Consider the following 85,006-nt stretch of genomic DNA (forward strand, 5'->3'; position numbering starts at 1 on the left):
CGTCGCGCCTTTGCTTCCTCCAAGCTCTTCGGTAGAAAATTAATAGGGGGGCTATCCAGCTTTTCCCGCCATTGCATTACTCCTTGAAAGACACCGCGGATTTTGCATGTATAGTTGGTGCTATGCTTTCACATGCTTTTGCAGTCGGTTCGGTTCTGGGAACGGTCATGTCCCCGCTTGTTTGCGTCTCTGCCGCGGAAATGTCTCCCGTAGCGGCCGCTGAAAGCGTGGTGGCTCGTGTGACTCCATCTGCAAAAGGCGCCGTGTCGTTCCGCTTGAATCCGGCCATGGGCAACAAGATTACTATTTCTGGCGCTCCTGGTGGCATCCGGGTGGAAGCATCTGACGTGCGCCGTCTGGTAGCGGGGTACGGATGGTATCTGAAAAATATTGCCAAGGTGCATTTTTCATGGAACGGAGACCGCCTGACGCTTCCCTCACCCCTGCCTGCTCCGTCCACCCCTGTCACGATTGAGTCCCCGTGGAATACCGTTTTTGCGTATAATTACTGCACGCTGTCCTATACGGCGGCTTTCTGGGACTGGAACCGCTGGCAGCGCGAGATTGATTTTCTGGCTCTGAGCGGGTTTACGCACGCGCTGGTGACGGCAGGCCTGGAGAAGACCTGGGAGGATTTCCTCATTGGCTTGGGATACCCCCGTGAAAAGGCTCTCCGCTTCATCCCCAATCCCGCTTTTGCCGCCTGGTGGAATATGGGCAACCTGGAAGGACACGGAGGACCGCTGACCCAGCAGCAGATTGACAGGATGGCGCAGATGGGTAGGCGCATCGTGTCCCGCATGGAGCAGTTGGGCATGACTCCCGTCCTTCAGGGTTATGTGGGGTTTGTTCCTGCGGATTTTGCGGAGAACGTGCAGATGAAGGGGCTGAAGCTTATTCCGCAGGGGGAATGGGTCAATTTCAAAAGGCCGTGGGTTGTGGACCCCACTTGCGAGGCTTTTCCGAAGCTGGCCGCGGACTGGTACAAGGCTCTCCGCAAGGTATACGGCATTTCCGGAAAGATGTTCGGCGGGGATTTGTTCCATGAAGGCGGCAGCAAGGGCGACATTAACGTGACGCGCGCGGCGCAGGCGGTGCAGGGCGCCATGCAGAAGGCTTCACCGGGTTCTTCCTGGGTGATCCAGGCCTGGGGAGGCAATCCTTCCCGCGAGCTGCTGGCCGGTACGGACCCGAAGCATGCTTTTGTGCTGCAGCTCACCAAGGACATGGCTGATGGCGGGAAGAATTTGAGGACTTTTGACGGCATTCCCTGGGTCTGGTGCGAGCTGGCCAACTTCGGCGGCAATACGGGACTATACGGAGGGGTTCCCCTTCTGTCCCGGCTGGGGAGTGATTTGGCCGGCTACAGGGACAAGGGCCTGGTGGGAATGGGCACCTTGTCCGAAGGGCTGGAAACGAATCCCCTGCATTACGCCCTCTTCAGCGACCGTTTATGGACGGCGGAGGATATTCCCGTCCGGGACTGGCTCAGGAAGTATGCGCGCCAGCGTTACGGCGCCGCTCCGGCAGCGGTTGTGCGGGCTTTGGAAATCCTGTCTTCCTCCATTTACAATCCCGCCCGTTCGCAGGAGGGGTGTACGGAGTCCATCATCTGCGCCCGTCCGTCCTGGGACGTCCGCAAGGCCTCCACGTGGTCCAGCGGAGAGAGGTATTACCATTTGGGCGACATCGTTAAAGCGGCCCGCGGTTATTTGAAGGCGGCCAATGACCAGCCGTCCCTGGTGAAGGAGGAGACCTTCCGCTATGATTTGGTGGATGTCGTCCGCCAGGCGCTCGCGGACGCCGCTTTTTACCAGCTCCAGCGGGTCAGGAGCGCTTTTGACGCCGGAGACGTACCTGCCTACAGGAAGCAGGTGAAGCTTTTCCTGTCCCTGGTTTCGGATATGGACGCCCTCCTGGCGACGGACAGCCAGTTCCTGCTGGGAACCTGGCAGAAGAAGGCGCTGGATTGGGGGAGCACCCGGCAGGAGAAGGCCTTGATGAACAAGTCCGCCAAGATGCTTGTTACCACGTGGATTGACCAGGCTCCCCGCGCGTTGAATGATTATTCCAACCGCCAGTGGGCCGGGCTTGTGGCCGATTTTTATCTGCCCCGCTGGAAGAATTTTTTTGAATCCCAGCTGGATGTGCTGACCGGAAAGAAGGACCGTGCCGCCGCCCAGGCCGCCTTCATGGATAAGACGGTCCGGGAGGAACTGGCCTTTGCCGGAAATGGAAAGGTGTATTCCACGAAGCCGTCCGGAGATGCTCTGGCCGTCGCCAACCGCGTGATGAATGCCCACCGGGAAATGCTGGATGCCCTGAGCGCGGAAGAGAAGCATTCCGCGGGGACGCCGTGGGACCTCCAACAGGGATCCCCGTTGCAGTTCAACGTGACGGACCAGGTGACCGGGCCTGGTACATATACCGCTACCTTCCAGTGGAAGAACGGTCCCAGCGCCCTGAAAATTCATTCCGTCAAGTTGTACGAGGGAGACAGGGAAGTGGCCGCAGATACCCATGAAGGCTGGACCGGGGTGGAGAATAAGGATAATTCCTACAGGCTTGATCTGAAGAAGTACCGCACCAACCTGGATTCCTATACCTTGAAGGCGGAGGTGAGCGGCGTTTCCGAAGGGGATTCCAAGGGTGAAATGACGTTGAAGAAGGAAGCCCGCTGACGCGCCATCGGCCCTGGGCCGGATCTCTGGAATATGCTTTTTTCCGGAGATCCGGAGCCCGTCAAGGTATTTAGCGTGCCGCCTGGTAAATGCTGAACATCAGGATGGCCATGCCCGTCAGGGCCGCGCCGGCAATGATGCCGGAGGCGGTGGGGATTTTATATTCCTTGGATTTGGCCTTGAAAAAGCGGTCCGCGGCCCAGCCGAGCACGGCCCCTGCAAAGAAGAGGAAGGAGTCGTTCCACTGGATGGCCCAGGCCAGCCCGAAGCCGATGGGGGTGGGGAGCCATTTTCCCGCGGCGGGAAGGTAGCGGGGGACAAGCACCAGAATGAGGCCGAGGATGCCGCCCGCGATGATGGAGAGAACCTTGATGCTGTGCAGGTGGCTGAAGCCCATGCCCAGCGCTTCCGCCGTGGCCGCCCATGTTCTGGCTCCAGGAGCATTGAAGGCCTGAAGCGCGTCCACGTCTGGGACCATGGAGCGGAAGGCCAGCACGGAGACGAGGGTTCCCAGGAAGATTCCGGAAAACTGGGCGATGAATTGCTTGCGGGGATTGGCTCCCAGCAGGTAGCCCACCTTGAGGTCCACGAGCAGGTCCGCCGAGGAGCTGGAGGCTCCGGAGGTGATGTTGGCCGCCATCAGGTTGGCCGTCACGTGTCCCGGCGCGATTCCGCCGAAGATGAGCTGCGTGACTTTCCCCATGGCTCCGGTGGGCGTGATGTTGGCCTCCCCGGTGATCCGGCAGACGACCAGCGCCAGGAAGAAGGAGATGATTACCGCAATGCAGCTCATCCAGTACGGAACGTCAAAGGTGACATGGGCCAGGTAGCCGAGGGCCGCCAGGGAGACGAGCTGCCCTGCCAGGAACCAGCTCATGGGCGTTTCTATTTTTTCCACGTCCGTCAGCTCGCGCCTTTTGGTCAGGGAAAACATGGCGCCCAGGGAGGAGAAGGAGCGGACGATGCTTTTCCATTGGAACAGGAAGGCCACGATGCTGGCGACGACCATGCAGGCGGTTCCTCCCCACAAGGTCCAGCCCACGCTATCCCGGTAGCCCGCTCCCGCGGGAAGCAGTCCCTGGCTTTCCAGCCACGGTACGTAGAGAGCCCAGCAGACCGTGCCCCCGATGAAGAGGCTGAGGGAAGTTTTCATGCCTACCAGCGCGCCCGCGCCCACGAACATGAGGTCCCATTTGAAGAAAATGGTGCGCTGGTACCAGTTGCCCAGGATTTGCTGCTGGGCGGTGCCCAGCCATTGTTCCCCTCCCGCCGCCATGGCGATGGCGTTGGCGGAGGCGAAGAGGGCGGAGTAAAGGAGCGCTTTGGCCTGTCCAGCCGCCTTTTTGCCTTCTGAATAGAGCACCTTGAGGGTTTCCGCCGTGGCGATGCTGTCCGGGAACCTGATTTGCTCAATGTTGATCATCTGGCGCTTCATCGGAATGGCCATGGTGACGCCCAGCACGGCAATGAAGAATATCCAGGCGAAGGTGACGCCCAGCGGCATGTGCTGCCCCGTCAGCAGGAGCAGGGCGGCCACGGCGGAGGTGAGCGTGCCTCCCGTGGAGTAGCCCGCGGAGCTGGCGGCGGACTGCATGCACGTGTTTTCCAGAATGGTCATGGGGGATTTGGAGATGCCCAGGCGCACGAAGGCGTTCCACAGGGCAAAGGAGATGATGCCCGCCGTCAGGGCCACCCCGAAGGACCATCCCATCTTAAGGTTGGCGTACAGGTTGGTGAGGGAGAGGATGGAGCCGAGGAGCATTCCTACGATGACGGCTCTCCAGGTAAGCTGCTTCATTCTGTCTCCGGAGCCCAGGTAGACACGGTCATACCATTGCTGTTCGATTTCATCCGGCGTGCCCTGGAAGCCGTCCAGGGGCAGCGGCTTTTCCAGGCAGGAGAGAGGAGCGGGGGAAGACTGGGATTCCGTAGGTGCCATACGGGCCGGAACATAGCATGTGCGGGCGCGGTGGAAAAGCCGTATCTGCCTTTTCCTTTCCTCCGGAACGCCCCCCGCTTGGGGCTTGCCTGCCCGTGGAGCCCGTGGTTTAATGAACGGCATGAGCCAATCTTTTACGGATAAACTTGCCGCCCGCATCAGAAAGACCGGTTCCGCCCTGTGCGTGGGGCTGGACCCGCGCCCCGTCATGGATGATTTGCAGTCGGTTCCTTCCCTGTTGAGGAAGGTCGTGGAAGAAACCGCTCCGTATGCGGCGGCGTTCAAGCCGAATATCGCCTATTTTGAGGCCATGGGCCTGCGCGGCCTGGAAATGCTGGAGGAGTTGCTCCCGGATATGCCGGAGGATGTGCCCGTGGTGCTGGACGCCAAGCGCGGCGACATCGGGGAGACGCAGAAGTATTATGCGCAGGCGTATTTTGAACGCCTGGGCGTGGATGCCGTCACATTGAGCCCCTTCATGGGGTATGATACGCTGGAGCCTTTTCTGAATTATGAAGGGAAGGGCATTTATCTGCTGGCGGTCACTTCCAATCCCGGTTCCGCGGACGTGGAGAGGCAGGAGCTGGCCGACGGCCGCAGGGTTTATGAACTGGTGGGGGACATGGTGCGCCGTTCCATGCAGGAAGGGCGCAAGACTTCCGTAGGCATGGTGGTGGGACTGACCAATGCGGATTCCTCCATTCTGGAGCGCATTCCGGACGCTCCCCTGCTGATTCCCGGCCTGGGAGCCCAGGGCGGCGATCTTTCCAGCCTGAGCGGTTCCGGACATGCGGCCCCCCCCCTGATTAACGTGTCCCGCGGCATCATGTACCAGAATCCGGAGCTTGGCTTTGCGGAAAAGGCCGGCAGATTCGCCCAGAGCATCCGGGAGGCATTGGGTTATTGATGTCCATGCGTTTTTCCGGCAGATAACAAAATGATAACGGGCTGCTTATGGCGGTGCAGGCGCTTGTCAAAGGGAAGGGCGCTGGTATATTAAACGGGCACTGCCCTTCTCCCTGCCCGTTTTTTATGGATGAAAAGCCCGGAATTGTAAGATTCACGCCCCGTTCCACTTCCAAGTCCGCCATGCTGATTGCGGTGGCGGTGGCCGTGGGCGTTCAGGTGGCTTTGTGCGCCGTGCTGGTAGCCATTCATTTTCAGGAGCTGTGGCTGCCCGCCGTGCAGAACGGGGAGGTGGAAATGGAGTTTGTGCCTCCTTCCGAGGAGGTTCTTCAGGAGCTGGCGGAAGTTCAGCCCGTGCCCGTAGAGCCGGTCGCGGCCCCTTCCACGGTCAGCCCCGTTCCGGAAATTTCCGCGGATGAAGACCTGCTTGCGATGAAGCTGCCGGAGAATGAGGATTGTTCCGACATGAAGGATTTTCTTCCGGAGGAGACTCCCACGGAGTATTTGCCGGAGGAGCTTTCCAGCATGCGGATTTCCATGAGGGAGGTAAAGCCCAGGCGTCCCGTGAAGACTCCGGCGGTTTCCCTGCCGGGGCAGCCTAGCCCGGATGAGAACGTGACTCCTGATAAAAAGGTGCGTTATAAACATGCTCCGTCCTTGCCCAATTCCGTCAATTCTTCTAGAGTCGGGAAGGTGAATGCCGTGGTGAAAGTAGTGGTGGGGGTGAATCCCCGTGGCGAACCTTCATCCGTCAATCTCCTTCAATCAACGGGAAATGCGGAACTGGACCGTCTTTTCATGCGCTGGGTGAAAGAGAATTGGACTTTCTATCCGGCAGAAAAAGACGGCGCGCCCATTGCTTCCAAGGTGGTGGTGCCCGTCAGGTTGAATATAGATTAACCTGCGCAGGAGATAAGAGAGATGCTTCCGGAGAAAATAGAGAAAAGGCCCATTTACGTGATCGGCCACCAGAATCCGGATACGGATGCCATTTGTTCCGCCATAGGGAATGCGGAGTTTTTAAGAACCCATGGCGAACCTGACGCGGTTGCCGCCAGATGCGGGGAGATGACGCTGAGGACATCCTGGGTGCTGGAAAAAGCCGGGGTGCCGGAACCGGTGCTGATTCATGACGTGACGCCTACCGCGGGAACCATCTGCCGCCGTGACGTGATCAGCGTGAGTCCGGACGACACGTTCCTGACGGCGTACCGCCGGATGACGGAGAACTCCCTTCAAACCATTCCGGTGATTGACGCGGACCACAATCTTTACGGCCTGCTGCGTTATTTTGATTTGCTGAGCCTGCTGATGCCCCTGAACATGACGGAGATGAATGTGCGCTCCGTTTTTTCCAGCCTGAGCAACATTGCCACCACCATTGACGGCAAATGCCTGACCGGGGAGACCCTGAGCGAGGAAGAAACGCAGAATATTCTTCTGGTGGGCGCTTCCAGCGAGCCGAGCGTCCGGACGAGGCTTGCCAATTACAAGAGAAAGGGCATCGTCCGCGATCTGATCGTTATCTGCGGGGACCGCCCGAATGTGCAGCTGTATGCCGTGGAGCACGGCGTGCGCGCTCTGGTGACCACGTCCGGGGCTTTCCCTTCCCTGGATATTATTGAGACGGCCCAGACGACGGGTACATGCATTTTAAGCACCCCGTGGGATACGGCCAGCGTGGGGCAGCTTATCCGCTGCTCCCGGAAGGTGAGGGAACAGGTCCACAAGGATTACACGGTTTTCCCGGAGAACATGCCGCTGCCCGAGTTGAGGCAGGCCGCCGTGAAGCGCAAGCAGGCGCTGTTCCCCGTGATGAGCATCAAGACGAACAAGATGATCGGCGTGCTGAGCAAGACGGATCTGGTGGATCCGCCCCGTACGCGCGTGGCCCTGGTGGACCATAATGAATTTTCACAAGCCGTGAAGGGAGTGGAGGAAGCGGAAATTGTGGAGGTGATGGACCACCACCGCCTGGGCACCCAGCTTTCCACACGGGACCCGATCCGCTTCCTGAATGAACCCGTGGGCTCCACTTCCACCCTGGTGGCGCGCAGGTTTTACCACCGTGATGCGGAGCCTTCGCAGGCGGTGGCGATTTGCCTGTGCGCCGGGATTCTTTCAGATACGCTGAACCTGACGTCTCCCACGACGGCGCGGGCGGACCGGGAAATGCTGGAATGGCTGACCGGCATTGCCAGGATAGACGCCAAGAAGTTCACGGAGGAATTTTTTGCCACCGGTTCCCTGCTGCGTTCCAAAACGGCGCCCTCCGCGATTGTCCAGGCGGACAGGAAAACCTTTACCGAGTACGGGCACAAGATCAGCATTTCACAGATTGAGGAAATAGGCATGTTCGGCCTGAAGGAAGTTCAGGATGACCTGGTGAAGGAGCTTCAGAAGCTGGTGGAAGAGGAAGGATTGAAGCTGGCGTGCCTGTTGGTCACGGACATTGTCACGCATGATTCCATGCTGCTGGCCGTCGGGGATGAAGAGGTGCTGGAGCACATCGAATACGAGCGGCTGGGCCCCAACTTGTTTTCCGCCGCCGATGTGGTCAGCCGCAAGAAGCAGCTTTTCCCGGCTATTTCCCGTGCGCTGAAAACCTTGTAGGTTTCCGGAGAAAATTCTTTCCCCGTAAAGTAAAAGCGCCTCCGTTTGGGGAGGCGGATGGAGAAATTCCTTCTGCCGGAGCGGAATGGCGCGGCCGTGTGGAAAGGGGAATCAGGGCATGGCAATGTCTGCCAGGATGGAGCGGCGGACGGTGTCCGGTATTAGCACGGTGGCGGCTCGCTCGGGTTTGAGCGGCGGCGTGCAGAAAACACGGTCCAGGCGCAGCAGCGGGAAGTTGACGGGTTGAGTGGCTCCGTATCCGGCTCCCTTCAGTTTGAAGCAATCCTGAAAATCGGCGCTGAGCTTGGCGAAAATAGGGGATTGGGGCGCGGCGCTGAAGTTTCCGGCCAGGATGATGGGCAGTTCACCGTGCTGGCTTCCTACCTCCCGCAGGGTGTCAAACAGGTATTGAAGCTGTTTGCGGTGAATGAACCGGAGCGTGTGGAAGTATTTCCAGCAGGCGGGGGAGTACAAGTCAAAGCGGTGTTCAAAAGGCTCCAGGCTGATATTGATGAGCCGTATCGCCAGGGAAGAATTTTCCGGTATCCAGTCCACGATGAGTCCGGCTGTGTCCGTGATGCTTTGGGCCGGACCAATCTGCCCGTGCCGCACGATGATGGCGCAGCTGCCTATCTGCTTGATGTAGGAAGTGCGTCCGAAAATGCTGTAGGCGAATTTGAGTGTCCGGTTGTGGTTGCTGCATCCCTGGATGAAGATGACGTCTGCTCGGAGTTTGGAGATTTGTTCAATGGGCGGATTTTCCACACAACCCCCGTACAGGGTGAGAACCCTGATTTGCCGGGCATCCGGAGCCGGCGGCATTTTGTAATACTCCATTCCCGTTCTGGAAATGGGAGGAAGAAAGTCCGTAATGACGATGCCGTACGCAAACCAGATAATGACGCCAAGCAGCCCTATCCGGGAACCGAAGACCAGCCATGCAATAAGCGCCGGGAAGGAGAAGATGAGGCAGCATGCCCAAGTGGGCAGTGACGTCATGAAGGCCATCGTGTCCGAACCGGTCCAGAAGATGGTGACGACGATGACCCACAGGCACAGAGAGACGCCGCCCAGCGCTATTCCCAGGTGGTTGACCCCGGATAACGCTGGCAGTGGTTCCGCCAGATGTTTGCGTCTTCTGAGCCGATGCACGGTGGTGGTAGGTTAAAGGCCCATGCCGGGAGGGAGGCCCATGCCGCCCGTCAGTTTTTTCATTTCCGCCGCCGCGGTTTCCTTGCCCTTGGCTATGGCGGCATTAATGGTTTGCAGGAGCAGGTCCTGGAGGAATTCTGAATCGGACGGGTCGATGATGGAGGGATCAATCACCAGCTCCGTGAGGTTTCCGTCACAGGTGGCGGTGACTTTCAGCTTGCCGCCCGCGCCTTCCGTGGCAACGGTCTGGGAGGCCAGCTTTTCCTGGGCGGCGGCAAGTCCGGCCTGCATTTGCTGGACCTGCTTCATCATTTTCATCATGTTCATGGCTGTCGTATTTGGAAGTATGGGTTGATGTTGTTTATTGGGAAATGATGCGGGCGCGGAATATCTCCATGGCGGCGTCAATCAGGGGGTCCGTATAGTAGGAATTATCTTCATCTTTCTCCCGGGCGGGTTCCTGAACGGCTGCGGCGGGTTTTTCCCGCGGCGCCTGGGGTTTGGGAGAAGGTGCGGAGGCCGCGGGGGGGGGAGGCGCCGGCAGCGGGGCCAGTTCTTCCTGAACCGGCTCCGGCACGGAGGAATCCTGGCGGATGGAAATGGTGACGGGGACTCCGCCGCGTTGGGAAAGGTCCGCTTCCAGGGCCGCCCGCAGGGGGCCGGATCCGAGGCTGTCCATTCCCTGATGGTCGGAGGGATGAAAGGAGATGGCGACGAATGCGCCGTCATGGCCGGAGAAAACGCTGTTGGCCAGAAAGTCCGCCTGGAGGGGGAAGTTGGCGGCGGCACGTTCCAGCGCCGCTTTCCAGTCCTCCTCCGTGATGGTTCTTCCGGATTGCGGGGCAGGGGCTTCCGGTTCCTCTTTTACCATGGGAGCAGGGGTGCGGGAAGGAGCGCTTGCCGTGTCGAACAGGTTGTCAAAGAAGCTGCTGGTGCGCCTTTCCGGCGGGAGGTTTTCTTCAGGGTCCATGAAAGTGGGTTCCGGAGAATCCAGAGGAGCCACCGGGGCATCGGAGATGGCAGAGGCGGGACGTTGAGGCTCTTCCGGGGTGTCGGAAGTGGGCTCCGGCCGCGGTTCAGGCACGGAACAGGAAGGCTCTTCCTGCGGAATGGCGGGAGAGGGGGAGGGGGATTTTGCAGCAGTTACGGGAGGTTCCGGCGCGGGATCAGTGGGCTGCGGTTTGGGTTCTTCTGCGGGAGCCGGGGCTGGTTGCGCACTGGCAGGTTCGCTCGCCTGTACCGCGGGAGCCGGGAATGGTTTGGCCGGGGAAAAGTCCGGAACCGGGTCCATCAGGTGTTCTTCCGGAGCGGGCTCCGGATTTTCCGCAGGAACGGGCGGCTGGGCGTTTGCCGGAGGCTCCGGCGCAGGGGCCGGGGCGGCGGGCGCGGGCATCTCTTGTTCCTGGCGCGGAGCGGGTGCCGGAGAGGAGGATGGGACGGAGGATGCCAGGGGGGCGCCTTCCAGCGCCATGATAATATCGCTGATGCTGGCTTCCGCGAGAGCGTGAACGGCCTTGATCAGGCCCATTTCCAGATGCAGCCTTTTGTTGGTGGACCAGCGCATCTTGTCTTCCGTTTCCGCCAGCACTTCCACCAGGCGCAGGATTTTGTCCGTCTGGGTGCGTTTGACGAGTTCGGAAAGTTCCTCCTTGGAGGATTCCGGCAGGGAATCGAAGCTGGCCTCCGGGTCCACCTTGGAGACCAGGATTTCACGCACGGCGGAGATGATTTCAGAGAGGAACTGGCCCATGTCTCTTCCAGCTTCCGCCTGTTCATGCAGGAGGTGCAGGAGGGAGGGGAGCTCCTTGTTCAGAATCAGCGCCAGCGCATGGGCTACGGTTTCCCGGGACGTGATGCCGAAGATGTGAAGCACCTGCTGTTCTTCAATGTGGTCTCCGCAGAAGGAAACAAGCTGGTCCAGCATGGATTGCGCGTCCCGCATGCCTCCGTCCGCCACCTTGGCGACGGCAAAGGCCGCTTCCCGGCTCAGGCTCACTCCTTCCGCAGAGGCGATGTGAAGCAGGTGTTCCGCAATGATTTCAGAGGGAATGGGGCGCAGGTCGAAGCGCTGGCAGCGCGACAGGATGGTCGGCAGAATCTTGTGGGGTTCCGTAGTCGCAAAAATGAATTTGACGTGGGGGGGCGGCTCCTCCAGCGTTTTCAGCAGGGCGTTGAAGGACTCCTTGGTGAGCATGTGCACTTCATCTATATAGACGATGCGGAAATTGCCCCTGCTGGGAGCGAATCGCACGTTGTCCCTCAGGTCACGGATGTGGTCGATGCCGCGGTTGGATGCGCCGTCTATTTCCAGGACGTCCAGGCTGCGCCCTTCCGCTATTTCCTCGCAGATGTCTTCGTGCGGGTCAAAGTCCACCCTGGGACCGCCGCTGCAATTCAGGGCTTTTGCAAAAATTCTGGCGGTAGATGTTTTTCCCGTTCCGCGGGGGCCTACAAAAAGGTAGGCGTGGGCGAGGCGGTTGTGCTCAATGGCGTTTTTCAACGTCTGGACGACATGATCCTGTCCAAGGACGTCATCGAATGTCAGAGGACGGTATTTTCTGGCAAAGACCTGGTAACTCACGGTTCAGAAAGACTAGAAGATGAGTCCGTGTTTGAAAAGAAAATAGAGCGTAATTGTTTTAAAATGTTGATAAGAGAACTCTTGCGGTATCCTGTTACGGAGCTTCCCTGAAAAAAATATCAAGAAAACAGTGAGGATGACATTTTGATGTTGAAATCTGAAAATGTTCATGCCAATCTCACAAAAGTAACAGGAACCTTCTCATCTCTATTATTTCCTATGTGGGTCAAAGTATCAATAGCAGCCTTGGTCATTGCTCTTCTCGGCGGAGCCATGTATTATCTTGATAACGAGGAAGCTCTAACCAAGGAGCGTAAGGAATGCGTCTCCCGTTATAAGAACCTGAACGGTCTTCGCGGCGAGTTTACGGAAGAAAAGACAAAATATGTCGACTTCCTGGTGAAGAATGAGGCTTTGACGAACGATATCAACGCCCTGACCAAGCAGAAGGACGAGCTGGAAGCCAAGAACCAGGAGCTGGCCGCCGCCAATGAGGCCAAGAAGACGGACCTCCAGGCGCAACAAACAGCCCTGGCGGAACTTCAGTCCAAGAGCAAGGACATGGAAAGTATCCAGGCCATTGCGGACAAGATCAAGGGACTGGAAGAAGAATCCAAGCAGCTGGAAGTAGTCAAGCAGGCGGAGCAGGGCAAGCATGACGCCATCGTTGCTGAAACGGAACAGCTTGTCGTGAACAATGCGGCCCTTCGCCAGCTCAAGGCGGACCAGGATGCGCACCTTTCCCCGCCCAATCTGAAAACGCGGGTTTCCCAGGTGATTAATGATTTCAATGTAGTTGTGATTGACGGCGGTGCTGCCGACCTGGGCGTAGTGCCCGGCTCCAAGCTGGCCGTGATGAGGGACGGCAACAAAATTGCCGAACTTGACGTAAGCGCTGTTGAATCCCGTGTTTCCACGGCCACCATTCTCCCCAGCACGGTAACCGCCGGCGAACGTGTTGAAGCCGGAGACGTCGTTGTATCCGTTCGTCCCTAGTCCTTTCCCGGTTCAATACACACCATACACTCTCACATACATACACAATGAAAACTGTCTTAGTAGTTTTATTGATTCTTGCAGCAGGTGCGGGCGCCTGGTTCTCCGGTCTCAGCGGCCTCTTCGGCGTCAACGGCCAGTATCAGGACTTCAAGGAGATGATCACCTACCGCAAGGTTCTGGACAAGGAAATCCGGAATTGGACGGGATTGCGCAATGACATGATCAAGAACCGCGGTCTGGCTGCGGAGGAAAACCTCAGCTTGACCTCCAACAAGGCCTCCGTGACCCAGCAGCGTGACGAACAGCTCTCCAAGGAAACGGAGCTGAAGGAAGAAGAAGTCCAGCTGAATGCGGACCTGTCCAAGATCAACAAGCAGATGGATGAACTGAAGGCCAAGCTGAACGACTTCGGCGTTTCCAGCGTGCAGGAAATCCAGGCGAAAATGGAATCCATGGAAGCCTCCAACAAGAAGCTTCAGGAAGACATTGACCAGATCAAGAGCGCTACGGAAGTGGCCGCCAAGAAGCGTGCCGAGCAGGCTACCGAGCTGGCCGGACGCCAGAAGGAACAGGCCGAATACCGCGCCGCCCTCGCCAAGAATGGAGATGAATATCCCGTTCTGTCCGTGGACCCGCAGTGGGGCTTTGTGGTGATTGGCGCCGGGCAGGGCAGCAACATTGATCCGAATACGGTTCTGCTCGTTACCCGTGACGGCCGCAGCATCGGCAAACTGAAGGTGACCTCCCTGGAAAAGAACCAGACGGTGGCTGACATCGTCAAGGACAGCGTGCCCGCCGGCATGAGCATCCAGCCCGGCGACATGGTGCAGCTTCTGCGTCCGTTGCAGTCCGCCAAATAAGGTTTCTGCCGCGTATTTTCCTTGAACCCCGCTGTGCCCTCCGGCATAGTGGGGTTCAACTTTTTAAAAGGAAATGATGAAACGATTCACAGCCTCCCTTTTGCTTACGTCTTTCTCCCTTCTTCTGGTCTCTTCCTGCTCCTGGCTGATGGAGCCGAAGGAACGGGAGCGTGTTCCGCAGCCGCCCCCCGGCCCGGAAAAGAGCGCTCTTCCCCATAACAAGACCCAGAGATTTGAAGCGGAAGCTACGCTGGGACCGCTGGCTTCGCCAAGACGTTAAAGGCGTTCAAATAACGGTTGGCGGTGATTCTGTTCTTTACAGCATCCCGCAAACCGGATACAAACGCTCCCGATTTCCAAGCGGAGAGATGGCTGAGCTGGTCTAAGGCACTCGACTCGAAATCGAACGTGGGCTTTAAAACCCACCGTGGGTTCGAATCCCACTCTCTCCGCCAGTTTTTTTTAAGAGAAAGCCCGTCGCAAGACGGGTTTTTTGTTTTTATCAGGCGTCGTTCCGGAAGAAAATTCGCAGGAACGGTTGTTTAATGATAGAGAGGGAGGCCCTTGTCGGCTTCCCGGAGCCGGTCTCCGTTGGGGTGGTTATAGCTGTAATAGTTTCTGCGAACAGTTTCGGTAGGTTTTCCGATGATCACGTGGTCCAGGAACCGGACGCCCAATAGCTTGGCGCATTCCCGCACGCGTTCGGTCAGGAGGTCGTCCGGGCGGCTGGGAGCCGGGTTCCCGCTGGGATGGTTGTGCGCCAGGACGAAGCCGTAGGCATTGTGGATGACGGCGGGACGCAGAATGTCGCGCGGATGGGCGATGGATTCGTTCAGGGTGCCGCTGGAAATTTCCACGGGTTTGATGAGACGGCTTTTGGTATCCAGCAGCAGGACGAGTACCGTCTCCTTGTCCTTCCAGCGCATGGCTGTTACCAGGTAGTCATAGACGTCTTCCGGCGTCTGGATGGGTTGCCGGGCCAGCGTTTCCCGGAGAGCCCGCGCCCCCAGTTCAAAGGCGGCGCTCAGCGTGGCCGCTTTCGCCATGCCTATTCCCTTGCAGATGTCCGCTATTTCTGCGGCCTCCATGTGGGCCAGGGCGTCCAGAGAGCCTGCCGACTGGATCAGGTCCGAGGACATGTCCAGCACGTTTTTTCCCTTGATGCCCATCCGCAGGAAGATGGCGAGCAGTTCCGCATTGCTGAGGCTGTGCCTTCCCTGGCGGAGCAGCTTTTCCCGCGGCAGGGATTGGAAGGGAAGGTCCTGGAGTTTTCGGTAGGCCATTTTAGTAACAGAGACGTGCGGTGGAAAGAATGGCGGCGGGCAGATGGCGCAGCGTGTCTCCCGCCGTCAGTGTCTGCTGGGTGGAATCTCCGGCGGAGATGGCTATTTCAGAAGCTCGCCCGCAGAGATAGGTTCCCAGAACGGCGGAGACCAGCAGGGATTCCCCCTGGGCCATGAATCCGCCGCAGACGCCTGCCAGCACGTCTCCCTGGCCGGCGGTAGCCATGCCGGGGCCTCCGGTGATGTTGTAGAAGAGAGGTTTTCCCCGCTGGGTGACGATGGTGCGGGCCCCTTTGTAAATCAGGGCCGCTTCATGCTCCGCCAGGAAGCAGTCTGCGATGTCCGCCCGGATGGCGCAGTTGTCCGCGTCCGGCAGCAGACGGCGGATTTCCCCATGGTGGGGTGTCGCCAGAATATGTTCTCCCAGGCTCCATTGCATGGCGGCGGCCAGATTAAGGCCGTCCGCATCCAGGACGGTGGGAGTGCCGGTTTCCAGAATGAGGCGGATGGCTTCCGCGTCTTCCTCCGATACGGAGCCGATGCCGGGGCCAATGAGAAAGGCGCTGAACGTCCGGATGGAGACGTCCGCATAGCTGTCCACGGGTTTGACCATGATTTCCGGCGGCATGGACGGCGCTATGAGGGAATAGACGTTCCGGTGGACGTGGAGCGTCACCAGTCCGGCTCCGGCCCGGAGGGCGGCTTCACAGCAGAGCCTGGCAGCGCCCAGCATTCCTTCCGATCCGGCAATGACGCCGATGTGCCCGCGTTTGTTCTTATAGTCCGTATAGGGTCTTGCAGAGAGGAATTTAGTGAGCCGGGAGGAGGTGATGAGTTCCGTGGCTGGAAGCGCCTGCACATGGAGGCCGGGAAGGTCGATGCAGGCCAGGCGCCCCGCATGCAGGGTGGCGTCGTCATCCAGCAGCCCCTGCTTGACCGCTCCTATGCACATCGTGAAATCCGCCTCTACGGCATTTTCCTGGGGCATCCCCGTATCCGGGTCAACTCCGGTGGGAAGGTCGATCGCCACCGTGCGCACGGCTCCGCAGCGGTCCCGCAGGTAGTTCATTTCCGCGCAGAGGGCGGAGATTTCCTTGCGGAGCAGCCCTTTTGCTCCAATGCCCAGCAGGCCGTCCAGCAGAATCATGGGCTTGCCCGTACGGGGCAGCGGCGCTTCCTGGTATTCCTGGGGCGGAGGAGATATTTCCGCGAGCTGCCGCACGGGCAGTTCCCCCCATTCCGCGCGCGGGTAGGCGGCGCGGAAACCTGTTTCCCAGCCATGCTGTTTCAGGATATTGAGGACGGTGAGGGCGTCTCCGCCGTTGTTGCCTTTCCCCACGTAGGCTATGCATAACCCGGGGACGGGAAAGAACTGCATGACGGCTTCCGCAATGCCGGCGGAAGCCAGCTTCATGAGGGTTCTGGCCGGAGTTCCGTTGATGATGAGCTCGCGTTCCGCGATCTGCATATTTTCCGTGGAGCAAACTTTCATGGCGCGCTGATGGGGTCAGTGTGCACTGTACGTTAAAAAACCTTCTCCTGCAAGCCGGAGAAGGTTTTTCGCAAAAGGAGTGAATCCGGGGGCGGTTAACCGATGCGGAACGTGATGCGCGCCTTGGTCATGTCGTAGGGGGACATTTCCATGCGCACCTTGTCGCCCACAACGATTTTGATGAAGCGCTTGCGCATCTTGCCGGAAATGTGGGCCAGCACTTCGTGCCCGTTGGGCAGGCGCACCTTGAACATGGTGCCCGCCAGCACAGCGCAGATGGTGCCTTCCACTTCAATTTCGCTTTCGGAGTTTTCTTCCTTGGGGGCCGATTTGCTGAAATGCCTCCTGCCCTTGGTGTGGCGGCCCCCGCCTCCCTGCGGGCGCGGCCGGTTGGGCCCGCCTCCGGGGCGTGGTCCTCCGCCTGTTCTGGCGCCTCCCGGGCCAGCGGACTGTCCGGCCGGGCGTGCCGGGCCGGTGCCACTCCCGGCGGGCCGGGGCTGTCCGGGACGGCTGGCGTTGCCGGCCGGTCTTGTGCTGCTGCCTGCCGGCCTGGGGCCGGGGCGGGAATTCTGACCGCCGCTGGGGCGGTTGCTGGGTCTTGGATTCGGGCTGATAGGATTCTCCTTGTAAGGTTAAAATGAACGCGCGTGTACGAATTTTCGCGCAGGCGAATAATAGGCCATATTTCCACGAGGGCAAGTCCTGAATGTGGAAACGCCGCAATTAAGCCGCGATTCTGCGGAAGGGACGGAAAAAAGGCCGCAAAAGGGGAGTAAAAGAGAAAAAGTATTTGACATTTACGCGAATAATCATTAGGAATGCGCCCCCGAATTGGAAGATTACGGCAGGATGCCGAAAAACGAGAACGAAGAATTGAACCATGAAGACCTTCTCAGCCAAACCGCAAGAAGTAGAGCGCAAATGGTATGTTATAGACGCTGCCGACAAGGTGCTCGGCCGTGTTGCCGTTGAAGCGGCTAACATTTTGCGTGGCAAGAACAAGACAATTTTCACCCCCCACGTTGATTGTGGCGACTTTGTCATTATCGTGAACGCGGACAAGGTGGTGCTGACCGGCAACAAGGAAAACGCCAAGATTTACACCCGTTTCTCCGGATACGTCGGCGGCAAGCAGGTGGACACTCCGCGGAAAATCCGCGCCCGCCGCCCCGAACTTCTTCTGGAACTGGCCGTCAAGGGCATGGTGCCCCACACCCGCCTGGGCCGTCAGCAAATGACCAAGCTGAAGGTTTATGCCGGCGCCGGTCATCCTCATGAAGCCCAGCAGCCCACTGCCATCACTCTCTAATTGATTTCCCCAGACATGAGTCAGACAACCCCATACAACGCCACCGGCCGCCGCAAGACCGCCATTGCACACGCTTGGCTTACTGAAGGTGCCGGCCGCATCACGATCAATCGTCGCGGTTTTGAAGAATATCTTCCCACCGTCCAGTTGCAGAACGCCGTTCTCCAGCCCTTCCAGGTTACCAACACCATGAACAAATTCGACGTGAACGTCGTCACCAAGGGCGGCGGCATTCACGGCCAGGTGGGCGCCATCCGCATGGCGATTGCCCGCGCTCTGGTTCAGGTTGATGAAGCTTCCCGCGCCCAGTTGCGTGAATTTGGTCTTCTGACCCGTGATTCCCGCATGAAGGAACGTAAAAAGCCCGGTCGTCCCGGCGCCCGCAAGCGTTACCAGTTCTCCAAGCGCTAAGCTTGGCTGGTTGCGAAGGAACTGGCTTTACCATTTCTTTCTCGGAAAAGGAGTGCTCCCTGCGGAGTACTCCTTTTTCGTTGCAGGGGAAGCTGGTTGCTGTTACGATTGGCTATTATGGAAGAAGGTCGGCAGCAGGACGGAATTCCGGATTCTTCTCCGGAAGAAGAAAAAACGGAAAGAAGCGTTTTCCCTATTGCTCCTTTACTGCTTGCGCCGCTTTTTCTGGTGATAGCCTCTTTTCTGAAACATTCCCATCGCATGGCGGGGAATGTCTCCGGCCTCAGGAAGGTGGAATACGGTCCCGCTTTCCCTTTGTTTCAATTTGCAGGCGTGGCCTTGTATTTCTATCTGGCTTACGTGGCCTTTAAGAAAGGCTTTCCCGGCTGGGGCTGGGTGTTTGGTTCCCTTGCGGTGGCGTTCAATCCTTTTCCGGCGTTTGCCACGGGAATTGCGGGCGACTCCATGGCATGGGGTGTGGCCGTGCTCGCGACCGTTTCCGTGACGGTGAAAGCCTTGATGGACTCACCGCGGCAGCAAGGAAAGCTTTAGCCGTTTACCGGTGGTACGGCGTTCCCGCCAGAATGGTATGGCAGCGGTAAAGCTGTTCCAGCAGGACGACGAGCGCCAGCTCATGCTGGAGGGTGAATTTGCTCAGGGCCAGGATATGGCCGCACCGGGAACGCAGTTCTTCCGTGTGGCCGTCCGAGGCCCCGATGAGGAACGCGATGCGGCGCACGGAACGCATCTGCCAGTCCCGCGCCAGTTTGACCAGCTTCTCCGTGGTCCAGAGTTCTCCGCGTTCGTCCATGGCGATGCGCAGGCAGCCCTCGCTGGCGGCCAGCAGGCGTTCTGAAACGTCTTTGGAGCTTCCGTCTTTGACGAGTTTGAGTTCCGTCTTGCCGAAAGGCTTGAGGCGGTTGAGGTAGAGTTCCACGCCTTCCCGGGCATAGCCCAGGGCCGGCTTGCCTGCGGCCAGAATCAGGAATTGCATGAAAAGTCAGGAGTTGGAGGATGAATTGAGGTAGTTCAGCAGGTTGCGGGCCCAGGTTTCCGAAATGCCGCGGATGGCGGCGATGGAAGCCGGGTCCGCCCTTTTGATGGCGGCCACGGACTTGAATTTTTCCAGCAGCATGCTTTTTTTTGCCGCGCTCATGCCTGGGGCGTCGTCCAGGGCGCTTTCCCGCATGCGCTTCCGGTAAAGCAGTTCGTTATAGCCGTTGGCGAAGCGGTGGGCTTCGTCGCGGATGCGCTGCATGAGCTTGAGGGCTCCCGTGCTGTGCGGCAGGCAGAGGGGCTGTGGCTGGTGGGGGAAGAAGATTTCCTCCCGCTGCTTGGCGAGGCCGACGATAGGCATGTCACCCAGACCGATGGCTTCCAGATCGGCCAGGGCGGAGGAGAGCTGGCCCTTGCCGCCGTCCACCACCACCAGGTCCGGAACCTTGATGGGGGCTTTTCCTTCTCCGCTGAGCTTCTTGAGCCACCGGTACAGGGTCATGTCCGCGGGCCGTGAGGCCACGGCGTCGCTCTCCGCCAGAATGCGGGAGTAGCGCCTCCGGATTACTTCAGACATGGAGGCGAAGTCGTTCTGCCCGTCCACTGTGCGGATGCGGTAGCGGCGGTAGGCCTTGTTGTCCGGTTTGCCGTTGGTGAAGCGCACCATGGAGGCCACGATGTGGTTGGAGGAGACGTTGGAAATGTCAAAACATTCCATGATGGCTGGAGGCTCTTCCAGGCCCAGGGCCAGCCCCAGTTCCTTCATGTCTTCTTCCGGGCGCACGGTGCCGGGCAGGTTGGGCGTTCCCTTCTGGAACCGCCGCGCGGGCTCCAGAACCTTGACCAGGTTGTCCCGGATGTCCCGCAGGTACGCTGCGCGCTCGAAGTCCAGCTCGTCGGAGGCCTGCATCATTTCCCGGGTGAGCTCGTCCAGAGTGCTTTTTTTGCCGGTTCCCTCCAGCAGGCGCGCCGCCTGGTCGAAGTTCCGGTTATAGTCGCTCACGGAAATGCGCCCGATGCACGGGGCGGAGCAGTTGCGTATCACGTCCGCATGGCAGTGCTTGAACTCGTGGAGACCCGGATTTTTGGCCTTGCAGGTCCGCAGCCGGAAATGCCGGTTCAGCCATTCCTGCGTGGCGTAAAGCGCCTGGGAGTGGACAAAGGGGCCGAAGTAGCGCGCTCCGTCGTCCTTGCGCACCCGCGCCAGCTGGAAGCGCGGCAGTTTTTCCCCCTTGGGAATCTTCAGCAGGGGATAGCGCTTGTCATCCTTCATCTGGATGTTGTAATGCGGGCGGTACTGCTTGATGAGCTTGCTTTCCAGCAGAAAAGCCTCCTGGTCGTTCCTGGTTTCAAAGTAGTCGAATGACGCAATGGCATTGATGAGCGCCCTTGTCTTGTGGTTGGACAGGGTGGCCCCCGTGGGGGAAAAGTAGTTGCCCAGGCGGCGGTGGAGGTCCTTGGCCTTGCCCACGTAAATGGTATTCCCCAGGGCGTCTTTCATGATGTAAACGCCGGGTTTATGCGGAGTTTGCCTCCAGAGTTCCTTCAGAGATGGTTTCTCACGATCTGCCACGGGGATTATTATGCCATATGCGGCAAGAAATGAAACTGCGGAAACGTACTGCATTACGGCTACTTGGCTTGCCTAGGAAGACTTCTTCTGTATAATCCCCTACGTCTTTTGTATGAATCCTGTACCGTTTACCACGCTGGCTGCCGCCATGGACTTTGTGGTGGGAGATAGAAATTATCCCCTCTCCGAGCTGTTTATGAAAGGCGGCTTCATCATGTGGCCGCTGCTCCTGTTATCCATCGCCGGGGTGGTGGTGCTGGTCATGTGCTGTTTTTCCACCCGCGCCTCCGCCGTTCTGCCCACCAAGCTGGTGGAGCAGGCGGAATCCTTCATCCGCAAGAGGGATTATACGGGCCTTTCCATCCTTTGCAAGGATGGGGACTCCTGCTACGCGCGCGTAATGCTGACGGTGGCCAGTTTCATGCTGCGCAATCCTTCCGCCCAGTTTGAAGAGGTGAGGGAAATAGCCGCCGCGGAAGGCGGCCGCCAGGCGGGCTTCCTGAGCCGCCAGATTTCCTGGCTGTCGGACATCGGCGCCCTGGCTCCCATGCTGGGCCTGCTGGGAACCGTAGTCGGGATGATGAAGACCTTTTTTGAGATCGCCAACGGTGATTTCTCCGGCGGCAAGCAGCGCATCGACATGGCGGGCGGCGTGGCGGAAGCCCTGATTACGACCGCGGGCGGCCTGATGCTGGGGATCCCCGCCATCCTGGCCTATGTGTACTTCCGCAGCCGCGTTCACAAGCGCGTGGGGGACCTGGAAGCCGCCGTGACGCACAGCGTTTCCGTAGTAGCCACCCAGCTCCAGAAGCCGCGTGCCGGCATAGCCGGAGCCTTCCATGAGGAAGAACTTCCCAGGGTTCCCGTTGACCCCACCTCCCTGCGCGATGTGCGCGGGCTTTAGCCGGAAGCGGCCATCCCCACCACACCGGAAGAACGTATGAAATTCCACTATAAAATGCCCAGCCCCATCGGGTTCCAGCTCGCGCCCATGCTGGACATCGTGTTTCTGCTGCTGGTGTTTTTCATCGTGACCCAGACGTTTGAGGATGACGAGCCGGACCTTTCCATCAACCTCCCCTCCGCGGAGACTCCCAAGCCCGGTGAAAACATTTCCAATGAAATCATCGTGAATATCCGGAAGGACGGCACCGTGGTGATCAACCGCCAGGCGTATACCATGCCGCAGCTGGAGGACAAGCTTCTTTCCGTCGCCCGGCTGGATAAAACCATGCTCGTCCGCATCCGCGTGGATGAGAAGGCGGAATCCGGCGTGGTGGTGCATGTGATGGACGCCTGCCTGAAGGCCGGGCTGAACAATGTTTCCTTCTCCACGCGGCCTCCGGCTCCCTCTTCCGTCAATGTTCCCAACCCCCAGGCTTCATGAAAGCGTTACTTTTCATCAATGCAGGTTTAATGACTTTGGCGGCGTTCGCCGCCGCGCAGGAAAACATTCCGGATGCTGCTCCCATTGCGGACGGTCCGCTGGTCGCCAATCCGGAGCAGGATTCCCTGGACATGGCGGACATGCTGTACAAGCAGGCCCAGGAACCGGCGACGAAGGCAAACCGGCAGGAATATGGCCGCCTGCTTGATTTGAGCCTGCGCAAGTATCTTGAATTTGCCCAGCGTTTCCCCCAGTCCGCCCAGGCTCCCCTGGCGGAGTACCGCGCCGCCATGTGCCTGGAGGAGCTCGGCAGGAAGGAGGACGCGCACACCCTGTTCCGCAGGCTGACCCAGACGGGCGGCCCGGCTCTGGTTGCCGCTTCCGCCTACCGCCTGGCGACGGACGCCTCCGCTGCCGGGGAAACGGGCAAGGCTATCCAGTATTACCAGCTCGTGGTCCGCAATGCGGAACAGAATGATTTGAAAGTGGACGCCCAGTACCGCCTGGGACGTCTGTTTCTTGCCAGCGGGAATCCGGACGCCGCCGCCACCATGTTCTGCGCGGTGATAGGCAATCCGGAAGCGGATGCGAAATTTGTTTTGGTGTCCCGGATGGGGTATGCCGCCCTGTGTGCGGATACGGGCCGTCTGGGTGAAGCCTATTCCGAATACCGCAAGGTGCTGGAAACGCCAGGCGTGGATGACAGGAACCGGGGCATCGCCACCCTTCAGGCCGCCATGCTGGCAACCAGGCTGAAAAAGACCGCGGAGGCCCAGAACCTTTATGAACGGCTTTTGAAGGACGAATCCCTGAAGGAAATGGCGCCGGAAGCCCGCATGGGGCTGCTGCTGGGGCTGTACAACATGGGCAAGTACAAGGAGATCCTTTCCCAGCACGAGCAGCAGAAGGACATGAAGATGCCGACCAAGGACGGCCAGGTGCGCCTGCTGATGCTTCTGGGCCAGTCTGCCTACAAGCTGAAGGAGTACCAGAAGGCGGCGGATTTCTTCCTGGAGGCGGAAAAGGCCGTTCCCTATACGCAGGAAGCCATGCAGGCCTCCTTTTACCGTCTGCTGTGCTATAATGAACTCAAGCAGAAGGACCTTCCCCAGCGGGCACAGAGCTTCCTGAACCATTACGCCAAGGCCTTTCCGACCAGCGAACTGCACGACATGGTGCGCCTGATGGCCGCGGAGAACCTGTTCAACACCAATCCGGCGGATGCCGCCCGGTTTTACGCCAGCATTGATTTTGACAAGGTGCCCCCCAGGATGCGCGCGGATATCCTGTACAAGAGCGCGTGGGCGATCGCCCAGGCCGGGAACCGGGGCGTGGCCGCCAAACTGCTGACGGATTTCATCAACGATTTCCCGCGGGACCCGCGCATTTGCGAGGCGCTGACCCTGCGCGGGGACATGTACGCCAAGACCAAGAAGGAAGCGGAGGCCCTGATGGATTTTGACCGGGTGATCGCTCGCTGGCCGAAGGCGGAATCCGCCGCCGCCGCGTGGCAGCGGGCCGCCCAGATTTATGCGGGCCGCCAGGATATGGTGAACATGGCCAAGTATTATGAAGGCCTGATTCAGAATTTCCCGAAGGCGTCCCCCGCCGCTCTGGCGGAAGCTCATTTCCTGCTGGGGCGTGCAGCGTTTGACCAGGGAGACTTCAAATCCTCCATCAGCCACATGGCGGAAGCCAAGACGCTGGACCCCCAGAAGTACGGGGAACAGGTCAATGTGCTTTCCGTTCTGTCCTATCACAAGCTCCAGGACGTGAATAAATTGAAGGAGGCCCTGGAAACCCTGCAAAAGGAAAACCCCTCCGCCGTGGCCCGCGTGCCGGACGTCATCCCCGCATGGCTGGGCCTTCAGGCCTATGGCATGAAGGACCTGGAAACGGCGGACAAGTACATGACCTGGGCTACGCAGAACGACCAGCTTCAAAATGTGAAGAAGGTGATCTGGCGCAACCTGGCGAAGGTGCGCCTGGCGCTCAAGAAGTATGACCGCGCCCTGGTGGCTTCCAACAACTTCCTGAAGGATGAGGACCAGCCCTACCGCCGTGCGGACGGCATGCTGGACAAGGCCTCCATCCTGCTGGGGCTGGGCAAGTACGCGGACGCCCGGAAGACGGCGGAGGAAGCGCTGGCCCTGGGAGTGGAAGGCCCCCTGATGGCCTCCCTGAAAATTGTTCTGGGGGACATTTCCTATGCGGAGAAAAAGTTTGATGAAGCAGCCAAGCATTACGGCGTCACGGCCGAGTTGTTCGTCAATGACGCCGAATTGAAACCCAAGGCCCTGTTCAAGGCGGCGGAAGCGCTGGACAAGGCCGGCCGCAAGTCGGAGGCTTCCCAGTACCGGGCGCGCCTGCAGAAGGAGTTCCCGGATTGGAAGCAGGATGACGAATCACTGCCCCCGGATGCCCGCTAGGCGTCCCCAAGGATCGGAACCGGAATGGAGAACAGGCGTAAAAGATGGTATGATCTGTTCGGATTGCTGCCGCGCAATCTGGGCCGTCTGCTGCTGTGGCTGGGCCTCATTCCTATTGCCTTCATCATCGTTCTGCTCGTTTACGCCTGGAGGGCGGACCAGTATGAACTGGACGAGGTGCTGGCCCCACTGGAAAATTGCGCCGCGTATGACCGCAACGGCCAGTGGATAGGCACCCTGACGGACCACGACCGGGTGTACGTGGCCCGCAATGAACTTCCTGACAACCTGGTGAATGCCTTCATTGCACGGGAGGACGAAGCCTTTTTCGATCACGGGGGAATCGTGTATTCCTCCATCATCCGCTCCATTTGCCGGAACCTGACCACGCTGTCCTATGCGCAGGGGGCTTCCACCATCACGATGCAGTTGGCGCGGAATTGCTATGAACTGGGGGGGAAGACCCTGGACCGCAAGGTTCTGGAAATGGCCGTGGCGCGCCGCATAGAAGGCAAATACTCCAAGGATGAAATTCTGACGGCCTACCTGAACCGCATTTACTTCGGACAGCAGTGCTACGGCATTGCGCAGGCGGCGGATTTGTACTTCGGCAAAAAAGTGGCGGACCTGACGCTGGCGGAATGCGCCACGCTGGCCGGGCTGGTGCGCGGACCTTCCATTTACAACCCGGTTTACAGTCCGGAGGCGGCCGTCAAGGTGCGCAACGCGACGCTGGAAAGGATGTTTGAGTGCGAATTCATCACCCAGGAGCAACTATGGCAGGCGTCCCGCGAACCGATGACGGTGGCGGGAGAACGGGAAGCGCGTCCCGGTTCCTATCCCATCCTGGTCATTTCCCGTGAGCTGAGTGACCTGGACTGCTGCGACGAGCAGGAGGGAACTTCCAGCATTTTTGTAATGACTACGCTGGATTTGGAATTCCAGCGGATGGTGGAGGAAATAAGCGAGCCTGCGCTGACCGCGCTGGAAGTTTCCCCCGTGTGGGCCGGACTGCCCAGGAGAGTGGACAACCAGTTGAAGAATTGCGTGCAGGCAGCCGTGCTGTGCGTGGATTCCCGCAAAGGGGACCTGCTGGCCGTGACGGGGGGGCGCTCTGCGCTGGACGGCGTGGACCGGTGGCAGACGATGGTGATGCCCGGCGACCTGTTTACCCCCGTCGTCAACCTGTGCGCCGTGGACCAGCGCAGGACTGTTATTCGCAGCAGTCCTGAAGTGACCGGGCGCGGGGTAGGGTTCAATACGGTGATAGAAACGGCGCAGAAGGCCGGGTACAAGGGGGACCTTCCGCGTTCCCCGGATTTGTATGCCGGCAGGTTCCGCGCGCCTCTCTCGCATGCCGTCAATGCGCTGTACCTCATCGGCAACGACGGGCGCAACGTGCAGATTTCCTCCGTCAGGCAGGTGGGCACCACCAAGAAAAACCTGGTGATGGTGAACGCTCCCTCTCCGGAAGAAAGCCGCCGGGAAATCCTGCCGCGTGAATCCGCCCACCTGGTAGCGGCCCTTCCTCCCTTCCGTTACGACGAACGCTCCAGGAAGACGTCCGTCAATGTCAGGCTGCCGGAAAACACGGGGCATTTCTCCGCCGTCATGGGGCGTTATTTCACGGTCTTTGTCTGGGTGGGCTTCGACGAGCCGGATGAAGCCGTCTATAAAAAGAAGGGCGTTGCCTCCGCACTGGCGAAGACCTCCGCCGCGCTGGCCGGGGAAGTGTATGACCGGGCGGAGGAAAACCGCCGCAAAGCCGTCCGGGAGCGCCGGGAGAAGGAAGCTCCTGCGGAGCAGGACACCTGATGGCATCCAATTTTCCATTAATAGAATATCATGAACCACTCACCTGAAATGACCGCGGCCATCCTGGCCGCCAAATCCGCCGGAGCCTTCCTGAAAAAGCATTTTTACGACCAGAAGAAGGTGGATGAAGCCAGCCAGAACGACATCAAGCTGGAGCTGGACAAGCTCTCCCAGAAACTGATTACGGAGGAAATCCTCTCCGTGTTCCCCACCCACGCCGTTTTGGGCGAGGAAGGGTATACCGGAGACCGCAACAGTGAATATGAATGGATTGTGGACCCTATTGACGGGACGGTGAATTACTTTTACACCATTCCCTGGTTCTGCGTCTCCATCGCCCTGCGCCGCCGCGGGGAAATAGTGCTGGGCGTGATTTACGATCCCATGATGGACGAATGCTGGCATGTGGAAAAGGGAGGCATTCCGTACATGAATGACCATCCCATGCATTGCAGCCGCCGGGAAAAGATGGCGGAGGCCGTGGTGTTCGTGGGACACGGCAAGACGGACGGTTCCAAGGAAAAGGGAATCGAACGCTTCGCAAAAATCGCCTGGCAGGTACGCAAGGTGCGCAACAACGGTTCCGCGGCCCTGGCTCTGGCGTATATTGCCTGCGGCAGGTTTGACGCCTATGTGGAAAGCGTCATTTCCATCTGGGACATCGCCGCCGGGGTTCTGCTGGTGGAAGCTGCGGGAGGGAAGGTTGTCCTGGAACCAAAGGAGGACAATCCGGAACAATTCGCCATCGTCGCCTGGAACGGCCGCATTCCGATCATGGAAGCGCTGGACGAATAACTTGAACGACATTGCCGCAGTATTGTATGAAAGACATGATTGCACTGACCGGGCTGGGATATGACATCCACCGTTTTGCGGAAGCTCCGCGTCCCCTGATGCTGGGCGGCGTGCACATTCCTTCCGCCCGCGGGCTGGACGGCCATTCCGATGCGGACGTTTTGTGCCACGCCATTGCAGACGCGCTGCTGGGTGCGGCCGGATTGCCGGACATCGGCTACTGGTTCCCGCCGGGAGACCCTGGCTGCAAGGATATTTCTTCCCTGGACATCGTGGCGAAGGCCGTTTCCCTGATTCGTGAGCGCGGCGGCCGCGTGGTGAACGTGGATTCCTCCCTGATTGCGGAAGCTCCGCGCATCTCCCCCTACCTGGAACAGATGAAGGGCGCCCTGGGAACCGCCCTGGGCATCTCTCCGGCGCGCGTGGGGGTGAAGGCCACCACCAATGAACAGCTCGGCGCCCTGGGCCGCCGGGAAGGCATCGCCGCCTTTGCCGTGGCGGCCATCTTGATGCCGGAAGAAAATTCTGCCCTGTAAACGGATTTTCCTGAAATCCGTTTGTGCTATTTCCTTCCCTTTCCAGAATTGGAGGGAGGGAATTTTTTATCATGGGAAAGAAGCACCGGATTTCGAATCCGATGTCAACTTCTAGGTTTGATAAGGAAAATATTTGAATGAATTACTCGTTCGGAATTTAATAAAGAATTGCCGTTGACGAGGGTTGTTGGACTTGTGTGGATCCTCCGTTTTGAAGAGAGGAGAAAGGCTTTTTTAGCTATGACCAGGAGGATTGCAGGTGTTATAACCTGTTTTTTGTCAATTTGTTTTTAAGATAGGGGAAATTCCTTCCTGTAAGTTTTAAAACTTTTCTTTATTGTTACAATATCATGAATAAAAATCAAAGGCGGATTCGAAATTCGTTATATCTTGGACCGTATCGGAGAAATATTTCATTAGCTCCGGTTTCTAACAGATCAATTTATACTTATGAAGATACAACAATTCAATTTTTTCTCAACCAGGTCTTTACCCTCCAAGTGCCTTACGTGTCTCATGGCCTCCTCCATTCTGCTTTCTTCCTGCGCCTCCATGAACGACAGGGATAAGACGGTTACACAAGGGACCGCTATCGGAGCAACAGGTGGCGCTGTAGCAACCGGAGGTATTTTTTATGCCATTGGTAAAATATTCGGTTTGAGTGACAGGCAGTCTGCCGTTCTGGCTACTTCCGGAGCGGTGCTCGGCGGAGTTCTCGGCGCCCAATGGGGCAGAGGGTGGGGCGAATCTGTTGTCAAAAAGAAAGAGGCTTATGCCAGAACGGAAGATTACCTTAATGCCAATATCAACCAGACCAACAGCCGCGTAAAAACGCTCAATTCTGCAAATAAAATGCTTTCCGGTCAAATTCAGTCTCTGAAGAACCAGAGAGCCCAGCTGGTCAAGTCCCAGGATCAGGCTCAAAAGAAGGCATTCAATAATTCCATTGCCAAGACTACCGCAGAAATTGCCGCCAGGGAAAAATTGGTGAACAAGGATATTTCCAATGGCCTTGCAGCCATCAGGATCGCCAAAAAGGAAGGAATCTCTCCTCAGGAACTCGCCAAGCTGGAGAACGGTGTCAGAACCATGCAGGGCCAGCTGGCTACCATGACCGGCAACAGAAAGGCCATTGCAAGGCTGAAGCTGTAGTTGCCGCCTAGCTAAAGCGAATGTTTTTATTATATAACAATCAATAATATCCGACTATGAATAAAGTAGTATCCACTATTGCGAAAACAGGTGTGGCGGCGTTGATTTTCATGCTTGCCTCCTGCCAGAAGAGTGAGCCTGAACAGCTCCTGTCCATTCAGGAAGACATGTTTGAAGTCATGCAGGATGTCAAGGATTTATCCAGCGCCGACAAAGCCGCGAAAGAGATTTTCAAGCTTCGGGAAAAAGCGGGGAAGTTGAACGAGTCCGTCAGAGAGAAGCTGGAGTCCATGTCTCCGGAAGAGAAAAAGAAGTATCAGGACCGTGTCTGGGGCACGCTTATGAAGGGAGAACCAGTCAAACAGCAGTTGTTTAATAAAGACTGCTATGGCTCTTCCGAATTGAGAAAGGCCCTGTCTGGTCGTCTAGATCAGGAGTATAATTCCAATTCCCCATTTTGATATAATTATTTCTGTTTACAGGGCGTTATGACTGAATTATGAAAAAGGAATTCGCCGTTATCCTTTTTGGAGGGCTGGTTTTCATGCCTTCCTGCTCCACAGAGAAAGATTCCAATGACAGGCGTCCCTGTTGCATGCTTCCCTCCTACTCGAAAGGCTCCCTTGTCAGGAAAAGGGGAGACTATGTTTGTCCGGAGTCCTATTTCCAGGAAAATATTCGGCAGTCCTCCAACCGGATAAAGGCCCTCACTTCAACAAATACGGCTCTCACTGTGAAAATTCAGAGGTTGGAGCTGAGGAAATCAAGCATTGCCAAGGTCCAAAACCAGGCAGAGAAGAAGGCTTTCAACGATTCCATCATTAAAATAACGAAGGAACTCTCCAACAGAGAGAAGCTGGTCGGGATTGACATAGCAGACTGTCTGGCTGCCATCGGGCTGGCCCAAAAGGAGAACAAGTTTCGCCGCGAAATCCGCACTTTGGAGAAAAATGTGCGGACGATGAGGGAGCAGCTCGAAAAACTGAACGCCAACAAGCAGGCTATTGCCGGATTAACATTTTAACTCATCCTAACCATCAAAACCATGAAGAAAACAATCATTATTTCCCTGCTCAGCGCCGCCATGATGACCTCCTGTTTCACAACGGGCGATCCCAGGGACGGCGGTATTTTCTGGTCACCCTCCAAGGCTGACGCCCGCATTGGCCAGCTGAACCAGACGAATAACGAAGCCATGCACCAGAAGCAGAAAGCGGAAAACAGGAACAAGAGGCTGAAGGCTGAAAAGGTCCGTGAGCTGAATACCTATTAATCCTTGCCCCCGTGAGGGAAGGACCTTTCCCTCACGGGGACTCCCTATTTTTGCCACTCTCTTTTGCCATGCCGGACTACTCATCTGAGCCTTCGCCGTCCGACCTTTCAGGAACGTCATCTTGTATCAGCCAGGAACTCCCTGCGGGATATGTTCTGGGAGAATTCAGGATAACGGGAGTTTTGGGGTCCGGAGGTTTTGGGATTACTTATCTTGCGGATGATACGTCCCTGGACCGGAAGGTGGTCATCAAGGAGAATCTTCCCATTCAGGTGGCATTTCGGGATACATACCGGATGACGGTGCTTCCCCGGGATGGGGGAGATGAGTCGGATGTATATGAATGGTCCATCCATTCATTCCTGCAGGAAGCCCGGATGCTGGCTTCCCTTGACCATCCCAATATCGTCAAGATTATCCGGACATTTGCTGCGAATGGAACGGCCTATTTTGTGATGCCGTTTATTGAGGGAGATAGCCTGGACGCCATAGCCCGGTTCATGATTGAAAGCGGCAAGCGCTTGCCGGAAAGTTACGTGAACATGATTTTGGAGAGCCTGCTTGGAGCTCTCGCTTATCTCCATTCCAGAAATATTCTTCACCGGGACATCAAGCCGGCCAATATCCTGGTGGTCAACAGGAATACGCCCCTTCTCATTGATTTTGGGTGCGCCAGGGAACAGTCCGGGGCTAAATCTCTGACGGTCATTGAGTCTGCAGGATATACTCCGTTTGAGCAAATGCAGACCCACGGGCATGTAGGCCCATGGAGCGACCTTTACGCTCTTGGCGCTACCATGTATAAAATCATCACGGGAGTGACGCCTCCAAAATGCGCGGACCGCATCCGAACGGATTCTGTGCGGAAGCTGGCTTCCGATGAAGAGCTCTTGCAGGTCTATTCTTCCCGCCTTCTTGAATCAATCGATAAGGCGATGATGCCTTTTGAAGAAGACCGGTTCCAGACGGCTCAGGAGTGGAGCGTCTTTTTGCACGGGGATGCTGTTGGGCTGCCTCCCCAGCCGGAGGCTCCGGAGCCTTTATCCGTATCCGGTGAACCGGATCTTCCTCCTGTTCCGCCTGTTATGGGGCAGTCTGCCATTCTGCCCGCACCCGCTTCTGCCGGATCCCGGAAAAAGGGAGGGGTGGTGGTTTGTGCGGCCGCCGCCGTGCTTTTGGTGGGGGGCATCATGATGATTATGTATTCTTCTGAAGAAAATTCCGAAGGATACCGGGAGGAAAATCATGAATTGCCGGATCAGGGAAGGAGCCCTGCCGCTCTGTCCGCAGTGGCGGGGGAGGGGGAAAAACTGCCTCTTGAAGCACCTGGGGGAGAAAAAGATAGTCCTTCTGCTCCGGAAGAACTTGCCGGGAATGCCGGAAAAAGCGAAGGAACCCGGGAGGAGAGCCAGCCTTCCCCTCTGGAGAGAAAAACTCCGGTGACGGCTCAGGATTGGTTTGACGAAGGGGAGGTGTACCGGAAGGGAGAGGTTTTGTTTGGTATTTCCCCCGATCCCGTGAAATCCGTAGCCTGTTATAAAAAAGCGGCGGGGATGGGGCATGAAAAGGCGGAACTCTATTTGGCGGAAGCATATTATACGGGAGAAGGAAGTCCGGTTGATTATGCCGAATCCGCGCGGCTGTTTGAAAAAAATGCCAAAAAGGGAGTGCCGGAAGCCCAGTATTTCCTGGCCTCCATGTATTTTTCCGGCCAGGGGCTTCCGGAAGATGAAGAAAAAGGGATGTATTGGCTGAAGCAGTCCGCCCGGCAGCTGCCTGAAGCCAAGTGCGAATTAGCCAGGCTTTATTATGAATCCATGCCGCCCAAAATTGAGGAAGCTATTGTGTTGTTGGAATCCGCCTGCAAAAGTGAACAGGGGGCGCAGGGTGTGATGCTCCTCGCAAACCTGTATTATGCAAGCGAGGATGAGTCCCGGAACAGGAAAGTTCTTCCCTTGTTAACGGTGATGGCGGAGAAGGGCAATCCTGAGGCCCAGGAGCTGATGGCCAGGTGTTACTGGGAAGGCAAGGGTACGCCAAGGGATGTGGAGAAGGCTGTCAGGTGGTTTGAACGCGCTGCGCTGAACGGAAATGCGGATGCCATGTACATGATGGGGCTTCATTGCCAGAGGAAACATCTGATTGACAAGGCCAGGGAATATTACCGGCAGGCTGCGGACGCGGGGAACCGGGATGCGGAGAAAGCTTTTAAGTCATTGAAACAATGAATGCCATGAGATTATGGGTCCTATCCGGATTATTCCTCTTTCTGGGGGGATGCCTGCTGTCTCTTCCTGTGAAGGGGAGTGACTCTGCGGGGCTGGAGTTTCTTTTTCCTCCCCAGTGGTCTTACGAACCGGATTCCGGTCTGTTTTTTCTGGAAATCGCTCCCCGGAATGAAAGCGGCATCAACTCTGTACGCGTGTTTGGCGGACCGGAGTGGAAGGAAGAGATAGTTTCGGAAGGGCGTATTGTTGAGAAGGAATGCAGGGAAGCCTGTTTTTGGATGATTGCCCTGGATGTATCTGACAGGGGGAGAAGACGGAAGACCATTGAGCAGCAGAGACGGGATGCCCTTTTCCTGATTTCACGGCTTCCCGGGGCCGACAGGGTGACGGTTTATGCCATAGAGAAGGGAAAGATTCCTGTTTGCGTAGCTCTTGCGCCGAAACAGGCTGCGGAAAAACTGGGGAAGGCAAATTTTAACGGAGATTCCGTTACCAAGGGCGTTACCCATCTTTATAAGAATCTGGCGGAAATGACCAGGGCTGTGTCGCCCGGAGGTTCACTTCCGAAGATGAAAGCCCTGCTGGTGTGTTCCGACGGCCGTGATGAATTGGAAGGAATCAGCGGCCTTGTTTTTCAGGAGGAATTGGAAAGGCAGCTGCGGAGGCTGGAGATGACCTGCCATTGCATAGGCTACATGGAGTCCGGGAAAGACGTTCCTTTTACAGAGAAACTGGTCAAATTGGCTGAAGCTTCCGGAGGGTCATTCATGCTGGTGGACCGGAAATCAGGGGGGGAAGCTTCCCATGAAGAACTGGATGCCCTGGCCCGGTTTTCAAGAAAGACTTTCCGGGCTCCTTTCCGTTTGAGCGGAGTGAAGGGTCTGGTGAAAGTGACGATTTCCGGCAAGTCCGACAAGACATGGACGGGGGAATATTCCTCTGACGAGTTTGATAAAATGGCGGGCCGTCCTGTAGAAAGGGCATTGAAAAAGGAAATGGGCCTGGATGAGATTGAAAACATCATCCGGCGTATTCTGGTTGCCGTGGATACTCCGGAAACAGAGAAATCCCCGGAACAAAATTCCCCGGATGAATTGTATGCAGAGCTGGCCTCCCTTCTGAAAGGCCTGTCTGACGGAGTTCCCGAGCGTCTGCGCCGGGATATAGACGGGAGGGTGGAACATCTGGAGGAATGCTCGGCTTTTGAAAAAGGAGTCACCCGTCTCATTCTGCATTGGATGGATTTGCTTAAGCAGCGGAAGAAGGTGACTGTAGATTCCCTGAGAGCGGATATTAGTGGAATGGCTGATTCCGTCAAAAAGGAGGAAGAAGAGAAGGAACAGATGGCCTCCGTCCTTCCTGAGTCAAGTATGGAGGACGGATTCATGGTTCCTGAGGAAAATGAAGGCAAGGGCGGCATGTGGATCTTTACGGCAGGGGGAGTACTGGCCGTCGCTCTGGCATGGGGGGGATTTCTTGTATTCCGGACCCGCGGATATCCCGTGCTGGTCATTCACAACCGCACGGTAGTGCAGTATCCCATCAAAAGGGCGGTAACGAGGATAGGGAAAAATTCCGACAATGACTGCGTGATTGATCATGAAAGCGTTTCAAGGGTGCACTGCATGATCCGCCGGGAAGATGTCGGGAGATGGATCATTGCGGATTTGCAGTCGGCTAACGGCGTGTTCGTCAATAACCGCAAGATTGTGGAAACGGAGCTTCATGATGGAGACCGCATAGAGCTGGGAGATGTCGTTATGACTTTCAGGTCTCAGCATTAGTTTTTACACACCAATAAACAAACAACCATGAATATGGAAGATCAGGAAACAAGAATGATTCGCCGGGGACAGCCTACTGGGATGAACTTCCCTCCCGTTCCCGATAGGAGTTATGAAGATGACGACGCGACATTGGCGGATTTGCCGCCGGTGCCGGGCCGCGCAGCTCCTGGAGGACTGGGAGATTTGCCGACGGTTTGCGTTCAAAGTCCGGGACAGGCCATACGTCCTATTCCCCTGTCGACTTCTGTTGATGACCAGCCGACACGTTTTCAACGCCAGGAAGCCCCTTCCGTTCCCGTGCCTTCCGATTCCGATAAGACAGTACTGGTCAGGCCTTCTTCGTCCAGAGAGCACGATTCTTCCCCTAAAGAGGAAACGAAGCTGTCCGGAACTGACAGGAGCAACGATCCGGTAGTGGGCTGGATTGTTATTACGGAAGGTCCCGGAAAGGGGAATTCCCTCTGTGTAGGATTCGGCCAGAATACCATCGGAAGGGATGAATCCAACCGTCTTGTTTGCAATTACGGGGATAAAACCATTTCCCGAACAAGGCATTTGCTGATTTCCTACGACCAGCGGTCCAGAAAATTCTTTGTCGTTCCCGGTGATTCTTCCAACATGAGCTATCTGAATGATGAAGTTATTCTGACTCCCATAGGGTTGTCTCCCTACGACAGAATTAGATTGACGGAGGAAACGGAAATTATGTTCATCCCGCTCTGCGGTGAGCGGTTTTTCTGGTAGGCGGCATTCTTTTGCGATTTTCCTTAAACATATGAATGATGAACTGCGATATGTCCCGGTTTTTGGCTTATTCGTTTGATTTTGCCGGCGCCCAGATGCTGGGAGCCCGGGAAAATCAGCAGGATTTTTATGCCTTTGTTCCTCCCGACCAGTTTGAGGGACGGGCCGTCTTGTGCGTTCTCGCAGATGGAATGGGGGGATATGAGGGTGGGGAAATTGCCAGTGAATGTGCTGTCAGAGCATTTGTCAGTGTTTTTCTGAAAGACCTGGTTCCGGAGCCGGACAAGTTGCCTGAAGCTTTGTCCGCCGCTAACGAGGCGGTGGGGGATGCCCGGTTGGTTTCGGAGAAAGTCAGAAATATGGGCACTACGCTGTGCGCCGCTTATATATGCGGAAATTTTCTGCATTATATCAGTGTGGGAGATTCCCTTATTTTCCTGTACCGTCGCGGTAAGCTGCACCGGATCAACAGAATTCATACTATTGGCCAGGATTTGTCAGAGAAATTGGTGGAAGGAAGGATCACCCTGGAGGAATTTGATGCGGAGCCGCAGAAAAACTGCCTGACTTCCGCCCTTGTGGGAGAACCTTTGCTCCATGTGGATTACCGGTCGGGCATTTTCATGGAACCAGGGGATATGATTCTTCTTTCCTCAGATGGGATTCTGACGATAGGAAAGGAAAGTCTGGCGGATTGTTGTCGCCAATGCACCCCCTTGTCCCCTGCCATTCAGGATGTCCGGAATATTCTGGATACCGTCCGGGAGGCCGGTAGAGCTACCCAGGATAACACAAGCGTCGCCTTGATCAAGGTCCTGGAGATGTCCTCCCACAGGGATACCGGCAGAGAGACGCTCATCATCAAACGCTCCCATCAGGACTAACCTTATTTCAAATATATTAAATATTATGTTAACTCGTATCACAACTCAAGCGGCGGTAGTTCTTTGCCTTCTGTTCATCATAGGAATTTCAAGCGTCTATTCTTCGGATACGCCTCCCATTGTGATTAAAAAGATGGAACAGTCCGTCGCACGCATCGTCAACCTGTACGTAACTCCTCTTGGGAAGGAGGACGGAGTGCTGGGGTCCGGGTTCTTTATCAATCGTGAAGGTAACATCGTGACCAATCTCCATGTGGTGGAGGTGCCGGCGGGCTGCAAGCCTTTGGCTTTGGTCGTCATGTACAAGTATGATGGAAAGGCTGTCCTGAGCCGTGCTGATGTCATCCGCAAGGACGCGGACCGGGACATGGCGATTCTTCGCATAGAAAAGGCCCAGGGATATGAACCCCTCTATCTTCAGCAGAACAAGTGTATTGCCGGGCAGACGGTTTATTCCCTCGGTTTTCCTGCGGATCTGGACCGCATCCAGGATGCCAAGGCCATGTATAACAAGTGGATATCCTTGTTAACCAAGCAGAAAAGAACGGTGGAGTTTAACCTGACGGACGATATAGACCAGTTCATCCGGCCATCCCTTTACCAGGGGACGATAGGAAGAATCGTCAACAAGCCGTGGAATAATGACGTTCGCAAGCGGGAGCTGGAAATTCTGGAGCATAACGCCGTCATCAGTGCGGGACATAGCGGGGGGCCTCTTGTGGATGCGGATGGCAATGTGGTCGGAGTAAATACGGCCGGGAAATATTTGAAGGGGAAGATTGTTGACAAAGAGGGAGACATTGACATTTCCGGATCCGCTCAGTACCAGCTGGCTTCTTCAGCCCGGGAACTGCTCATCTTCCTGAAAAATGAAAAGACGGATCATCTGGTGGCCCAGGGAACCATGTCTTCCAGTACCAAGATGTATGTCTATCTGGGCGGAGGGATGATTCTGCTGGCCGTGGTTGGCACGATTGCCTATTTTTCCCTGAAAAACAGCTGGAAAGGGAAATCAAAGGCGGCCACTCCGGCCGTAGGGATGAGAAGTTCGGTTTCCGGCGCTCCGGCTGTTGCGTCTTCCTGGGAGATGCCTCCGGCCCCGCAGCAGGTGTCCCAGAAAAAGCAGCCTTCTTCGTTTCCCCGCAGTGATAGAGGGGCCGCATCCGTTCCCATTCAATTGAAGGGGCAGCTGGAAGACGGCAAGGAATGTTTGCTGACCTTCTCCATTGCGATGGTGGAGAGCAAGGGGAAACTGGTAATTGGCAGAAAATCGGACCAATGTGATCTGGTTGTTCCCGATCTTTCCGTTTCCCGCGTGCATGCGGAGCTTGTTTTCAGGAATGGCGGCTTGTACCTGCAGGATGCAGGCGGTTCCAGCCAGACGACTGTTAACGGCGTAACACTCTACAAGCAGAAGGCCCTATTGCATTCCGGAGATGTGATTACGCTGGGGAATGCAAAGTTTACCGTCTTGAGCTAGGTTTAATATTAAAGCAATGCCCCAGTCGTTTCCCAGGCAAGGTTTCAACCCCCAGGCGCTTCCTCCCGGAACGCGCCTGGGGGATTATGAAATCGTTTCCGTACTGGGCGGCGGGGGCTTTGGCATTACGTACCTGGCCAGGCAGGGGATATCAGGCGCCCATGTGGTCATTAAGGAGAATTTGCCCGCGGAAATCGCCTATCGGGACTGGAATACCCTGAATGTGGTCCCGTTCAAGCGTGGAAACGCGGAAGAAACCTATCGCTGGTCTCTCAACAGCTTCTTCCGTGAGGCCAAGACGCTGGGCAAGCTGAACCACCGTTATATCGTTTCCGTCTATGAGGCGTTTGAATGCAATAACACCGCCTATTTCGTCATGCCCTACATTGAAGGGGTGGATTTGCTGGAATGGTTCATGAAATCCGGAGAGGGCGGTATGCAGGCTTCCGCCCTGGAGCAATATTTCCTGATGCTGCTTGAAGCCTTGGAGCACGTTCACCAGCATCATTTGTGCCACAGGGATGTCAAGCCTTCCAACATCCTTATTACCCGGGAAGGTCTTCCTCTGCTGATTGACTTCGGGGCGGCCAGGGATAGTTCTTCTGAAGCCACACGTACGGTGCTGGCGACGATAGGATACGCCCCTGTGGAGCAGCTGGAGTCACACGGGCACATCGGCCCATGGACGGATATTTATGCGCTGGGAGCCACCTTTTACCGGATTATTACCGGGGAAGAACCACCCCTGGCTATCAGCCGGGTGCGTTCTGATACGATCAGGACCGTGTCCAGGGACAAGAATCTGTTGAGTCAATATAGTGAACCCTTCCTGTCTGCTCTGGATTATTCCCTTCAGATTAATGAGGGTGACCGTCCACAGAGTTGCCGGGTTTTGTCCAGGCTGGTTGTTTCCAGAAGAAACGCTCTTCCTGTCCCGGATGGGAAAAATCCTCCAGATGCCGGGATGAAGAGGGAAGAGGCCCCCCTCTTAAACGTATCAGACAGGGAGACGTCTCCGTTTCTCTCCCAATGGGCCTTGCTTTTCGGCTCCATGTTATTGGTCGGAGCGCTGCTGGTTTTTACCGCTCTTCAAAGTAAGGAGGGAGGAGAGAGGGCTTGGGCAGCCTCCCTCTGCATGTCCGTGGCAGGCATTGCCTGCCTGGTATGGCATTTCCGGAGAAACGGCAGGGAAAGGAATGACGCTGTCAGTGTGGTGCTGACTGCTTATAATAATGAAAATCAGAAGATTGCCAATTACATGAGTCTGACGCTCGGTAAAAACGATTGGGCCGTGAGTCTGGGCAGGAGCGCTGCCAGAAATGACTTTTTCTATCTTCCCAATGATTCATGCAATGCAAGCATTTCCCGGAGGCATGCTACTGTTTTTTATACGCGCGGGCAGCTTTTCATCCGGAATGACAGCAGGAAGCTCCCTCTCCTTTGGAAGGGAATGCCGTTGCCCCATGGGGAGGCGGTTCCCATTTCCCTGAACGAGTCAGGAAACATAGGGCATTATACGATTTACTTCCAATAACCATAACTACTATACCATGAGTAACACAGATAAAAAATACTATTATGCCCACGCAGGAGGCTCCCCTGAAGGCCCTTTTAGTGAAAATGAACTCCGGCTGCTTCTTTCCCAGGGAAAGATTAACGGAACTACCAACGTCATCCAAAAAGGGTAGCAGCAATGGAGCCTCCTTAGAGATGTTCTGAAAGATAATGAGCCGGCAAGGAGGCCTGATTCCGTTCCCTCTTCTTCGGAGGTTTTCTTTCCGGCCAGAGAGGCTCGCTCCGAGGCTCGTCCGGCCTCCTCTTTTGTTGGGAGTGGCCAGAGCATGGATAAGGTTACTTCCAGTATGAATGGATTGAATGCATTTATAGACAGATTATTATATAATGTATTCGGGTTTGAGAAATTGGTTCCCTTATTTAAAAAATGGGTGAAATTTTCCAATATGCTTACGAGTATAATGACCATTTTGGCTACGACTTTGATGGCCTTTGCTATCGCTACCATAGCTTCAGCTCCTTCCCCCAGATTTTCTCCGTATTCCAATCCTTACAGCCATTTCTCTCCCTCCTCTTCCATGGAAACCGTTGAAGGAGGTTTGTCGGGGGGAGCAATCATGGCCGCTCTGATTGGAGGAATTCTGGTCGGCGTCCTTTTACAATATGTTGTTACCTTGTTTTCCCGAGCAAACATAGGTTACTTCTTCGGAAGAAAACCGGTTTTGTCTTCCATGCTTATTCCCCGTTTGGCGTCCATCTTGGGTGTATTGTTTATAGTGGCCACCATCATCGGCATATGCGCGTTAAAAGGTGTCATGATCGTCGTCGGCATTCTAGTACTCGTATGCTTGTTCTATCTTGTCTGGCTGCATTTGAACTGCAATAGGATTTTTGTAGATATTAACGAGCAGGATGCATCCGGATCATCTGACCTGATCGGATACATGATGTACGGGTTACGCTACATGCTGGTAGCGGGGCAAACACTGACCCCTTTATGGCTGCTGGTATTAAGTCTCCTTAGCTGTAGCATTATTTTTGCAGGGGACGGAGGTAGCTCTTTTGCTTTTTTCTTTCCTTCTAAATTTTCCATGGGTGCCATCATCAGCATATGCGTGATGTGTGCCGCGCCCATCGTGCTTCATCTGGCTTACATCGTACTAAGCATTATTCCTGAGCTTCTTCTTGCCATCTTGAAGAGGAACCGTGCCTGAGTCCGTTCATTCACGAGGAATCCCTCATGTCCAGCCAACACATATTGCCTGATGGTATTTGCATCGGTCCCTACAGGATTGATTCTTGTCTGGGCATGGGAGGATTCGGCATCAGCTACCTGGCGGAGGATCGCATGGAGGGGAAGCGGGTGGTCCTGAAGGAAAATTTTCCCCATTCCAGTGCAATACGGTGTTCTTCCACTCTCCGGTTGCAGGTCAAGGAAGGCAGGCATGCGGAGGATTTCGAATGGGCTCGGCAGCGGTTTATCCGGGAGGCGCGGTTGATGCACGGTTTGAATCATCCGGGCATCGTCAAAGTGCATCGGTTGTTTGAGGCGCTTAATACGGTGTATTACGTCATGAGTTTCGTAGAGGGGAAAACACTGGAGGATATGATTGAACATCATCATATTGCCTCAAGCCTGACTCAGAAGGAGGTTCTTGACTATCTACGCCAGAGTCTCCATATCCTTGATTATATCCATGAACGGTTTATCTATCATCGGGATATCAAGCCCGCTAATCTGATGCTTACTCCGGAAGGGAAGATTGTCCTCATTGACTTCGGGCTTGCCAGGAATTTTGCGGCGGATTTCCAGCATACGGTGATGGGAACCAAATGTTTTTATCCGCCGGAACAAATGGACAAGGATGCTTCCCATGGCCCGTGGACGGATATTTATGCCCTGGGCGCTACGTTTTACTGCCTGTTGCTGGGAGAGCCTCCGCTCATCAGCACCATACGCTGTTGTTGTCCGGAAAATGACCATCTGGCGGAGAACTCTTCTCTTTTATCCCGGTTCCGCCGTGAATTGTTACAGGTGCTTGACCAGGCTCTGGAGCCGGATGCGGGGCAACGCCTGCGTTCTGCCAGGGAATGCCTGAAACTTCTGAACGGGATGGAACAATATTGATAACGCTCCTATGAAGAAAGAACTGAAGGCGTTGAAAAATGATCTGGTTTTTGCCGTTTCCCTGATTGGGGATCGGGAAAAGCAGGAGGATAATCTGGGCATGTGGACTCATGGCTCCGCCAGCCTGCTGGTAGTGGCTGACGGAGCGGGAGGCCATGCCGATGGGGCTGCGGCTTCCGCCTTGGCCGTCTCTATCTTTGAAGAGGTTTGGAGAGACCGCCAGCAGGAGCTTTTGAACAATCCTTCGGAGGTGATCCATCAGGCTTTGAAAGAAGCCCACCAGCGCATCATTGACCAAACCGGAGCCGGGGATGCGGGGCACAGTGGAAAGGCTGCGGTCGTCGTGCTTCTGGTACTGCCGGGAGAGTACGTGGTGGCTCATCTGGGGGATTGCAGGATGTACCATTTTTCCCGGGGGACTCTTGTGGATCAGACGGTGGATGACAGCGTTCTTCAGATATTGATTGATTCCGGTCGTGTAGCTCCGTTTGAAACCTACCACCATCCGGACCAGAGCAAGCTGATTCAGGCGCTGGGTTCCACCCGCAACATTGTTCCCCATGTTGACCGCCGGCCATGGATGCCGGGAGATGCCTTTATCCTGTGCTGTGATGGCTTCTGGCAGGAATTGCACACGGGGGAAATCGCCTCCGTCTCTCTTGGTTCCCTGTCAGCCATGCCGCAAACGCTTGAAGATTTGGCTCTGCTGGCGGTCCAGCGCACCAAGGGAAACTCTGATAATGTAACCGCCATAGGGTATTTTTCCCGTCCTCCAAGCCTGCTGGGAAGGATGGTGAATTTTCTTTTTAGCCGCTAATATCAATCAATAGCATGAAAATAAAATGAAAAGGAACCTCTTGTTTGCAAAATCATCCGCCACTGTTCTTTCCTGTGCGGCGTTTTCATATGCAGGAGAGGTCCAGGCGCCGCCATCTATCAAGGGTGCGACAATCACCATTGAATTTGAAGAAGCAAATCTTATTCGTAGAGAGACATTGGAGTATGATGAAATTATAGAAAGCGCTTATAGCGAATTGGTTTACGTACCTAAAAAAGGAACCGCACTTATTTCTTTTGGCTATACGCATACGGGACGAAGGTTTTATAATTTCATAGTGAGCGGAGAGGATAAGCACCTCGCAAATTTTGAAGAAAACGCTAAACCCGCAACCATTACGTTTTCCAGCAAGAAAGGCCGTATCTACCAGGGTAAGATCCATGGATACCGGACTTGCGACAGAGGAGGGGGATGGGACAAACTCATCAGCATCACAATCAAGCTGCCCAAATAGCCTTGCAGAAACGGCATGAAATATGCCGTTCTTTGCCGAACAAAAACAATAACAACAGAAAGAAAAAACATGAATGTAACTACATTGTTATCCTTATCCGCAACAGCCATCGTTTGCGGGGCCAGCGCGTTCTGCGCGGATATCCAGGCTCCCGACTCCATCAAGGGCGCGACGATTGAATTTGAGTATCAGATGGATAATCAGATCTTTTCACAGCAGCTGACACTCAAGGATGATCATGCCTTCTTATTGAAATACGCTCCCGACGGCGCTTCCGCGCAAATTGTTTTGAATTGGCTTAACGCCGCAGAGACGGGAACACGAGTAATCGAATTCTACTATCTCATTTCCGGGGAAAAGAATATGTCCGAGAAAACCAGGGACAAAATCCTGGACGGCGTCTTCAATGAAGGGCAAGGCGTGGAATTTGCGCCTGCCTCAATTACTTTTACCGGGAAGAAGGGGAATACATGGAAAGGCACATTGAGCGGGACTCTTATGTGTGACAGGTGGTCGCATACTTATCCCAAAGGGGTGAAGCTGGTCAGCATCACGATCACCGTACCCGAATAAGGAAACGAAAGGAGAAGCAACGCAGCCAGGTTCACCTCTCACGTATGTTTCATGGACGTCATGCGATTTTCAAGTAATTTAAGGCTTTGGGGTTGATATGAAATCTTCTCTCTTTCCTCCTGCCGTTCTTTTTACGGTATTTTTCTTTTCCCCCGCCCTGGGAAAAGACGGGGAGGACATGTGCCGTGAGGATGCTGTCTTGACTCGCTTGCTCCGTCAGTTTGACAGGCCCAACCAGGAAATGGTGGTTAATATGCTCAGAGTGGAACTATGGGCATATTGGGAGAAAAGGCTGGAAAAGGTCTACCGGAAATTATTGAAGCATTATTCGGAACGTCCGGAACTGGCGGAGCAGCTGGAGGCATCCCAGCAGGCCTGGATCACCTACCGGGACGCAACCGTGAAAACTTACGGAAAATGCATGAAGAGGGGAAGAAAAGACCTTCCGGAGAACGGCTGGTATGCGGCAAATATAAATTGCCTGTTCATTGATCTTGTCGAGGAGAGATGCCGAATTCTGGAAGAACTCCTTGGACTGGTTCAAGGAAACGGTCTTTGACACCCCAGGGTAAGAGGCGAATGGAGATGCCGGGATCTGAAATTAAAACAAATTGGTCATAAGAAAATGGTTAAGATATTGAATACAATCATGAAAGATGCAGTATGGGCTGTCATTGCCATTATGGGTGGCGTTTGCTCGTTCGCCGGAGATGTTCAGGCCCCCTCCTCCCTGGCAGTGGCAGAAGCGCAATGCAGTATTGTCTATCAGAACGGACAGGAGAAGGATTCCCTGCACTTTTCGGATGGACTGTCCTATGAGGGCGCAGAGAGCAAAATTACCAGATATGAACCGAAGGGGACTTCCGCCCTTATTACCGCCGTTTATGTGGACAAAACGAAAGAGGCGCCCATTGGCGGAGAGTATTATGAGAAGGACCCCAGCCAATACAGGCGTTACATTTTATCCGGAGAAGCGTCCTACGAAAAAGCCTGCGGAAAGAATCCGTCTCCGGCAACGATCATCTTTACGGATAAAGGCGGACGTCGTTACTACAAGGGGGTGCTTAAAGGATATCTTACATGCAACAAGGACCAGACTTCCAAAAAGTTGGTTGAAATCACCATCATGCTGGATGAAAAGTTCGTGGACCCCGAACTTGCTGAAATACGTGAGAAATTCAAAGGAGAGATTACCGGCCGGCAGGCCACCATACTCAGGTATGATCTTATAGAGTATTGGGATGGCCGGCTTAAGAGGGTTTATCAGGCCCTTATGGCCCATTACGCGAAGAACCCGTCAGTAGCCGGCAAATTGAGAACGGCGCAAAGGAACTGGATCGCCTGCCGTGATGCGACGGAGGAGGCGTACGGGTTGTGCTTGAAGGGAGGAGAGGAAAATGAGCCTGAAGACGAATGGTTCCGGGCCAACATAACTAGACTGCAGCTTGACTTTATTGAAACCCGCTGCGCCATTTTGGAAGAGCTTCTGGATACCGTTAAGTTGAATGATCTTTAACGGGAAAATGGATATAAAAATAAGAAATCACATGAAGAAAAAAACAATAACCGTGATGATGGCAGCCCTGTTGGGAACCGTTTTTGCGCCGGCCCAGGAACCCGCACCCGTTAACACTCCCGGCAAGGAGGATCCCGAATTGACGGAGCTGACCGCAAGGTTGGATGAGAGTACTGGCGACAGGGCGGCAAACATCGTCCGGGGAGAGCTTTTCGCCTATTGGGATAGAAGGCTCAACAAGGCTTATCAGGCATTAATGAAGTATTATGCAGCCCGTTCCTCCATGATTGCGGAGCTGAAAAAGTCTCAGCGGGCCTGGATTTCTGAGAGGGATGTGACTTTATCATTTTACAGATTGTGCCTTAAAGGCGGGAATGCGGAAGTTGTGGAAGACGGATGGTTCAATGTAAACGCCCTGAGTTTGGAGATCAGTCTCATCAAGGACCGCTGCCTGTTGCTGGAAGACCTTTTGGTGCTTGTGAAGGATAATGAACTTTAGGGAAAAAAGCTCACCCCCCCTCCGGTGTTTTCCCATGCCGGATGCAGCGGATATAAACTGCCATGTATATCATTCCTCTTCCGGAAGGCGTTAAATTGGGCGCGTATCAACTGGAAAGCGTATACTCCCTGGATCCGTACTATTGTATTTACAAGGCACAGGACAGGAAAAGCGGAGAAGGCGTGCTTGTCCAGGAATTTGCTCCTGTGAGCATGGTATCCAGGGAGGCCCGGGAATTTGATTTTGCCGCGGTTCCCGGGAAGGAGGCAGCCTTTGCAAAGATGCTGGAGAGGTTTCTGAAATTTTACAGTACGGCTGCGGAGCTTTCCCATGCGTCCCTGGGGAAAGTGCTTGGCGTTTACAGAGTATTGGGGAGCGGGATAGCTGTCCATGAAATGCCTCCGGAGGGCGCCTCCCTGCCGGAGAAAATGAAGGACCTGGCTGGAATGTCTTCAGACAGGTTGGAGAAGAAGATGATGCTTCTTCTGGACGCCGTCTCTTATATGCACGAGCGAAATGTCTTGCATGGCAATATTTCCCTGAATTCCATTTTTTGGGATGAAGCACGTCAGAACATGGTGATTCAAGGAATGTTCTGCCTTCTGGAGAGAGAACGGGACGTCCAGACTACGGTTGTTCATGATGTGAATGTGGCGGCTCCTGAAACTCTGCTGAAAGGGGGAGCTTATGATTCCCGCGCCGAGGTATATTCCCTGGCTTCCTGTTTCTATTTTCTGATAACCGGTGAGCCGTTAATACGCGGTGACCAGCGGTTTTGCAGTGCTCATCAGACAGGATTGGCTTCCGACAGGCATTTGCAGAGCCGGTACTCATCCGGCTTCCTGAAGAGCCTGGACCGTGCCCTCCAGGTTCGGAGAGAAGACAGATTCGCGTCTGCATCCGTCTGGATTAATGAATTGAAAAAGAGGGCATGATACAGCAGGAAAAGATGTTGTCTGCCGGAGGGAGGCCGTCCTGCGGCCCTTTCCCTGATTCATTGGTCGTGGGGTGGATGGTGATTGTTTCCGGCGTGGATTGCGGAAAGTTTTTCCCGCTAACTTATGGAAAAGCTTCCATGGGGACGGCTGAGAGCAATACACTGGTTATCTCGGAAGAGTATGAGGGAGTGGCGGAAGAGTCTCACTGTTCCATTTCCCTGACGAAAGATGACCGGTTGTTTAAATTGAACGTCTGCGGTGAGGAGAATTTTCCTGTTTTTGTTAATGGAGAGAGGGTGGCAGGCTCCTTTATCCTTTTGGGGAGGGAAGAGATTCGTCTGGGAGATTTGAAGCTTGTTTTTGTAGCTCTCTGCGATGAGAATTTTTTTTGGCCGGAGGAAATGATCCCCGGAGGAGAGACTGAATCTGCCGGAGAATTGGAAAGGAGGGATTGGGAAGAACTCGGAGAAATCCCCATTTCTTCCATTTCCTGGGATATGCAGAGGTGTTCCGGGGATGTGTCCGAACGAGAGTGCTTGTCGGACGAACAGCGTTTCAGTTGTTTCCTCCAAAAAAACTGGTTGTTCATGTGCAGTGATTCCATGCTGGGAGACCGGAAGGAACAGCAGGATTCTTCGGGTTACTGGAATAATGAGGAGTGGGCTTTTTTCGTGATTGTAGACGGAGCCGGAGGTCACTCTCTTGGGGCGGAGGCTTCCCGGGCAGTTATTAAAACGGCTTCCAGATATTGGAAGGCTAGCGTAGGCATGCCTACTCCGGAGCCCCGTTTATGGCTGGAATCCTTTTTCCTCTGTGCCAATGAAAAAGTCCGGGTGGAAACTTACCGTGGCGGCCGAGCCTCCGTAACATCTGTCCTGTTGCACCGGTCCGGACGATGTTATATTGGTCATGTAGGAGACTGCCGCGCGTATCATTTGCGCGGCAGTAAAATCTGTTTCAGGAGCAAGGATGATAATGTGGCTCAGCTTTTGGTGGACCAGGGACTTTTATCCGCAGATGAGGTGAATGGGAACAGATCAAGGCATCAGTTGATCAAGGCCCTGGGAGGAAGCATTCCTCCCAAGATGGGCTACCGGGAGTTGGAATATGAGCGTGGAGATTTGTTTTTCCTTTGTACGGATGGAGTCTGGGGCGTTCTTGATGATTTTTTGATTGCCGCGTCATTGTCCGATGCCTCCTCCCCTATGTATTGGAAAGGGCCCGATTGTGAAATGAGGCAGAGGGAACATCTTGCTTCCTCCGTGCAGTCCCTGTTCCATTCCGTCCGCTTTCTTTCTTCCTGCCATGCGGATAATGCCAGTTGTACGGTTGTTTCCGTAAGTCCCTTGTCTGAAGATGGTGCAGAGGGGCCGGACAGGAGATTTTTTGATTAGCGTCTTTCGGTATTTAAATAGAAGGAATTCGAAAATCCCCGTCGGGAGAGGTACGTTTTTTATAACCCATAAAAAAGTGCGGCCGTGTGAACAGCCGCACTTGCAGGGAAGAGAGAGTAAAGGCGCGCCCCTACTTCTTGGGCGTTATGTTGCGCATGTTGCGGCCCTTGGCCTTGCGCTGCTGTTCCTCCAGGGCCACGCGCTGCTGGTCCATCATCCTCTGGAAGAAGCCGGGCTTCTTCTTTTTGGCGGCGGAGAGCACGGGCATGGGCAGGCGGCGGATGAGGGCCGTCTGGCCGATGGAAATCAGGTTCTGCGTGGTCCAGTACAGGGCCAGGGCGGAAGCGAAGTTATAACAGAAGAGGAAGAACATCAGGGGCATCAGGTTCATGATGATGCGCTGGGAGCGTTCGCCCGCCTGCGGGGTCATCCGCATCTGGACAATCATGGTCACGGCCATGATGAGAGGCAGGATGTTGATCGGGATGCCGAACAGGTGGCCTACGGTGTCGGGCAGGGACAGGTCCGTCATCCACAGGCAGAAGGGCTGCCCCCTCAGCTCCGCGGAATACTGGAGCACGCGGTAGAAGGCGAAGAAGATGGGGATCTGGATGAGCATGGGCACGCAGCCGCTGGCAGGGTTGATGCCGTATTTCTGGTACAGCTTCATCATCTCCATGTTCACCTTCTGGGGGTCGTCCGGATATTTTTCCTTGAGCTTGGCCATCTCCGGCTGAACCAGGGACATGCGCTTCATGGCCATGTAGGATTTCTTGTGCAGCGGCCAGATGAGCGCGCGGACGACGATGGTCATGCAGATGATGGCCACGCCCCAGTTTCCGAACCATCCGTGGAAGAGGTTGAGCAGCCAGTTCATCGGCACGCTCAGGAAGACGAGCCAGCCGTACGCCATGATGTCGCTGATGGCGGGGTAGGTGAGGTTCAGGTCGCGCAGGTAGGCGTTGAATTTGGGACCGGTGTAGATGTCGTAGGTGAGCGTCTTTATTTCGTTGGGCGCCATGGTCAGGTTGGGGATGCCCATGGCTACGGTGACGCCGGGCACCAGTGTGTTGTTTTCATGCGCCAGCGGGAATTCCTGGCGGGTGGCGTACACGGTGGAGCCCTTGGACTCGTTCTGGGGAAGAAGAATGGTGGCGTAGTACTGGCTCATCACGCCGGCATAGGTCAGGTCCTGCAAGGGGCCTTCCAGGACGCGGGCCTTTGCGGTGCTGAAAAAGCCGCCCGTGAAATAGGAGGGCACTTCCTGTTCCAGGGAACCGTCCGCATGGTAGAAGAAGTGGGTGTAGGTGTCCTTCGGTTCACTCTTGGCGATGGGGTAGGCGCTGCCGCCGAAGATGCCCATGTAGCGCAGATCCTGGACGTTGGAGGATTTGTTGAGCAGGGAGACGGTCAGGCGGATGAGGTACTTGCTGCCGGGCAGTACTTTTCCTTCCAGATTCTTGACGGGGTGCAGGGTGTAGGTCTTGGAGATGAAGAGCTGCCGTGCGGGATCATAGCCCTCCAGGGTGACGGAGTCCGCCGTGCGGCTGACTTCCTTGTACACGGTGTTGTCATAGGACGGGTCCTGGGTGGCGTCCATGTTGAAGACAAGCTCGCCAATGCCCCTCTGCTGGGCTTCGTTGATGGTGATGTTGTGGTCCGCGACTTTTTGGGAGTCCACAATGTCGTTGTGGAGGGTAACGGCGCCGATGGAGCCGCCGATGCGGTTGAAGGTGTACGTGATGAAGGGTTCCTGCTTGCCGTCCGCTTCCTGCGTGGCCGTCAGCGTGATCGGGCTGGTCTTGTCTTCTTCAAGGGCCTTGCTGGCGGAAGGCTGTTCCGGGGCGCTGGGAGCGGCGGGCGCCTGTGCTCCGGGAGCCGGGACGCTTGCCGGAGCGGCGGCCGTCTGCTGGACGGGAGCCGGGGCGGCGGGGACGGGCTCTTCCTTTTTATTGTTGCCCATGTAAATGTTCAGGCCCAGAAGGGCGGCGCAAACGCCTATGACGATCCATGCTGTGCGATCCATAATGTGATATAGCTTGATTGAAGTTGGTTGAGAGGGAGGGGAGAGAAAGGTAATTTAATGCGGCGTGCGGGCCGGAGGCACAGGATCATACCCTGAACCGCCCCACGGGTTGCATCTTAAAATGCGCCATGAGCCAAGAAGAAAGCCGCGCCAGGCTCCATGGACCCGGACGGCCTGGATGAAGTACTGGGAACAGGAGGGAGTATAGCGGCAGCCGCTGCCGGGGCCCCCCAGCGCATGCAGGGGGGCGCTGATGAAGGTTTGGTAGCCCCGTACCAGGGCAATGAGCAGCCATTTCATCATGCTTTGTCTTGTTCCCGGGAAAGAAGTTGAAGTTTGAGCTTGCGGGCGGCTTTCTGCCAGTCCCGCTCCAGGTCTGCATAGCTGGCTTCCACGGCCCGCCAGCGGAGGACGCACACCAGGTGCACGCCGTGTTCAAAGGGGGCTCCGTGCGCCCTCAGGATTTCCCGTACGCGTCTCCGCAGCTTGTTGCGGACGACGGCGCAGCCGATTTTTTTCGTGCAGATGATGCCGAATTTGGAGGGTTCCTCCGGATGTTCCAGCGGGGCTGCACTTAAAACAATAAGCCGACCTGCTACGGATGGTCCCTCGTTGCGCACCCGGGCAAATTGGAATGCCCTGGTCATGCTTTGTTGACGAGTAAGACGCATCTCCCGCGGGTCGGCCCGTGAAAAAGTTCCAAGGAGGCGTTAACCAAGTCCTGGCGGCTGAATTAACGGCCGTGCTGGATGGTATGGCGCTTGTACTGGATTTCGGCTCCCTTGGGAAGCAGGCGCTTGCGGCCTTTGGCGCGGCGGCGGCGAATGATGTCTGCTCCGTTCTTGGTAGCCATGCGTGCACGGAATCCGAACTGACGCTTGCGGCAACGCTTGGATGGTTGATAAGTCCTCTTGCTCATGATGTTGAAAGATGCTTCTTGTGAATTACTAGATTCAGTGCCGTCCGTCTAAGCGGCCTATGCACAACCGGACGGAAAGGATAACTATTTTGGCTGTTTTGTCAATCCGTCAGGCGATTAATTTGCCCTTTTTCTTGGGGAAGGTACTGGAATAAGTGATGTTTATGGTTGATAGCCAGTTATTTTCTGTTCCGGAGGGAGCCCTTTGTTTTACAGAAAGAGCAGTTCCGCATAGGTGGGAACGGGCCACAGGTCTGCGTCCGTCAGGCTTTCCAGCATGTCGATGGTGCTTCTTAGATTGTCCATGCCCGTCTGGATGACCTTCGTCTCGGCTTTGTCCACGGCGCAGCGGAGTTCCTGCACCTGGGTGGGGAGAAGGTCCAGCAGCGTGCCGATCTGGTTGGCGCGGTCCGCGGTGGCTTTCATGCCCGCCTTGATTCCGGCGGCTTTCATCTGGGCTATGGCGGTGGTGAGCTGCGTGAGCTGTTCCGTCACGGCGGGGATGTAGAGGGTTTCCACCATCAGAAGGGCGGTTTCCGCTTCAATGCTGATTTCCTTGTGGAAGATTTCCGTCTGGATTTCATGGCGGGCGTGGAGCTCCACGGGGCTGACCACCTTGTATTTTTCAAAGAGGGCCTTGGCCTTGGGCGTTTCCAGCGCGGCCAGGGCTTCAATGGTGCCGGGAACGTTGGGCAGTTTGCGGCGTTCCGCTTCTTCAATCCAGGCTTCTCCGTAGCCGTCTCCGCTGAAAAGGATGCGCTTGTGCTTCTTGATGATGTTCTGAAGCAGCTTGTTCAGCGTGGCATGGAATTCCTCCGGCTTGTCCTTGACAGGTTCCAGGATGGTGCAGATTTCATCCAGGCTTTCCGCCACGATGGTGTTGAGCACCGTCATGGGCCAGGCGCAGGTCTGGGAGGAGCCTACGGCGCGGAATTCGAATTTATTGCCCGTGAAGGCGAAGGGGCTGGTGCGGTTCCTGTCGGAGGCGTCCAGAGGGAACATGGGCAGGGTATCCACGCCGATGTTGATGGTTTTCTGGGTGCACGCCTTTTTGGTGCCGCCCTTTTCAATTTGCTCAATGATTTCATCCAGCAGATCCCCCAGAAAGATGGAGATGATGGCCGGAGGCGCTTCATGGGCGCCCAGGCGGTGTTCGTTGCCGGATTTGGCGACGGAGGCGCGCAGCAGGTCCGCGTGTTCGTCCACGGCCTTGATCGTGGCGCAGAGCAGGGTGAGGAAGATGGCGTTTTCCTGCGGGCTGGAACCCGGGTTGAGCAGGCTGCCGTAACCGGGGGCGGAGAGGGACCAGTTGTTGTGCTTGCCGGAGCCGTTCATGCCGGAGAAGGGCTTTTCATGCAGCAGGCAGACCATGTCATGCTTGTTGGCGGTCTTGCGGAGCACTTCCATGACCAGCATGTTGTGGTCCACGGCCAGGTTCTGGCTTTCAAAGATGGGCGCAATTTCAAACTGGCCGGGCGCAACTTCATTGTGGCGCGTTTTGGCCGGAATGCCAAGTTTCCAGAGGGCTTCGTCCACGTCCACCATGAATTCCAGCACGCGGTCCTTGATGGAGCCGAAGTAGTGGTCTTCCATCTGCTGGTGCTTGGGGGGGACGTTGCCGAAGAGGGTGCGGCCGCACATCATCAGGTCCGGGCGCAGGGCGTAAAGCTGCTTGTCCACCAGGAAGTATTCCTGCTCCGCGCCCAGATCGGCGCTGACGTGGATGTTGGACGGGCCGCCGAAGCAGGACAGCAGGCGCCTGGCCTGGCGGGTGACGGCGGTCATGGAGCGGAGAAGGGGAGTCTTTTTGTCCAGCGCCTGTCCCTTATAGGAGCAGAAGGCGGTGGGGATGCAGAGGGTGGCGCCGTTTTCCGTGCGCTTGATGAAGGCGGGGCTGGTGGGATCCCAGGCAGTGTAGCCGCGGGCTTCAAAGGTGGCGCGGAGGCCGCCGGAGGGGAAGCTGGAGGCGTCCGGCTCGCCCTGAACCAGGCTCTTTCCGGAGAATTTGAGTTCCAGGTTTCCTTCCGGGTCCACGTCCACGAAGGAGTCATGCTTTTCCGCCGTGCTTCCGTTGAGGGGCTGGAACCAGTGGGTGTAATGGCTGGCGCCCTTTTCCAGAGCCCACGTCATCATGGCCTGGGCCACTTCATTGGCAATGTCCGGGTCCAGCTTTTCGTCCTTGCGGATGGTAGCCAGCAGTTTCTTGTAGACGGGACGGGGCAGGTAGTTGCGCATGGTCTCCATGTTGAAGACATCCTGACCGTAAATTTCCGCAATGAAGGTTGCGGCATTGCCAACATCGGAAGGTGGGTTTGTATGCATCTTGGTAGGGAACGCGCCAAAAGGCTCGGAATCTACCAAACCTTAAAAGGGGGGTTTTTGCAAGCCGAATCCTGCCGGAGAGCTCCACGGAGGGATGATTCAGGGAACAAAAGTTCCGGAGGAGTCCAATTTCACCTTTTGAAGGGAAGGACGGAAAGGCTGCCGTTCTTCATGCTCCCCTGTCCGGAAGCGGTACGGAACGGCCTGGGAGGTCATTCCCCGCGCATGGGGTTTCCTGCCAGCCGTCCGTTCATCCGGAGGCGGAAGGGAGGGGGAATGCCTGCTATTCCAGCGGTCCCACCGTGATTTTCTGGCACAGGGTGTGGGATTGTCCGGAGGCGAGGGGAATGCAGCGGGAACCGGCATTGCCCATTTCCACGCACAGGAATTTGTTCCAGGATTCCGCGCCCAGATCCGCCATGTTTCCGGCTCCCTGCTGTCCCGGGTTCCAGATGATGACGGAAGAGGCGTGGTCCCGCTCCACGGTGATGGTGCGGTTCAGCACGAAGTCTTCCAGCACGATTTTCCCGGAACAGGCCGGGCAGTCGTAAACGCGGTCCAGGCACCCCAGGGGGGCCAGCGGGCGTTCTCCGTGCTTCATGGGCTGGGGCGCTTCTTCCCGGAACGGTACGTCGTCCAGCCCGTGTACGCGGCATTTGGTCAGGTTGCCGACGGCAAAGTAGTTGTGAAAGGCTTCCGTGAGCTTGCAGGGCTGCATGCGGGCGGTGGTTTCCAGCTTCATGGCCAGCGTGCGGCCCAGCGCCAGGCGCAGGATGGCGGCGGGGTAGGATTCGTCTTCCGGATAGAAGGCCAGGGAAAGCAGGGCGTTCCCCCGCTTGTCCGTCTCCTGGTGATGGAGGCGCCATTCCGAGGTGCGCGCCACGCCGTGGGACGGTTCGCCCTTTCGCGGACCGAACCAGGGCCAGCAGACGGGAATGCCGCCGCGGATAGCTTTGCCGGGCGCAAAGACCGCATTGGGGGAAAGGAAGAGGCATTCTTCCTGCCCCTCCGGCTTCCATGACGTGAGGTGCGCCCCTTGCAGGCACAGGGTGGCTGTACAGAGCGGTGTTTCCACGTCCAGGAAAGCAACTCCCTGGTCTGTTGCTCGCCGGGTAATCATGGCTGGAGGCGTTCGATCGTCCAGGAACCGTTTTCCTGGAGCTTGTACATGAAGCGGTCGTGAACGCGGCCGGGGCCGCCCTGCCAGAATTCAAAGGTGTCCGGAATGATCCGGTAGCCGCCCCAGAAGGAGGGCAGGGGGATTTCTCCCTTGGAGAATTTGTTTTTCAGCTCCATCAGCTTCATTTCCAGCAGTTTTCTTCCGGAGATGACGGAGCTTTGCTGAGAGACCCACGCGCCGAGCTGGGATTCCTTGGGACGGGTGAGGAAGTATTTCAGGGATTCCGCGCGGGAAACCTTGACGGCCTTCCCGTAAATGATGACCTGGCGTTCCAGCATCACCCATGGCAGCATCATGCAGACCTGCGGGTTTTCTTCAATGTCATGGGCCTTGTGGCTGCCGTAGTTGGTGAAAAAGACGAAGCCTGTCTGGTCAAAGTATTTGAGCAGCACCGTACGCAGGGAGGGCCTGCCGTGGGCGTTCACCGTAGCCAGGGAAAAGGCGTTGGGTTCCGGAATGTCCGCTTTCAAGGCCTGTTCAAACCAGGTCTGGAATTGTTCAAAGGGGTTTTCCGCCAGGTCTTTTCTGTGAAGCTGGCCCTTGAGGTATTCTTCTCTGAAATTGGACAGGTCCATGATAGGGTGAAAGGTAAGTGTTATTCCACGCTGAAATCCAGCCCCAGGTCCAGGGAGGGGGCGGAGTGGGTGACGTAGCCCACGGAAACGAAGTCCACGCCGGATTCCGCAATGGCGGCCACCGTGTCCAGGTTGACGCCCCCGCTGGCTTCCATCAGGGGCGTGGCGCGGTCGCCGCGCATGGCGACGGCCTGCTTCAGCATCTCCGGCGTCATGTTGTCCAGAAGGATGTGGTCCACTCCTTCCAGCTTGAGGAAGGCTTCCACCTGTTCCAGGGTGTCCGCTTCCAGCTGGATTTCCACGCCGGGCTTTTCCGCGCGCAGCCTGTTGATGCACTGCTGGAGGTGTTCCGTGTTGCCGTCCGTCATCAGGTGGTTGTCCTTCACCATGGCGCGGTCATAAAGGCCCATGCGGTGGTTGGTGCCTCCGCCGTGGGCCACGGCTGCCTTTTCCAGCAGGCGGTAGCCGGGAGTGGTCTTGCGGGTGTCCAGGATGCGGGCGCTGGTGTGGGAAACGGCCTTCACGTATTTCCTGGTGAGCGTGGCTACGCCGGAAAGGCGCTGGATGAAGTTGAGCGCGGTGCGTTCCGCTCCCAGGATGGAGCGGGCGGACCCTTCAATGAGCATCACCACGGCGCCGGGCGCCACGGCCTCCCCGTCATGCAGGTAGACTTCCACCTTCAGGGAGGGGTCCACCTTGCGGAAGACTTCCGCCGCCACGTTGACGCCGGAAAGAACGCCCTTTTTCCGGGGCGTCAGAATGGCTCTGGCGGTCAGGTGTTCCGGGACGAAGTATGTGGAAGTCACATCCCCGGGGCCGAAGTCTTCGGCCAGCGCCAGATTGATCAGGGTTTCCACGTTGTCGGATACGGTTTCTGCGGGCATGAAAGAAAATGCGGCTTAATATTCGCGGTTGAGGAGATAGTTGGCCAGTTCCACCAGGCGGGTGCGGCGTTCTTCCGGGAAGATCATCAGGGCGTCCAGGGCCGCCTGGGTGCGGCATTTCGCTTCGGAACGGGCTCCGTCCATGCCTATCAGGGCCGGGCAGGTGGATTTCTGGGCGTTCACGTCCTTGCCGGCGGTCTTGCCGAGCTTTTCCGTGGAGGCGGTCAGGTCCAGAATGTCATCAATTACCTGGAAGGCGAGGCCAAGGTTGTAGCCGAAGTCCGTGACGGCTTCCAACTGGGCTTCCGTGGCGTTCGCGGACATGGCGCCGAAGCGGAGGGCCGTGGTCAGCAGGGCCGCCGTCTTCCCTTCGTACACGGCGCGCACTTCCGGTTCGGAGAGCTGCTTGTGCTCCCCTTCCAGGTCCAGAATCTGGCCGCCGATGAGCATCGTGCTGCCGCCGGTAGCCGCCAGTTCCCGGACGTAATCCCGGACAGTGTAGCGTTCCGTGTCGTCCACCTGGGCGATCACGGCAAAGGCTTCCGTCAGCAGGGCGTCTCCCGCCAGAATGGCTACCCCTTCCCCGAAGGCCTTGTGGCTGGTGGGCTTGCCGCGGCGCAGGTCGTCATTGTCCATGGCCGGCAGGTCGTCATGAATAAGGGAATAGGTGTGCATCATTTCCACGGCGCAGGCGGGCACCAGGGCGTTCACCGCCAGACCGCCGCAGGCTTCCGCGGCCGCCAGGCAGAGCACGGGGCGCATTCTCTTGCCGCCCGCGAACATGCTGTAGCGCATGGCCTTGTGGATGGTTTCAGGGCTTTCGTCCTCTGCGGGCAGAAGCCTGTCCAGCGCGGCGTCAATCAAGGCGCACTGTTCTGTAATGTAGTCGTTCAGGGATTGTTCTTCACACATGACGTTAAGGAATGGGGGCGGGGATAGTAGATATAGTTCAGCGGCCGACCAGAAGTTCCGCAATCTGTACGGCGTTCAGGGCTGCCCCTTTCCGGACCTGGTCGCCCACGACCCAGAGGGTCAGGGCATTGTCGATCGCCATGTCCATGCGCATGCGCCCCACGTAGCAGGTGTCCCCGTTGGTGCTGTCCAGCGGGGTGGGCCACACGCCTTCCGAGGGATTGTCCATCACGGCGACGCCGGGTTTTCCGTCATAGGCGCGGCGGGCCGTTTCCACATCCACGGGCTGCTCAAACTGGGCAGTCACGGAAATGGAGTGGGAGCGGTACACGGGCACGCGCACGCAGGTGCACGTCACCTTGAGGTCGGGAAGGGAAAGGATTTTGCGGCCTTCATTGAGCATTTTAAGCTCTTCCTTCGTGTAGCCGCTTTCCGTGAAGGAGTCGATCTGGGGAAGAAGGTTGAAGGCGATCTGGTGCGGATAAACGTTTTTCACCACGGGATGGCCGTCCACCACGGCGCGCACCTGGGATTCCAGTTCCGCAATGCCGTGCTGCCCGCTTCCGGAAACCGCCTGGTAGCTGGAGGCGATGACGGTTTTCAGCCCGAAGCGCTGGTGCAGGGGGAAGAGGGCCATCAGCGTAATGATGGTGGTGCAGTTCGGGTTGGCGATGATGTTGCGGGGGTGGTTGAGGGCCGCTTCCGGGTTGATTTCCGGCACCACCAGGGGCACGTCCGGGTCCTGGCGGAAGGCGGAGGAATTGTCGATGACCACGCAGCCCGCGGCCGCGGCAATGGGGGCGAACTTCAGGGAAATGCCGCCGCCTGCGCTGAACAGGGCGATGTCCACGCCGTCAAAGGATTTTTCCGTCAATTCTTCCACAGTCAGCATTTCTCCCCGGAAGGCGACCTGTTTTCCGGCGGACCGGGCGGAGGCCAGAAGCTTCAGGGAGCCTACGGGAAAGTTGCGTGTTTCCAGGCAGGACAGGATCTCAACGCCCACCGCTCCGGTGGCGCCGACGATGGCAACATGGGGTGCTTGGTTCATGGTTGTGTCAGAAAATGGCGGAATTCGGTCCGCATGGGTATGATGATAAAGGTTTTTTCCCGGAAAGGCAATACGGGATCGGCAGCAGATGAACAGCGCAGGTCAATATGCAAGGTATAAACAATATTAACTATTTACTGTTAACTATTACATGCCTATTTAACCCATTTGCCCACGCCTTCCGGCAGCCTGCCGTCGGAGACAGGGCCGTAGCGGGTGGATTCCGTGTTGCCCCAGAGGGGAACGCCCACGATGCGCTTCCACCAGCCGGACATGCTGGCCCCCGTGTAGCAGCCGAAGCTCCAGCAGTCGGACCGCGGGGTGAAAATGTCCCGGCGGATGCGGTTCAGGTCTGTTTCGTGAATCCATTCCGTGGAGACGGCCATGATGTTGTTGCCGTAGTCCAGCATCCACGCAAAACAGTTGGAATGGCCGAAGTAGTAGAAGGATTCCACGAAGTCTCCGCGGAAGCGCGGGGAGGAATTCAGCGCCCGGATGGCCTGGTCCGCGCTGTCCACCCAGACGAGCTTGATCTTGTACTTGGAAGCCAGGTCGGCAATCCAGCGGGTATAGGGCTTGCCGTCCTCCCTTCCCCGTGTCGCATAGCCCGGACGGTAAACGATCCAGGTGATTCTGGCGGAGGGGTCCTTCTGCTGGATCTGGGCGATGCGGATGGTGGAGGCCCTTACAAAGTTGGCCCACCAGTTGTCATGCCTGTCAGGCTGTATTCTCAGTCCTTCCCATTGTCTGAGGGCGGGACCGCCGCACATGACGACGTGGACGGCCTGGGACAGTCCCGTGCCGCCCGCCAGCAGGGCCAGAGCGAGAAAAAGGCGTGAAAACATGCCCGCACCCTACCTTTGCTCCCCGTGTCTGTCAACCCGCCGGAGTGTTTTTTACCGGAACAGACGCACATGGAATCCCATGGGATGATTTCCGTTTCCCTTTAGCAATTCACCACGTTCACGGCCAGGCCGCCCTGGGCGGTTTCCTTGTATTTGGACTGCATGTCCCTTCCGGTATCCAGCATGGTGCGGATGACTTTGTCCAGAGGGACGAAGTGGGCGCCCGTGCCGCCCAGGGCAATGCGGGCGGCGTTGATGGCCTTGATGGCGGCGATGGCGTTGCGTTCAATGCAGGGTATCTGGACGAGCCCAGCGATCGGGTCGCAGGTGAGGCCCAGATTGTGTTCCATGCCTATTTCCGCGGCGTTTTCCACCTGGTGGGGCGTTCCTCCCAGGTACTCCGCAAGCGCGGCCGCGGCCATGGAGCAGGCCACGCCCACCTCCCCCTGGCAGCCGACGTCCGCGCCGGAGATGGAGGCGTTTTTCTTGTACAGGATGGCAATGCCACCCGCGGTGAGCAGGAAGCGATGCACGGCGTCCGGATACGGTGAAACGCAGAATTTGGTGGCGTAGTTGAGAACCGCCGGAACAATCCCCGCCGCTCCGTTGGTGGGGGCGGTGACGATGCGGCCGCCGGCCGCGTTTTCCTCACTCACGGCAATGGCGTACAGGTTGATCCAGTCCATGATGGAGAGAGGGTCTTTCAGGGCCGATTCTCCATGCACCAGAAGGGATTTGCGGAGCGTCTTGGCGCGGCGGGGCACTTGCAGGACGCCCGGCAGGTTGCCGCGCGCGCTCATGCCGCTGGAAATGGACTGCTTCATGGTGGCCCAGATCAGGTCCAGCTTTTCACGGACTTCCCGTTCCGGAAGCAGGGCGCATTCATTGGCCATGACGATGGAGGAGAGGGGGCATTCCCGTTCATCCGCCATGCGCAGCAGTTCTTCCGCGGATTCATAGGGGAGGGGGAACGGCTCCCGGTCCGGTTCCTCCGGATGCAGAAGCTCCTGCTCGGAAGCGACGAAGCCGCCCCCCGTGGAATAAAACACGGCGTCTTCCACCGGTTCTCCCTCCTGGTTGACTGCGGTGAACAGCATCCCGTTCGGGTGCAGGCGCAGAGGCTGGTAGTGGGAAAGGTCCAGGTCGCGGGTGGGGGAGAAACGGACGGTTTTTTCCTCCGTGACAGGGAGCGTTTCCTGCTGGTGCAGGCGGGCGATTTTTCCGGGAATGCTGCGCGGCTCCACCGTGTGGGGCTCTTCCCCCAGCAGGCCCAGCATGATGGCCGTGTCCGTGCCGTGCCCGTGGCCGGTGGCCGCCAGGGAGCCGTAGCATTCACAGCGGATGCCCGTGATTTCCGGCAGCCGGGGGGAATGGCGTATCTGTTCCAGAAAACGGTGCGCCGCCCGCATGGGGCCTACGGTATGGGAGGAGGATGGTCCTATCCCGATGCTGAAAAGCTCAAAAATGCTGTAATGGTGCATGTCCGTTTTCCTGTAGCGGGGCGGGGCGGAATTTCCCGCGGAAACTCCGCCCCGTTCCGGAAGATGGGCTTACAGCCCCAGCAGGTAGCGTTCCGCTTCAATGGCGGCGCCGCAGCCCATGCCGGCGGAGGAAATGGCCTGGCGGTAGTGAGGGTCCGCCACGTCTCCGGCGGCGAACAGGCCCGGCGTCTTGGTCGCCATCAGGCCGGGTTCCCGGATGATGTAGCCGGCGTCGTCCCGGTCTACCAGATCCCCCAGGAAAGACGTATTCGGCGTGTGGCCGATCGCCATGAAGACGCACTTGACGGGCAGTTCCGTTACATCCCCTTCCACCAGGTCCTTCAGCATGACGGCCTCCAGTTCTCCCTTGTCGTCCGTCTTGTAGCTCACGATGGTGGAATTCCACATGGGGAAAATCTTTTCATTGGACAGCGTGCGCTCCGCCATGATTTTGGAGGCGCGGAGCGTGTCCCGGCGGTGGATCAGGTACACCCTGGAGGCGAAGCGCGTCAGGAACATGGCTTCTTCACAGGCGCTGTCTCCTCCGCCCACCACGCACACGGGCACGTCCCGGTAAAAGGCTCCGTCACAGGTAGCGCAGGCGGTGAGGCCGTGGCCTACCAGCCCTTCCTCCCCGGGTATGCCCAGGTAGCGGGCGGAAGCTCCCGTAGCCACGATGATGCTGCGGGCTTCGTAATTCTGGCCGCTGGTCTTCACGGTGAACAGCCCGGTGGCTTCATCCCTGATGACGCTCTTGACGTCTTCATACGCAAACCGGGTGCCGAACTTTTCCGCCTGCTGCTGCATCAGGAACATCAGGTCCGGCCCCATCACGCCGTCCGGAAAGCCCGGGAAATTTTCCACCTCCGTGGTGGTGGTCAGCTGGCCGCCGATCTGGGAGCCCGTAATGAGAAGCGGAGAGAGATTGGCGCGGGCGGTGTAAATGGCCGCCGTGTAGCCTGCGCAGCCTGCGCCGATGATAATGACTTGTTCGCTCATAATATGTGTAAGTGATCGCCGCAAGGTTAAAGGAACGGCGCCCGTTTTGCGAGTAGATTTTGCGCTATGCGGCAGCAGAGCGGCGGCCTATGGCCCTGCGGCTCCGGGGCGGTTTCCGGCAGAAGAGGAAAAGAGCTGTTTGCACGTATCCCTGGCGACGGTTTGCAGTATTTTGGCCCTGTCTGCGGGAAGGCTGCACAGCCGCACTCCTTTCAGGGACAGTTTGGCCGGGAGGCCCAGCGGAGACTTTCCGAACAGGGTGCAGTACATCACGCAGGCCGCCAGGTAGCTTCCCGCCTCCGTTGGGTGCTGGCCGTCCGCCTGGTACAGGGCAATTCCGGGATGGCGTTTGAGGCAGTTTTCCCAGGCAATTCCCACAGGGGCCACGGCGGCTTTTTCCTTCCGGGCGAGATTCAAATACGTGGCGAGGAGGGCTTTTTGCTCCTGCGGGTCCGGAACGCCGGAGGCGTCCTTTCTTCCCCACGTCAGCATCAGGACGGGCGTTCCCTGGGCGGCGCGTACCTGGGAGCACCATTTGCCGCCGAATTCCATGGTCCGCTCCGGGGCCACGACGGGAGTGGCGCTCTGGTCCTGGAGAATGACGAAGTCCCAGGCCGTTCCTTCCAGCTTTTCACGGGCGCGCCCGTCATTCCAGTGGGACTGGAAGGAGGCTGCCGGAGCCGCGTGCATGTGCACGTCCGGCCGCAGTCCTTTGGTGTCAGCCATGGCCTTGACCATGGCGGGCATGCGGTTGAAAAACGTATAGCTGTTTCCCAGGAAAAGAATATGGCTCCCGGAACGTGCAGGGGCACAGCGCGGCCAGGGGCTTTCCCCTTGCGGTTTTTCCTGCGCCTGGAGGGTGCATGGAAAAGCTGCCCAGGTGAAAAACAGTAGCGGGAAAATTTTCATGGGCGGCATCATGGCTTTAGCTGAATTCTAATGTTTCCGGAATGAAACTTCAAATGGATTTCATGAAGCACGCCACTTCTCTTTATGCATCAGGTAAAACGTGAATTGAATGGAGATGAAGGGGAAGCGTTCAATCCTTCCGTTTCGGCAAACCCTTGTACAGGTACCGGGCTTCAGGAATCCTGCCGACGGTTCTGTCAAGCAGGGCGGGGATATCCTTGTCGCCGTAGCCGGCCATGCGGAGGTATTTTTTGACTTCCACCGCTTTGGTCGGGAAGCACTGCATTAATTCGCGGACGAATATTCTTTCCCTTCTGGGTATGATGTTCTTAAGTTTATTGTTTCTTGCCTCGTTGGTCGCGAGCCTGTTGGCGAATTCGCCGGCTGCTTCCCGGTCGCCGGTGAGCTGGGGGGCATGGTCCAGAAGCATTTCCGAACAGATCCAGGTGGCCTCAAAGGCGTGATCGAAACTGCTCCGGAATTGCTGGAGAACCAGTGCTCTCGCTGTTAGAAAAAACCGCAGCGCTTCCTCCTTTTCCGGCAAGGTGGAATGCTTGTCCGTTAAGGCGGCTAGCGGCATGCTCCGGGACATGAAATCTTTAACTTTATAGTCCAGGTTAGTGTGGTTCATCAGCCACATGACGTTGCTGTGCCGGTTAACGTCGATGAATGGCGCGGTCGCAATCAGGCGGCACAGGAAGAGGCCGTCGGTCAATTCCTGTGGAGTGACATTTTTTTTTCTGTAAAGGCTGGCCTCCTTCAGCATTTTGTCGGCTTCCTGGTAGAAGGGAATGATGCTGTCCTCGTCGAGCAGTCTTTTAAGTTGGAGCAGTTTCGTGTTCTGCTTGTTAAGGTTCCTGGTGGCTGAGGGAATGGGCAGGCGGATATCGGAGAAAGCGGGAGAATGGAACAAAAGGAGGGCCGTCCAAGCCAGGAGAATAGGTACATAAACAGGGTTCATGGAATGATATGGAAAAGGATTATTTATGAGTTGGTATGAAGCGCTTTGCCTGTCGTACTGCGTGTCACGGTGCGGCGGAATTTGGAGACGGTTACTTTGACGTTTTGTAATCCTTTGGTTGGAGAATTCTCATCGGTTTCTTCTCCGTCATAAGTGAAATTAAAATCCTGGGGATAGGGTTTGCCATGAATCAGAAGGCAGTCCTTGTCACCGGAACGGACATGCCAGCCGCATGCCCATGAAAAGGGCTTGGGAAGATTGGAAGCCTGCAATTGGGGCAATCGAATTCCGGGTTTAAACTTCCATCCGATATAGTCACTGGGAATTGCCTTGTTTTTGGCGTTGGGGCGGAACAAAACGGCGCCGGGATCATGTTCCGGTTTGAATCCTTCCGGATCATTCGCCCGTTCAATGAAGGCGATATTACTGAAACTCACTTTTAATGGATGCAGGGTTAAATCCAGGACGGTGGATGCTCCCGCATGGTCTTTTTCTCCATCTGCTGCACACTTGGGCATTCGTTTCCCCGTATGTACTGCCATGATTTCAGATGGAATAAAAATATGAAGAATCAGAGGTTTTCTCTCCGGCAGTTCTTCGTCGAGATTTGTTTTGACTCGGATTGTAAGAATCTTGTTTTCAGTAATATCCTTGTTGATGGTTAGAATTGCCTGATTATCTCCATCCTCCGATTTTTCAACGGTGGCCAGATTATCCGGTTCCATGGTCCATTCTATGGAATCCAAATCCACCTCTTTTAACCGCTTCCCGGTCACGGTCAGTTCAACTTCTTCTCCAATACCCACATCAGTCCGTTTTTTGTCGTCCTCCTGGTTTCCTCCGTCAATCATGCATTGGGCGGACGCCACATCCGTCTTTGATTCAATATACAGGGAGCAGTCGTCCATGTCTGGAGTTTCTTCCGCATGAAGAACCGTATTGGCGCCTCCCGGAAATATCAGGAACAGCAGAAGAAATAAAAGGCGGAGAATCGGTGTAAACATGGAGGATGGATGAACTATTTCTGCACTCTTATCACTCTATCTTCTTATTTTATTTATTGTCAACGGTTTATATAATATGTTAGAAAAGTAGTGAATCGTCTGGAAGGTGAATGGGTTAAGTCTGGCCGCGTTGTTGCATGACTGGGGAAGTTTTTCCGGGAGCCTTGCCGAAGGAAGACGGGTGTGGTTGGATATGGGGCATGAAGCCTGAATCGCTGACCAAGCACCGTGCGACGGGAGTGGATGATCCTCTATTCCTGGATTCCCTGGATATTTACCGGACAAGTTTTCCGGTGCACGAACAGCGGCGCGTTCAGGATTTTCCGCTGGCGTTTCAAGACCCGGGTTTTTGTTATGAGGTGTTTTTAAACGGGGAAGGCCGGGTGGTTGCCATGCTGGTGAGCTGGCAGCGTGAGGCATTCGTGTATCTGGAATATTTCGCCGTGGATGCCTCCCTGCGCGGACAGGGCGCCGGCCAAAGGATTCTGGAAGAATTGAGGGACGCTTTTCCCCACAAGGTTATTCTGGAGATTGATCCTCCGGAGGACGGGATTTCACGCCGCCGCCTGGGGTTTTACCAGCGGCACGGCTTTGTGCCCAATCCCCAGTTTGATTACATTCATCCCCCTTATACGGATGAAGGGAAGCCTTTCCCCCTCCTGCTGATGACGCATGAAACCTTGCTGGACGAGGAAACGTACCGGAGCTTTGTTGATTTCCACCACAATCACGTGGTGGCGAGGTAGGCGCATTTCCGGGAAAAGGGCCCGCCGGAAAAAGAGCTGTTGAATCCGGCGTCTTCTTCCTTTCCGTTTTAGCGTATTGGTTTTTATTTCCTGATCCTGTCACATCGTTTCCGTGCGTTCAAAATGCCGGGAGGATTGAGTATGATGGGGAATGATTTGCCAACGGATTACAAATTCCCAGATTGACCATTCACCCTCCTGATGAAGGCGGTACCTGCAAAAACAAAAAGGCCGTCCCCTCACGGGAACGGCCCTGGCTTGGAAATCTTACCTTATTGCTGCTGGGCGCCGCTCTGCTTGAGCATCTCCTGGAGCTGTTCCGGGGAAATGCTCATGGGACCGCCCTGGGGAGCCGGGGCTTCCGAAATGCCGTCCAGTTCCAGATCAAAGATGAGCGGGGAATTGGGCTCGATCGGAGCGCCGGGGGTGTTTTCACCGTAGGCCAGCTCGGAAGGGATGTACACGATCCACTTGGAGCCGACGGGCATGGTGGTCAGCGCCTCGGCAAAGCCGGGGATGACCTGGAGGGGAAGTTCCACGGATTTGCCCTTGGTGTCGTCAAACACGGTGCCGTCCAGCAGCGTGCCCTTGTACTTCACCTTGAACATGGGGTTCTTGAACTTCTTCTCGTCAAATTTTTCTTCGCCGCCCTTGTTCACCACCTTGTACTGGAGGCCGGATTTCGTGGTGGTCACGCCTTCCTTCTTGCCGTTTTCCTCCATGAACTTCTTGCTGGCTTCCAGATTGGACTTGGCCTTGGCGGAGATGCGTTCGTCAATCTGCTTCTGGAACGCGTCCAGGGCGGGTTTCAGCTGTTCCTGGTCCTTGGCGGGCTTGCGGACCATGCCGTCCTTGATGCCCTGAAGGAAGGATTCCTGGTCCAGGTCGTCAAAGGTAAGGGTGGGAATGGAGCCGAGCTGCTGTCCGCTCTGGAAACCCAGAAAATAGCCCAGGTCCTTTTTCATCTGTTCGGGAGACACAGTAATTTCTTTCTCTTGTTTGGGTTGGTCGGCCGCCGGAGCTTCGGCAGCCTTTTCTTGCGCGCCCGCCACACCCGCCAGAAGGGCGGAAACGGCAAACAGGGCGATGGAAGGGTTCATCTTCATGGTTGTTTTTTATCCTTTGTTTGAAAAGAGGACTCCTTTTTAACGGATTCCGTTCACAGAACAAGACAAGAGAATCAGTCATCCTGTCATCCGTTCCTCCAGGAGCGGCGGAACGTCCTCCGGTCAAAAGACGCAGCGGGTTATGCGAGCGTTTCCAGAACGCGGGCGATCATGGCGGGATAAAGGGCATGCTCCTGCACCTGAATGCGGGCGTGCAGGCTTTCCGGCGTATCCCCCGGCAGCACGGGCACGCGCGCCTGCCCCAGGATGGGGCCCGTGTCCATGCCGTCATCCACGTAGTGAACGGTGCAGCCGCTTTCCGCCGCACCGGCGTTTACGGCCTGCTCCCAGGCATGAAGGCCGGGGAAGGAAGGAAGGAGGGAAGGATGAATGTTCAGAATGCGGGAAGGGAATTCCTTCAGCAGCGGATGCTTCACCAGGCGCATGAACCCAGCCAGGCAAACGCAGTCCACGCCGTATTCCTTCAGGCGCGCAGCGACGGCGGCCTGGGACGCCTCCGGGAATTTGGTTTTAAATCCCCCGCAGTCGATCACCTCCGCCGGGATGCCCCAGGAACGGGCGCGCTCCAGAATGTAGGCGTCCGGATTGTCAGACATCACCACGGCAATTTCCGCCCGGAGGGAGCCGGTCCGGATGGCGTCATAAATGGACTGGCAATTGGAACCGGAACCGGAACCGAGTATTCCTAATTTGGGCAACTTGGACATCCGGGGGATGAAACCACAGTTTTTTGCCCGTGGCAAGTCTCCGGCTTGACAAAAAGGCCCCGGTATTCGCCTAATAAAGGCATGAGAGACACCCGTTTTCAGGCCCTGGCGGCCCAGCTTGCAGGGTATTCCACCACCCTGCGTCCCGGAGACCGGGTTCTGCTGGAATTAACGGATATTCCGGAGGAAATGGGAATAGCCCTTATCCGGGAGGTACGCGCCGCAGGCGCAATGCCCTTCCTGCGCCTGAACCAGTCCCGGCTGAACCGGGAAATGCTCTCCGGAGCCACGGAGGAGCAATACGGCATCATCGGCCGCCACCGCCTGGCGGAAATGGAGGAGATGGACGCCTATATAGAAATACGCGGCGGCGGGAACGCCTTTGAGCTGTCCGCCGTTCCCCAGAAGAATATGGCCGTTGCCATGAAGGCCCTGAACCCCGTCTCCCAGAGGCGCATCCGCCACACGCGCTGGTGCGGGCTGCGCTGGCCGTCAGAGGGAATGGCCCAGCAGGCCGCCATGAGCACGGAAGAGTTTGAGGATTTCTATTTCCGCACCTGCCTGATGGATTACGGCGCCCTGCGCCCCGCCATGCAGAAGCTGGCCGCCATGATGGAGGCGGCGGAACACGTGCGCATCACCGGACCGGGAACGGACATTTCCTTTTCCATCAAGGGGCTGCCCGCCATCCCGTGCGCGGGGGAATGCAACCTGCCGGACGGGGAGGTGTTCACCGCACCCGTCATTGACAGCGCCAACGGCCGCATTTCCTTCAACACCCCGAGCCTGTTCCAGGGCATTCCCTTTGACAACATCAGCCTGACGCTGGAAAACGGCCTGGTGGTGCATGCGGAGGCGGGGGACAAGACCGCGGAGCTCAACTCCATTCTGGACACGGACCCCGGCGCGCGGCGGCTGGGGGAATTCGCCTTCGGCGTCAATCCGGCCATCACCCGCCCCATGCGCAACATCCTGTTTGACGAGAAAATCTCCGGCTCCTTCCACCTGACGCCGGGACAGGCCTACCACGTGGCGGACAACGGCAACCAGTCCCGCATCCACTGGGACATGGTATGCATCCAGACGGCAGCAGCCGGCGGAGGCGATATTTACCTGGACGGCGTCCTGGTGCGCCGCAACGGCTTGTTCACCATGCCGGAACTGGCTATTCTCAATCCCGCCCAATCATGACTACGGACTCCACCCCCTCCAAAAAACGCTCCCTGCTCCGCAAACTCCTGTACGCAGCCGCGGCAGTCATTCTGCTGGGGTCCCTACTGGCCTCCTACATGAACTGGGAGGCCAACCATCTGGAATTCAGTGAAAACACCGCTCCAGCGGGCTGCGTTCCGGGACTTTCCGGACTGCGCATCCTGGTGCTGTCAGACGTCCACACCAATCTTCCCCTGCTGGAAAAAGCGGCGGCCATGGCGGAACAGGCCAGGCCGGACATGATCGTGTTCCTGGGAGACCTGTACACGGATTTTCTGCGGGCCACCCACGCAGGAGACTACATCACGCAGATGAAACGGCTCTCTTCCATCGCCCCGGCCTACGCGTGCCTGGGCAACCATGACATGGCCCTGGTGGACAACGTGGAGCGCATCCTGAAGGAAGGCGGTTTCACCCTGCTGAGGAATTCCGCAGCCTTCGTCACCATCCCCAGGCTGGGGAACGCGGAGTTCAAGCTGGTGGGACTGGGAGACCTGCGCGAGGGGGACTTCTTTCCGGACCGGTGCATGAGTCCGCGGGAATTGGGGGAAGAATCCGTGATGCCCACCATCGTCCTGAGCCACAACCCCAAGGGGAGGGAATTGCTGGGCGGCTATCACTGGAACCTGATGCTCTCCGGCCATACGCACGGCGGCCAGATCAAACTGCCCTTCTTTTCCACCCCCCTGCTGACGTCGGAGGGGGAAACGATGTACTCCGGCTTCCATCCTTATGAAGACAAGCAGGTCTTCGTCACCCGCGGCATAGGCTACATAGGGCCGGGACGCTTCAACTGCCCGCCGGAAATCAACCTCATCACCATTCCATAGCCCCTTTTCCCGACCGCCATGGTTCTCTCTCTGCTGGCTTCCGGAGGCCCCAACGCCGCGCCTCCCTTCTTCACCCTGCTCACCGTCGTCTTCATGGGCATCATTGCGATTGCCCTCATTCTGGCCCATTTCCGGCAGTCCCTGCTGGCGGGCTACTTCATCTGCGGGGTGATTCTGGCCAACTGCGGCATCCTGGACCACATCCCCAATTCCGACGTCAGCATCCAGGCCCTTTCCGAGGTGGGCATCATCCTGCTCATGTTCACGCTGGGCCTGGAATTTTCCATTGACGAGCTCAAGCACCTGCGGAAAACGGCCCTGGTCGGCGGCGGCATTCAGATGTTCATCTGCACCGCCGCCTTCGGCCTGGGGCTCCATTACGCCACGGGCATGGATATGAGCCATTCCCTGACAGTCGGGGCCATCATGGGCCTTTCCTCCACGGCGGTGGCGCTGAAATCCTTCCAGGAATTCGGCCTGAGCGGCACCTCCGGGGCAAAAATGGCGGTAGGCATCGCCCTGTTCCAGGACATTGCCGCCATCATGCTGGTAGCGATCATGCCGCAGATCTTCGCCGCCACGCCCGACTCCTGGGAAACCGCTCTCAACATCGGCATGGCCGTCCTGCGGGGGCTCGTCTTCCTGGGGGCCGCATGGCTGATCGGCCACTACCTGCTCCCGCGCATCATGCTGGCCGTGGCCCGGACCAAGAGCCGGGAGCTCTTCACCCTGATGGTCTTCGCCATCTGTTCCGGCATCGCCATGCTCGCCAGCCTGCTGGGCCTGAGCATTGCGCTGGGGGCCTTCACCGCCGGGCTTTTCGTCAGCAGCTCCTACTACAGCCACCGCGTCCTCAGTGAAGTGCTCCCCTTCAAGGACCTTTTCCTGACCATCTTCTTCGTTTCCGCCGGGCTGCTGATTGACATTGACGACCTGTGGGAGCACATCGGCCATGTGGCGACCTTCGCCGCCTTTGTCCTCGCGATCAAATTCGTGGCCTGCATCGTGGCCGCAAGCTTCCTGAAAATCCCCGGCCGCATGGGCATCATGGCCTCCACCGCGCTGACCAACGTAGGGGAATTCTCCCTGGTGCTCATCCCCTTCATGCAGGAAATCACCCCCATTCCGGCGCTGGTGACCACCAATGTGTACGCCATTGCCGCCGTCTCCATGGGCATGACGCCCCTGCTGATGAAGGCGGCGCGGAAGCTCACCCCCCTGCTGGTGCGCATTCCGGGCCTGAAGACAAAAAGGGAACGCCTCAGCGTAGAAACCATGATCACGCGCGTGGAGGGAATCAAGAACCACGCCATCATCTGCGGCTACGGTCCCGTAGGCAGGCGGCTGCATGAAAGCCTGTCCCAGTACGGCATCCCCTGCATCATCATCGACCTGAACGCGGACACCGTCAAGACCCTGCTCAATGACGGCCATCTGGCCTTCCTAGGGGACATCCAGCACCAGATCACCATGGACCTGGCGGGAATCCGCACCGCGCGGCTGATCGCCTTCACGTTCCCGGACCCCGCCCCGGCCCTGTCCACCTACATGCAGATCAAGGGCGCCAACGCGAACATCACGGTGATAGCCCGCGCCAAATTCCGTTCGGAAGTGGCTTCCCTGCATCATGCGGGCATCGCCAACGTCATCCATGATGAAATGGAAACGGGCGCCGCCGCGGTGCGCCTGGCGAAGCTGAGCTTTGATATTATTGAACCCGCAGACGCGCCCACGCTGTCCCATTAAACAATGACGAATCTTCCGGACGCCCACACCCACCCCGCTCCTGCCGCACCCGGCACGGCGCCGCGCTTCATCTGCGGCACCTCCCCGGCGGACTGGGAGCAGGTGGCCCTTCTGGCGGAACGGGATAAAAACGTCACGCCTTTCTTCGGCATTCATCCCTGGCGCCTGAACCCGGCTGCATGGAAGGAGGAAATGCGCCTGCTGGAATCCTTCCTGAAAAAATTCCCCCGTGCGGGCATTGGGGAAACGGGGCTGGACAAGTGCCGCCGCGGCATTCCGGGGCTGCCCCTACAGCGGGAAGCGCTGAAACAGCACCTGGAGCTGGCCGCGCGCCTGAACCGCCCCGCCGCCCTGCACTGCTGCCGCGCGTGGGGCACGCTGGCAGGAATGCTGAAGGAATATCCCCGGCTGAAAGCCGTGCTGCACGGCTGGACGGGTGCCCTGAACCCCGGCGCGCAGCTCCCTTCCGGCAACTGGCTTCTCTCCGTGGGGCCTCGTGAAATGGATCGCCCGGGCCTCCTTTCCTCCATCCCGCTCCATCGGCTGGCGCTGGAATCGGACGAACACCCGGAGGCCTTGCCGGAGCTTTACCGGAACGCCGCGCAAGCCCTCTCCATGAAAGAGGAAGAACTGGCCGCCCTGGTTGCGGACAATATGGAGAGGATCTCCGCCCGCTAGCTGCCGGAAGGCGCAACGCCCTGCCGGAACGCGGGTGGCAGGAAACAGCGGCTTTTTTCCTTGGCAGGCTCCTGCCGCCGGCTATCATGCGGGCATGGGCCTTTTTCAGGATCAAACCAGTTCTCTGTCGGAAATCAAGCGGCTTGCCGCCCTCGTCATGGATCCCTCGCGCAGGGATGAAATCGGTCCGGACCAGTGGCCCCTGGCCATGATCGCCTATGGGCTGGTCACCTGCAATGAAATGGGCAGGGAAGAAGAAGGCGTCGCCATTTACAACATCTTCCAGTCCTGCTGCGCACCGGACGCGCGGCGCAAATGCGCGCTGCAACTGGCCACCTTCATCCGCCAGCGCAAGGGGGACGGATGGCGGGCCCTCCTGCCCTTCGCCATGACGGATGAGGCCCCGGACATCCGCCGTCAGGCCTCCTTCCTGATTTACACGCTGGCCTCCCCCAAACCGGAGGAACGCTTTCCCGGAATCGCCGGGCTGGCAGACATCATCTGTGCGAATCCGCTACCCGGCCAAGCGAGCATGGCCCCAGCGCTGGACGCCCTGATGAGCCTGGGCGACATGCGGTTTGCCCCTTATCTGGCCTCCATCTCCAAAAAACTTTCTTCCGAACGCCTCGCGGACCTGCTGGCCGGAACGGAAGCCATTCCCACGGACCTGGGCTGCGGATGGCTGCTGGATGTTCTGGACGAACGTCCGGAGCTTTCCTCCGCCATTGCAGCGGTACTGGCCGGAATGCCGTCCAGGGCCGGAGAAGTCCTGGATGTGGTGGTGCCCATCCCCTCCTGGCAATTCACCAACTCCGCCGTTCAGCCGCTCCATTCCTGGAGCATTCCCGAATACCGGCTGCGCATGAGGGAACGGCTTTCCAGGCGCCTTGGACCGGAAGAACAGGAAGCCGTTGACCGGGCATGGAGCTGATTCTCCGCGCCCTGCGGACCAAGGCCCACTTCGTTTATAAATTAAAAGAGCCGTTCCACGGAAATGAGGAACGGCTCTTTTAATGTTCAGAAAAACCAAGCTCAGGCACGTTTGCGGCGCACCAGGAGCGCCGTCAGCCCGAGAAGCCCCAGCGTAGCGGTGGCCGGTTCCGGGATGGACAAGGGCATGCCGTGCGTATCCAGGTAGGCAAAATCGTTTCCGTTCAACACGCCGTCGTACACAGCCAGGTTATCGACGAAAAGGCCGTTGGCCCCAGGATTGTGATCCCCGCTCCCCTTGATGCTGGTAACCTTGGAATCACCGGAAAGACTCGTCGTGACCGTTTTGACAAGCTCGCCATCGTGGTAAACCTGCATCTCATTTCCCTTGAACGTCAGTCCAAGGTAGTTCCATGTATCATCAGAAGCAGCAAACAACTCGGTTCCGTCCGGAATTCCGATATTCCCCCCGTTGTAAATCACCCATTTATTGGCGGCCGTCATCTCCACCCTGATCGTCGTGCCCGCTATCGTCATGGAAAAAGCATCCTTCCAGTCAGCACTAGAAGAACTGTAATACATGTGGATGCCCACGCTGAAACCGGTGGCAAAATTCAGGCCGTCAATGCCATTGGTGCTGGTGATGTTGAACGTTCCACCGTTGGGACAGTGGGAATAACCGCCGTCCGTCATGGGTGTAATACTATTACTCCAATTGATGTACCCGGTCGTTTTTGAAATGGCAGTGGAACCGCTTCCCAGATTGATGAAATTCTGATTGCTCCCAAGCTGGTTGAAATCCAGTCCGTACAACAGGGAAGAAGCCTGTACGCCGGAAATGAGGCATAAGGCTGCCGCCACTGCCGTTCCCTTGAAAGTTAAATGGCCATGGGGATTGAACATGCGTCCACTGAAACGGATAACAAATCCGGTATTTGAAAAAAACAAGCAGTAAATGATGAAATAAATTGAAATAGAACAAGGAACCGCCTGTTCTTTTTCTTAAAGAAGCGGTTTTAAGGAAGGCCGCCGCTCTATTAAAAGAGAAATATAAATGGGACCTACATACTTGACTAACCACTCCCAAATGGTTATCTCACTCGTCAAAGAAACTAATTTTCCTTGACATTTTTCACATAATGTTACTTTCTATAAAAGTATATGGATATATCTCTACCTACTAGAAATAACGGCCCCATTCTTCTTTCAGATGTAAAAAAATGGAAAGGTTTATTTAAACATGAATTTTTAAATAAACAAGGATCTAAAACCTTCTATTTAATAGATTTTTATCCTGACTGTGACAGAAAAGATCTAATCCAAACATTGACAGAAGATCAATATTCTGAATTATTTGATAAAACACAATATCAGGAGATAGGGTTATTCAAAACATTATTAACTATTGAAAGTAAGTGGAATAAGGATGATTTCAATCTTTTTGACGAGACTACTTGGTTAAAAATGACTCGTCCTTATCTATAAACATAAAAACATCCTTTTTAAATCTTTGAAGAAGTTCTTCTTTTTCACTCAAAGTTAATTCTGGGAACGACATTTCAATACATTCTTTCAAGGTATAATCTGGATGAATTTTAAGTGGTCTTTCTTTACTGGGTAATTTTTTATTCTCATTCATAAAATTATTTATCTCCCATTTTTGAAAACAACAAAAAACGGTGACTAGATATTCTAGTCACCGTTTTTCATAATATACTTATCATCAAACAATTGTTTGATGTAATCGCGAATGACTTATTCCTTATTTTCTATTATTACACCATTACTAATTTCTACGTGTGATTGAAAATCACTCCAATCATCTAAAATACCTTCAAATTCGATTCTATCACCGACTTTATATTTTAGACCTTTTTCCTTTTCACTTTTCTTTAAAATGACTTCTACTTCAGGAGAAGAAACTAAAAGTTCACTAGAGGAATAACTCATTCCTCCTAAAGAAACCGTATTGGAATAATTCATTATAATAGACATACTTAGTACTCCGAATGTGGTCTCAATTTCTCCAACCTTACCAGACCATCTCACTTTTTTCCCTTTAAAATCTTTCCATTTTTCCTTTTTGAAAATCTCAGTTGCATCGCTGTTATTTCCATAAATCTTACCTACGTCATTCCAAGTAAGGTTGGACAAAGGGATTTTAGACGTGTCTTTTTCTTCTGGAGATACATCACAGGAGGTTGTGCCCATGATTACTACCGCAGACGTCACTGCGGTCAAAATATGTAACTTCCTCATAATAATTCTCAGTTTCCAGAAACGGTAGTTGTATACTTGTTATAAATGCCCAAGATACTATAGACCTTGGTATCTACCGCCGAGACAGTCTTGATGCCTCCGTTCTTTTTGGCCGCTTCAATGGAGGAGTCTCCCAGGGCAACCAATCCGCAATAAGATTTGGATTCAGATTGACCTGTCCTGATACCACTGGCGGATGTCGCATGTACAGGCTTGTTGACGTCCGAATAGACGACGCCGATAGGTCCCATTGTTCCGCAACTGCACAGAAGTGTTGCGCCCAGTATTCCAAGTAATAATGTCTTCATAGTTCTTATCTAGGTTTGTTCCCATTTTAGGAACATTGAAGACCTATTACCGAATATCGAATGACTTGTAAATACTTTTGTACCTAAATTTGGTACAATCTTATTCTCTGTTATTGTTCCAAAATGAGGAACAGAAATAGTATTGAAGAGAAAAATCTTCGTAAAATATTAAAAGAAAAACGTTTAGAGTTGAATATGACTCAACGGGACTTGGGGGAACTTTTGAATACGCCTCACACCTTTGTCAACAAATATGAAGTAGGAGAACGGTACCTTACATTCACAGAAGTCATCAACATTTGTAAAAGTCTACAGATAGATGTTCATAGCCTTCTGGATGATGTGATGAAAAGCTCTTCTAAGTAGAACTCTCTGAGATGTGTAATCTTTCTCAGTCATTCGTCTCCAAATATGAGACAGGAGAAAGGTATTTGACTTTCATCGAAGTTTTGATGATCTGCAAATTACTCAAAATCAATATTTTGGAATTATCCAGAGAAATTGAGCCTTGACTATCTTACTATAGTCTTCCATTCTTGGAGTATGCAAGAAAATGATAAGGAATATACATTAACTGATGCAGTAGATAAGATAGAAAATATATGCAAAGAATTACATGAATATATTCATACTTATCAACATGAAAATAAATTAGATTCAAAAGATATTCTTCAATACAATCAGATATTCAATTTTGTTCGGATGTATATTCAAAGCAATAAGGTTATATCTCTCTCAATACCTCAATATGTGCAACTTTATGAACGTCTAAGATGTTGTAGTATTCATTTTCAGGAAAAAGCAAAAACTTACTCTAGCGTTCAATTTTCTCAAGAAGTTTTGATAATCCTAATGACTGCTTTTCTGACAGACATTTGGAAAGTAAGACATTCACAAAATAGTAGTAAATTTTCTCCAATATCTGATTTGAAAGATTTCGAACATTACGAAAAATTATGTAAATTACGTAAAATAGATAGTAACGAATTTTTATGTTTGTTAAGATAAATACTTTCTTTTCATTTTTCCAGTTTACTTTCCCATCTATTATATCATAATAGTAATAATATCCTTTTTTCTTTTTCATAAAACTACTTACCTTCAATTTTCCAAAATCATTTTATCAAATCACAGTACATCAATCTTTTACCATCCATCATCTCAATAGTTTTTCCAAGGAAATCTAGAACATTTTCCTTAGAAGTATTGTATCTGAAGGAAAACTCATGGATATACCTCTTAAGATGTTTTTTACTCATGTAATGGTAAACGCCATAATATCCTCTCTTCAATAGAGACCAGAAGCTTTCAATGGAATTAGTATGAACCTCTCCATTGACATACTGTTTCCCCTTATGGTTGACAAACTCATGGACAAATCCGACAAGTCCTTTATAGGATTTGAACTCATCCGTAAACACATTGGAATTCCTCTCTACATGTCTTCCGATGAATCCTTGTAAATTGTAAGCGGAAGTATCGTCGATATGTTTGACGATCACCTTTCCATTCCTCTGTTTGGCCCCGATGACAATCAATTTACCTACAGAACCTCTTCCCTTGTTCAGCTTCTTGGAAAAGTGTTTGTTGGATTCCTTTCCTCCAATGAAGGTTTCATCTACTTCCACTATACCGTCCAACTTCTCCTTTTTATCTTTCATCCAAACTTCCCTGATTCTGTGACAGAGGAACCATGCACTCTTCTGGGTAATTCCAAGTTCCTTGGAAACCTGGATAGAAGAAATGCCTTTTCTTGAAGTCGCCAACAGATACATGCACATCAACCATTTGTGAAGAGGCAATTTGGATTCCTCTAAAATTGTACCGAATCTGACGCTGAAGAACTTTCTACAATCCTTACAACGATAAGGCATCGGAAAGTGGTTTTTACATTTGGTGATATGATCTGAACCGCAATGAGGACAACGGACATGACCATTCCATCTTTTTAACTCAAAATACTTCCGAGCAGATTCCTCATTAGGAAATTTGGAGAAGAACTCATATAAGGAAGTATATTTGAACTTAGTTTTTCCCATATCTTTGTTGTGATAGGGAAATTTTGTCGTGTTTTGATTAGTTCGTACGCGTTTATTTTCAGCGTATTGAGAAGTATTTTGTATTACAATTTTCTTACCCATATTGGGCGAGTAGAAAATTGATCTCAGAATTTAAAGGTATAAAAATTAATAAGGATTAAATTAACCATCATTGGGTTTAATGATGGTTAAGTTATATATCATTTATAATAAATGAGTTATTTTCAAATAATTGTGTCATGCGTATTAATTGTGTGGTATACTAAGGCCGGTCGGAGGAAAGATTGGATGAATGAAAGGCCATTCATTGTTATATCTTCTCCAGGACCGACCCTAGGTGGTAGTAAAATACCATTTAGTTAAGAACTAATAATAGAAAGGCGCTTATGGCGACAATATATTATATTAAAACTATTTGGGGGCTACGCAGAATTTATTATCTGCGTAGCCCTGAAGGAAAAGAAAGATTTTTCTTCAGAAAACCCAATAGAGAAATAGTCTTTATTTAGACAAATATAAATTAATTAAATTACTATTTACAGTAGTATGTTTTATCAAATTACTATTTGATAATCCTTGATATAAGGAGAATTTTTGTATAAAGGTGAAGGTAACCGCAAATTACCTTCACCTTTTTTATTTACCAAATTTCCTGAAAAGGAAGAGGTGATCTGTTGGATGGTTAGTCAAGTATGTAGGTCCCATATAAATCTTTACTTATCAAAAATACACGCTTGACACCGGATTTATAATCCTTCTTCTTCTTTAAACTTCCATATCTTGCTTGTATTAAAAGTATTGCATTAATAATTTTTGAAATGGATGGAGAGATAGTTTAAGGAAGCCTGTTTTATTCCCCTTCATGATTTGCTTAAGAAGAGTCATTAACGAAAATAGGCTTGCCAACGGATTATAAATCCGGGTATTACTGGTCATAATATCATTGATACAATATGAGACTTCATCTCCCCCCTTCTTTGCGTTCCGCCCTTCTTGCATCCCTGGTTTCCTTCTCCGGTTTTTACTCTTACTCCCATGCCGCCACATCGGCGGATTTCTGGCAGGCTCCCGCGTTTGGCGGTCCTGATTTTACGTGGACGGGGGCAGGGGAAGGCGATGCCGTAGATACGGCGGGCAACTGGGAAGGGGACGCCGCCCCCTCCCGCCAGGAGAATAAGGGCCCGCATTTGATTTTTAATGATGTAGACGTTACGGTTACGGGCACTCCTCCCAACACTTCGGATGGCGGCGGCATCTCCGTGACGGGGAACAGCAATGTGTCCGTTAGCCTGGGACAATGGGGCGGCAGTGTTTACGTAGGCGCCGGATCCACTCTTTCCACCACCTTCAGCAACCAGATCAAGAGCATGGAGGCAGAGGGGCACGCTAATATTTATGTGGACGGCACGCTGAACCTGACCACTCCGGGAGGCAATCTCAACTTTGACAACGGTACCGGTTCCGGCAGCCACTACTGGCACATCGGGCTTGACGGGATGATCAACCTGTCAAATACCACTACAGTGACCAAGAATGACCGGACGTGGAATGTAGAGGTAGTGGTTGCGGGCGCCATGGAAGCGCTGACGGTTACCAACCGCGAGCTGGTGGACGATGCCCTGCTGACCCGCTATTTCATGTCCACCGGGGCTGATCTGGGGGCTTCCCTGGATTCCCTTCTTATTTGGAAGCAAACCGGGGAGGACACCTATGAGGCATTGACGAGAGTCGATTCCGCCGACCAGCTGGGAGCCGGCAATTTCGTGCTTGTCTCCAACGGTTCCGGCATGTCCGTGCAGTATCAGGGAACAGGCTACAATATGGAAACGCTTGTCTGGAATTCCACTACCGGCACCTGGAGCAACACTGGAACGGGCTGGTACAAGAGTGGAGATGGAGGCAAGACGGATACTTCCTTCCTGAACAATGACTCCGTTATTTTCACGGCTGCGGAAGGGGTTAAAACCATTGCGTTGACCGGCAACATTATCGCCGGTACCGTAACGTTCCAGGACGGGACGAACTACACCTTGAACATGGGAGCCGGGGATTCCCTTCAGGCGGAAGCCCTTTCCCTCGGCAGCCAGGCGACGCTTACGCTTGGGGACGCCGCCATTACGGGGGGAACCTTCACGCTCGGCAATAATGCGGGCCTCCTCGTTTCCGAAGGGAAGACCGCAGCGATCGCTTCTTCCATCACCTTCGGCACGGGCAATACCTTCACGCTGGGGAACAACGCTTCCCTGACGCTGGGAGACGCCACGCATCTCATGGAGTCCTTCTCCTCCACCGTCATGGGCGGGACGAACTCCTCCCTTTCCGTCTGGCTCGGCAATACGGACGGGAGCGTCACCCTTTCTCCTGGATCCACGCTGAAGGACATCACCGTATATGGCAATTACGCCGCCAATACGGCCAGCCAGCCTGCGGCGGACACGCTCAACGGAGCAACCCTGCATATCGGCAACGGCGCCAATTTCATCATTCGCCCCGGAGCGGGAACGATTCGTCCTTCGGACCGCATCGTCGTTGAAGGCGGCATGTACGTCCTGATGAACCACAATGCCGCGGATACGGTTACGATCGCCTCCGACATCGTAGGAGGAGCGGGCGTCACCCAGGATAGTTCAATCACCTTCCGCCGCAGTGAAAACCTCAACCTGAATATCTCCGGCAACGTTGACTATGCAGGAACCATGCAGCTGGACCAGGCTTCCGGCGGTTACGGTCCCCGTGTAACCTTCCTGAACAATACGGTTAACCTGGGCGGCCTGGCCGTCAATTACTGCATCGGGGGCTTCACCCTCACCAATTCGCAGGCCACCATCGGAACCCTCAGCATGTCGAGCAACTGGGCGAGCAGTTCCATTCAGGTCAACTCCGGTTCCGTCGTCAACGCTACGAACGTGCGGCTCCTCAAGAACGGGACCCTTTCCATCAACACCGGCGCCGAGTTGAATGTCACGGGCACCAACAGCGACCACGGAACCGGCCGCAGCTTTATCGTGGACAATGGCAGCACCCTTACTCTTAACGGGGGGCTTCTTACCGGCTCCGCTGCGCTGAACCTTGGGTACAGCGGAACGGGGACCTTCCTTGCTTCCAGCGGCACGGCCAACCTGGGCGGCCTGGACTTCTGGGCCAATGGCAATGGAGTATTCCGCGGGAGATTCCAGTTGGGAAGCGCAACGGCCGGAACGGCCCGCGTCAACTTTGGCGGCAACATCGTTAACTTTGCCAGCGGCAGTGAAATTACGCTCGGCATGGGAACGCTGGGAGCCACGGCCAACTGGTCCGTGACCTACAATAACGAGTTCACTCCCTCCTATATCACGCTGGCGGCTTCCAACGGAAGTTATGTGGATACCTTGGACGCCGGGGACAAGACAACCGGAAGAACCATTACCTTTAATACCGGCCTGACCGGCAGCGGCAAGCTCACGAAGATCGGCGTCGGCACCCTGGTGCTCAATGGAGCTGCCAAGGTTCCGGTTCCCGCGGAAGGTGAAACCGCCGCCGTTCCTGGTTTCACCGGCACGGTGGAATTGAGGGAAGGCGCGCTGACCGTGAAGGACTCCAGCGTCATCGGGCAGGGGACCCTTCTTATCAACGGCGGCCTGACCGTAGCCGTGACTTCCGCAGACGGTTATTCCCTGGATGCCGGCTCTACGCTGGGAACCATCAATCTTGACGGGGGCACCGCTACTTTGGCGGCTGCTCTGACCCTGAACGGAGGCTCCCTGAGCTTTGGAGCCCTGAGTACGGATACCGCGGCATTAACCGTCAATTCAGTGGCGGGCACCGGCGCTACGGCTCTCCAGATAGGCCTTTCCTCCGTCACCGCCAATACGGAATATGCCCTCCTGCACGGAACGGGCATGACGGATACGTCCATGTTCACGCTCGGCGGCTCCGCGGCTGAACTTTACAAGGCTACATTCACCGTCAGCGATGATACGCTGTACGTCTCCCTGTCCGACAAGGACGGCCTGCTGAGATGGAAGAGCGGCAACTGGAACACGGACACCTCCAATACCGCCTGGGACCTTGACGGCACTCCCACGGCTTACGCCGATGGACAGACCGTGTATTTCTCCGATGGTGCGGACGTGAACAAGACTGTAACGATCGTCGGGAATGTTGCTCCGGGTAAAATTAATGTTTCCGGCACGGATTTCATTTTTGCTGGTGACGGCTCCATTACCGGGGATACGACGCTGAATCTGCTGGACGGAGCTTCCCTGACCATCAACAATGCCAACTCCTATAGCGGAAACACTGTATTGTATAACGGCAGCAAGCTCGTCGTCGGCAATGCCGGCGCGCTGGGCACAAGCACGGTTCTCCTCCAGGGCAATTCCATTCTGGAGCTGACCACGGGCACGTGGAACGGCCTGGGCACGCGCCTGAATGCCAATTCCACGGGTACGCTGAAGCTGAGCGGGAATGCCTCCGGCACGACGACGGCCGCGCTGACTGGCGTCAAATATGATGTGGGCGCGGGAACTACCCTGACGCTTTCCGCCGGAACTTACGGAAACACGATCACCGGCGCCGGTTCTCTGATATCTGCTGCCGGCACAACGGTTTTACAGGGTGATGTCAATATCACGGGAAGCTATACTTTGATGGCGGGTGCGAATGCGGCTGCTTCCTGGACGCTGGATTCCGGCGCTTCCCTGACGGCTGGAAGTTTCATCGGCCGTAATGAATACAACGGGACGACGACGCTCACTGTCAAGAAGGATGCTTTCATGAACATTACCGGCACCCTGCGGATTTCCCGTGACGGGAAGGGGGTCATGAACATTGAACAAGGCGGCATGGTCCTGGCTCAGACGCTGGATCTGGGGCAGAATTGGGCCGGAGCCGCCGCCAAGGGCGCCACCATTAATCTGAATGGCGGTTCCCTGCTTCTCGGAGCGGGAGGCATGACTGCGTCCGGCAATACCAATACGATTGTCCTGAACATGAATTCCGGGACCCTGGGAACGACGGCGGCGGAAGGCTGGTCCTCCGCCTATAACATGAATCTTGCCGGCAACGTGACGGTTGATACCCGCCAATACGATGCGGGAACCAAATCATACAATGACCAGGCTTCCACCAACATCACCCTCGGGGGCGTCCTTTCCGGCGCCGGCGGCCTGACGAAAGTGGGTTCCGGCACGCTGACCCTCTCCGGGCAGAATACCTACACGGGCTTGACGAACGTCCAGGCCGGCACGCTGGCATTCACGAATGCGAACGCCATGACCCTGGGCAGCATCTCCATGGGCGCGGGCGCCAAAATGACCACGGCCTCCGCCCTGACGCTGAACAGCGGCGCTACGCTGACCTTTGACATGACCGGAGTCGTGGCAAACGGCCCGATCATCAATATCCAGGCAGGGGCCCTGGCTCTGACGGATGCCAACTGCACGCTGACCATCAACAACTATGGTGAACTGGAAGCATCCGACTACGTCCTGGCCCAGTGGGCTGCGGCGGGCAGCCTGACCACGGATTCCTTCACCTGGACGCCGGACATCACCCGGGAAGGCTTTGAATACTCCGTCGTGGTGGAAAACAACCAGCTCGTGCTGAAAGTCGTGGACGTCAGCGGAGACAACGGTTTTGTCTGGGACGGTGGAACGGACCGCAAGTGGATCAACACCAGCATTGACGGCTGGACCACCAAGCTGACGGGCGTGGACACGCTGAACGACCAGGAAATCTATTTCTCCGCTGCGGAAGCGGGTGAAGTGAAGGTCTCCGGTACCGTGACTCCCAAGAGCGTCGTCTTCAACAGCGGCACTTACACGCTGGTCAGTGATCCGGACAACGCGGGTTATATTGCGGACTCCGTTGCCCCCACTACGCTCACCGTGAACGGCACGGCCAACGTCACCCTGAACCTGGCGAATACCTACACCGGTGGCACAGTGCTCAACGGAGGCACTCTTACCATCGGAGCGGACGACGCGCTGGGTACGGCGGGTGACATTACCTTTAACGGCGGTACGCTGGCTTATGCGGACTCCGCCGCCGGTAGGGACGTGACGGGATATGACGTTTCCAGCCGCGTCAAGGTTGGAGACGGAGGCGCTCTGAACGTTTCCGTAATCGGGGCAGGGGACACTGTCTCCTGGGCCGGACTGACGGCTGACGTCATGGGCGCGGGCACCACGCTGACCAAGACGGGGGACGGCACGCTGGCGCTGGGATACTCCGGGAATACCCTGGCCCACCTCACCGTGGAAGAGGGAACGCTTGCCTTCACGGGCGGAGCGACCATCGGCGTGAACCCCAATAACGCCACCATCGTCCGCGTAAGTGAAGGCGCCTCTCTGGCCCTCTCCGGCGGAACCGTCAACCTGCACGCCCAGCTTAACGGCGCGGGCACCATCACCATTGGGACGGCGGATGCCGCGGGACAGGTCAACATCTCCAATACGGGCAATACCAATTTCACCGGCCGTCTGGAACTGCTCGGAAACGGGGAAAATATGAGTACCAATGCCAACTGGGCGGCTTTCGGCGCGGGGAATACGCTGGGAGGCGGCACCATTTTCATCGACGGCAAGGGCTTCCATTTCTCCGCGGGCACGACGGCGGCCAACTTTGAAATCGGCGCAACCCACGGCACGGTGCAGAACGGTTCTTCCGGCGCCACGTACACCTTCTCCGGTAATCTTTCCGGTTCAGGCGCATGGGGCATGTCCACGAACGTGCGGATGACCAATATCCTCACGGGCTCCCTCAAGGACTTCACGGGAACCCTGTCCACCGATGAAACCTCCGCCAACAACAGCCGCCAGGTCTGGAACTTCGGCAACGGCGGCGCGAGCGTCACGGGTGCGGGGAATGCCATCTTTGGAGACGGCGCCATCCTGGCGGGCAACACGGGGTCTGCGGACGCCGGGCTGGCCGCACAATACAACGTCAATTACAATAACGCGGAACTGGTGCTGAATGCGCTGGTGCAGGGCAACTCCAACCTGACGCATGCAGGCACGGGCACCCTGATCCTGGATCAGGCCAATACCGCTACGGGAGCCCTCGGCATCACGAATGCCGACGCCGTGGTCCAGCTTGGCACGGCGGACAAGGCCGGCCAGTGGGCCGGCACCGTGCTGAACGGAGCGGGAACGCTGAAAATCGTTAACGGATCACTGACCTCCGCCATGACGCGGGGAGAAGGCGCCACCGCGGGCATCGTTGTGGACTCCGCCGTCAGCATCAATCTGGGCGGCACCAATGGCGACATGCTGAAAGGCATCACCCTGGCTGCCGGAGGCAAGCTCACCAACGTCTCCGGAGACATTACGGTGGGTGCGGGAGCTACGGAAACGCTGAACCTTACCCTGGGTGCGGACAACGTCAACCAGGGAGCGGCCGGCACGGCCATCATTGACCAGGGGGCTGGCAAGCTCGTCATCAATGATTCCGCCACGGTCAATCTGGATATTGACGCCATTGTGAACACCCTCGTCGCCCACAAGGACGCCGGGGTGGAAAGCTGGCTGACGCTGACGACCGGAACGCTGGAATGCGCCAATCTGGGCGACATCCAGTTCAGCAAAATCCTTTCCAACTACGGCATCCGCGTGACGGGCACCGACGGCGGCAGCCTGGTCCTCAGCGGACAGGTCAGCGGCCTTTACATGGTGGACGGCACCGCCTCCTCTGATCCCGATACGGTCACGAACTACGGAACGCTGGGCATGTACGCCGGCGTGGTGATCGCCCAGGGCAAGACGCTTACCGTCCAGTTGGCGGGAGCCCCCGGCGATACCGACGGCGACGGCGCGGTCATCAACAACCTGCTGGGCGCAACGGGAAGCACGCTGAAGGTGGAAAACACCAATGCGGACGGAGGCAACGCCGTGGTCATCCTCAACAACGAACGCCTGGAAACGGGATTGCCCGCACCGGATGATTATGCCGGGGCGGACTCCATCATGGGCGGCAGCATCGTTGGGGAAAACGGGGTCACCTTCATCAAGCAGAACACGGGCAAGCTCACGGTCAACGGCTCCTTTGTGACGGACACCCTCCGCATGGAAGGCGGCACGCTCACCCTGAACGGTGATGGCAGCAACTTCAACCATGTGGTGCTGGCAGGCACGGCGGAAGGCGTGGTTCTGGATGTCAACCGTAATACCGTCATGGGAGACCTGACGGACAGCGGCGAAGGCGCGGACCTGAACATCGGCAGCGGAGCCACCCTCACCATTAACGATGCCAGCAGCCTTTCCGCCAGCACCATCCAGGGCAGCGGCACGCTTGCCCTTCATGATACGCTGGCCCTTTCCGGAACGGCTTCCCTCCAGGGCGGCGTACTGCTGGACCTGGTAAAGAACGGCGATTCCACGGGAACGCTTGACCTTGGCTCAACCACCGGCAACACCGTTGCCGGAATCAGCGGCCAGGGAACCTTGAAGAGCAATGGCGGCGCTCTGGCCGTCAATACCGGCAATTCGGGCAGCGGTTCCGTCTTCAGCGGCACGCTGGAAGGCCGCGGGCAGCTCAACATCTCCGGCAATGCGGGACAGACCCTTGACAACGTCATCACCGCCGCGGGCAGCAACTGGGCGATCAACAACACCGGACGCCTCAATATCAAGATGGGCGGCACGGTGGAAGACCCGAGAGCCAATACGGCCCTTACCCTCAGCAGCATGACGCTGGGTGAAGGTTCCAGCACGAACTTCACCTTCAACACGGACTACGCGGGCCCCATCATCAGCGTGACCGGAAACATCAGCATCAGCCAGGGAGCGGAAATCACCCTCAGCTCCACCGGCAGGAATGAATTGACGCTGGGCGCGGACGGCAGCTACACGCTCATGCATGCGGACGGCACCATTGACCTGGGCGGAAGCGACCGGCTGGCTATCCTGCTGGATCCCTCCTCCTCCGCTTTCAAGAAGTTTGAAAATAATGCGTACCTGGTGATGGAAAACGGCAACCTCGTTCTGGTGGCTACGGCTTCCAAGGACAACAAGTATGCCCGTATTGCGGATACGGTCAACTCCAAGGCCGGTGCGGAACTTCTCTGGAACCTGCCCGGGGACCTGGCCGCAGACTCCATCCTCAAGAAGGTGGATGACGCCGTGGGCGCCCTGACGTCTTCCAACCCCTCGGAAGCGAAGCGGGTGATGGCCGCCGTAGCGGGCAGCACGGTCAACGCGCTGGGCACGGCCCAGAAGGACGC

The 85,006-nt window shown here is 55.9% G+C and carries 77 protein-coding genes and 1 tRNA gene; 47 read left to right on the plus strand and 31 right to left on the minus strand.

The annotated features are described in order from the left end of the window. The first annotated feature begins 167 nt into the window (after window positions 1-167). Window positions 168-2,681 (plus strand): alpha-N-acetylglucosaminidase, encoded by a 2,514-nt coding sequence (locus HJW02_RS09925; RefSeq protein WP_180970996.1) that lies wholly within the window; start codon window positions 168-170, stop codon window positions 2,679-2,681. 70 nt (window positions 2,682-2,751) lie between these two features. Here HJW02_RS09925 and HJW02_RS09930 read toward each other — a convergent pair whose 3' ends face one another. Beyond that, a complete protein-coding gene (locus HJW02_RS09930; RefSeq protein ID WP_180970997.1) occupies window positions 2,752-4,620 on the minus strand; it encodes an OPT family oligopeptide transporter in 1,869 nt (622 codons plus the stop codon). Between the two features lie 121 nt (window positions 4,621-4,741). Here HJW02_RS09930 and pyrF point away from each other — a divergent pair, with 121 nt between their 5' ends. From pyrF to HJW02_RS09945, 3 genes are all read left to right on the plus strand, one after another. After that, window positions 4,742-5,527: an orotidine-5'-phosphate decarboxylase gene (gene pyrF, locus HJW02_RS09935; RefSeq protein ID WP_240454291.1), complete on the plus strand. Its 786-nt coding sequence runs from the start codon at window positions 4,742-4,744 to the stop codon at window positions 5,525-5,527. A gap of 125 nt (window positions 5,528-5,652) precedes the next feature. After that, complete coding sequence (locus tag HJW02_RS09940; protein WP_022395974.1) at window positions 5,653-6,426, plus strand: TonB family protein; 774 nt, start codon at window positions 5,653-5,655, stop codon at window positions 6,424-6,426. 21 nt (window positions 6,427-6,447) lie between these two features. Next, window positions 6,448-8,139, plus strand: a complete 1,692-nt coding sequence (locus HJW02_RS09945) for a putative manganese-dependent inorganic diphosphatase (protein ID WP_102722913.1) — start codon at window positions 6,448-6,450, stop codon at window positions 8,137-8,139. A 111-nt stretch (window positions 8,140-8,250) separates the two neighbouring features. On the opposite strand, the gene HJW02_RS09950 is transcribed toward HJW02_RS09945, so the two are convergent. The 3 genes from HJW02_RS09950 to dnaX are packed head-to-tail and all read right to left on the minus strand — an operon-like array spanning window position 8,251 to window position 11,872. Beyond that, window positions 8,251-9,291: an endonuclease/exonuclease/phosphatase family protein gene (locus HJW02_RS09950; RefSeq protein ID WP_022395972.1), complete on the minus strand. Its 1,041-nt coding sequence runs from the start codon at window positions 9,289-9,291 to the stop codon at window positions 8,251-8,253. Window positions 9,292-9,303: 12 nt separating this feature from the next. Beyond that, a complete protein-coding gene (locus tag HJW02_RS09955; protein WP_102722915.1) occupies window positions 9,304-9,618 on the minus strand; it encodes a YbaB/EbfC family nucleoid-associated protein in 315 nt (104 codons plus the stop codon). 34 nt (window positions 9,619-9,652) lie between these two features. Next, complete coding sequence (gene dnaX / locus HJW02_RS09960) at window positions 9,653-11,872, minus strand: DNA polymerase III subunit gamma/tau (protein WP_205597313.1); 2,220 nt, start codon at window positions 11,870-11,872, stop codon at window positions 9,653-9,655. 246 nt (window positions 11,873-12,118) lie between these two features. On the opposite strand from dnaX, the gene HJW02_RS09965 reads away from it, so the two are divergent. From HJW02_RS09965 to HJW02_RS09980, 4 genes are all read left to right on the plus strand, one after another. Next, complete coding sequence (locus HJW02_RS09965) at window positions 12,119-12,868, plus strand: hypothetical protein (RefSeq protein ID WP_102722916.1); 750 nt, start codon at window positions 12,119-12,121, stop codon at window positions 12,866-12,868. A 47-nt stretch (window positions 12,869-12,915) separates the two neighbouring features. Beyond that, entirely contained in the window at window positions 12,916-13,731 is an 816-nt protein-coding gene (locus HJW02_RS09970; protein ID WP_022395968.1) for a hypothetical protein, read from the plus strand. Window positions 13,732-13,804: 73 nt separating this feature from the next. Beyond that, entirely contained in the window at window positions 13,805-14,011 is a 207-nt protein-coding gene (locus HJW02_RS09975; RefSeq protein WP_146018184.1) for a hypothetical protein, read from the plus strand. 82 nt (window positions 14,012-14,093) lie between these two features. Then, window positions 14,094-14,186: transfer RNA gene (locus HJW02_RS09980), tRNA-Ser, on the plus strand. A gap of 87 nt (window positions 14,187-14,273) precedes the next feature. Here HJW02_RS09980 and radC read toward each other — a convergent pair. The 3 genes from radC to infA form a co-directional block, all read right to left on the minus strand. Next, a complete protein-coding gene (radC, locus tag HJW02_RS09985) occupies window positions 14,274-15,014 on the minus strand; it encodes a DNA repair protein RadC (protein WP_022395967.1) in 741 nt (246 codons plus the stop codon). Window position 15,015: 1 nt separating this feature from the next. Further along, window positions 15,016-16,506, minus strand: a complete 1,491-nt coding sequence (locus tag HJW02_RS09990; protein ID WP_102722918.1) for an NAD(P)H-hydrate dehydratase — start codon at window positions 16,504-16,506, stop codon at window positions 15,016-15,018. 95 nt (window positions 16,507-16,601) lie between these two features. Beyond that, window positions 16,602-16,802, minus strand: coding sequence for a translation initiation factor IF-1 (gene infA, locus HJW02_RS09995; protein ID WP_031930865.1), 201 nt, complete (start codon window positions 16,800-16,802; stop codon window positions 16,602-16,604). A gap of 584 nt (window positions 16,803-17,386) precedes the next feature. On the opposite strand from infA, the gene rplM reads away from it, so the two are divergent. The 3 genes from rplM to HJW02_RS10010 all read left to right on the plus strand — a co-directional run bounded on the left by rplM (window position 17,387) and on the right by HJW02_RS10010 (window position 18,778). Next, a complete protein-coding gene (gene rplM, locus HJW02_RS10000) occupies window positions 17,387-17,815 on the plus strand; it encodes a 50S ribosomal protein L13 (RefSeq protein WP_022396002.1) in 429 nt (142 codons plus the stop codon). Between the two features lie 15 nt (window positions 17,816-17,830). Continuing rightward, complete coding sequence (gene rpsI / locus HJW02_RS10005; protein WP_022396003.1) at window positions 17,831-18,226, plus strand: 30S ribosomal protein S9; 396 nt, start codon at window positions 17,831-17,833, stop codon at window positions 18,224-18,226. 108 nt (window positions 18,227-18,334) lie between these two features. Beyond that, the gene (locus HJW02_RS10010) at window positions 18,335-18,778 is read left to right on the plus strand and encodes a hypothetical protein (RefSeq protein ID WP_102733084.1); all 444 of its coding nucleotides are present in this window, start codon (window positions 18,335-18,337) and stop codon (window positions 18,776-18,778) included. A 4-nt stretch (window positions 18,779-18,782) separates the two neighbouring features. On the opposite strand, the gene HJW02_RS10015 is transcribed toward HJW02_RS10010, so the two are convergent. Further along, window positions 18,783-19,220: a 23S rRNA (pseudouridine(1915)-N(3))-methyltransferase RlmH gene (locus HJW02_RS10015; RefSeq protein ID WP_022396005.1), complete on the minus strand. Its 438-nt coding sequence runs from the start codon at window positions 19,218-19,220 to the stop codon at window positions 18,783-18,785. A 6-nt stretch (window positions 19,221-19,226) separates the two neighbouring features. Beyond that, window positions 19,227-20,795, minus strand: a complete 1,569-nt coding sequence (locus HJW02_RS10020; RefSeq protein ID WP_257228106.1) for an excinuclease ABC subunit UvrC — start codon at window positions 20,793-20,795, stop codon at window positions 19,227-19,229. A 112-nt stretch (window positions 20,796-20,907) separates the two neighbouring features. Here HJW02_RS10020 and HJW02_RS10025 point away from each other — a divergent pair, with 112 nt between their 5' ends. The 26 genes from HJW02_RS10025 to HJW02_RS10155 all read left to right on the plus strand — a co-directional run bounded on the left by HJW02_RS10025 (window position 20,908) and on the right by HJW02_RS10155 (window position 47,160). Further along, complete coding sequence (locus tag HJW02_RS10025; protein WP_102722795.1) at window positions 20,908-21,699, plus strand: MotA/TolQ/ExbB proton channel family protein; 792 nt, start codon at window positions 20,908-20,910, stop codon at window positions 21,697-21,699. Window positions 21,700-21,735: 36 nt separating this feature from the next. Further along, window positions 21,736-22,182 (plus strand): biopolymer transporter ExbD, encoded by a 447-nt coding sequence (locus tag HJW02_RS10030; RefSeq protein WP_102722794.1) that lies wholly within the window; start codon window positions 21,736-21,738, stop codon window positions 22,180-22,182. Continuing rightward, a complete protein-coding gene (locus HJW02_RS10035) occupies window positions 22,179-24,611 on the plus strand; it encodes a tetratricopeptide repeat protein (RefSeq protein WP_102722793.1) in 2,433 nt (810 codons plus the stop codon). The genes HJW02_RS10030 and HJW02_RS10035 overlap by 4 nt, the downstream gene beginning before the upstream one ends. Window positions 24,612-24,635: 24 nt before the next feature. Continuing rightward, window positions 24,636-26,426 carry a transglycosylase domain-containing protein gene (locus HJW02_RS10040; protein WP_102722792.1) on the plus strand — a complete coding sequence of 597 codons (1,791 nt, stop codon included), beginning with the start codon at window positions 24,636-24,638 and terminating at the stop codon, window positions 26,424-26,426. Between the two features lie 30 nt (window positions 26,427-26,456). Beyond that, window positions 26,457-27,221: an inositol monophosphatase family protein gene (locus tag HJW02_RS10045; RefSeq protein WP_102722791.1), complete on the plus strand. Its 765-nt coding sequence runs from the start codon at window positions 26,457-26,459 to the stop codon at window positions 27,219-27,221. Between the two features lie 26 nt (window positions 27,222-27,247). Then, a complete protein-coding gene (ispF, locus tag HJW02_RS10050) occupies window positions 27,248-27,757 on the plus strand; it encodes a 2-C-methyl-D-erythritol 2,4-cyclodiphosphate synthase (protein WP_102722790.1) in 510 nt (169 codons plus the stop codon). A 516-nt stretch (window positions 27,758-28,273) separates the two neighbouring features. Further along, window positions 28,274-28,909, plus strand: coding sequence for a hypothetical protein (locus HJW02_RS10055; protein WP_146018109.1), 636 nt, complete (start codon window positions 28,274-28,276; stop codon window positions 28,907-28,909). Between the two features lie 56 nt (window positions 28,910-28,965). Next, the gene (locus HJW02_RS10060; protein WP_102722788.1) at window positions 28,966-29,370 is read left to right on the plus strand and encodes a hypothetical protein; all 405 of its coding nucleotides are present in this window, start codon (window positions 28,966-28,968) and stop codon (window positions 29,368-29,370) included. A 38-nt stretch (window positions 29,371-29,408) separates the two neighbouring features. After that, entirely contained in the window at window positions 29,409-29,933 is a 525-nt protein-coding gene (locus HJW02_RS10065; RefSeq protein ID WP_102722787.1) for a hypothetical protein, read from the plus strand. 21 nt (window positions 29,934-29,954) lie between these two features. Further along, window positions 29,955-30,182, plus strand: a complete 228-nt coding sequence (locus HJW02_RS10070) for a hypothetical protein (RefSeq protein WP_102722786.1) — start codon at window positions 29,955-29,957, stop codon at window positions 30,180-30,182. Window positions 30,183-30,250: 68 nt separating this feature from the next. Beyond that, a complete protein-coding gene (locus HJW02_RS10075) occupies window positions 30,251-32,410 on the plus strand; it encodes a serine/threonine-protein kinase (RefSeq protein ID WP_102722785.1) in 2,160 nt (719 codons plus the stop codon). 5 nt (window positions 32,411-32,415) lie between these two features. Beyond that, window positions 32,416-34,194, plus strand: coding sequence for an FHA domain-containing protein (locus HJW02_RS10080; protein ID WP_180970905.1), 1,779 nt, complete (start codon window positions 32,416-32,418; stop codon window positions 34,192-34,194). A 27-nt stretch (window positions 34,195-34,221) separates the two neighbouring features. After that, window positions 34,222-34,941, plus strand: coding sequence for an FHA domain-containing protein (locus HJW02_RS10085; protein ID WP_102722783.1), 720 nt, complete (start codon window positions 34,222-34,224; stop codon window positions 34,939-34,941). Window positions 34,942-34,976: 35 nt separating this feature from the next. Further along, complete coding sequence (locus tag HJW02_RS10090) at window positions 34,977-35,825, plus strand: protein phosphatase 2C domain-containing protein (RefSeq protein WP_102722782.1); 849 nt, start codon at window positions 34,977-34,979, stop codon at window positions 35,823-35,825. 133 nt (window positions 35,826-35,958) lie between these two features. Then, window positions 35,959-37,305: a trypsin-like peptidase domain-containing protein gene (locus tag HJW02_RS10095; protein WP_180970904.1), complete on the plus strand. Its 1,347-nt coding sequence runs from the start codon at window positions 35,959-35,961 to the stop codon at window positions 37,303-37,305. Between the two features lie 16 nt (window positions 37,306-37,321). Then, window positions 37,322-38,839 carry a serine/threonine-protein kinase gene (locus tag HJW02_RS10100; protein ID WP_102722780.1) on the plus strand — a complete coding sequence of 506 codons (1,518 nt, stop codon included), beginning with the start codon at window positions 37,322-37,324 and terminating at the stop codon, window positions 38,837-38,839. A 307-nt stretch (window positions 38,840-39,146) separates the two neighbouring features. Then, window positions 39,147-40,034 carry a hypothetical protein gene (locus HJW02_RS10110; protein WP_156340791.1) on the plus strand — a complete coding sequence of 296 codons (888 nt, stop codon included), beginning with the start codon at window positions 39,147-39,149 and terminating at the stop codon, window positions 40,032-40,034. A gap of 26 nt (window positions 40,035-40,060) precedes the next feature. Beyond that, window positions 40,061-40,948: a serine/threonine-protein kinase gene (locus HJW02_RS10115; RefSeq protein ID WP_102722778.1), complete on the plus strand. Its 888-nt coding sequence runs from the start codon at window positions 40,061-40,063 to the stop codon at window positions 40,946-40,948. Between the two features lie 10 nt (window positions 40,949-40,958). Continuing rightward, window positions 40,959-41,765, plus strand: a complete 807-nt coding sequence (locus tag HJW02_RS10120; protein ID WP_102722777.1) for a PP2C family serine/threonine-protein phosphatase — start codon at window positions 40,959-40,961, stop codon at window positions 41,763-41,765. Between the two features lie 25 nt (window positions 41,766-41,790). Beyond that, window positions 41,791-42,240: a hypothetical protein gene (locus tag HJW02_RS10125; protein WP_102722776.1), complete on the plus strand. Its 450-nt coding sequence runs from the start codon at window positions 41,791-41,793 to the stop codon at window positions 42,238-42,240. A 15-nt stretch (window positions 42,241-42,255) separates the two neighbouring features. Then, on the plus strand, window positions 42,256-42,813 hold the full coding sequence (locus HJW02_RS10130) for a hypothetical protein (protein WP_146018108.1): 558 nt from the start codon (window positions 42,256-42,258) through the stop codon (window positions 42,811-42,813). Between the two features lie 199 nt (window positions 42,814-43,012). Continuing rightward, complete coding sequence (locus tag HJW02_RS10135) at window positions 43,013-43,372, plus strand: lysozyme inhibitor LprI family protein (RefSeq protein WP_180970903.1); 360 nt, start codon at window positions 43,013-43,015, stop codon at window positions 43,370-43,372. A gap of 90 nt (window positions 43,373-43,462) precedes the next feature. Next, complete coding sequence (locus HJW02_RS10140; protein ID WP_180971843.1) at window positions 43,463-44,329, plus strand: lysozyme inhibitor LprI family protein; 867 nt, start codon at window positions 43,463-43,465, stop codon at window positions 44,327-44,329. Window positions 44,330-44,360: 31 nt separating this feature from the next. Beyond that, window positions 44,361-44,828 carry a lysozyme inhibitor LprI family protein gene (locus HJW02_RS10145; protein WP_180976250.1) on the plus strand — a complete coding sequence of 156 codons (468 nt, stop codon included), beginning with the start codon at window positions 44,361-44,363 and terminating at the stop codon, window positions 44,826-44,828. Window positions 44,829-44,890: 62 nt separating this feature from the next. After that, window positions 44,891-45,763, plus strand: a complete 873-nt coding sequence (locus tag HJW02_RS10150) for a protein kinase (RefSeq protein ID WP_102722771.1) — start codon at window positions 44,891-44,893, stop codon at window positions 45,761-45,763. Further along, the gene (locus HJW02_RS10155) at window positions 45,760-47,160 is read left to right on the plus strand and encodes a protein phosphatase 2C domain-containing protein (protein WP_102722770.1); all 1,401 of its coding nucleotides are present in this window, start codon (window positions 45,760-45,762) and stop codon (window positions 47,158-47,160) included. Before HJW02_RS10150 ends, HJW02_RS10155 begins: the two co-directional genes overlap by 4 nt. A 130-nt stretch (window positions 47,161-47,290) precedes the next feature. Here HJW02_RS10155 and yidC read toward each other — a convergent pair whose 3' ends face one another. The 16 genes from yidC to HJW02_RS10235 all read right to left on the minus strand — a co-directional run bounded on the left by yidC (window position 47,291) and on the right by HJW02_RS10235 (window position 63,225). Continuing rightward, entirely contained in the window at window positions 47,291-49,186 is a 1,896-nt protein-coding gene (gene yidC / locus HJW02_RS10160) for a membrane protein insertase YidC (RefSeq protein ID WP_102722769.1), read from the minus strand. Window positions 49,187-49,240: 54 nt separating this feature from the next. After that, on the minus strand, window positions 49,241-49,489 hold the full coding sequence (gene yidD / locus HJW02_RS10165) for a membrane protein insertion efficiency factor YidD (RefSeq protein ID WP_022396015.1): 249 nt from the start codon (window positions 49,487-49,489) through the stop codon (window positions 49,241-49,243). Next, window positions 49,486-49,857, minus strand: a complete 372-nt coding sequence (rnpA, locus tag HJW02_RS10170; protein ID WP_180970901.1) for a ribonuclease P protein component — start codon at window positions 49,855-49,857, stop codon at window positions 49,486-49,488. The genes yidD and rnpA overlap by 4 nt, the downstream gene beginning before the upstream one ends. A gap of 62 nt (window positions 49,858-49,919) precedes the next feature. Next, a complete protein-coding gene (gene rpmH, locus HJW02_RS10175; RefSeq protein WP_012420297.1) occupies window positions 49,920-50,105 on the minus strand; it encodes a 50S ribosomal protein L34 in 186 nt (61 codons plus the stop codon). A 210-nt stretch (window positions 50,106-50,315) separates the two neighbouring features. Then, window positions 50,316-52,427 (minus strand): glutamine synthetase III, encoded by a 2,112-nt coding sequence (locus tag HJW02_RS10180; RefSeq protein WP_102722798.1) that lies wholly within the window; start codon window positions 52,425-52,427, stop codon window positions 50,316-50,318. Between the two features lie 283 nt (window positions 52,428-52,710). Then, window positions 52,711-53,547 carry a D-hexose-6-phosphate mutarotase gene (locus HJW02_RS10185; RefSeq protein WP_102722768.1) on the minus strand — a complete coding sequence of 279 codons (837 nt, stop codon included), beginning with the start codon at window positions 53,545-53,547 and terminating at the stop codon, window positions 52,711-52,713. Next, window positions 53,544-54,182: a pyridoxamine 5'-phosphate oxidase gene (gene pdxH, locus HJW02_RS10190; protein WP_022396019.1), complete on the minus strand. Its 639-nt coding sequence runs from the start codon at window positions 54,180-54,182 to the stop codon at window positions 53,544-53,546. The genes HJW02_RS10185 and pdxH overlap by 4 nt, the downstream gene beginning before the upstream one ends. A gap of 20 nt (window positions 54,183-54,202) precedes the next feature. Beyond that, entirely contained in the window at window positions 54,203-55,066 is an 864-nt protein-coding gene (nadC, locus tag HJW02_RS10195; protein ID WP_022396020.1) for a carboxylating nicotinate-nucleotide diphosphorylase, read from the minus strand. Window positions 55,067-55,081: 15 nt separating this feature from the next. Next, a complete protein-coding gene (locus HJW02_RS10200; RefSeq protein WP_022396021.1) occupies window positions 55,082-55,978 on the minus strand; it encodes a polyprenyl synthetase family protein in 897 nt (298 codons plus the stop codon). A gap of 37 nt (window positions 55,979-56,015) precedes the next feature. Beyond that, window positions 56,016-57,026 carry an aspartate-semialdehyde dehydrogenase gene (locus HJW02_RS10205; protein WP_022396022.1) on the minus strand — a complete coding sequence of 337 codons (1,011 nt, stop codon included), beginning with the start codon at window positions 57,024-57,026 and terminating at the stop codon, window positions 56,016-56,018. A 155-nt stretch (window positions 57,027-57,181) separates the two neighbouring features. After that, a complete protein-coding gene (locus tag HJW02_RS10210) occupies window positions 57,182-57,871 on the minus strand; it encodes a hypothetical protein (RefSeq protein ID WP_102722767.1) in 690 nt (229 codons plus the stop codon). A 101-nt stretch (window positions 57,872-57,972) separates the two neighbouring features. Further along, entirely contained in the window at window positions 57,973-59,352 is a 1,380-nt protein-coding gene (locus HJW02_RS10215; RefSeq protein WP_102722766.1) for an L-serine ammonia-lyase, read from the minus strand. Between the two features lie 69 nt (window positions 59,353-59,421). Beyond that, window positions 59,422-60,351 carry a thioredoxin-disulfide reductase gene (gene trxB / locus HJW02_RS10220; RefSeq protein WP_022396025.1) on the minus strand — a complete coding sequence of 310 codons (930 nt, stop codon included), beginning with the start codon at window positions 60,349-60,351 and terminating at the stop codon, window positions 59,422-59,424. A gap of 87 nt (window positions 60,352-60,438) precedes the next feature. Beyond that, on the minus strand, window positions 60,439-61,077 hold the full coding sequence (locus HJW02_RS10225) for a hypothetical protein (protein WP_146018107.1): 639 nt from the start codon (window positions 61,075-61,077) through the stop codon (window positions 60,439-60,441). Window positions 61,078-61,390: 313 nt separating this feature from the next. Further along, a complete protein-coding gene (locus HJW02_RS10230; RefSeq protein WP_102722764.1) occupies window positions 61,391-62,221 on the minus strand; it encodes a hypothetical protein in 831 nt (276 codons plus the stop codon). Between the two features lie 23 nt (window positions 62,222-62,244). Beyond that, the gene (locus HJW02_RS10235) at window positions 62,245-63,225 is read right to left on the minus strand and encodes a hypothetical protein (protein WP_102722763.1); all 981 of its coding nucleotides are present in this window, start codon (window positions 63,223-63,225) and stop codon (window positions 62,245-62,247) included. Window positions 63,226-63,425: 200 nt separating this feature from the next. Between HJW02_RS10235 and HJW02_RS10240 the strand changes: the two genes are divergently transcribed. Continuing rightward, a complete protein-coding gene (locus HJW02_RS10240; RefSeq protein ID WP_180970900.1) occupies window positions 63,426-63,971 on the plus strand; it encodes a GNAT family N-acetyltransferase in 546 nt (181 codons plus the stop codon). Window positions 63,972-64,243: 272 nt separating this feature from the next. On the opposite strand, the gene HJW02_RS10245 is transcribed toward HJW02_RS10240, so the two are convergent. Then, window positions 64,244-65,077 carry an FKBP-type peptidyl-prolyl cis-trans isomerase N-terminal domain-containing protein gene (locus tag HJW02_RS10245; RefSeq protein WP_022396036.1) on the minus strand — a complete coding sequence of 278 codons (834 nt, stop codon included), beginning with the start codon at window positions 65,075-65,077 and terminating at the stop codon, window positions 64,244-64,246. Window positions 65,078-65,217: 140 nt separating this feature from the next. Continuing rightward, window positions 65,218-65,805 carry a phosphoribosylglycinamide formyltransferase gene (gene purN / locus HJW02_RS10250; protein WP_102722753.1) on the minus strand — a complete coding sequence of 196 codons (588 nt, stop codon included), beginning with the start codon at window positions 65,803-65,805 and terminating at the stop codon, window positions 65,218-65,220. A gap of 81 nt (window positions 65,806-65,886) precedes the next feature. On the opposite strand from purN, the gene HJW02_RS10255 reads away from it, so the two are divergent. The 5 genes from HJW02_RS10255 to HJW02_RS10275 all read left to right on the plus strand — a co-directional run bounded on the left by HJW02_RS10255 (window position 65,887) and on the right by HJW02_RS10275 (window position 71,202). After that, window positions 65,887-66,996 (plus strand): aminopeptidase, encoded by a 1,110-nt coding sequence (locus HJW02_RS10255; RefSeq protein ID WP_022396034.1) that lies wholly within the window; start codon window positions 65,887-65,889, stop codon window positions 66,994-66,996. Beyond that, window positions 66,993-67,847, plus strand: a complete 855-nt coding sequence (gene yaeI / locus HJW02_RS10260) for a phosphodiesterase YaeI (RefSeq protein ID WP_102722754.1) — start codon at window positions 66,993-66,995, stop codon at window positions 67,845-67,847. Before HJW02_RS10255 ends, yaeI begins: the two co-directional genes overlap by 4 nt. Window positions 67,848-67,865: 18 nt before the next feature. Continuing rightward, window positions 67,866-69,593: a cation:proton antiporter gene (locus tag HJW02_RS10265; protein WP_022396032.1), complete on the plus strand. Its 1,728-nt coding sequence runs from the start codon at window positions 67,866-67,868 to the stop codon at window positions 69,591-69,593. Window positions 69,594-69,596: 3 nt separating this feature from the next. Further along, window positions 69,597-70,271, plus strand: coding sequence for a TatD family hydrolase (locus tag HJW02_RS10270; RefSeq protein WP_022396031.1), 675 nt, complete (start codon window positions 69,597-69,599; stop codon window positions 70,269-70,271). A 94-nt stretch (window positions 70,272-70,365) separates the two neighbouring features. Continuing rightward, complete coding sequence (locus HJW02_RS10275) at window positions 70,366-71,202, plus strand: hypothetical protein (protein ID WP_102733082.1); 837 nt, start codon at window positions 70,366-70,368, stop codon at window positions 71,200-71,202. 101 nt (window positions 71,203-71,303) lie between these two features. Here HJW02_RS10275 and HJW02_RS10280 read toward each other — a convergent pair whose 3' ends face one another. After that, window positions 71,304-72,104: a LamG-like jellyroll fold domain-containing protein gene (locus HJW02_RS10280; protein WP_022396029.1), complete on the minus strand. Its 801-nt coding sequence runs from the start codon at window positions 72,102-72,104 to the stop codon at window positions 71,304-71,306. Window positions 72,105-72,362: 258 nt separating this feature from the next. Here HJW02_RS10280 and HJW02_RS10285 point away from each other — a divergent pair, with 258 nt between their 5' ends. Beyond that, window positions 72,363-72,686: a hypothetical protein gene (locus HJW02_RS10285; RefSeq protein ID WP_146018104.1), complete on the plus strand. Its 324-nt coding sequence runs from the start codon at window positions 72,363-72,365 to the stop codon at window positions 72,684-72,686. A 270-nt stretch (window positions 72,687-72,956) separates the two neighbouring features. Here the strand turns inward: HJW02_RS10285 and HJW02_RS10290 are convergent, their stop codons facing one another. Further along, window positions 72,957-73,412 carry a hypothetical protein gene (locus tag HJW02_RS10290; protein WP_146018105.1) on the minus strand — a complete coding sequence of 152 codons (456 nt, stop codon included), beginning with the start codon at window positions 73,410-73,412 and terminating at the stop codon, window positions 72,957-72,959. 56 nt (window positions 73,413-73,468) lie between these two features. Then, window positions 73,469-73,768, minus strand: coding sequence for a TRL-like family protein (locus tag HJW02_RS10295; RefSeq protein ID WP_102722758.1), 300 nt, complete (start codon window positions 73,766-73,768; stop codon window positions 73,469-73,471). A 123-nt stretch (window positions 73,769-73,891) separates the two neighbouring features. On the opposite strand from HJW02_RS10295, the gene HJW02_RS14160 reads away from it, so the two are divergent. Both HJW02_RS14160 and HJW02_RS10310 read left to right on the plus strand, forming a co-directional pair. After that, the gene (locus tag HJW02_RS14160) at window positions 73,892-74,134 is read left to right on the plus strand and encodes a helix-turn-helix transcriptional regulator (protein ID WP_102722759.1); all 243 of its coding nucleotides are present in this window, start codon (window positions 73,892-73,894) and stop codon (window positions 74,132-74,134) included. A gap of 177 nt (window positions 74,135-74,311) precedes the next feature. Next, window positions 74,312-74,776, plus strand: coding sequence for a hypothetical protein (locus HJW02_RS10310; RefSeq protein ID WP_146018106.1), 465 nt, complete (start codon window positions 74,312-74,314; stop codon window positions 74,774-74,776). A gap of 107 nt (window positions 74,777-74,883) precedes the next feature. On the opposite strand, the gene HJW02_RS10315 is transcribed toward HJW02_RS10310, so the two are convergent. Then, the gene (locus HJW02_RS10315) at window positions 74,884-75,807 is read right to left on the minus strand and encodes an IS1595 family transposase (RefSeq protein ID WP_102722762.1); all 924 of its coding nucleotides are present in this window, start codon (window positions 75,805-75,807) and stop codon (window positions 74,884-74,886) included. Between the two features lie 953 nt (window positions 75,808-76,760). On the opposite strand from HJW02_RS10315, the gene HJW02_RS10320 reads away from it, so the two are divergent. Continuing rightward, the coding region (locus HJW02_RS10320; protein WP_208050636.1) for an autotransporter-associated beta strand repeat-containing protein at window positions 76,761-85,006 on the plus strand (8,246 nt) is incomplete at its 3' end.

This window comes from Akkermansia sp. GGCC_0220 (assembly GCF_017566105.1).
Lineage (GTDB): Bacteria > Verrucomicrobiota > Verrucomicrobiia > Verrucomicrobiales > Akkermansiaceae > Akkermansia > Akkermansia massiliensis.

What these genes read in the sequence shown, in the direction of transcription:
- HJW02_RS09925 (WP_180970996.1), top strand. Translation starts at nt 168, where the DNA reads ATGTCCCCGCTTGTTTGCGTCTCTGCCGCGGAAATGTCTCCCGTAGCG.
- HJW02_RS09930 (WP_180970997.1), bottom strand. Translation starts at nt 4,620, where the DNA reads ATGGCACCTACGGAATCCCAGTCTTCCCCCGCTCCTCTCTCCTGCCTG.
- pyrF (WP_240454291.1), top strand. Translation starts at nt 4,742, where the DNA reads ATGAGCCAATCTTTTACGGATAAACTTGCCGCCCGCATCAGAAAGACC.
- HJW02_RS09940 (WP_022395974.1), top strand. Translation starts at nt 5,653, where the DNA reads ATGGATGAAAAGCCCGGAATTGTAAGATTCACGCCCCGTTCCACTTCC.
- HJW02_RS09945 (WP_102722913.1), top strand. Translation starts at nt 6,448, where the DNA reads ATGCTTCCGGAGAAAATAGAGAAAAGGCCCATTTACGTGATCGGCCAC.
- HJW02_RS09955 (WP_102722915.1), bottom strand. Translation starts at nt 9,618, where the DNA reads ATGAACATGATGAAAATGATGAAGCAGGTCCAGCAAATGCAGGCCGGA.
- HJW02_RS09970 (WP_022395968.1), top strand. Translation starts at nt 12,916, where the DNA reads ATGAAAACTGTCTTAGTAGTTTTATTGATTCTTGCAGCAGGTGCGGGC.
- HJW02_RS09975 (WP_146018184.1), top strand. Translation starts at nt 13,805, where the DNA reads ATGATGAAACGATTCACAGCCTCCCTTTTGCTTACGTCTTTCTCCCTT.
- radC (WP_022395967.1), bottom strand. Translation starts at nt 15,014, where the DNA reads ATGGCCTACCGAAAACTCCAGGACCTTCCCTTCCAATCCCTGCCGCGG.
- HJW02_RS09990 (WP_102722918.1), bottom strand. Translation starts at nt 16,506, where the DNA reads ATGAAAGTTTGCTCCACGGAAAATATGCAGATCGCGGAACGCGAGCTC.
- rplM (WP_022396002.1), top strand. Translation starts at nt 17,387, where the DNA reads ATGAAGACCTTCTCAGCCAAACCGCAAGAAGTAGAGCGCAAATGGTAT.
- rpsI (WP_022396003.1), top strand. Translation starts at nt 17,831, where the DNA reads ATGAGTCAGACAACCCCATACAACGCCACCGGCCGCCGCAAGACCGCC.
- HJW02_RS10015 (WP_022396005.1), bottom strand. Translation starts at nt 19,220, where the DNA reads ATGCAATTCCTGATTCTGGCCGCAGGCAAGCCGGCCCTGGGCTATGCC.
- HJW02_RS10025 (WP_102722795.1), top strand. Translation starts at nt 20,908, where the DNA reads ATGAATCCTGTACCGTTTACCACGCTGGCTGCCGCCATGGACTTTGTG.
- HJW02_RS10030 (WP_102722794.1), top strand. Translation starts at nt 21,736, where the DNA reads ATGAAATTCCACTATAAAATGCCCAGCCCCATCGGGTTCCAGCTCGCG.
- HJW02_RS10035 (WP_102722793.1), top strand. Translation starts at nt 22,179, where the DNA reads ATGAAAGCGTTACTTTTCATCAATGCAGGTTTAATGACTTTGGCGGCG.
- HJW02_RS10040 (WP_102722792.1), top strand. Translation starts at nt 24,636, where the DNA reads ATGGAGAACAGGCGTAAAAGATGGTATGATCTGTTCGGATTGCTGCCG.
- HJW02_RS10045 (WP_102722791.1), top strand. Translation starts at nt 26,457, where the DNA reads ATGAACCACTCACCTGAAATGACCGCGGCCATCCTGGCCGCCAAATCC.
- ispF (WP_102722790.1), top strand. Translation starts at nt 27,248, where the DNA reads ATGAAAGACATGATTGCACTGACCGGGCTGGGATATGACATCCACCGT.
- HJW02_RS10055 (WP_146018109.1), top strand. Translation starts at nt 28,274, where the DNA reads ATGGCCTCCTCCATTCTGCTTTCTTCCTGCGCCTCCATGAACGACAGG.
- HJW02_RS10060 (WP_102722788.1), top strand. Translation starts at nt 28,966, where the DNA reads ATGAATAAAGTAGTATCCACTATTGCGAAAACAGGTGTGGCGGCGTTG.
- HJW02_RS10065 (WP_102722787.1), top strand. Translation starts at nt 29,409, where the DNA reads ATGAAAAAGGAATTCGCCGTTATCCTTTTTGGAGGGCTGGTTTTCATG.
- HJW02_RS10070 (WP_102722786.1), top strand. Translation starts at nt 29,955, where the DNA reads ATGAAGAAAACAATCATTATTTCCCTGCTCAGCGCCGCCATGATGACC.
- HJW02_RS10075 (WP_102722785.1), top strand. Translation starts at nt 30,251, where the DNA reads ATGCCGGACTACTCATCTGAGCCTTCGCCGTCCGACCTTTCAGGAACG.
- HJW02_RS10080 (WP_180970905.1), top strand. Translation starts at nt 32,416, where the DNA reads ATGAGATTATGGGTCCTATCCGGATTATTCCTCTTTCTGGGGGGATGC.
- HJW02_RS10085 (WP_102722783.1), top strand. Translation starts at nt 34,222, where the DNA reads ATGAATATGGAAGATCAGGAAACAAGAATGATTCGCCGGGGACAGCCT.
- HJW02_RS10090 (WP_102722782.1), top strand. Translation starts at nt 34,977, where the DNA reads ATGATGAACTGCGATATGTCCCGGTTTTTGGCTTATTCGTTTGATTTT.
- HJW02_RS10095 (WP_180970904.1), top strand. Translation starts at nt 35,959, where the DNA reads ATGGAACAGTCCGTCGCACGCATCGTCAACCTGTACGTAACTCCTCTT.
- HJW02_RS10100 (WP_102722780.1), top strand. Translation starts at nt 37,322, where the DNA reads ATGCCCCAGTCGTTTCCCAGGCAAGGTTTCAACCCCCAGGCGCTTCCT.
- HJW02_RS10110 (WP_156340791.1), top strand. Translation starts at nt 39,147, where the DNA reads ATGGATAAGGTTACTTCCAGTATGAATGGATTGAATGCATTTATAGAC.
- HJW02_RS10115 (WP_102722778.1), top strand. Translation starts at nt 40,061, where the DNA reads ATGTCCAGCCAACACATATTGCCTGATGGTATTTGCATCGGTCCCTAC.
- HJW02_RS10120 (WP_102722777.1), top strand. Translation starts at nt 40,959, where the DNA reads ATGAAGAAAGAACTGAAGGCGTTGAAAAATGATCTGGTTTTTGCCGTT.
- HJW02_RS10125 (WP_102722776.1), top strand. Translation starts at nt 41,791, where the DNA reads ATGAAAAGGAACCTCTTGTTTGCAAAATCATCCGCCACTGTTCTTTCC.
- HJW02_RS10130 (WP_146018108.1), top strand. Translation starts at nt 42,256, where the DNA reads ATGAAATATGCCGTTCTTTGCCGAACAAAAACAATAACAACAGAAAGA.
- HJW02_RS10140 (WP_180971843.1), top strand. Translation starts at nt 43,463, where the DNA reads ATGAAAGATGCAGTATGGGCTGTCATTGCCATTATGGGTGGCGTTTGC.
- HJW02_RS10145 (WP_180976250.1), top strand. Translation starts at nt 44,361, where the DNA reads ATGAAGAAAAAAACAATAACCGTGATGATGGCAGCCCTGTTGGGAACC.
- HJW02_RS10150 (WP_102722771.1), top strand. Translation starts at nt 44,891, where the DNA reads ATGTATATCATTCCTCTTCCGGAAGGCGTTAAATTGGGCGCGTATCAA.
- HJW02_RS10155 (WP_102722770.1), top strand. Translation starts at nt 45,760, where the DNA reads ATGATACAGCAGGAAAAGATGTTGTCTGCCGGAGGGAGGCCGTCCTGC.
- yidC (WP_102722769.1), bottom strand. Translation starts at nt 49,186, where the DNA reads ATGGATCGCACAGCATGGATCGTCATAGGCGTTTGCGCCGCCCTTCTG.
- yidD (WP_022396015.1), bottom strand. Translation starts at nt 49,489, where the DNA reads ATGATGAAATGGCTGCTCATTGCCCTGGTACGGGGCTACCAAACCTTC.
- rnpA (WP_180970901.1), bottom strand. Translation starts at nt 49,857, where the DNA reads ATGCGTCTTACTCGTCAACAAAGCATGACCAGGGCATTCCAATTTGCC.
- rpmH (WP_012420297.1), bottom strand. Translation starts at nt 50,105, where the DNA reads ATGAGCAAGAGGACTTATCAACCATCCAAGCGTTGCCGCAAGCGTCAG.
- HJW02_RS10180 (WP_102722798.1), bottom strand. Translation starts at nt 52,427, where the DNA reads ATGCATACAAACCCACCTTCCGATGTTGGCAATGCCGCAACCTTCATT.
- HJW02_RS10185 (WP_102722768.1), bottom strand. Translation starts at nt 53,547, where the DNA reads ATGATTACCCGGCGAGCAACAGACCAGGGAGTTGCTTTCCTGGACGTG.
- pdxH (WP_022396019.1), bottom strand. Translation starts at nt 54,182, where the DNA reads ATGGACCTGTCCAATTTCAGAGAAGAATACCTCAAGGGCCAGCTTCAC.
- nadC (WP_022396020.1), bottom strand. Translation starts at nt 55,066, where the DNA reads ATGCCCGCAGAAACCGTATCCGACAACGTGGAAACCCTGATCAATCTG.
- HJW02_RS10200 (WP_022396021.1), bottom strand. Translation starts at nt 55,978, where the DNA reads ATGTGTGAAGAACAATCCCTGAACGACTACATTACAGAACAGTGCGCC.
- HJW02_RS10205 (WP_022396022.1), bottom strand. Translation starts at nt 57,026, where the DNA reads ATGAACCAAGCACCCCATGTTGCCATCGTCGGCGCCACCGGAGCGGTG.
- HJW02_RS10210 (WP_102722767.1), bottom strand. Translation starts at nt 57,871, where the DNA reads ATGTTTTCACGCCTTTTTCTCGCTCTGGCCCTGCTGGCGGGCGGCACG.
- HJW02_RS10215 (WP_102722766.1), bottom strand. Translation starts at nt 59,352, where the DNA reads ATGCACCATTACAGCATTTTTGAGCTTTTCAGCATCGGGATAGGACCA.
- trxB (WP_022396025.1), bottom strand. Translation starts at nt 60,351, where the DNA reads ATGAGCGAACAAGTCATTATCATCGGCGCAGGCTGCGCAGGCTACACG.
- HJW02_RS10225 (WP_146018107.1), bottom strand. Translation starts at nt 61,077, where the DNA reads ATGGCTGACACCAAAGGACTGCGGCCGGACGTGCACATGCACGCGGCT.
- HJW02_RS10230 (WP_102722764.1), bottom strand. Translation starts at nt 62,221, where the DNA reads ATGAACCCTGTTTATGTACCTATTCTCCTGGCTTGGACGGCCCTCCTT.
- HJW02_RS10235 (WP_102722763.1), bottom strand. Translation starts at nt 63,225, where the DNA reads ATGTTTACACCGATTCTCCGCCTTTTATTTCTTCTGCTGTTCCTGATA.
- HJW02_RS10240 (WP_180970900.1), top strand. Translation starts at nt 63,426, where the DNA reads ATGAAGCCTGAATCGCTGACCAAGCACCGTGCGACGGGAGTGGATGAT.
- HJW02_RS10245 (WP_022396036.1), bottom strand. Translation starts at nt 65,077, where the DNA reads ATGAAGATGAACCCTTCCATCGCCCTGTTTGCCGTTTCCGCCCTTCTG.
- purN (WP_102722753.1), bottom strand. Translation starts at nt 65,805, where the DNA reads ATGTCCAAGTTGCCCAAATTAGGAATACTCGGTTCCGGTTCCGGTTCC.
- HJW02_RS10255 (WP_022396034.1), top strand. Translation starts at nt 65,887, where the DNA reads ATGAGAGACACCCGTTTTCAGGCCCTGGCGGCCCAGCTTGCAGGGTAT.
- yaeI (WP_102722754.1), top strand. Translation starts at nt 66,993, where the DNA reads ATGACTACGGACTCCACCCCCTCCAAAAAACGCTCCCTGCTCCGCAAA.
- HJW02_RS10265 (WP_022396032.1), top strand. Translation starts at nt 67,866, where the DNA reads ATGGTTCTCTCTCTGCTGGCTTCCGGAGGCCCCAACGCCGCGCCTCCC.
- HJW02_RS10270 (WP_022396031.1), top strand. Translation starts at nt 69,597, where the DNA reads ATGACGAATCTTCCGGACGCCCACACCCACCCCGCTCCTGCCGCACCC.
- HJW02_RS10275 (WP_102733082.1), top strand. Translation starts at nt 70,366, where the DNA reads ATGGGCCTTTTTCAGGATCAAACCAGTTCTCTGTCGGAAATCAAGCGG.
- HJW02_RS10280 (WP_022396029.1), bottom strand. Translation starts at nt 72,104, where the DNA reads ATGTTCAATCCCCATGGCCATTTAACTTTCAAGGGAACGGCAGTGGCG.
- HJW02_RS10285 (WP_146018104.1), top strand. Translation starts at nt 72,363, where the DNA reads ATGGATATATCTCTACCTACTAGAAATAACGGCCCCATTCTTCTTTCA.
- HJW02_RS10290 (WP_146018105.1), bottom strand. Translation starts at nt 73,412, where the DNA reads ATGGGCACAACCTCCTGTGATGTATCTCCAGAAGAAAAAGACACGTCT.
- HJW02_RS10295 (WP_102722758.1), bottom strand. Translation starts at nt 73,768, where the DNA reads ATGAAGACATTATTACTTGGAATACTGGGCGCAACACTTCTGTGCAGT.
- HJW02_RS14160 (WP_102722759.1), top strand. Translation starts at nt 73,892, where the DNA reads ATGAGGAACAGAAATAGTATTGAAGAGAAAAATCTTCGTAAAATATTA.
- HJW02_RS10310 (WP_146018106.1), top strand. Translation starts at nt 74,312, where the DNA reads ATGCAAGAAAATGATAAGGAATATACATTAACTGATGCAGTAGATAAG.
- HJW02_RS10315 (WP_102722762.1), bottom strand. Translation starts at nt 75,807, where the DNA reads ATGGGAAAAACTAAGTTCAAATATACTTCCTTATATGAGTTCTTCTCC.